The sequence below is a fragment of the Paenibacillus sp. HWE-109 genome (assembly GCF_022163125.1).
GTDB lineage: Bacteria > Bacillota > Bacilli > Paenibacillales > NBRC-103111 > Paenibacillus_E.
Genome location: NZ_CP091881.1, coordinates 4,899,268 through 5,014,610, shown reverse-complemented (window position 1 = coordinate 5,014,610; position 115,343 = coordinate 4,899,268). Strand labels below are relative to the sequence as shown.

At 45.2% G+C, this 115,343-nt stretch carries 77 protein-coding genes, 1 pseudogene and 2 riboswitches (2 of these 80 only partly in view); of the genes and pseudogenes, 63 read left to right on the top strand and 15 right to left on the bottom strand.

Annotated features, from left to right (window positions below; translation table 11 throughout):
* From LOZ80_RS21335 to LOZ80_RS21320, 4 genes are all read left to right on the top strand, one after another.
* Positions 1-1,295, top strand: partial view of a winged helix-turn-helix domain-containing protein gene (locus tag LOZ80_RS21335; protein ID WP_238173067.1) — the 3' portion only. It extends 1,339 nt beyond the left edge of the window; only the last 1,295 of its 2,634 coding nucleotides appear in the window; its start codon lies beyond the left edge, outside the window; the stop codon is at positions 1,293-1,295.
* 88 nt (positions 1,296-1,383) lie between these two features.
* Positions 1,384-2,307, top strand: a complete 924-nt coding sequence (locus LOZ80_RS21330) for an NAD(P)-dependent alcohol dehydrogenase (protein ID WP_238166597.1) — start codon at positions 1,384-1,386, stop codon at positions 2,305-2,307.
* A 60-nt stretch (positions 2,308-2,367) separates the two neighbouring features.
* Entirely contained in the window at positions 2,368-4,407 is a 2,040-nt protein-coding gene (locus tag LOZ80_RS21325) for an S-layer homology domain-containing protein (RefSeq protein WP_238166596.1), read from the top strand.
* A gap of 213 nt (positions 4,408-4,620) precedes the next feature.
* On the top strand, positions 4,621-5,286 hold the full coding sequence (locus tag LOZ80_RS21320; RefSeq protein WP_238166595.1) for a tetratricopeptide repeat protein: 666 nt from the start codon (positions 4,621-4,623) through the stop codon (positions 5,284-5,286).
* Positions 5,287-5,308: 22 nt separating this feature from the next.
* Here the strand turns inward: LOZ80_RS21320 and LOZ80_RS21315 are convergent, their stop codons facing one another.
* Positions 5,309-6,358: an acyltransferase gene (locus tag LOZ80_RS21315; protein WP_238166594.1), complete on the bottom strand. Its 1,050-nt coding sequence runs from the start codon at positions 6,356-6,358 to the stop codon at positions 5,309-5,311.
* Between the two features lie 274 nt (positions 6,359-6,632).
* Here LOZ80_RS21315 and LOZ80_RS21310 point away from each other — a divergent pair, with 274 nt between their 5' ends.
* The 5 genes from LOZ80_RS21310 to LOZ80_RS21290 all read left to right on the top strand — a co-directional run bounded on the left by LOZ80_RS21310 (position 6,633) and on the right by LOZ80_RS21290 (position 11,434).
* Positions 6,633-7,064, top strand: a complete 432-nt coding sequence (locus LOZ80_RS21310; protein ID WP_238166593.1) for a DUF86 domain-containing protein — start codon at positions 6,633-6,635, stop codon at positions 7,062-7,064.
* Positions 7,065-7,146: 82 nt separating this feature from the next.
* Entirely contained in the window at positions 7,147-7,779 is a 633-nt protein-coding gene (locus LOZ80_RS21305; RefSeq protein WP_189009505.1) for a helix-turn-helix transcriptional regulator, read from the top strand.
* Between the two features lie 194 nt (positions 7,780-7,973).
* Positions 7,974-10,076 (top strand): methyl-accepting chemotaxis protein, encoded by a 2,103-nt coding sequence (locus LOZ80_RS21300; protein WP_238166592.1) that lies wholly within the window; start codon positions 7,974-7,976, stop codon positions 10,074-10,076.
* Positions 10,077-10,607: 531 nt separating this feature from the next.
* Positions 10,608-11,054 carry a DUF948 domain-containing protein gene (locus LOZ80_RS21295; protein WP_238166591.1) on the top strand — a complete coding sequence of 149 codons (447 nt, stop codon included), beginning with the start codon at positions 10,608-10,610 and terminating at the stop codon, positions 11,052-11,054.
* 14 nt (positions 11,055-11,068) lie between these two features.
* Positions 11,069-11,434, top strand: coding sequence for a YtxH domain-containing protein (locus LOZ80_RS21290; RefSeq protein ID WP_238166590.1), 366 nt, complete (start codon positions 11,069-11,071; stop codon positions 11,432-11,434).
* Between the two features lie 56 nt (positions 11,435-11,490).
* On the opposite strand, the gene LOZ80_RS21285 is transcribed toward LOZ80_RS21290, so the two are convergent.
* Both LOZ80_RS21285 and LOZ80_RS21280 read right to left on the bottom strand, forming a co-directional pair.
* Entirely contained in the window at positions 11,491-12,606 is a 1,116-nt protein-coding gene (locus LOZ80_RS21285) for a phosphodiester glycosidase family protein (protein WP_238166589.1), read from the bottom strand.
* Positions 12,607-12,727: 121 nt separating this feature from the next.
* A complete protein-coding gene (locus LOZ80_RS21280; RefSeq protein ID WP_238166588.1) occupies positions 12,728-13,396 on the bottom strand; it encodes a helix-turn-helix domain-containing protein in 669 nt (222 codons plus the stop codon).
* Positions 13,397-13,566: 170 nt separating this feature from the next.
* On the opposite strand from LOZ80_RS21280, the gene LOZ80_RS21275 reads away from it, so the two are divergent.
* From LOZ80_RS21275 to LOZ80_RS21245, 7 genes are all read left to right on the top strand, one after another.
* On the top strand, positions 13,567-15,603 hold the full coding sequence (locus LOZ80_RS21275) for a glycoside hydrolase family 15 protein (RefSeq protein ID WP_238166587.1): 2,037 nt from the start codon (positions 13,567-13,569) through the stop codon (positions 15,601-15,603).
* A gap of 16 nt (positions 15,604-15,619) precedes the next feature.
* A complete protein-coding gene (locus LOZ80_RS21270) occupies positions 15,620-16,780 on the top strand; it encodes a glucose 1-dehydrogenase (RefSeq protein WP_238166586.1) in 1,161 nt (386 codons plus the stop codon).
* A 208-nt stretch (positions 16,781-16,988) separates the two neighbouring features.
* Positions 16,989-17,408, top strand: coding sequence for a disulfide oxidoreductase (locus LOZ80_RS21265; protein WP_238166585.1), 420 nt, complete (start codon positions 16,989-16,991; stop codon positions 17,406-17,408).
* A gap of 86 nt (positions 17,409-17,494) precedes the next feature.
* A complete protein-coding gene (locus tag LOZ80_RS21260; protein ID WP_238166584.1) occupies positions 17,495-18,487 on the top strand; it encodes a polysaccharide deacetylase family protein in 993 nt (330 codons plus the stop codon).
* 110 nt (positions 18,488-18,597) lie between these two features.
* Positions 18,598-19,407 (top strand): glutamate racemase, encoded by an 810-nt coding sequence (gene racE, locus LOZ80_RS21255; protein WP_238166583.1) that lies wholly within the window; start codon positions 18,598-18,600, stop codon positions 19,405-19,407.
* A 121-nt stretch (positions 19,408-19,528) separates the two neighbouring features.
* On the top strand, positions 19,529-20,419 hold the full coding sequence (locus LOZ80_RS21250; RefSeq protein ID WP_238166582.1) for a M14 family metallopeptidase: 891 nt from the start codon (positions 19,529-19,531) through the stop codon (positions 20,417-20,419).
* Positions 20,420-20,509: 90 nt separating this feature from the next.
* Positions 20,510-20,719 (top strand): hypothetical protein, encoded by a 210-nt coding sequence (locus tag LOZ80_RS21245; RefSeq protein ID WP_238166581.1) that lies wholly within the window; start codon positions 20,510-20,512, stop codon positions 20,717-20,719.
* A 43-nt stretch (positions 20,720-20,762) separates the two neighbouring features.
* Here LOZ80_RS21245 and LOZ80_RS21240 read toward each other — a convergent pair whose 3' ends face one another.
* The 4 genes from LOZ80_RS21240 to LOZ80_RS21225 form a co-directional block, all read right to left on the bottom strand.
* Entirely contained in the window at positions 20,763-20,963 is a 201-nt protein-coding gene (locus LOZ80_RS21240; protein WP_238166580.1) for a DUF2524 domain-containing protein, read from the bottom strand.
* A gap of 255 nt (positions 20,964-21,218) precedes the next feature.
* A complete protein-coding gene (locus LOZ80_RS21235; RefSeq protein ID WP_189009465.1) occupies positions 21,219-21,398 on the bottom strand; it encodes a hypothetical protein in 180 nt (59 codons plus the stop codon).
* A gap of 131 nt (positions 21,399-21,529) precedes the next feature.
* Positions 21,530-22,375, bottom strand: coding sequence for a bifunctional 5,10-methylenetetrahydrofolate dehydrogenase/5,10-methenyltetrahydrofolate cyclohydrolase (locus LOZ80_RS21230; protein ID WP_238166579.1), 846 nt, complete (start codon positions 22,373-22,375; stop codon positions 21,530-21,532).
* Positions 22,376-22,435: 60 nt separating this feature from the next.
* A riboswitch (ZMP/ZTP riboswitch) is annotated at positions 22,436-22,515 on the bottom strand.
* Between the two features lie 64 nt (positions 22,516-22,579).
* Positions 22,580-24,826 (bottom strand): FAD-dependent oxidoreductase, encoded by a 2,247-nt coding sequence (locus LOZ80_RS21225; protein ID WP_238166578.1) that lies wholly within the window; start codon positions 24,824-24,826, stop codon positions 22,580-22,582.
* A 123-nt stretch (positions 24,827-24,949) separates the two neighbouring features.
* Between LOZ80_RS21225 and LOZ80_RS21220 the strand changes: the two genes are divergently transcribed.
* Positions 24,950-25,732, top strand: coding sequence for an AraC family transcriptional regulator (locus tag LOZ80_RS21220; protein WP_238166577.1), 783 nt, complete (start codon positions 24,950-24,952; stop codon positions 25,730-25,732).
* A gap of 53 nt (positions 25,733-25,785) precedes the next feature.
* On the opposite strand, the gene ytvI is transcribed toward LOZ80_RS21220, so the two are convergent.
* The 3 genes from ytvI to LOZ80_RS21205 are packed head-to-tail and all read right to left on the bottom strand — an operon-like array spanning position 25,786 to position 28,055.
* On the bottom strand, positions 25,786-26,898 hold the full coding sequence (gene ytvI / locus LOZ80_RS21215; protein WP_238166576.1) for a sporulation integral membrane protein YtvI: 1,113 nt from the start codon (positions 26,896-26,898) through the stop codon (positions 25,786-25,788).
* Between the two features lie 16 nt (positions 26,899-26,914).
* The gene (gene map / locus LOZ80_RS21210; protein WP_238166575.1) at positions 26,915-27,664 is read right to left on the bottom strand and encodes a type I methionyl aminopeptidase; all 750 of its coding nucleotides are present in this window, start codon (positions 27,662-27,664) and stop codon (positions 26,915-26,917) included.
* A gap of 31 nt (positions 27,665-27,695) precedes the next feature.
* Positions 27,696-28,055, bottom strand: coding sequence for a winged helix-turn-helix transcriptional regulator (locus LOZ80_RS21205; RefSeq protein WP_238166574.1), 360 nt, complete (start codon positions 28,053-28,055; stop codon positions 27,696-27,698).
* Between the two features lie 246 nt (positions 28,056-28,301).
* Between LOZ80_RS21205 and LOZ80_RS21200 the strand changes: the two genes are divergently transcribed.
* A complete protein-coding gene (locus LOZ80_RS21200) occupies positions 28,302-28,604 on the top strand; it encodes an iron-sulfur cluster assembly accessory protein (RefSeq protein WP_189009445.1) in 303 nt (100 codons plus the stop codon).
* Positions 28,604-28,825: a YuzB family protein gene (locus LOZ80_RS21195; RefSeq protein WP_238166573.1), complete on the top strand. Its 222-nt coding sequence runs from the start codon at positions 28,604-28,606 to the stop codon at positions 28,823-28,825. The genes LOZ80_RS21200 and LOZ80_RS21195 overlap by 1 nt, the downstream gene beginning before the upstream one ends.
* 389 nt (positions 28,826-29,214) lie before the next feature.
* Here the strand turns inward: LOZ80_RS21195 and LOZ80_RS21190 are convergent, their stop codons facing one another.
* A complete protein-coding gene (locus tag LOZ80_RS21190) occupies positions 29,215-29,709 on the bottom strand; it encodes a glutathione peroxidase (RefSeq protein WP_238166572.1) in 495 nt (164 codons plus the stop codon).
* Between the two features lie 168 nt (positions 29,710-29,877).
* On the opposite strand from LOZ80_RS21190, the gene LOZ80_RS21185 reads away from it, so the two are divergent.
* A complete protein-coding gene (locus LOZ80_RS21185; RefSeq protein ID WP_238166571.1) occupies positions 29,878-31,368 on the top strand; it encodes an esterase-like activity of phytase family protein in 1,491 nt (496 codons plus the stop codon).
* Positions 31,369-31,423: 55 nt separating this feature from the next.
* Here the strand turns inward: LOZ80_RS21185 and LOZ80_RS21180 are convergent, their stop codons facing one another.
* Positions 31,424-32,308 (bottom strand): TIGR01777 family oxidoreductase, encoded by an 885-nt coding sequence (locus LOZ80_RS21180; RefSeq protein ID WP_238166570.1) that lies wholly within the window; start codon positions 32,306-32,308, stop codon positions 31,424-31,426.
* A gap of 110 nt (positions 32,309-32,418) precedes the next feature.
* Here LOZ80_RS21180 and LOZ80_RS21175 point away from each other — a divergent pair, with 110 nt between their 5' ends.
* The 8 genes and pseudogenes from LOZ80_RS21175 to LOZ80_RS21140 all read left to right on the top strand — a co-directional run bounded on the left by LOZ80_RS21175 (position 32,419) and on the right by LOZ80_RS21140 (position 39,663).
* Entirely contained in the window at positions 32,419-33,423 is a 1,005-nt protein-coding gene (locus tag LOZ80_RS21175) for a glycine-rich domain-containing protein (RefSeq protein WP_238166569.1), read from the top strand.
* A gap of 194 nt (positions 33,424-33,617) precedes the next feature.
* Positions 33,618-34,841, top strand: a complete 1,224-nt coding sequence (locus LOZ80_RS21170) for an MDR family MFS transporter (RefSeq protein ID WP_238166568.1) — start codon at positions 33,618-33,620, stop codon at positions 34,839-34,841.
* 112 nt (positions 34,842-34,953) lie between these two features.
* Positions 34,954-35,046, top strand: a riboswitch (cyclic di-GMP riboswitch).
* 101 nt (positions 35,047-35,147) lie between these two features.
* The gene (locus tag LOZ80_RS21165; RefSeq protein ID WP_238166567.1) at positions 35,148-35,447 is read left to right on the top strand and encodes a hypothetical protein; all 300 of its coding nucleotides are present in this window, start codon (positions 35,148-35,150) and stop codon (positions 35,445-35,447) included.
* Positions 35,448-35,589: 142 nt separating this feature from the next.
* Positions 35,590-36,504: an exopolyphosphatase gene (locus LOZ80_RS21160; protein WP_238166566.1), complete on the top strand. Its 915-nt coding sequence runs from the start codon at positions 35,590-35,592 to the stop codon at positions 36,502-36,504.
* Positions 36,505-36,596: 92 nt separating this feature from the next.
* Positions 36,597-36,719, top strand: a pseudogene (locus LOZ80_RS21155) (VOC family protein); the annotation flags it as partial.
* 251 nt (positions 36,720-36,970) lie between these two features.
* Positions 36,971-37,666 (top strand): response regulator transcription factor, encoded by a 696-nt coding sequence (locus tag LOZ80_RS21150; protein ID WP_238166565.1) that lies wholly within the window; start codon positions 36,971-36,973, stop codon positions 37,664-37,666.
* Positions 37,663-38,736 carry a sensor histidine kinase gene (locus tag LOZ80_RS21145; protein WP_238166564.1) on the top strand — a complete coding sequence of 358 codons (1,074 nt, stop codon included), beginning with the start codon at positions 37,663-37,665 and terminating at the stop codon, positions 38,734-38,736. The genes LOZ80_RS21150 and LOZ80_RS21145 overlap by 4 nt, the downstream gene beginning before the upstream one ends.
* Positions 38,737-38,856: 120 nt before the next feature.
* The gene (locus tag LOZ80_RS21140) at positions 38,857-39,663 is read left to right on the top strand and encodes a DUF8832 domain-containing protein (RefSeq protein ID WP_238166563.1); all 807 of its coding nucleotides are present in this window, start codon (positions 38,857-38,859) and stop codon (positions 39,661-39,663) included.
* A gap of 331 nt (positions 39,664-39,994) precedes the next feature.
* Here LOZ80_RS21140 and LOZ80_RS21135 read toward each other — a convergent pair whose 3' ends face one another.
* Positions 39,995-41,104 (bottom strand): serine hydrolase, encoded by a 1,110-nt coding sequence (locus LOZ80_RS21135; RefSeq protein WP_238173066.1) that lies wholly within the window; start codon positions 41,102-41,104, stop codon positions 39,995-39,997.
* Positions 41,105-41,515: 411 nt separating this feature from the next.
* On the opposite strand from LOZ80_RS21135, the gene LOZ80_RS21130 reads away from it, so the two are divergent.
* The 9 genes from LOZ80_RS21130 to LOZ80_RS21090 all read left to right on the top strand — a co-directional run bounded on the left by LOZ80_RS21130 (position 41,516) and on the right by LOZ80_RS21090 (position 61,463).
* Entirely contained in the window at positions 41,516-44,275 is a 2,760-nt protein-coding gene (locus tag LOZ80_RS21130) for a golvesin C-terminal-like domain-containing protein (protein ID WP_238166562.1), read from the top strand.
* Positions 44,276-44,486: 211 nt separating this feature from the next.
* Complete coding sequence (locus LOZ80_RS21125) at positions 44,487-51,317, top strand: golvesin C-terminal-like domain-containing protein (protein ID WP_238166561.1); 6,831 nt, start codon at positions 44,487-44,489, stop codon at positions 51,315-51,317.
* Positions 51,318-51,391: 74 nt separating this feature from the next.
* Positions 51,392-51,835: an Ig-like domain-containing domain gene (locus LOZ80_RS21120; protein WP_238166560.1), complete on the top strand. Its 444-nt coding sequence runs from the start codon at positions 51,392-51,394 to the stop codon at positions 51,833-51,835.
* A gap of 280 nt (positions 51,836-52,115) precedes the next feature.
* Complete coding sequence (locus LOZ80_RS21115; RefSeq protein WP_238166559.1) at positions 52,116-54,401, top strand: glycoside hydrolase family 95 protein; 2,286 nt, start codon at positions 52,116-52,118, stop codon at positions 54,399-54,401.
* Between the two features lie 217 nt (positions 54,402-54,618).
* Complete coding sequence (locus tag LOZ80_RS21110; RefSeq protein ID WP_238173065.1) at positions 54,619-55,479, top strand: ABC transporter permease; 861 nt, start codon at positions 54,619-54,621, stop codon at positions 55,477-55,479.
* Entirely contained in the window at positions 55,473-56,333 is an 861-nt protein-coding gene (locus tag LOZ80_RS21105; RefSeq protein WP_238166558.1) for a carbohydrate ABC transporter permease, read from the top strand. Before LOZ80_RS21110 ends, LOZ80_RS21105 begins: the two co-directional genes overlap by 7 nt.
* A gap of 86 nt (positions 56,334-56,419) precedes the next feature.
* On the top strand, positions 56,420-57,958 hold the full coding sequence (locus tag LOZ80_RS21100; protein ID WP_238166557.1) for an extracellular solute-binding protein: 1,539 nt from the start codon (positions 56,420-56,422) through the stop codon (positions 57,956-57,958).
* 233 nt (positions 57,959-58,191) lie between these two features.
* Positions 58,192-59,976, top strand: a complete 1,785-nt coding sequence (locus tag LOZ80_RS21095; protein WP_238166556.1) for a sensor histidine kinase — start codon at positions 58,192-58,194, stop codon at positions 59,974-59,976.
* A gap of 20 nt (positions 59,977-59,996) precedes the next feature.
* Positions 59,997-61,463 carry a response regulator transcription factor gene (locus LOZ80_RS21090; RefSeq protein ID WP_238166555.1) on the top strand — a complete coding sequence of 489 codons (1,467 nt, stop codon included), beginning with the start codon at positions 59,997-59,999 and terminating at the stop codon, positions 61,461-61,463.
* A gap of 180 nt (positions 61,464-61,643) precedes the next feature.
* Here the strand turns inward: LOZ80_RS21090 and LOZ80_RS21085 are convergent, their stop codons facing one another.
* Positions 61,644-61,946, bottom strand: a complete 303-nt coding sequence (locus tag LOZ80_RS21085; RefSeq protein WP_238166554.1) for a hypothetical protein — start codon at positions 61,944-61,946, stop codon at positions 61,644-61,646.
* 635 nt (positions 61,947-62,581) lie between these two features.
* Between LOZ80_RS21085 and LOZ80_RS21080 the strand changes: the two genes are divergently transcribed.
* From LOZ80_RS21080 to LOZ80_RS21040, 9 genes are all read left to right on the top strand, one after another.
* Positions 62,582-63,373 carry a helix-turn-helix domain-containing protein gene (locus tag LOZ80_RS21080; protein ID WP_238166553.1) on the top strand — a complete coding sequence of 264 codons (792 nt, stop codon included), beginning with the start codon at positions 62,582-62,584 and terminating at the stop codon, positions 63,371-63,373.
* Between the two features lie 318 nt (positions 63,374-63,691).
* Complete coding sequence (locus LOZ80_RS21075; RefSeq protein WP_238166552.1) at positions 63,692-66,262, top strand: golvesin C-terminal-like domain-containing protein; 2,571 nt, start codon at positions 63,692-63,694, stop codon at positions 66,260-66,262.
* Positions 66,263-66,369: 107 nt separating this feature from the next.
* Positions 66,370-71,115: a golvesin C-terminal-like domain-containing protein gene (locus LOZ80_RS21070; RefSeq protein ID WP_238166551.1), complete on the top strand. Its 4,746-nt coding sequence runs from the start codon at positions 66,370-66,372 to the stop codon at positions 71,113-71,115.
* Positions 71,116-71,189: 74 nt separating this feature from the next.
* Complete coding sequence (locus LOZ80_RS21065) at positions 71,190-72,983, top strand: S-layer homology domain-containing protein (RefSeq protein WP_238166550.1); 1,794 nt, start codon at positions 71,190-71,192, stop codon at positions 72,981-72,983.
* Positions 72,984-73,152: 169 nt separating this feature from the next.
* Positions 73,153-73,422 carry a hypothetical protein gene (locus tag LOZ80_RS21060; RefSeq protein ID WP_238166549.1) on the top strand — a complete coding sequence of 90 codons (270 nt, stop codon included), beginning with the start codon at positions 73,153-73,155 and terminating at the stop codon, positions 73,420-73,422.
* Positions 73,423-73,495: 73 nt separating this feature from the next.
* Positions 73,496-74,527, top strand: a complete 1,032-nt coding sequence (locus LOZ80_RS21055; RefSeq protein WP_238166548.1) for a peptidylprolyl isomerase — start codon at positions 73,496-73,498, stop codon at positions 74,525-74,527.
* Positions 74,528-74,661: 134 nt separating this feature from the next.
* Positions 74,662-75,558 (top strand): phytanoyl-CoA dioxygenase family protein, encoded by an 897-nt coding sequence (locus LOZ80_RS21050; RefSeq protein ID WP_238166547.1) that lies wholly within the window; start codon positions 74,662-74,664, stop codon positions 75,556-75,558.
* A gap of 20 nt (positions 75,559-75,578) precedes the next feature.
* Positions 75,579-76,388 (top strand): sugar phosphate isomerase/epimerase family protein, encoded by an 810-nt coding sequence (locus tag LOZ80_RS21045; protein WP_238166546.1) that lies wholly within the window; start codon positions 75,579-75,581, stop codon positions 76,386-76,388.
* A gap of 254 nt (positions 76,389-76,642) precedes the next feature.
* Positions 76,643-76,864 (top strand): DUF3955 domain-containing protein, encoded by a 222-nt coding sequence (locus LOZ80_RS21040; protein WP_238166545.1) that lies wholly within the window; start codon positions 76,643-76,645, stop codon positions 76,862-76,864.
* A 169-nt stretch (positions 76,865-77,033) separates the two neighbouring features.
* On the opposite strand, the gene LOZ80_RS21035 is transcribed toward LOZ80_RS21040, so the two are convergent.
* Entirely contained in the window at positions 77,034-77,576 is a 543-nt protein-coding gene (locus tag LOZ80_RS21035) for an RICIN domain-containing protein (RefSeq protein WP_079409984.1), read from the bottom strand.
* Positions 77,577-78,039: 463 nt separating this feature from the next.
* Here LOZ80_RS21035 and LOZ80_RS21030 point away from each other — a divergent pair, with 463 nt between their 5' ends.
* The 17 genes from LOZ80_RS21030 to LOZ80_RS20950 all read left to right on the top strand — a co-directional run.
* Positions 78,040-79,194 carry a glycosyltransferase family 2 protein gene (locus LOZ80_RS21030; protein ID WP_238166544.1) on the top strand — a complete coding sequence of 385 codons (1,155 nt, stop codon included), beginning with the start codon at positions 78,040-78,042 and terminating at the stop codon, positions 79,192-79,194.
* A 15-nt stretch (positions 79,195-79,209) separates the two neighbouring features.
* Positions 79,210-80,484: an aminotransferase class III-fold pyridoxal phosphate-dependent enzyme gene (locus LOZ80_RS21025; protein WP_238166543.1), complete on the top strand. Its 1,275-nt coding sequence runs from the start codon at positions 79,210-79,212 to the stop codon at positions 80,482-80,484.
* Positions 80,484-81,515, top strand: coding sequence for a zinc-dependent alcohol dehydrogenase (locus LOZ80_RS21020; protein WP_238173064.1), 1,032 nt, complete (start codon positions 80,484-80,486; stop codon positions 81,513-81,515). Before LOZ80_RS21025 ends, LOZ80_RS21020 begins: the two co-directional genes overlap by 1 nt.
* A 9-nt stretch (positions 81,516-81,524) precedes the next feature.
* Positions 81,525-82,781 (top strand): MFS transporter, encoded by a 1,257-nt coding sequence (locus tag LOZ80_RS21015; protein WP_238166542.1) that lies wholly within the window; start codon positions 81,525-81,527, stop codon positions 82,779-82,781.
* Complete coding sequence (locus LOZ80_RS21010) at positions 82,778-83,374, top strand: DUF1349 domain-containing protein (protein WP_238166541.1); 597 nt, start codon at positions 82,778-82,780, stop codon at positions 83,372-83,374. Before LOZ80_RS21015 ends, LOZ80_RS21010 begins: the two co-directional genes overlap by 4 nt.
* A 24-nt stretch (positions 83,375-83,398) precedes the next feature.
* Positions 83,399-84,070, top strand: a complete 672-nt coding sequence (locus LOZ80_RS21005; protein WP_238166540.1) for an HAD family hydrolase — start codon at positions 83,399-83,401, stop codon at positions 84,068-84,070.
* Positions 84,071-84,288: 218 nt separating this feature from the next.
* A complete protein-coding gene (locus LOZ80_RS21000) occupies positions 84,289-85,164 on the top strand; it encodes a carbohydrate ABC transporter permease (protein WP_238173063.1) in 876 nt (291 codons plus the stop codon).
* Entirely contained in the window at positions 85,161-86,042 is an 882-nt protein-coding gene (locus LOZ80_RS20995) for a carbohydrate ABC transporter permease (RefSeq protein ID WP_238166539.1), read from the top strand. The genes LOZ80_RS21000 and LOZ80_RS20995 overlap by 4 nt, the downstream gene beginning before the upstream one ends.
* Before the next feature lie 34 nt (positions 86,043-86,076).
* Positions 86,077-88,098 (top strand): beta-galactosidase, encoded by a 2,022-nt coding sequence (locus LOZ80_RS20990; RefSeq protein ID WP_238166538.1) that lies wholly within the window; start codon positions 86,077-86,079, stop codon positions 88,096-88,098.
* A gap of 268 nt (positions 88,099-88,366) precedes the next feature.
* Positions 88,367-90,181 (top strand): sensor histidine kinase, encoded by a 1,815-nt coding sequence (locus tag LOZ80_RS20985; protein ID WP_238173062.1) that lies wholly within the window; start codon positions 88,367-88,369, stop codon positions 90,179-90,181.
* A 79-nt stretch (positions 90,182-90,260) separates the two neighbouring features.
* The gene (locus LOZ80_RS20980) at positions 90,261-90,512 is read left to right on the top strand and encodes a hypothetical protein (protein WP_238166537.1); all 252 of its coding nucleotides are present in this window, start codon (positions 90,261-90,263) and stop codon (positions 90,510-90,512) included.
* 41 nt (positions 90,513-90,553) lie between these two features.
* Positions 90,554-92,194 carry a response regulator transcription factor gene (locus LOZ80_RS20975; RefSeq protein WP_238166536.1) on the top strand — a complete coding sequence of 547 codons (1,641 nt, stop codon included), beginning with the start codon at positions 90,554-90,556 and terminating at the stop codon, positions 92,192-92,194.
* A 115-nt stretch (positions 92,195-92,309) separates the two neighbouring features.
* Positions 92,310-93,620 carry an ABC transporter substrate-binding protein gene (locus tag LOZ80_RS20970; protein ID WP_238166535.1) on the top strand — a complete coding sequence of 437 codons (1,311 nt, stop codon included), beginning with the start codon at positions 92,310-92,312 and terminating at the stop codon, positions 93,618-93,620.
* Positions 93,621-93,776: 156 nt separating this feature from the next.
* Complete coding sequence (locus LOZ80_RS20965) at positions 93,777-100,736, top strand: discoidin domain-containing protein (RefSeq protein ID WP_238166534.1); 6,960 nt, start codon at positions 93,777-93,779, stop codon at positions 100,734-100,736.
* 159 nt (positions 100,737-100,895) lie between these two features.
* Positions 100,896-106,064 carry an NPCBM/NEW2 domain-containing protein gene (locus LOZ80_RS20960; protein WP_238166533.1) on the top strand — a complete coding sequence of 1,723 codons (5,169 nt, stop codon included), beginning with the start codon at positions 100,896-100,898 and terminating at the stop codon, positions 106,062-106,064.
* A gap of 167 nt (positions 106,065-106,231) precedes the next feature.
* A complete protein-coding gene (locus LOZ80_RS20955; RefSeq protein ID WP_238166532.1) occupies positions 106,232-114,316 on the top strand; it encodes a glycosyl hydrolase family 95 catalytic domain-containing protein in 8,085 nt (2,694 codons plus the stop codon).
* Positions 114,317-114,405: 89 nt separating this feature from the next.
* Positions 114,406-115,343 carry the 5' portion of an alpha-L-fucosidase gene (locus tag LOZ80_RS20950; protein ID WP_238166531.1) on the top strand. 3,619 nt of this gene lie beyond the right edge of the window, so 938 of the gene's 4,557 nt are visible here — the first part of the coding sequence; the start codon lies at positions 114,406-114,408; its stop codon lies beyond the right edge, outside the window.

Here is a 115,343-nt window from a genome sequence, read left to right as displayed (position 1 = left end):
CTGAAAGAGCTCTGCAAGGAGCAGAACAAGGAACCGAACAAGACGCTAAAAATCTGGATACGATCGGACATATTGCGGCTATACGGGCTACGCTGGCTGTCAGCAAGCACGAGGCAGCAACGATCATTGCCGAGTCGAATCGAGCGCTTGCTTACCTGCACCCCGACAACTTGCCTGTCCGCACAGCCACAATCTGGTCGCTTGGCTATGCTTACCATCTTCAGGGCGACCGCGCTGCGGCCAGTAAGGCTTATACGGAAGCACTGTCCAACAGTCAATTGATCGGACACGTCATAATCACCATCTTGGCTTCTCTCGGCTTAGGGAACATACAAGTTCAAGAAAACCAGCTAGCTTTGGCAGCAGAGACATTTCTGCAGGTATTGCAATTGGCTGGCGATCCTCCTATGGCAATTGCCTGTGAAGCGCATCTGGGCTTAGCCCGCATTTTCTATGAATGGGACGATCTGGAGGCAGCTGAGCGGCACGGACAACAGAACGTTCTTTTGGCGCGGCAGTTTGCGGATACAGATAGAGTAATTGCAGGTGAAGTGTTTCTTGCAAGGCTCATGCTTGCACAGGGAAAGGTGAGTGGAGCCGCTGCTCTATTAACAAAAGCTGACCATCTTGCTCGTCAACACAATTATGGGAATCAGATACCGAATATCGCTGACGTACAAGTGCTTGTGCAACTTCAACAAGGCCATCTGGAGGCAGCAGCGCATTTGGCAGAGAAGAACGGACTGATTATCAGCCAGGCAAGGGTCCATTTAGCTAAAGGGAACACGATCCTGGCATTAAGGCTGCTCGAGTCCAAACGATCGGAGCTGAAAGATGAACAGCTCAAGAGCACTGTTCTAATGGCGGTTGCGCTGCATTGGCTAGGCGATAAAGCGAAAGCTTCGCAAATTCTTCTAGGCGCGTTGACAATGGCAGAGCCTGGCGGCTTCATCCGCACCTTTGTCGACGAAGGTACCCCGGTGAACAGGCTGCTGTGCGAAGTAGCGGCTCAAGGTATCAGGTCGGATTATATAGACAAGCTGCTGGCTGTATTCGAAGCAGAAGTTGTAGGAAGAGTGGTTCCCTCTGAGAATACGCTTATTGAGCCGCTGAGCGGGCGTGAGCTGGAAGTTCTGAAGCTAATTGCCCAAGGACTTTCAAATCGCCAAATTAGCGAGCGACTGTTTCTTTCACTCAGTACGGTCAAAGGGCATAACCAACATATTTTTGACAAACTGCAAGTCAAACGGCGTACCGAAGCTGTCGCACAGGCTCGCAAGTTAGGTTTGCTGTAGACTTCATTTGCAAACAGTACTTTAGTATCTGTATGGCGTACCGTTTTGCCGCTACACTCCTTGTAAATGGACGTTGAGGGGGAAGCGCATGAGAGCGATTGTCTGCACAAAATATGGATCACCGGATGTCTTGAAACTCCAAGAGGTAGATAAGCCTACGCCTAAGGACAATGAAGTGTTGATTAAAGTCTATGCAACGACAGTTACATCAGGGGATTGCAGAATCCGCAGTTTTAGAAGCCCATTCTTGTTCTGGATTCCAATGAGGATCATGATAGGTTTGAGAAAACCGAGAAAACCGATTCTGGGTTTGGAATTAGCGGGCGAGATTGAAGCAATAGGCAAAGATGTGACACAATTCCAAAAAGGTGACCATGTTTATGCCTTAAATGGGATGCGTTTTGGTGCTCATGCTGAGTACGCCTGTCTGCCTGCAAACGGGGAAGTGGCGCTCAAACCAACGAATATGACGTTTGAGGAAGCGGCTGCTATTCCTTTTGGCGGAACTTCAGCCTTGCATTTTCTTCGAAAAGCAGGTATTCAGAGCTGTAAGAAAGTTCTTATCTATGGGGCCTCCGGAGCAGTAGGAACAGCCGCTGTTCAGCTTGCCAAGCATTATGGTGCAGAAGTTACCGGAGTATGCAGCACGGCTAATGTCGCATTGGTGAGGTCTCTGGGAGCAGATCAAGTAGTGGATTACACGCAGGAAGATTTTGCACAAAGTGGGGTGCATTACGATATCATCTTTGATGCTGTTGGGAAAATCTCCAAAGCGAATTGCAAGACCGCGTTGACGCCGAATGGGGTCTACGTGTCTGTTGAGGGATCTGGGGTAGCCAAGGTAAGCAAAGCAGATTTGATATTCCTCAAAGAGCTCGCAGAGACAGGGAAGTTACGACCCATCATCGACCGCCGCTATCCGCTAGAACAGATGGCAGAGGCTCATCGATATGTCGAAAAAGGACATAAAAAAGGCAATGTTGTCATCACATTAAGTGCAAAGACATATTGAAGATAAGTAGGAGGCATGAAATAATGGATGTAATTAATTGGTAACCAAAGGGGGCTTTCTATGTGGATTCAACATCGCTTGATAGGCAGCTTAATCGTACTAGCGCTTAGTGCAGGAACTGTTGCCTTGCCTGCTTCTGCGGAAATAAAAGTAGATCCGGTGCTGCAGACAAATGTAGTGCCAATTATCGATATCAACCCGAATCTCAAAGATTTGACTATTTTCAAAAACTCAAGCTTTGTGCAGTTAAAATGGAAGGCCCCAACTATCGCTATTTCTTATGTGGGAGCTCCGGTTGTTTCATCGGATAATACGATCTATTTGGGCGCCAAAGTCTATTTGGCCAGCGGTGTCGCGGCTTATCAATCTGATGGTACAAGAAAATGGATGCTGGGGCTTGATGAGGAAATCTTAACCCCTCCAACAGTCGGACCGGATGGTACCATCTATACAAGTAAAGGCAGAGAGGGCAGCCAAGGAGAGGTCGTTGCTATTCGTCCTGACGGCTCAATTAAATGGCGTTTCCCAGCAGGAGACCATGTCAAATCCGTGCCTGTTTTTGGACCGGATGGTACCCTGTACGCGGCCTCCAAGAACGGGATCCTTCATGCGTTGAATCCGCAAGATGGTTCAGAGATGTGGTGGTATGATTTGGAAATTAAATCGCAGGCCAACCTCGCTGCAGGATCCGATGGCACTATTTATGCAGCCATGGGGACGAATTCACTCTACGCCATCAAACCCAATGGTACGAAGAAATGGACTTTTGCAGCAGGAGGAGCCTTGACATCAGCTCCCGCAATTGGTCCGGAAGACACGATTTATGCTGGATCGGAAGATCATAAGCTATATGCTATTTCACCTAATGGAGTGAAAAAATGGGAATACGATCAGGGCAGTCGTGTGTTTGCACCATCGATTGGCCCGGACGGCAGCGTTTATTTTGGCTCAGAGGATACGAAGTTGAATGCCGTACTGCCGAACGGTACGTTGAAGTGGCAGTTTGCCGCTGGAGGCACAGTGACCCCACCTGTGATTGGACCCAATGGGCTGATCTATACCCACTCCTCTAGCAACCAAGCCATGTATGCGCTAAGTTCAGCGGGCAGTATCCAATGGCAATATAAAATTGAAACAAACGAAGCTTTTCCGCTTGCCGTTGGTGAAGATGGGACTGTATATGACGTATCGACGAAATTTAATGAAGCCGAAGGCAAGAAAGCCCAAGGCTTGGGCAGCGTATTTGTACTAGACATGTATGCGCTCAAAGTACCTGTAACTGCCTTGGCGATAGACCAACACGCACTAACTCTGCAAGAAGGGCAGAACGGAACGCTTAAAGCCTCCGTCACGCCAAGCTATGCCTCTAATTTGAAAGTAGGTTGGAAAAGCAGCAATCCCAACATCGCTTCTGTAGACGCCAAAGGGAATATCAAGGCGCTTATTCCCGGTTCAGTAACCATCACCGCAAGCAGTGATGGCGGGATTACGGATCAGAGCAAAATAACTGTCACGGAAGGAACTGCGGTGAAGCCTGATCCCACTAATACGGGTGTCGCAGCAAGCCCTTTTACCGATACCAAGGGACACTGGGCAAGCGCTGAGATTGCCAGTGCCTATGAGCTTAAAGTGGCTAGCGGCTATCCTGACTTTACATTCAAACCGGATGCAAGCATCACGCGATCCGAATTTACCGTTATGCTTATGAACGGCTTGAAACCTGCTCTAGAGGGTGACCCGCTTACGTTCGGTGATTCGAACACTATTGAGGACTGGGCGGCAAAGGCAGTGAAACAAGCTGTCAAACTAGGAATCATCAGCGGCTATCCAGATGGGACCTTTCATCCGACTTCTAACATTACCCATGCGGAAATGATCTCCATGGTCGTGAAGGCACTGGGTACTGCGCTTACCCCGGGGGTTTCCACGACTTATGCGGACGATGCCGATATTCCGGAGTGGGCCAAACCGGCGGCCGTCATCTCGGGCAAAAATAAGCTGCTTGGCGGCACGCAAGGCAATCAGTTTGCCCCAGCTGCCTTAACGACCCGGGCGGAAGCTGTGACAGCCATTGTGCGAATGCTTGCTTTGAAACCATAGGAAAGTACAGTTAGCTAGTCTATTCCTCCCCAGCTATCATAGTTAGGGAAGAACCAGATTTTCAGAATGAGCGATTTTGATCGACTTAATAACCTAGCCGCAGGCTGGGTTATTTTATATGCTTTTAAAGAAAAGAGGAGGCTTAGCAAAGGGAATGGATGACTGATATCGTCATAATATGGTAGTATTAGGAAATTGAAAGGAGAGTTTGCTGTGTTACTTAAATTTTTGGCTTTTGGTTTGTTATGGCGTCTTGTAGGCAATCCGTTTATTGCCCTTCTAATCTTATTAATCATTCTCTATGTGTTAGATAGAAGATTTGTCGGATTAACGCCAAATATTTTTAAGCCGTTTCAGTTGAATCGCCGGGCAGCTCGGCTGCGCAGCGATTTGCATGCAAACAAGCATAATACCTCAGCGAAGCTGGAGTTGGCACGCATCTTACTTGAACGCAAAAAGTATCGTGAGGCACTTCCCTACTTGGAACAAACCTTAGAGATCATGGAAGATTCGGCAGATGTCCACTATGAAGTAGGTCTATGTTATTTAAAACTAGGGGATCTGACCAAAGGCGAGAGCTTTATGCTCAAAGCAATTGAATTGAATCCGCGCGTCAAATTCGGCGAAGCCTACCTACGATTAGGCGAGGCATTGGCTCCTGCGGACCCGGGCCGCGCGGCTGCCTTCATCGAGCAGTTCCGTGATTTGCATTCCTCCTCGGTGGAAGCTTATTACCGGCTCGGTCAGCTGTATATGCAGCTCGGTCGTACAGAGGACGCCAAGCGCGCGTATCGCGAGGCGCTCGATATTTACCGCGGCTTGCCGCGTTACAGCCGTAGACAGCAGCGGCGTTGGGCGCTATTAGCGCGGTTTAAATAAGAAGAACCTGAGGTTCAGCGCCTCAGGTTCTTCTATTAACTATGCGCGTATAAAGCAGCACGAACAGCCAGGAGCCGATAAGCCCTATGAGTATGGAACCGATTGTGTGCCAATCATACAACCCAATTGACGATTCCTGCTCGGGCCTGGCTAGATCCCAGAGTGTCAGCAAGGCTGGATGCAGGAGGTAGATTCCGAAAGAAGCCGTGCCGATGGAGGTGGCGAAACGACTTAGGCTGGTTTCTTTCACGAGCAATTGGCGCGCCCCCAGATCAACGCATAGCGGAACAGCCAAACAATAGGCAAGCAGCGCCAATTCAAACCAGGTATTTTCAAGAGAAATAAGGCTATATTGATGAAGAAGCAGCAGTAGGGTATAAGTGGTCCCAGTCAGCACGGTAAAGCCATAGATCCATCTGCGGTTATGATTGGCCCAGTTGATGATGGCTGAATAATGAATCCCCATGAAAGCTCCGAACGCGAATAATGCCGTATAACTGATAAACAAAGAGGCATATTCAGGGATTGGTGTAATCCAATGGTGAAAGCTATAGCCTGCCGCTTGCAGGCCAATTCCTATAGGAATTAACAGTTGACGAATGCGAGGTGAGCGTTTTACGAGCGTCATCATCCATGGAAACAGTAAATAGAACTGAACAATGATGATCATATAATAGAGATGATAGCTGGCATTTCCAGATAGCAATAGTTTTAAGAGATAAATCACATTGAAGTGAATCGTTCCGTGAAACATAAACTGGTTATACAAATAGTAGAAAATAGACCAAAGCACGTAGGGAATCAGAATCTTACGCAGTCGTTTCGTCCAGAAAGTACGAGACATGCCCGGCTCCCATCGGTCGTAGTAGGTGTAGAAAAGGACAACACCGCTGATCCAGATGAACAAAGGGACCGTGAATAAACTGGCCTGGTTGAGTGTGAAGAAGACAGCTTGAGAAACGGTACCCAGAGGCAGTAAAGTCGCCCCGGAGGTTCCGTGTATGAGCAGAACAGCTAGGATTGCAATTGCGCGCACGATGTCGATTTCTGGAAGTTTGGGTCTAGATAACATAAGGGAAGTCTCCTTTTTTCACTTTTTTCACTGTATCATGAAAGAATTAACAGGACAACAACATCCTTAGCAGGTGAGTCAGGCTGCTTGCTTGACGCTTCCTAGCTGCCCGCGATACACTGAGAGAAGATTGAAACAAGTGAAGTCAAGAGGGTGAAGAACATGAGCTATGAATATGTCATGCAGGCGATATTGTTAGTGTTTTTGGTAATTATCACTTTTTTTGCAATGGTAATTTGGACGAAATGGCGTAAAAGAGGACGGAGATAGCCGTATGTACTTTATTAATCATGAACAAATTGATCAAAGAATTCAGTTTCTGTCTTCTTTAGCAGAAGCTAGCAATCAGTTGAAACAGCAGTGGGAGCGCGGCACGAATGATCTTGTTTGGCAGCTTGCCCAAGAGCGGGTGCTTCATTTGGCTATCGAAACGGTGACGGATATTGGAAGTTTACTAATTGACGCTTTTATATTGCGAGATGCGAGCAGTTATGAAGATATTCTCGAAATTGTCCATGGTGAAGGGGCTTACTCGGAACCATTGAAAGCAACGCTGCTGCAGCTTGTGAAGCTGAGGAAGCCGCTCGTTCAAGATTATGCAGAATGGAATCGTCAGGATTTAAATCCGCTAATCCCTCTATTGCCAGCGGTTTTTGAGGAATTTGCTTCGAGTGTTAGCGCGTTTATCAAGCACGAACTGGAATAACATACATAGTTGTTTCTTAATTTACTTATTGTTTATGTTGCTGTAAAATGAGACTAACGATAGTCTGAGGGTAGGTGAGCCAATGAATCAAGCACTTGAAACATCCACACGCAAAGTGATTCTTTCTATGCTCAAGACTCAAGGGCCTCTAAGTGTTCATGACATGTCCAAACAGCTGGGGATAACAGAAATGGCCGTCAGACGTCATATTCATTCCTTGGAGAAAGACGATTTGCTCGAAACAAAGCTTGTCCGGCAGGCGATGGGCAGACCGACGAATGTTTACACATTAGCCCCGCTAGCTGACGAATTATTTCCCAAGAAATATATGCAGCTAACGATAGATTTACTGGATGAATTGCTCGAAGGCGAAGGTCATGAGAAAATAGATCGGCTTTTTGAAGGCAGACAAGAGAAGCTTCAATCTCGCTATGAGGCGCGAATGCAGGAGAAGAGCTTGGAACAACGGGTAGCTGAGCTTGCACTCATACAGAATGAGAATGGTTATATGGTGGATTGGTCACAGGTAGACGAAGGCGAGTTTGTGTTCAGCGAGCATAACTGTCCGATTACGCAAGTGGCGAATGTTTTTCAACAAGCTTGTCGATGCGAGCTAGCGCTTTTTCAGCATTTGCTTGACGCCAATGTGGAACGAACGGAATGCTTGGCCAAGGGCGGCAATAAATGTTTATATATCATAACGCAAAATAAATAGTCATCCATTGAGTGCAATGCTCAAGTGGATGATTTTTTTTATTGGCGGACACCAATAGCGCATCTGCGATTAGCCGAAGTTGCTTATTTGAGGTCGTGTTTTTAACCAATTATTTTGTGCAAGACTATTCAAAAATTTTGTCGAATTGTCGATAAATATTTAAATAGAGCAGATAGAGAGAGGGGAGATTAATTATGATGTGGTTGCGTAACCGGAAATTGTCTTTTAAATTAGGCGTCGCGATTGGTTTGGTGCTTCTCTTAGCTTTTGGAAGCTTGATTGGCGTGAATCTCAAACAAATCTACAGCAGCAGCTTGAGTCAGGGAGAATCGCAGGCGAAAGAGGCTTCGTCAGCCGTATCCAATGACTTTCAGAAACAGGTGGATGAGACCGTTGCGTCCTTATCGACGCTTCGCAGTGTAGTTCTAGAAGCAAGTACTTCCAAGTCATTGACACGCGAGGAAGTAGTCCGAATTTTAAATGCCGAATTGGTTGAGCATAAAAAGATGTTAGCCTTTTATACACTCTGGGAACCTAACGCATTCGATAAGAAAGATGCAGCAAACATCAAAAAACTGCCATATGACGACAGCACGGGCCGCTTCATTCCCTATGTGGTAAGAGTTGATGACAAAATTGATGTCCAGCCTTTATTGGATTATGAGAAAGAAGGCGCAGGAGATTATTATCTGATCGCCAAGAAGACGAAAAAAAATACGTGGATCGAGCCATATCTATATCCCATCAGTGGGAAAGATGTCTTAATCACTTCGTTGATTTTGCCGATTTTGGACAAGCAGGGCAATTTCCTTGGTATCGTAGGAGCAGATATGGCGCTTAGCGATATGCAAAAGCAAATTGAACAACTAAAACCGCTCGGCGGCTACGCGTCGATGGTCTCGGCAGCTGGAAGCTATGTTGCGAATGGAACTTCACCAGAGAAAGTAAGCAAACCTTATAGCGAGAATCCGGAAACAGCAGCCATTTGGGAAGGTGTTCAAAAAGGGGAACGATCGGCTTACATGAAGGGAAGCAACGGAGAGGATCTTCACTTATTTACGCCTATACAACTTGACGGCTCAGATCACGCTTGGTATATGGAATCCGTTATTTCCAAGCAAACGATTTTGCAAGCTTTTAACGAAGGACTGACCCTTTCTCTGATCATTGCGATTTCGGCTTTAATTATTCTGGCTGTCATTATGTTCCTTATTGTTCGGATGTTTGTTCTAAGTCCTATACAAGCAGTAAGCCGACTTTCCGTGAAGCTAGCGGAAGGCGAATTTACCGAGAAGCTGACGGTCAAAGGCAGAGATGAGTTCGGACTGATGTCGGAACAGTTTAATACAATGGTAGACAAGCTGCGTATGATGATTCACACCGTTACTGAGCATGCCATGTCGGTTGGTGCGACGTCTGAACAACTGAATGCCAGTGCAGAACAAACAAGTAGGGCCGCCGAAACGATCGCGATTTCTATTCAGGAGATGGCTAGCGGCTCCGAGACGCAACTAATCGATGCGCAGGAAACGGCACGAGCAATGACGGAAATGGCAATCGGTGTACAGAAAATTGCTGAATCTACCGCGATCGTGACGGACTCCACAGAGGATGTAAGAGTCAAAACAACGGCAGGGAATGACAACATCCAAATGGCGGTTCGCCAAATGGGCTTTTTGAAAGAGAAAGTCGAAGAAACTTCTATCGTAGTTCGCCGCCTAGGTGAGCGTTCGGAAGCGATCGGGAGTATCATTGGTGTTATTTCTGGGATCAGCAAGCAAACGAACTTATTAGCGCTTAATGCAGCTATTGAAGCATCAAGAGCAGGCGAGCATGGCAGAGGCTTCGCCGTCGTAGCCGCGGAAGTTCGCAAACTTGCCGAGCAGTCTAACGCAGCTTCTCATCAAATCGCAGAACTAATCAGTGAAATCAGTGAAGATACGAAGTTAGCCGTGAAAAGCATGGATCAAGGGACAACGGAAGTCACCAAGGGTGTTCAAGTCGTAACCGAAAGCGGCGAGATTTTCGCGTCCATTACAGTGGACATGACACAGGTTCATCAACAAATTCAAGAAGTTTCAGCGGCGTCAGAGCAAATGTCAGCAAGCACAGAGCAGGTCTTGGCAACAGTGGAACAACTGGCAAGCATTGCAAGAAGTTCCACGCACAATGCGCAAAATGTAGCTGCAGCTTCCGAAGAACAATTAGCCACAATGGAAGAAATCAGTGCTTCATCAGAGGCCCTGGGCCATCTTGTACAGGAACTGGTGGATTTACTTGCCCGATTTAAAGTGTAATGATTGAAGGCTGTCTCACAAGGTTATCTTGTGAGCGGCCTTTTTTGCTATGACGCTTTCCGTTTTCGGTCTCATAGGGCATCTAATGAACTGTATGATTCTTATAGACGAGAAAAAGGCTGCTTTGAGGATTTAATGAACTGGATTGGTGCTATCGAGCAAATTTGGGGTGTAAAAGTGATGGTTTGCTTGATATAGCGGTTCTGGCATTCATTAGATTTTCAGAATGAGCGATTTTGGCCGTATAACGGTTATTGAGTTCGTAAGGGGGCTGTGGTTTGTCTCGAGGTACATTGACTTGGCGACCTTGCCGCGCAAGCTGGGGGGCACTATCACAGCCCAAGCCTAATTCCCGGCCTCGACCTCCATAAGGTTGCAGGTCATTTATCCACGCTGTCTGCTCCTGAAATTTTTTTGATTTTTTTTGTGTCAAAACAAGCAGCAGCTACTTATACTGTACTAATTCATAGGCATTCGTCTAGAAGCCAAGATGCAGCACACATGTTTTACAGCTCTCAGGAGGTGCCCCCTATGACATGGATCGAAATCAGTATTGTGGGTTCAGCAGTTGCTTTTGTTCTGTTTATTGCCTTTGCCGTACGTTTGTTGATAGCTGCAACACAAGCGATTCGTCAAGTGCATGATGCTATTATTCAAATAAAACAGCAGGCAGCAGCAACAGCTGAGCAAGCCGAGCAACTTTTTAAACAAACAGGGCAACTTACTGAAGAGGTGCACATGCAGGTGCTGGCACTAGAGCCAACAATCCAATCCATCGGGAAGGCAGGAGCCTCTATAGGGGATGTCGCTTCTGTCCTTCGCAAAGCTTCACAAGTGATGAATGAATCGATTCATGGTGCGGAAAGGGTCGTACATACCCACCACAAACGTATTCAAGATGCCATGGAGTGGGCAACGACGGGTTTCGAGCTGTGGCAAAGATGGCAGGCGCATCGGAATGCCAAATCAGACCATTAAGGAGTGGATGTCACATGTCCAATGAAAAAAAAGGAAAAGATCTCCTCATCGGAGCCGTAGTCGGCGGCTTGCTAGGAGCAGCAACAGCGCTGTTATTTGCACCGAAATCCGGTCGTGAACTTCGAAGCGACATTGCGGGGCAAGCACAAGTCGTGAGCGATAAGACTGTGCATATCGCCAGCACAGTAAGCCAAAAAACGCAAGACGTTGCCAGGAGCGTTAGCTCTACAACAACAGAACTAGTAGGCAAAGCCAAAGACGCAGCTTCCAGTGTCGTAGGAACGGTTCGTTCCTGGAAAGAAACGAAGCATACGGATTTCGTCGATGATATCGAAGCTTCCGAAGCCGCAGAAGATTTGGTTATCGTAGGAAATCGTTAAGCAAAAGCCTCCAGATCCGTTATCACACGGGTTGGAGGCTTTTTGCTTGTGCCTATTTACCATTTCGAAGGGTCGATTTTGCTGATATCCAAACCTTCCCAAACGTTTTTGATAGGAGCTGATTCCGGATGGTCATAAAGCAGCCACGCAGTCGGGAGGTAACGTTCTCCATATTCGCTGGAAGGTTTATTAATAATGGCATTGTTATGCACGAGAACGGTAGATGCGCCACCATCCAAATTAGCCGCAGTGACGGCGCCGTGGGCCAGGAAAATTTGCTGCACATCATACAAGGTTGCCCCGATGCTATGTTTCTGCCTGCCATCAATGATGGCGAATAGAATTGAGCCGTCTTTGGTTTGCGCCATGCTCGTTCGCGGCGCGATGCCCCATCCATCGGCTTGACTTTTGATTTGTCCAACCCCGTTGACGATAAACCGCGGACTGAAGGAAACAGCTTCCTTGACGCCCATCTCAACAAGTTCGGACACTTTATATTTGCCTGCAATCATGCGGCCTTCTTTATCAATGCCGACGACCTGCACCGTTCCGTTCATACCTTTGTCATTGTAAAAGATTTTGCCGCCGGACATGACGATTCCTTCGGGCTGAAACCCATTGCCTTCCCAATTGGGATCGATGAATCCACCGCCATTGACGCCGAGAATTGCGCCGGTTCGTTTGACCATGGAAGATACTTTCTCACCTTTACCGACTTTCTCAGGAACGGCAATCCGCAGTTTTTTGGGATCCGAAATGGTTACAAGCTGGCCTTTGAAATTGGTGCCTGAGATCGGTTCAATCTTGACCAATTCTTTCTTCTCAATAACTGGCGTTTTGACATTGGGACTGGGCTGGATTTGAACAATTCCCTTATCCTTTTCATTGCCCATTTCATCAAATTGTTTCCAGTAGGCTTCCACACGTTTCTGCAATTCCGTGGAGCCAATTAAATATTTGGCCCAATCCCTGTGCTGGGTTGTGATTAACGTGTCCGCCATCATTAATCGGACATTGGAGCCGGAGGAAGTCAGGAAGAACCAACATAAGCCGATGACCGACAAGCTGGTTAATGTTAAAAATGTATATAAGATAAAGCTTGCTCCTGCAGATCTTTTTCTTCGCTTACTCGTTAAGCGTGACTGCACGGAGGCGGTTTGTTGGACAGCCATGTCTAATTTACCAACCCTCTCTACCACAGAAATCAAATGTTAGTTCCCTTGAATAGACGAAAAGAAAGGAGAAAAAGTTCCACTATTGCTTGAACTTATCTCCTATCTTTGCGAATTTTCTTTAGCTGGGAAATTTTAAAGAAGAGAAGCGTGATTCCGTTGCACCGGCATTTCGGTCATATTGATATTCCAAACCTTTGCCCGTATTGCGGGCGACGCTGCGAATGAGCAGATCGTGATATTTCTTCTGGCGAATCGCCGCGATGACGACATATTTGCCTACGCCCAGTGGATCGAAGTATAGCTTGCCTTCACGCTCCACATATTTCTGCACATGATTCAAATTAACGAACAGGTCCGTATCCATTTTCTTGAATCCTTGCTCCTCCAATTGATCGAGGAAATGACTGAAATCGAGTAAGGAATTCACGCTTCGGCTTAATTGACCAAGGCGTGTATGGTAGATCATTTCTTTGATGCTTACTTCGATAAATAAAGTATCCGCCATCTCAACCTGATCTTGTTCGCCAGATTCAGCCTTAAATTCTTGTTCATTTTCAAGATATCCGGCTTTCGACATAAGGTCTGTGTAGGAAATGTTGTAGGCATCCGACAGCTTCTTCAACGTGACCGGTGATGGATTGATTTTCTCATTCGTCGAACGGTTGCGCTCTAATTCAAGGTCTCTGATATAGGCATGCGAAAGCCCGCTTTTGTGGGCTGCTTCTCGCAAGGACATTTTACCGCGCAAACTTTCCAAAAACTTTCCGAATCCTTCTAATTGTTTCATAATGAATCCCTCCATATGTATCATATTGTAATTGAGTTTGCGTGAAATGAAAATGATTAAGGCTCGAAATGGTGCTATTTTCCTCAAATTCCTACTCCGAGGGGCAGCGTGCATATTTAGACGCATCAATTGGTAAATTAGAAGCAACATCTTGGAAAGAGGCTGATGGCATGGCAAGAGATTTACCTATCGGAAATGGCAATGTGCTCATAAATTATGATGCTGCTTATAATATTCGTGACATGTATTACCCTTTAGTAGGTCAAGAGAATCAATCTAGTGATCATCTTTCACATTTTGGCATATGGAGTCCTGAAGGATTCTTCTGGATCGATCAACCTGAGGTGTCCAAAAAGCTGATGTACCTGGAAGATTCATTAGTTACCAACGTGGAATGCGTGCACGAAAGATTAGGTCTAAGTTTCAATATACGAGATGGTGTAGACGTACAGCAAAATATTTTTTTGCGAAAAATGAAAATCGAAAACCGCTTTGACACAGAAAGAGAGATTAAGCTCTACTTCCATCTGGATTTGCAAATCTATGGAAATGGTGTCGGGGATACGATTTATTATGATCCAGAACTGCAATCGCTGCTCTTTTATAAAGGCCACCGCTATTTGTCGCTATCCTGCTATTCACCCGATCAAGAGAAATCAGCGCCAAGCGGTTACGCTACCGGGCAAAAAGGGATTCATGGGTTGCAAGGCACTTGGCGTGATGCGGAAGATGGCCACCTGGGTGGCAATCCAATCGCGCAAGGCTCTGTGGATGGCATTATCGAAATGACGCTGAAAATCCCTGCTAAAAGTACGAAAGAGGCCTGGTTCTGGATCTGTTTTGGCAAAACGAAGCAAGAGGTCGAACGCTTGGAGCGACTGCTTCGGGCGGCGAAGCCCCAAACTTTATTGCAGCGTACACACGATCATTGGGTCAAATGGGTCAATCAAGACCCGCATCAGCTGTCGCTGCTCAAGCCGGATTTGGCCTCCTTTTATAAGCGGTGTTTGTTGATTACAAGAACGAATATCGACAATCGGGGGGCTATCATTGCCGCGAACGATTCTGATATTTTGAAATTTGCCAAAGATACGTATTCGTATATGTGGCCCCGCGATGGCGCTTTGGTGTCGCATGCGCTTGACCGGGCAGGCTATCATGATTTAGCCAGAAAGTTTTTTGACTTCTGCATTAAAGTACTTACACCAGAAGGCTATTTGATGCATAAATACAACCCGGACAGTTCGGTTGGTTCCAGCTGGCATCCATGGGTAGACGGGCAAGGCAAGAAACAGCTGGCGATTCAAGAAGATGAGACGGCACTGGTTCTATATACGCTGTGGCATCATCATAAGCTGGCCGGGACGTTGGAGCAATCCCGCGAGGATTATGAGAAATTCGTGAAGCCGACGGCAGACTTTCTCGTTCATTACCGGGATGCCTCAGGGCTCCCATTGCCTTCCTATGACCTGTGGGAAGAGCGTTATGGGGTTCTGGCATTCACGGTCTCTTCCGTTTATGCAGGGCTGGTTGCAGCAGCGCGCTTCGCCGAGTTTCACCAAGATAAAGCTCGTGCTGTTTATTATGCAGACATCGCTGAATTAGTGAAGAAAGCAGCTGAGCAGCAACTTTTTGCACCCGAACAGAATCGATTCCTAAGAGCCTTATACTGGAGCTATGAGGAAAATAAGTATATACCGGACTATACGATGGATATGAGCATGTATGCCTTATTTGATTTTGGGTTATTTGAATTGGGTGACCCGCGGCTCATAGCTACGATGCGGTTGTTGAAAGAAAAGCTATGGGTACATACCGAGATAGGGGGTATCGCCCGTTATGAGAACGACTATTATCATCAGGTTACGAATGATATTTCGCAAGTTCCCGGAAATCCATGGTTCATCTGTACGCTTTGGTACGCAGAGTGGCTTGTGGCGTCAGCGCAAACGGTTCAAGACCTGGTAGAAGCCGAAGATTTAATGCGCTGGGCAATCAAGCATGCTTTGCCATCTGGCGCTATGGCTGAACAAGTACAACCATACACCGGAGAGCCAATGTCCGTATCGCCGCTGACTTGGTCGCATGCTTCTTATATCAAAGTTGCACAAGAATATTTGTCCAAGCTCAAGCAGTTGACCTCCAATAGCCCTAAGTCAAGCATTGACGCAAGTGAGGATAAAGTGCTGGAACCCGTTATTCACTAGCTGGGAGGAATCAAGGATGAGAGCAATACGAGTCAAAAATCTGCGGCAAGGTAAAGCTTCGATTGACATTGAAACAATGCCGGACCCCGCGTTAGCCCATCCGCAGGAAGTACTTGTCAAGGTGCTGGCCGTAGGGCTGGATGGGACGGATAAAGAAATAATAAAAGAGAATTATGGCGTACCGCCTGAAGGCGAGGATGACTTAACGACTGGACACGAATCGCTTGGCGTTGTGACGGAGGCAGGGGCAGACAGCGGCTTCCGCAAAGGGGATCTGGTGACCGCGATTGTAAGGCGGCCCTGCCGCAACCAGCGCTGTGTGAATTGCCGCAACGGTCACTCGGACTTCTGTCAGACGGGCGAGTATGTGGAACGCGGGATCAAGGGAGCCAACGGCTTCCTCTCCGAGTTCTATAAGGAGGAAGGCCGGTACTTGGTGCAGGTCCCCGTGGACCTGCTGCAGCACGGGATGCTCGTCGAGCCGCAAAGCATCGTCGAGAAAGTATGGGATCAGGTGCTGCGCGTTCAGCAGCGCCTGATCTGGGAGCCGCAGAGAGCACTGGTTCTCGGCTCAGGACCCTTGGGCCTGCTCGCCGCAATCACCTGCCGGCTGCTGGGGCTTGAGGTGTTGGTGTGGTCGATGTCGCCACAGGACAGTCTGCAAGCGCAGCTTGTGAAGGACATCGGCGGCTCGTACCAGCAGGCCGGCGAAGCAGGTAGCGCCGCGACTTTGACGGCTTATGCCGAGAGCATCGGCAAGCCGCTGGATTTCATTCTCGAATGTACGGGCTACAGCCCGCTTGCCTTCGAGGCTATGTCTATCCTGGCGCCCAACGGTGTGTTGGCGCTGCTGGGGGTTACGCCAGCTGATCGGAAGCTGGAGATTTCATCCGACATGCTCAATCAGAGCATGGTGCTGGAGAACAAATGCGTGCTGGGTTCAGTGAACGCGGCGCGCAAAGATTTTGAAACCGCCATCTACCGCTTGCAGCAGATGGAGAAGCAGCACCCCGGCTGGCTGAATCGGTTGGTCACCAACCGCATAAGTCTGGAAGCCGTGCCGCAGCTTGATTTTGCCACCATTGAGATTAAGGCGGTGGTTGATCTGGTTCCTGTGGAACAATGGCGTGGCCTTGTGGAACAAACGAATGAGGTAGCCTATAGTTTCTCGGTATAAGCGAGTGGTTGTACGTGCGGCTAGTGGGCAGAGGAATGCCCGCGGGCCGCTTTTTTTGCGTGATTGCGGAAGAGTTACTGCAGCTGCTTCACGATCCCTCCAAATCGAAAGCGTCATTCGCTGCTAAGCCATTTTGACAGTAACATGTTATGTTAGACTTCTTTTCTATAATTTTCTATAATAAGGGGGAAGGGGAGGACGAATATTGATGTTGAATAAATGGTTAAGAGATAATGGGATGCACATATCGTGGCTCATTGCTTTAATTGCTACTTTGGGAAGTCTGTATTTTTCTGAGATTATGCATTTTTTACCTTGTAAATTATGCTGGTATCAACGCATTCTTATGTATCCTCTTGCGATTATTTTGGGGATTGCTGCAGTGCGCAGAGACTATAAACTAACGATTTATGTTCTGCCTTTGACGATTTGGGGAGCTTGTATCTCCATTTATCACGTCTTGCTGCAATCAGGTGTTTTTCATGAATCAGCTACGGGCTGCGGCCCTGTTCCTTGTGATGTGGATTACTTGAATTGGCTTGGATTTATTACAATTCCGATGCTTGCTGGAACAGCCTTTATCCTGATCAGCATCCTCCAATATTTGACGTATCGCGCCACGAAATAAGACGTATTTTTTCTGAATAGGCAGGTAATTTGTCTGGTGCTGTCGAAATGAGAATGAGCAATTTCATTCCATAACGAGGTGCTCTCATGAAGCCAATTACTAAAAGCGCTGCACTGCTGATCCTTTTTAGTGCCACATTGATCGGCTGTGCAGACAAAAGCCTGCTCCCCACAGCTTCAAGTCCAATTCCAACGGCAACGCCGCAAGCAACGGCAGCAGCAACACCAACACCAACACCAACACCTACAAGTAAACCAACGGCAACACCTGTGCCGACACCTAAAGCTACAATTGCCCCAACGCCAACGCCCGTGTCAACGGCAACACCTGTGCCAACAGCTACTCCAAAATCATCTGTCGTAGGTACGAATCCCAAACCATCTGCAGCCGAGAAGGTTCCTTATTCTTGGTACTACATGAAAAAGAAAACAGGGCAAGTGCCCGATTTTCCGAAAGAAACGAAATCATTTACCGCAGATCAGAAAGCCGTATGGGTGGGCACCGGTAAAAAAGTCTACTTAACGATCGATGCGGGTGGTCCTTTGATCGAGGTTGATCTCATGCTGAAATCACTCAAAGAAAATGGTGTGAAAGCCAACTTCTTTATTTCAGGAAACAATATTAAGAAAAATCCGGATTATTTGAAAAAGATTGTTGCTGATGGTCATTTTGTTGCCAACCATACGATGTCGCACAAAGATTTCAATGAGCTGAGCGATGATCAGATTCGTAAGGAAATTACGGATTTTGAAGCTTTATACAAACAATTGACGGGGAAAGAAGTCGAGAAATATTTCCGCTTCCCTTTTGGAAGTTACAATATGCACAACCTTAGCTTAGTATCCAGTATGGGCTATACGTCTGTCTTCTGGTCTACAGCCATGCGGGATTGGGAACCAAGAGCGAACGGAGCTGAGGATCCCTACAATGACATTATGAACAATTTGCATGACGGCAATGTGATTTTGATGCATCAGGGCTCAGAGGAAAATATGCAGGCGCTGGCTCGCATTTGCAAAGAGATTAAGAAAAAAGGTTACGAATTCGGCCTTGTGAATGAGCTCGAGTCCAAAAAATAGGTGACAGACCAGAAAACCGAGTGCTTCACCTAGGTACCTTTCAGCTTGTACGTTCATATTCTATCCATGTGGTTCCGTAATTCATTAAGCGGCAAAGGAAGCGGATAGGTGTGCAGCAAGCGATAGCCGTACTGGACTCCGGAGTCGGAGGATTAACTGTTGTAAAAGAAGTCATGAGACAGCTGCCGCAAGAAAAAGTCATTTATTTCGGAGATACAGCACGAAGTCCTTATGGTCCTCGCTCTGCCGGAGAAGTGCGCAAATTCACACGACAAATCGTTGACTATTTAGTACAATTTAATCCTAAAATGATTGTTATCGCTTGCAATACGGCGACTGCAGTTGCCATAGACGATATCCGTGAGCGCGTATTAATTCCTGTGCTTGGTGTCATTTCGCCAGGCGCCAGAGCGGCCATCAAGCATACTAAAAGCGGAATTATCGGGGTTATTGGTACGGATGGAACGATTCGAAGCAAAGCCTATGAACAGGCGTTAAGACTTATTTCTCCGCAAATTCAGGTCTATAGCCAGCCGTGCCCGTTATTAGCGCCTTTCGTTGAGCAAGGAATGTTCGATCCTACACGCTCGCTAGAGGTGGTTGAACAATCACTTAGACCGTTGGCAGGAAAGCCTATGGATTGTTTAATTCTTGGCTGTACGCATTATCCATTTCTGACGGAAGCGATCTCAAGTGTCATGGGGCCGGACGTCACGTTGATTTCTTCCGCAGACGAGACTGCAAGAGAAATCAGTACAATCCTTTACCATCAGAACTTGCTGGCTTCGTCTGGATTCCTCCCGATTCATCAATTTTTCTGCAGCGGCGAGCCTGAACGTTTCAAGAAAATTGCCGAAGGCTGGCTCAAAGAGCAGATCTCCATAACGCCAGTCGTATGGCAGGTGCCGACGATTATTTAATTGAACGAGCGAAATAGACCCGATTGGGTCTATTTTGCTTTGTTGGTGATGCCTCATGATTCTAAGGTTGACGGCATATTCATATCCTACGAAGTAGATAACTGAGCTGTGAGGTGGTCGTGTGTTAGGATACGGATATGCAACACTTTGGGAGGAATTGAATCGACTTGGCAAGATATATCCTTTTCTGCATTTTGAAATGATCGGTCAAAGTGTCATGGGGAAACCTATACCTGCCCTGCGAATCGGTGAGGGTGCGAGAGAACTGCATATGAATGCAGCGTTTCATGCAAATGAGTGGATTACGACACCGCTGCTGATGCAGTTTGTGGAGGATCTGGCTTGCGCTTATGCCAGAGGTACGGCATGGCAGGGCAGCAATATTAGACGGCTTCTTGCCGAGTATTCCTTATGGATAGTCCCGATGGTGAACCCCGATGGCGTGGATCTCGTTCTGCAAGGTGTAGCGGAAGAACATCCGTACCGTGAGATATTGCTGGAGTGGAACGGCGGATGCATGGATTTCAGCAATTGGAAAGCGAATATCCGCGGGGTAGATTTGAATGACCAGTTCCCGGCACATTGGGAAGAGGAGGCTGCCCGCAGAGGTGAATTGGGACCGGGGGAGCGGGATTACGGCGGGGAAGCCCCACTGACTGAGCCGGAGGCTGCGGCGATGGCCCAATTTACGGAGAATCACGCTTTCGAACTCGTCTTGGCCTTACATACGCAAGGTAGAGAAATATATTGGAATTATCGCGGCTATGAACCCCCAGAGTCTGAATCTTATGCGGAGCGATTGTCGCTCGCAAGCAACTATAAAGCTGTTAAGCTGTCAGAAAGTGACGCAGGCTACAAGGACTGGTATATCCAACAGTTTCGCAAGCCCGGTTTCACGATTGAAGTCGGCTATGGGGAGAATCCCCTGCCAATAGAAACATTTTCTTCCCTCTATTTTGAAATAGTGCCGATTCTATTAACTGCTTTGGATTTGCAAGCTGTCAGTCGTTAGACAAGTAGCTTGAACTTGACCTTGCCCCCCAAGAACCGTTCCGACCAAGCTTCATATACTGAAGGGAGGAAATTGTTGGGAGGCGTGAATATGGCACCACCTAAAGGGAAGGGCAAGGTATCCAAGAAGAAGGAACTGTCATCCAGAGTGCAGTACACGATGAGAATGGTAGAATCGTCCACTTGCGCCGTTTGCAAGACACCTTGCACAAGGGGACTTCGTTATTTATCTTTAATGTCTCAGCCGGGGGCTATGGGTAAAGGGGTTCCGTGTATTTTGACAAGACGCAAATTAAACTAATGAAAAAGTCCATGCTTCCCAAAAGGAGCCATGGACTTTTCGCTTATTGCGGGTTATGTTCGCGCGTGATGGAGCACTTATTTTCAATAAAGCGGATTTGATTTTCCAGTCGGTTGCGATGCTCATCACGCTCGTTGCCAGAACCGGCAGATTGACTCTGGAATTGTTCAAGTTCTTGTTTGAGCTGATGCAGGTCAGAACCAGCATTGGCGCAATCGTAATTACTTTCTAGCTGATCTAGCATGGGTTGACCTCCTCATTGTGTGCTTATTTATGACCTTTTCCGCTTTTCTGATCCTGTGTGCGTGTTGTAGTGTTTTTGCTGCCTTGTCCTTGCTGTTTATGACCTTCAGACATTGTATTTCACCTCTTGATGTACGTTTTGGGAGTGCGAGATTATTATGAGCATTCGAAGGAATTTGATACGATAAAAAAATAAAAGCCCTGCCAGACGATAGACATCGTCAGTCAGGGCGATAAGCCGAATAGATCTATACAATTAATGGTTGGGAGTGAGCAGCTTGTCTTCCAATGTTTGTTTTAGCTTCTTGATGGCATCTGTTTCTAGCTTGTGGTTCTGACTAAATTTGGCTCCAGTTAAAGCAAGCGCTTCCTTAACAGTCATCTCTACGCGAATAACTTCTTCACCTTGCGAGATTTGAATGGATTTTTGGCCCATTTTCATCACTCCTATGTCAACTTTTTGAAGTGAAAACCTTGATTTGTCGCACTTTTAATATAACACACCATGTTAGGTTAAACAAGGGTTATTAAGACCTATTTTAAAAAGAAAATAATGTCGCACGATGGTTACTGGCCTACCTTTTCGGCCGCATCCACGGTGTGCTTGAGCAGCATGGCTATGGTTACCGGACCTACGCCGCCTGGAACAGGTGTAATCGCACTCGACTTCGTGAGACAAGCCTCATAATCGACATCGCCGATATTCCCTGCATTGTATCCGGCATCAATCACAATGGCGCCTTCTTTGATCCAAGATCCTTGAACAAAGGCTGGTTTGCCTACTGCAGCAACGAGAATATCTGCTAATCCAACGATATGATCGAGACCGACTGTCCTGGAATGACAGATGGTGACCGTTGCGTTTCGGTTCAAAAGCATTAGGGAAACAGGCTTGCCAAGAATTGGGCTGCGGCCAATAACGACGGCATGCTTGCCTTCGATAGGGATTTGATAATCTTCCAATATGGCTAGGATCGCCGCAGGGGTACAGGAAGGAAAGCTGGCTTCGCCAAAAGCATTTTGCGCAAAGCCCAGCATCGTAACGCCATCCACATCTTTATGAATACTAATGGCTTCAAAGGCGGCTCTTTCGTCAATTTGAGGCGGAACCGGATGCTGCAAGAGAATGCCATGAACGTAGGAATCTTGGTTCATTTCATGGATGACAGCAATAAGTTCTTCCGTTGTCGTCGTTTGCGCGAGATGAATGCGTCTGGATTGAATCCCCAAACGACGGCAGGCATTGCCTTTCATGCGCACATAGGTTTCCGAAGACGGATCATCACCAACCAGGATGGTAACCAGACAGGGCTGGATGCCTTTTGCCGCTAATTGGCTGACTCTAATGGCTAAATCTTGTTGGATCTGACGGGCAACGCGGGTACCGTCCAATAACAATTTGTCAGAATTCATCTTGCCACAACCCTTCGAATGGATGATAAAAACACAAAGAGGCAAGGGGATAACTCCCCTTACCTCTGCCCAGGCGTACGGCATATGCATCAATGTGCTTCCCCATGGATATCCATGTTCCGCCAGTTACACATTAACTTTCAATTATATTTATCATAATCGTCTGCCCTGTAAAACGCAAGCTTAGCATCTAGAGCATCCAGATTAACTGTAGCAGCGAATTTCCACGATCTCAGCTCGCTCAGAGCCATTCGTAGCCTCAATAAGAACACGGATTCGATCCGTTGTCACAGGGGCTGTCAGCGCATGAACATGATGCCGAGTGTGATTGTTAGTTCCTTCTGCTACGGTCGTCCACTCGCCACTCTTGAAGGCTTGCAATTTATAAGATTTGACCAGTTCCGGAATGATTTCAAATTCTGTTCGATGATGATGCAAGTTAATTAAATCCTCATTGACATCATCATTGAATGTGAGATGCACGCTCTGGATATGGACAGCCTCTGTCCAACTCACTTCAAGCCATTCGGGCTTGGAGACTTGTAAGGAAGTTGATGACCAAGCATGAGGTCCGCCATAAGGACGCTTATAGCCATCAGAAGCTTTATCTGGTGCAAATGCCTCCGTAGGCGAGAGCAAGCGGAAGCAGATCGGGCTTCGAACGAATTGGTACTGACGCCAGTCTACCACGGGCTGGTGATGATGCATATCGCCGAAATCAGCCGACTTCTCGCTGCCGTAGGCGAATGAATGGACCCCAGTTTGCGGTTGGGCGGATTGATGAACAGAAACAGCGGGATTGCTTTTCAGAATAATAAAAGCATTCTGTGCCGTTTCCGGGTGCCACGCAAGCGGAGCCGTCACCCATTGCTGTGATCCTTGCGGGACAGCAACTTGGATGGAACTCACCAGACTAGCAGGAACGTAGTTCTGCGGCTTTCCTGTGCTCCAAAGCTCAACAGTCAGCTCAGTAGCTTCCGAAGCGTCTAAGAGCAGTTCTACGCCTTCTATGAATGGATCTACCGGCAAGAGTAAAGCGATGTGCGTATCCAATGCCAGGCTAGACGCAGATTGCTCCAGCGCAAGCTGGGTCAGCGTGCTGGATGCGCTCACGGCGGCCGCGCTGCGCACGAGATCGGCTGCATCCGCGTTCTTCAGGCCGAGCACAGCAGCGTCCTGGCGCAGCAGCGTTTGCTGCAGCTCGCCCAGGTGGCCGTCGTGCAGCTCGCGAGGCGAGATGCCCTTCGCCGCGCAAAGAGCGGCTCCCGTGCCGGCGGCTTCGCCGATGACAGCGCAGGTTGCCATGACGCGCGTAGTGCCGAAGGCCACGTGGGACGCGCTGATATTGCGTCCTGCCATCAACATATTCGTCACGTTGACGGAGTAGAGCGAGCGGAAAGGAATATGGTAGCTGCCATCCATATGCATATGTTTCGAGCCGCTCACAGTGGCATACATGCCTTGCGGCGGATGCAGGTCAATGGACCAACCGCCGAAAGCAACGCGGTCAGCGAACAGTTCCTGGGCGATAACATCGTTCTGATTCAGCACGTAGTCCCCAACGAAACGACGATATTCCCGCTTGCCTGGCAAGGAACCGATCCATTCGAGCGTGAGATTGTCGCTGTCGAATTGACCGGAATTTTTGATGTAATTCCATATCCCGTAAATAACGGAGGACAATTCGTCGCGAATGCGTTCATTATCATGAACAGTATCCAGTTCACCGCCCCATTCAATCCACCAATACGAACAGCCATTATCCCCGCTGCGAATGACACGTTTCATGGGGATTGAAGTCTGTGTGATATCTTTGGCGAAGCTAGGTGCGATATATTTAACCGGACGGCCAGCATCCTTGGTGTAGAACAACAGCGTACTTCCGAGCGTGATATCATCTTCGACAAGCGGAGCCCATTCTTCGTTGAATTCCTCTTGGGCTTCGCGGCCAATACGAAACTTGGCGCCTGCCAAGAAGCCTACAAGGCCATCCCCCGTGCAGTCTAGGTAAACGCGGCTGTCAAAGTGAATCCGACGTTCAGACCCCATCATCCAGCCTGTGACGGATCGAATCGTGCGGCTGTGTTCATCCCCATCTGCATCAACTTCATGAACATCTGTGTTTAAGAAAAGCGTAATATTCTTTTCTGCTTTCACTTTTTCAAGCACAATCAGATCCCAGATATAAGGGTTTCCATCGATATTGCGGTACTGATTTTCGACGAACATCTCACCCATAATGCCAGTTTCACGCGCATTGCGGTGTACACCATGGGAAGTGGCGCCGCACACCCACACGCGAACTTCACTGCTGGCGTTTCCGCCAAGTACCGGACGATTTTGAACAAGAGAGACAGTTTGACCTAATCGGGCTGCTGCAACAGCCGCGCAAACGCCTGCTAGACCGCCGCCAACTACGGTAATATCGGATGATACGATTTCATGTTTCATAACTAAGCACCTCGCTGTTGAATGGAATGTATTTGATTTCATCATAAAATAAATGATTCCCAATGAACATGCAGAGAGTTACAATAAGCATATACTTTATTTCATTATGGGGGAGGCGGTTGGATGCGCTCTCACGATCTGTCATTGAAGCTTCTTGGGCATGTATACTGGCATAAGAAGACGGAGTTCATGTTGGAGGTAGATGATTACCCGCTTTGGACGCTATTTGCGGTAGAAGAAGGTCGGTTTGCTTATCGAATAGGTGAGCATCAAGGTGAAGCCAGTTTCGGAGATTTGGTGCTATGTCCACCTCAAACAGCTTTCCATCGCCAAACATTGGAGCCCCTTTCCTTTCATTTCTTGCAGTTTATGTGGCTGTCAGAACGAAGCGCAGAGGAAGAAGGCGATTGGGCTGGCAAGCTGTCGATTCAAGATAAAGATCGATTACTCTCCAATTATCGCTATCTAAGACAACTGCAGGGTTGGGACGAAGAGAGCACGATGCATAGACAGCATATGGTGAATGATCTGATTCGTATCGTTGCCATGGAGCGGGCGCTAAGCGATGACAAGATTTCTGAATCGGATGAGCTCATGGAGGATGCGCGGAGGTTTCTACTGGAGCATGCCTACGAACGCTTATCCATGTTGGATGTGGCTGTAAGCCTTGGTCTGACCGCTGTTCAATTTACCCGCAAATTCCGCCGGGCCTTTGCTCAGACACCGTCCGAATTTCTGAATGAAATTCGCCTTACGCGAGCGCGGCATCTCCTCGAGGGATCGGCCTTAACCTTGGAAGCCATAGCCGCGAAGTGCGGGTATGAGAATGGTTTTTATTTGAGCCGCGTCTTCACGCAGAAGATCGGCATGGCGCCATCGGTCTACCGCAGCAGACACCGTGTATAGAATAAGAGCCTTGATCTCCGGTTATGGAACCGAATCTCAAGGCTCTTGTTCATTTAAGGTCCGTCGTAGGGAAGTCGGCCTTCGACGTATTCATCTTCAGGCTTGCGAATCCAGCGCTGTAAATATCCTTGCGTATGTAAGGCTTTAATCAAGATGATCAGGACAGGGGAGAGAATCACGCCTGCAATTCCAAACAGAGAAAGCGAGAGAATCATAAAGGCTAAAGTTGTAAAAGCCGATACCCCCAAGGATTCCCCGGTAATCTTAGGCTCCATGATTTGTCTGACAAGAATCACGACAAGCAAGATGGCGCTGAGCCAGATTGCCAATGTCGTTTGACCAACAATGAAGAGATAGATGATCCATGGGATGAACAAGGTCGACACGCCCAGTAACGGCAGCACATCAAAGATGGCTGACAAGAGCGAGATGGAGAAGGCGTTGTTGACGCCCAGAGAGAGTAAAGCAATGAAGACAACGACGAACGTCAACGTAATCAGTTTGGATTGTGCTTTTATGTAAGATACAATGCCTTTCACCACGTTCTCCTTGAGGAAAAAGAAGACGGATTTGAAGGTTTTGGGCGTCTTTTCACCGGCAATGCGTTTCCAAGAATCAATTTCGATACTGAGGAAGTACGCCAAGATGATGCCGACGATAAAATTAAACATAAAGGTCGAGAATGAGGTAAGTTTCGTCACCAGGCCAGAAAGAACGGCAATGATGAATTTGGAGGCGTTGCCAGCGAATTGTCCGGCATAGTCTTTGGCTTTGGTGATGACATCGGGCGGCAGTGTTTGGAAGCGATCATTCAATTCACTGATTTTATGTACAATTTGATCATTGAAAATAGCCTGATAATCATCAACTTTATCAACAAGACTCATGATTTGACTGGTAAAAATAACGACGGCACCTGCCAATGCACCCAAAATGATCAAGACAAACAGCAGCGTGGAAATGGCGGATGCTATTGACTTGCGCATTCCTTTGCGATGCAAAAACCTAGCGAAAGGCTCGATCATCATAAAAATGATCAGAGCCAGAAAGATAGGCGTTGCGATGCGGTATAAGTAGCTGAATAGCAGCATGAATAGATATACAGTTAGAACAATGAGAGCAATGTCAAAGGCTGTCCTCCAATATTTCCTGTAAAAAGAAAGCATGCATGTTCCTCCGGCATCATGATTGTTCGGTTAAAATAATCGGGCCTTCACTTGTAATGGCAATCGTATGCTCATATTGGGCAGATAGGCTGCCGTCATAAGTTCTGGCTGTCCACCCATCGGCATCGACCTTGGAATGGTATTTCCCGACATTCAACATTGGCTCAATCGTAAATACCATCCCTTCCTTAATGCGCGGGCCTTTGCCGGCAGGTCCATAGTGAGGGACTTGCGGTTCTTCATGCATTTCGGAGCCGATGCCGTGTCCGATAAAATCTCTGACAACGGAGAAGCCTTGTGCTTCGGCGTACGCTTGAATGGCATGGGACACATCGCCGATGCGATTTCCGGGGATGGCTTTCTCAATCCCTTTGTAGAGTGATTCCTTCGTGACGTTCAATAATTTCTCAGCGATCGGCGAGATGGTTCCGACTGCATAGGACCAAGCAGAATCAGCCAACCAGCCGTCTATACGAACAACCATATCAATAGTGACAATATCGCCGTCTTGAAGCGGTTCTTTTTTCGGAAAACCATGGCAAATCACGTCGTTGACGGAAGCGCATGTCGCATATTGATAACCATGATAGCCCTTTTGCTCTGGTGTAGCACCGTTGTTGGCTAGAAAGCTCTCGACGAACTGATCAATTTCCCAGGTGGTGATGCCTGGGCGAATCATTTTAGCGATTTCTTTGTGGCAATCAGCCAGAATACGGCCGGCTCTGCCCATTTTTTCAATTTGTTCTTTGGTCTTGATGGTAATCATGACGTTCCACTCCTCTGACGGTATTCTTACATTATGTCCATTTTGCTGACCATAGCTTCATTTCTTTTAATATTTGATGCAAATCCTCGCCTTTTGGTGTCAGCGTATACTCGACCGTAACAGGCACAGTAGGGTAAGCCATTCTTTCCAAGACCCCATGCTCTTCCAGGTGCCTGAGAATATCTGTCAATGACTTGGGACTAATGCCAGTGACTTGGCGCTGCAGTTCACCGAATCGCTTCGTTCCGCAAAACAATTCTCGCAGCACGAGAAATGCCCATTTGCCGCCAATTACTTCAAGTGTGCGTTCAATGGAGCATTCAATTTCTTTGGGTACTTTCGGAATATAGTTGCTGAGTGGAGCGACTTTTTCATTCTCTAGGGTTGACATAAGTTCGCTTCCTTTCAATGTATAATACCCGACACTAACGTAGAGGTAAGTAAGTAACCAGCCTGTATTTAGTGTCAATTGTTTTCACTACTATGTATTTTAAAGTTCAGGCCATGAATTAGCAAGACTTACGTACTTTGTTTGCGTCAAGATATGTTTACGAAGGTTCCATGGACAAAGGTTGATTTCGTGCCTTAGATTCTTTACAATAAGAAATAAAATTATAGTTTCAGGAGATGTGTACATATGAACGTCAAAATTTCTCGTAACGCAGCAAAAGTACTTCAATTGGAGCTTGATAAAGAAGAAAACAAAGGTTTGTTAGTTCGTGTACAAGTGACTCATTCCCATGGTGACCACGCTCACTACGGTTTAGGTCTTGACGATAAATCAGAAAATGACGTCCTTGTCAGCACGGATAAAGGGATTGATGTAATTCTGGATAAAACTGAGCCTTTGCTTGATGGCATCCGCATTGATTACTTCTACACACCGGAAGAAGGCTTCATGATTACAAACCCAAGCAAGGGGAATCACGGAGATCACTAATGCGCAATGATATTCGCATTTGTGATAAATGCAAACATATGAAAGTGAAGACCGCCCTTTCAAAAATAAGCGTCATTGCTCCAGAAACTGAGGTCAAAGTAGCTTGTAAATCGTATTGCGGCCCTTGTTCTCGCTTTGCTTTTATTTTCATTAATGGCCGCTATGTAACAGCCCCAACGGAAGATGAAGCCATTGAAAAGGCAAAAAAATATGTGAAATAACGAAAAAGCATCCGCTCATTCTGTGAGCAGGATGCTTTTTTGATTAGATAAGGCTGAATCCATGCGGATAAGTGTCGATAAGCAAATAAGCCATCGGATCTTGTTTGGTGTAAACGCGGAGTTACTCCAGCTGCCTCACAGAGGAAAGGGAACTACAGTGCGCTAATCTAGCAAAAAGTGGTATTATCGCGAGCGAGAGGGAACTGCAGTGCGCTATATTTGTTATTTGAAGGGAAACTCAGCGCTTTGCGTGGAAATAAGACACTGTAGTTCCGCTATGACTCTAGAATCCCTGCTATTTGCCTAAATAGCGTACTGTAGTTCCCATTAACAGGATTTGTCCGCTTTGAAGAGGCTGATTTCTCAGGGCGGCGAAGCCGTTTTTTTAATTAAGCTTGGACAGCGGATTTCTCAAGCAGTTTACGAATTTGCTCATCGATTTTACTTGGCTTTGTAGTAGGGGAGAAACGTTTGAGGACGCGGCCATCTTGATCAACGAGAAACTTCGTGAAGTTCCATTTAATGCCTGAGCCAAATATACCGGAAGTCTGTTGCTTCAGGTGGCGGTACAAAGGATGCGCGTCGGATCCGTTCACATTTATTTTGGAAAACAGGGGGAAGTTGACGCCGAAATTTAATTGGCAAGCCTGTTGAACCTGTGCATCGTCACCGGGTTCCTGATCCATGAATTGATTGCAAGGAAAACCCAGCACGCTGAAACCTTGATCTTTGTAGGTGTCGTGGAGCTCTTGAAGTCCTGTAAATTGGGGAGCCAATCCACAATTCGTTGCCGTATTGACGATAAGTAGTACTTGACCCTTGTAGTCAGCAAGGGATTTCTCTTCACCGCGGATCGTTCGAACCGTAAATTGATGAACGTTCAAAAGGATCACCTTCTTCTATATATTTTGTACAAATTAATTGTACACAACTTTTAGTCGTAATGCAAAGATTAATTTATTTACAAAACATTCATATCTCTCTAACACTGTGCGAATAGACAAGCCGTAAGCTAATCTCAAAGGAAGATATCAGATCATTGGAGGGTTAAAATGAAAAGATTTTTCAGAAGAAAACGTTTGCTCCTATTGTTTGCCGCTATGGGTACCTTAACCAGTGCAACTGTCGTTGCAGCAGGTCCGGCAGCGCTGGAAGCTATTGCGGTAAAGTTTCCAATAACATCCGGTGGCAAAACGCTAACCCTGGACAAGGATCCCGTTGTCATTGACGGCAGTACCTATGTACCCCTTCGCACGATTGGTGAAGCACTGGGGAAGCAAGTGGAATGGAATGAATGGAACCAGTCCATTTCCCTCAAAGATATTCCGAAAGTGACAGGGAAATTTGAGTGGAAAAATGCGCCTGTTCTGGACAAAGGGATTCAAGAAGGCGGCTTCTCCGGTTTAGTGCATCTGCCCAAAGATGCTCCTAATACGTTCTATTCGCTTGCGGATCGCGGACCTAATGGTGAAGTAGGCAAAGATAAACTACGTACATTTCCTATTGATAGTTATATTCCTCGTTTGTACAAATTCAAAATTACAAATGGTACGATTGAAATTCTGGAAACGATTAAACTCTCCTTGCCGGACGGCAAAATCGATAAAGTAAGCAAGACCAAATACATAACAGGTTTACCGAATCTAGACGGAACAGATGAAGTGCCTTACGATGAGAAAGGGGCAACGAAACTTTCCTATGATCCGGACGGATTGGACTTGGAAGGTATCGCCTACAGCCCATCTGATGATACGTTTTGGATTTCGGATGAATATCGGCCATCCATTCTTCAAGTTAAACGCGATGGAACGATTCTAGGCCGCTATGTGCCAAAAGGTTCCAAAGAGAAATTAGTACAGGCCGGCGCACAGATCCCTATTTTCGATACGCTGCCTGAGGTTTACAACAAACGTATTGCCAACCGTGGTTTCGAAGGTGTGACGATTTCACCAGACGGTAAATTCCTATACACATCCATTCAAAGCCCAATGGCAAATCCGGATAAAAAAACAGGGGAAGCCTCCAGAAATCTTCGTATTCTTAAGATGGATTTGGCGACGAAACAAATCGTTGGTGAGTATGTGTATGTGGCTGAACAAGCGGGAATGTTTGCGAAAGTGAATCAAAAAGATATCGTTATCAGCGATATGTCGGCTCTTTCTGGTGATGTGCTTTTGGTGGATGAGCGTGATAAAAACGCGGGCGCGGATGCTCAGTTGAAGAGGATCTACAAGTCCGATTTCTCCAAAGCAACGAATATTTTGGGGAAAGCGGCCAGCAATAACTTGGAAGGGCTATCCATTCAACAGTTGAAGGATCAAGGGATTCAGCCTGTAAGTAAAGAATTGATCGTTGATATTGCCAAACTTGGCTATCCCTATGAGAAAATCGAAGGACTAGCGGTCGTTGACAAAAATACGATTGCCATTGTTAACGATAACGATTTCGGTATCAGCTATGATGAAAAAGGCGTATTGACGTTAACGGGAGCTCCTACACAATTGCAACTTATTCAAGTAACAGATGACTTATCGACTAAATAGTTGGACAAACAAAACCCAGGTCAACGAGCGGTGCTCGCGGATCTGGGTTTTCTATTCAAACGATATCGGCAAGCGCTTTTTCTACGTGTATGTACTTGAATGTAAATCCATTCGCAAGAAGAACGTGCGGGAGCACCTTCTGGCCGTCTAAGAGAAGGGTGGACAATTCGCCGAAAATCAGCTTCAGCACGAAAGCGGGGAGCGGGAATAAGTTAGGCCTGTGCATCGCTTTCCCTAATGCCCGTCCGAATACTAGATTGGTCACCGGATTCGGCGCTGTGGCATTGACCGGTCCAACGATGGCATCGTTCACGATGCAGAAATCGATCAATCGCACCATATCTTCAATATGGATCCATGAGAGCCACTGCTTGCCGCTGCCTATTCGGCCGCCAACGCCAAGCTTGTAAGGCAGAGCCATTTTGGGAAAAGCGCCTTCTTGGCCATCGAGCACAAGTCCTACGCGCACTTTGACGATTCTGGGTCCTTTGATTTGATCTGCCGTGTGTTCCCACTGCTCGACGACGCCTGATAAAAAATCGACTTGACGATGAGGACTTCGCTCATCAAATGTCTCTGTCTCTGAAGTACCGTAGACGGACATACCGGAAGCATTGACAATCACTTTGGGTTTGGTGGTCATCCTTTCAACCAGCTGTGCAACCTGTTCAGCGGCCTTAATGCGTGATTGGACAATTCGCTCTTTGGCTTTCGAGGTCCACCGTTGATTAATGGATTCTCCAGCAAGATTGACGATCGCATCCAAACCTTCGAGGTCTTGTGAAGAGGTTCGCAGTTGCTCCCATGTTACAGTACGCGCATGCGGGCTCACAGTTTGGGCTGAACGGGAAATATTGATTAATTCATGGCCTTGCTGCTGCAAATGTGAGATCAATCGCTTGCCTATAAAGCCGCTGCCGCCGGTAACTGCAATTTTCATTGATCAGCACCTCCTTACGAGTATTATAGGTGTTGTAACCTCTATTTTCCAACGATTGTTATTCTTCGATTTACATAGATGTGTTATATTGGAAATAAGGAGGGATGCTCATGTTTCGCTTTTTATTCGGAAAATCATCCAAACCGCCCAAGCGCAATCGTCCTGGAAAATCCAAACCGAGTTATCGCGCAGCAGATTTACCTCAAGGGCTTGGTTTACAAGCTGGCATTCCATTAGATCGTCTAGTCGCTAAATTGGACAGCGCACTTCCGCCTGATTATGTAGAAAGACTCCAATATCGTGTCAAAATCGAACACCCGCTTATGAGTGATGATGAGTTTTCTTGTAAATGGTTTGAATTAAAGCGATTTTTCCTCATGAATCTGATCTTAAAGCGAACCCCGATGTTCAGCCACGAAATCGACGATATTTGGCATGAGATGTTGATGTTCACACGGGAATATCAACGGTTCGGAGAGCAATTCGCAGGTGGCGTTATTCACCATGCGCCTGAGCGCGAACCTAAGGAAATGCCGGGAGAGCGCGCATGGTTTGACTGGGTATATGCGCATTTATTTGAATTTGCGCCAACCAGCGCCCGCTGTTGGAATGGCTTCTTCCGTAATCCGTTGGATAAGGAACGAACAGACTTGCTTCGCGGCGGGAACGAAGAGGAGATCGCCGCGCTGTGGTTTGATATGGAGCAAGCGAAGCGATATCCCGAAGTGGCTGAAACGATCCGCTTGCTCGTAGCGCAAGCGATTTCGGAAGCCGAGAAGGCCGCGAACAGCCGCAGGTTTGAGGATACAGGCTGGCAGAACTCCTTATCCGGGCCTAACAGTATGGTCTACTTAGCAGGCGCGATGATGTTCTTCTCCATCAGCGAAGCCCACGATTACACGAGCGGTATGGACTCGTATATGCCTGAGAATCAAGAAGATATAGAGAAAGACAGAACCTCCAACTGCTCGGCGTCAGGCTGCGGTGGCTACAGCAGCGGTGACAATAGCGGCGACAACAGCTCCGACGGTGATTCTGGCAGCGGCAACAATTGCAGTTCCGGATCGGGTTCCTCCTGCTCATCTTCCAGCTGCGGTTCCAGCTGCAGCAGCTAGCCATTAAACCCAAATCAATCAAAGACTGTTCTCAAGGTGTCCAACACTTGAAGACGGTTTTTTTGTTGTGCGCTCTAAATCCAACAAAAACCAACAAATCGAAGACACCAATCGCTAATTTTCGTGTATAATTGGAATTCGATGTTCATTTGATTGACCGTCGGTAAATAAAGTGGTGATAGGAGTCTCTTTACATGAATCGGTTGCGTGGTTTTCTTGGTTCATATCATCCCATTGTGCATACGCTGCTGTTGGGAACGGTGATGGCTAGGGCAGCGTCATCGATGAGCTTGCCGTTTCTTGCCATCTATTTGGCAAGACATTCGTCCATGAGTCCCGTCATGATCGGGGTCGTTATCGGGATGGGCTCTCTGGCAGGAACGGTCGGCGGTTTTATTGGCGGGACATTATCTGACCGATTTGGCCGAAGAATTATTATGTTAGCCGCACTATTTGGCTGGGCATTCGTATTTCTGGGCTTCAGTGTCGTTAAATTACCGCTCCTGTTCATGCTGCTCAATATGCTGAACGGGCTCTGCCGGTCCTTCTATGAACCGGTATCGCAGGCCTTGATGGCAGATCTGACAGAACCTGCGAAGCGGCTTAGCGTATTCTCATTACGCTACATGGCCATTAACGTCGGGGTTGCTGTTGGTCCATTGTTAGGTGCTTTTTTTGCCACCTGGAGTGGAGCGCTTCCTTTTATGATCACGGGTCTCATTTATTTTATTTATGCCGTTACCCTGTATGTCCTGTTAAGCAAGTTTGGCATTAAAAAAATCGAAGGTGAGAAGAAATCACCTGTTACTTTTGGTTCTGCATGGCGTGTCATTCGCAGTGATATGACTTTTCGCTACTATATTTTAGGCGGTATCATTGGCGCAATCGGCTACTCGCAGGTCATGGTGACACTTTCGCAATATTTGGAGAAAAGCTTTGTGGATGGCGTCAAAATGTTTGCCATTCTGATGAGCGTTAATGCAATTGTGGTGATTGCCATGCAAATTCCGCTTACGCGCTGGTCCGAGAAGTATACACCGCTTGCAGCTATCGTTTTTGGCAATTTAATGTTTGCATTAGGCGATATTGGATTTGCGTTGTCGCATTCGCTTATTTGGCTTATTGTGTCTATGAGTATTTTTACATTGGGTGAGATCTTGAATTACCCGGCAGCGAATATGTTGATTGACAAATTAGCGCCTGAGCATATGCGAGGAACGTATTTTGGTGCCCAAACTTTAACGAACGTCGGTCACTTTATGGGCCCATGGATTGGTGGATTTTTGCTTGTTTCCTATGGGGGCAGCACGTTGTTCAACAGTATGGCGGTAATTACATTGGCGGGTTCCATTTTCTACTGGAAAGGCACGATTCGTCAAAGGTTGCTGAAAAATACGTCGAAAAAAGAAAATTTATGAAAATAATTGAAAAATTAGTTCTTGAGAACTATTCGAATTCAAAACAACTTCCCTTATTCTTGAGAGTGTAGATCAGTTAAACCAAGTTCATACCGTTACAACATGTTACACATCTCGACAAAGGCAAAGCTGACGAAAGTCAGCGACGCAAAGCTAAAGGGGCTTACTTGTCCTGAAACGGACAAATTGCCAGCCAGCTGCCGAACGATTGGGTATTCAACATAGAACCCCTCCGATCGGAATAATCGCGGGGTTTTTCTCTGTCATAACCAAATGAATTGTACGAATAAAGGAGGACCAAGCAGCATGCAGTCTGAACTACATGAAGAGCAAAAAGTAACTTCGCTATGTGGTAATCATGTTGCCCGTTTGGTTCCGTCTTCAGACGGACCAAAGCTGATGATTAATCGAGAAGAATATGCCTTGAATGAAAATTGCTGGGATGTTGAAATGTTTCATGGGAGAAGCAACAGCATCTTGATTTTCTACTGGAAAGGCGAAGTTAAGCTATCCGTAAAGATACCGCCTATTGCTCAAATCGAAGCATTTTTGAATAGGCTTTATCAATGTTTGTCTTCCAAGTTAAGAACGGTGCAGCCGATTTAGGCGTACCGTTCTTTTTTTCATGCTTGATGCGGAAGCGCTCATCGCAAGACAAAAGCATTGTCACGAAACGACAGAAGCTGATATAATAATTAACAATAAGGTATGTAGTGCAAAAGGACTACGATTAGGGGGCTACACGAGCATGAGATTAATTACACGTTCGGATTTTGATGGTCTGGTATGTGCGATGCTTTTCAAAAAAATGAACATGGTGGATGAAATGAAATTCGTCCATCCCAAAGATATGCAGGACGGCTTGATTGAAGTTACGGAGAACGATATCTTGGCCAATGTCCCTTATGTGCCTGGTTGCGGTTTATGGTTTGATCACCACTCCAGCGAGCTTGAGCGTATGGGCGAGAAGGTAGCGTACAAAGGTGAAACGCGGATTGCCCCAAGCGCGGCACGTGTCGTCTATGATTATTACGGCGGCCAAGAAACCTTTGGCGATATCGATGATATTATGCAAGGCGTAGACAAAGCGGATTCGGCACAATTCAGCAAAGAGGATATTTTGAATCCAAGCGGCTGGGACCTGTTGTCCTTTATTATGGATGCCCGCACAGGCCTGGGTCGCTATCGCGATTATGCAATCAGCAATTATCAACTCATGGAAGAACTGGTCGAGCACTGTGCGACGAAATCTGTTCATGAAATTATGGAACTGCCTGATGTGAAGGAGCGTGTGGCACGTTACCTGGAATTGGACGTTCTCTATCGAGACATGCTGCAAACCTATACACGTACCGAAGGCAATGTCATTATTACGGATCTGCGTAATGTAGAGACCATTTATCCAGGCAATCGTTTCATGGTATACGCCCTTTATCCGGAGCAAAACGTATCGATTTGGATTGTCGACGGCCGCAATAAACAAAACTGTGTATTCGCGTGCGGTCATAGCATTGTCAATCGCTCCTCCAAGACGAATATCGGAAATTTGATGCTCCAAAATGGGGGTGGAGGTCACCAGGCTGCAGGGACTTGTCAGGTGGATTATGACCAAGCTGAGGATGTATTGAAGCAAATTATTGCAACGATGAGAGCAGACGGTTAATTCTTACAACCAGCCGCAGGACAGGAACCTCCCTGATTGCGGTTTTTTGACTAGAAATCGGCATAGGAGGCATCTCTATGAGATTGGAAAAGAAGAAATTGCAGGCTAAGGGAATTAAGGTGGAGCCGGTGCGGATTGATCCGATTACAGGAGATAAATATACATTTTTTGCAGATCCGGACGGGCTGCCTTTGGAGTTGGTGGAACATGTCTAGTGAAAATAGGAGAACGACGGAGCAGGAGCCCAAATTGAGCTTTGCCAAAGGGTGTCTGTGGAGTCTTGTTGTGATGATCCCTGTTTGGGCTATTTTTATTTGGTTCTTTTTCTTTAAATAAAAGCCTTTGTTAGCTTGATTGGATGAGAACTGCTGTTGGCAGGCTGATCGAATGAGCGACAAAGGTTTTTTTTAGTATTTTGTATAGGGTATGGGGGTATGGTATATTCTAAAGGGGGTGAATTAATTCTATGAAGACAATTTTAATTGTTGATGATGAAGAAAAAATTCGTGAAGTTGTTGCGTCCTATTTGCAAAATGAGGGCTATCGGGCTATTCAGTCCGAAACAGGGAACAAAGCACTTGAACTCGTTCGAGGTGGCAATGTGGATCTGCTTATTCTGGATCTGATGCTGCCGGACATGCCCGGTGAAGATGTATGCAGGGCGATACGGCAGTTTTCTCCTGTTCCTGTCATCATGCTAACAGCGAAAGTTTCGGAGGATGACCGCGTCCAAGGATTAACACTCGGTGCCGATGATTATGTCTTGAAGCCGTTTAGCCCACGTGAACTAACAGCAAGAGTTAAAGCTATACTTCGTCGCACGCAGGAGGATTCGCTTCTTGCAGAAATTATTTCGTTTCATCATGAGGATCTTGTCATTCGGCCAATGAAACATGAAGTTTATAAAATCGGCAAACGGCTAACTCTAACTCCGAATGAATATAAATTGCTGCTGATTCTGGCGCATCATCCTAACCGAACGTTTACACGGGAGGAACTCGTTGAAAAAGTGCTCGGTTTTGATTATGAAGGCGATCATCGTTCCATCGATCAACATGTCAAAAACCTCCGTCAAAAAATAGAAACGGATCCCAAAAAGCCTCAATACATCGTCACCGTTTACTCCATTGGTTATCGGTTTACGGGAGGGGAATCATCGTGAGAGGGTTATACGCACGAATTGTCATCGCATTTATTAGCATAGCTTCCGGTGTTTTGCTCATCTCAACCATAGCGTTTATCGTAACGACACATTACCACTTCTCCTTATATCAATCTCAAACGATGGAGATGAACTCACCGACATTTGATGCCCATTTTGAGCAGGCAGTAGTACAGTCTGTTCTTTGGTCTGCCATTCTGTGCATATTGCTCTCCGTTCTGATAAGTCTTTTGGTCGCCAAGAGAATCACAGCTCCGCTGATACAAATGAAAAAGGTCGCAGAGCGAATGGCGCAAGGAGAACTTAGAGCAAGAACAACAGTCAAAGGAAATGACGAGATCGCCGATCTGGGGGGCTCCCTTAATCATCTTGCTGAACAACTGATGCATCAAGAGCAGTTGCGTAAAACGATGACGGCTGATGTGGCGCATGAATTAAGAACGCCGCTTGCAACACTCAAAAGCCATATGGAAGCGATGATAGATGGCGTTTGGACGCCAAGTCCCGAGCGACTGGAGTCTTGTTATGAGGAGATTGAACGTTTGCGATTCCTGGTAGGCGATTTAGAGCAATTAACGGAAATGGAGTCCCCCCATTTCAGGCTGAAGCTGCATCAAGAAAATGTAGCAGTCATTGTTCATCGCAATATCGAAGCGATTCGGGCTTCTTTTGACCAAAAGGGAGTTCATCTTGTATTTGAAAGTTTAACTAACGTTGAAACTGTACTGGATAGGCAGCGATTAGGTCAAATTGTGGTGAACCTTTTAACGAATGCGCTAAAGTTTACGCCCCAAGGGGGGAAGGTCTCTGTTGAAGTGAAGGAAGAACAACACTCCGTGATCATTCTTGTATCGGATACTGGAATTGGAATTAAGGAAGAGGATCTAAGTTTTGTATTTGAACGTTTCTACCGCGCAGAGAAGTCCCGGGATCGTAAATCAGGCGGAAGTGGGATTGGATTAACGATTGTAAACAAATTGGTGCAAGCGCATGGAGGAACTATTCGAATGGAAAGCCGTGTTGGTGAAGGAACAATCGTAGAGATACATATTCCCAAGATTTTAGTGTAGATGTAATTAAGATCTTAAGTCTACATAAGATCTACATAAGCATCTTTTATAATAAAGGTTATCAAGAGGAGTGACTTAGATCACAGATCAAAGATCTCATAAGAATTTGAGGAGGAAATTATGAAAAAAATAGCCATTTCAATTCTGCTTACGGCTGCTCTCTTAACGGCATGCGGTAAATCAGGGGGTTCGATGGACCATAGCGGCATGACGAAAGAAGCAGGTTCCACGCAAGCAGACAATGTCCAAGCACAGTTTAAGCTTTCTAGTGATAAGACAATGCCGAACCAAGATACTATGATTACGATAAAAGTTCAGGATAAAGACGGCAAATCAATTGAAAAATTTGATACCGTGCATGAGAAACAGATGCACTTTATTATTGTCAGCAAAGATTTATCTTTCTTTAATCACATTCACCCGGATTATAAAGGAAAAGGTGAATTTACCGTTACCACACAATTTCCGACTGCAGGCGAGTTCAAGGTGATTGCGGATATTACGCCAACGGGTATGGGAGCAATGAGCAAGAGCCAATGGGTGACAGTTCAAGGTAACCTTCCTGCTCAAAAAGCAATTGAACCTGATGCTTCATTAACTAAAGTGGTGGACGGCAAGGAAGTAACGCTTTCCATTGATCACCTTATGGCGGGCATGGAGCTCGACTTGAACTTCAATATCAAAGACGCTCAGACGAAGAAACCTGTAACAGATCTGCAGCCTTACTTAGGGGCAGTTGGGCACGTGGTGATCTTAACGCAAGATGCCGGAAATTACCTGCACGTGCATCCGACAGATGAGAAAGCGTCGGGACCTGATGCCAAATTTATGACGACATTCCCGCACAGCGGTGTATATAAGATTTGGGGACAATTCCAGCAAAATGGTAAAGTATTTACGGTACCTTATGTTGTGAAAGTACCGTAATGATTGGAAAAGGAGCTAAGCGGCTTGATATGCTTAGCTCCTTTTTATCTAATGAACCGGATGATGCTTATATACCGAAAAATAGCTGCTTTGGCGATTTAATGAACTGAGTTGGCGCTATCGAGCATTTTATAGGCGGAATGGTGATCATTTGCTTAAAATAACGCATCTGGAAATCGTTAGATTTTCAGAATGAGCGATTTTGATCGAATAAGGGTTATTGAGTTCGTAAAGGGGCAAGGCTTTGACTAGTGAGGAAAGAGCAGTTAACATTTTGCGGAATGGACTGTGAATGTCTCTGCTTTTTCCGCATAACCAAAAGATCACTATGTTAGTTTGCAATTGAAGCAAGCTTCTCGATAACCTTATTTCTAAACTCGTCATCCCGCATCATCGTCGCCAGAAAGTCATCGAACTTGTTTCTCAACCATAAGTTCTCTGTTCCCGTTGAATTGTTAACGAAGGCTGCAATTTCTATCGTTTCACCGTTCTTCTTGCATCCATACATGGCCGAAGTAACAACAAATAGTGTAGTCCCACCTTTGAACCCGATTCTAGTATATTGGGATTTTGCGGAGGGTTGTCTTCCTACCAAACGATCCAAAATTTTTTGAACGTCGGGGGAAAAATAGGTGGCGCTATTGATTTTATTCATTAAAGAAGCATATTCTTTTGTTGTTCCGCTGGGCAATCGCTCGGACTCCAGCTTTTGAATGCTTCTTTTGAAGCTCTCTTTTCTGTTCAATGTTTTGATCGTCGCTGAATCAGACTCATTTTTTAGAATGTTATGCAGTATACAAGCATAGGACATATATTCCTCTTGACTCATTTCACGCATACGCTTGATTAAACGTTTACCCTCCAACCCTTCTTTATCATGTACATACATCGAAGCTAGCATGGCCGAAGAAATCGGGAATATGGAGGTATGGTTCAACATCCCCAGTTCTGCCAAGCTTGCATTAATTCTGTCTCCTCCAAGCAGCTCAAATATATATTCGGTACAAGCATTCGAACTGAACTGAATCATTCCTCTTGCGATTTCGTCCAGTGTCACTTCATTGCTGTTCTCAAGATAATCCTTCAAATCATATTTCCAGCTTGAATGAGCTCCTCCATCCGTGCCAGGAATATAGTATCTCTCCACATCATTGAGGCTGACTAGCGTTTCAGGATTAATGAGCCCATGAGCTGCTTGCTTGGCATATTCCACTGCAAGAATTAATTTAACAGTACTGGCTAGTGGCATGACTTTGTTTGAATTATATTCAAGAACAGGTTGGTCGTTATGCAAAATGTATAATGAGCTATAGACTCTATTTTTCGCAAAATAGGTCAGTACATGCTGTGCGGTTTTTTTATTATCCGCATATTGCAGAATAGCTGCTAATGCAAAAAAGGCGATGATAAGTAGACACACGACCAGAGCTGTCCAAATCACAACAGACAATATTGATCCCTCCAGTAACAACAAATTTTATTTATTAACCTTGAATAATCGAATCAATCCCATCTACAACGACAGAACTTTTATTGAACCAGATTAAACATATCCAACTTCTCGCAATTCACTTTCGGTTCATTCTATGAGAAATATTAATTTGAGTCAATAAATTTTTCCATTATTAGATGTAGATCCCATATTTGATTGGGTAGTATGACCTATTATGCCATATGACTTCCATGTTAAGGATTTTCGCGCGTATTGTTTCAAGCTGTTAAGCAAGAACCAAAGCTCTATTTCTACAAGAAAGAGTAAATTTGTTACTGATGATGAATAAATCTATTCCTTACTTTATAGGGTCTTCGTAAGTAATAATGAATTAACAAGCAAGTAGGAGGTATATGAACGTTGGGTTCTACAATCATAATAGATTGCTGGGATAAAGCATGTTTCATACAGGGAGAATGGTTTCTGTCCAAACTCAGAGGAAACAGGGAACAAGATACAATTTACTCAAATACGGCTGGAAACTCACTGTTTTTCGTGCCAGCATTTGAGAAAGCGGGTCTTTATAAGGTATCTGTATATACAATTAAGGCAGGCGGAGAACAGCATTATGAAATCCGTCATAACGGCGCCTGCGACTGGGCAGCATCTTCTCCATCTGCTGGTGAATCAGGCTGGGTAGAATTAGGCACATACTGGTTTAGAGCTGACGGAAGCGAGTATGTCAAATTGATCTCACAGGACGGATGCACTCGGGGAACGTCGATCATGTTGGAGTTTACCGAGGGAACGAAAGCATTGGCGAATAGCAGATCGTTTATAACTAAGCGTTCTGCAATTGAAGGAGTTTCGTCACCGGCATATTTCGAAATAAAAGGTGAGATTCTAGATTGCACCGACGCCGCGTATACCGAATTGGGAGACTGGAAGGATGCCCGTCTAGAAAATTATTTAGAGAAAAGCATCACCAGAGTGTCATCGACGCTGGGAGATTCCGTGAAGTGGTACGTAACGACACCCAATCTATCCGCACAAGAAGAGGGGGATTTTGCGGTGTATGTTTGGATGCCTTATGGGAATAACAGCGGGGCAAGTGTAAAATATACGGTCCAAACATTGCATGGTAGTTGGATCAAAGAAATCGATCAAGAAAAGCGGTACAGAGGAGGCTGGACGAAACTTCTGACGGTTCGCGCTGCGGGGGATACCGGTTTAGGGGTAACTTTGGAGGTAATGTCAGAGAGGGATACCTATGCCTCGGCAGTTAAACTGGTCCGAACGGATGCAGCGGAGGACGCCCCTGCGAATATGATGGGTGAAGCGGATACGGAAACGGTTGCTATACTAGTCAATCAATCCGGATATGACATAGGGAGAGCCAAGAGAGCGACAGTTGTCAATACACCTGATGAAACCCCCTTCTTTATCAAGGATGCTCAGACAAATGAAACGGTTTATTCGGGAGAGGTTGTCAACTATATAGCCGATTTCTCTAAGCTGAACCCTGATAAGAAAAGCGTATACTATGTCGAGTCAAATGGTGCCGTTTCTTATACGTTTACTGTGGCAAATCATTGGATTCAGCGTGTTTCCGTTCCTCCGGCAGTCGCCTTCATGAATCATGCCAGAAACGATGCCTGGCTTCCTGGACTTACCAGTATCGCCTGGCGCGACAGCCATCAGTTTTCATTTGAGTTAGGCTCGTTGGCGTTGATGTATATGTCGAATCCGTCCTTGTACGAAAACATGCCGCGAAACATTTTTCAGCTTGACCAAACGATGTTTAATAAGTTGAAAACGCAGAATGAGCCAGACCTGATTTGGCTGATGAAGTTTGCAGTAGAACGGTACTATGACCTGAAGGTGAATCAAGCTCATAGTTTGCATCCTCTCATTAAGGAACAGTTATCGTATTTCATCTATCTTTGTCCTTCTATCAAGGCGTATGTGTCAGAGGAGGATTACATAAGAATCAGAGATTTTACAATCGAGGAGTGGACTTCGTCCGATCAGACAAATACACAGAAATGGTACGATATTGAGGGCGAAAAGTATAACCTCCTTGAGGTTCAAACCGTATTTGGAGGAATTAAAGGCTCTTTTCCGCCGGCGCATGCGATCGTTCCGAATCTGTTGATGTACGAGGTAGTCAAACGGGATCGGCTTGGCGGAGAGGAACGGTATTTGGATACAGCTTACAGAAATTGTGAATATATCCTTGACCATATTGATATAGCAAGCCCTTATTATTCCAAAGGTCAGCGAATGAGTGAGTACATCGTTATGCAAAATCTTGCTTATTTTCAGGAGATGTACCCTCAACAAGCACCGGCAAGATTAATCACTGAAATCAATCGTTGGGCGAAAAAAATGATCGCACGCTCCGCCAATATGTGGGATATGAGGATGGCATCTTCTGTCTCTGCTGGCGATGAACAAGACTACTGGACTGGAGCGGCTTATGCCAAGGCCAATGACCCCCGAATTACGGCGATAATGAATGAGCCAGGGAGTGAGGCGGGTATTCAGGCAGCGATGTTTGCTGCTGCGAGAGTCATCGATAACCCACAAGTGGCCGGGCGGCTGAAGGAAATCGGCATCGCAGGAATCGATCATATGTTTGGTCGCAATCCCTATGGCCGAATGTTCTTTTTTGATGCTGTCAGGGATATCGAAGGGGCGCATTCGGGCTGGTTCTCTAAGCATGAAGTCGCTGGAAATGGTCGACTTGGTGACGTCCCGGGACGAATTGATGCTTCGCCGAAAGAAATGGCGTACCCCTTTAATCCAAAAGCAGATCCCGGATATGTTGAAGGCTGGGTGGCTTTCAATTCAGCATGGAACTGTTCAATTGCTTATAGCGCTGGGGATGAAATTGAACTTATGATTGATAGGGATCAAGCACAAATTGGAGAGGGCGTTCAAATTCGATTAAAAGCGCCAATTCATATGGACAGTGAAAAGGTAGAGACAGCGAGGGTCCAAGTAACCGATACGATTTCAGGCAAAATGGAGTGTCTATGTGTGACTAAAGAAGACCAAGACAGCATGTATTTCATAGGCGTTTACCTTGTGCCGGAAGGTGCCGGAAGACTGGAATTCTCGTATGGATACGGATTGTTTAAGAAATTGGCAAAAGTAACGATAGTATCGGAGCTATAGAAGGCTCCTTCTTTCTAATTAATGCCAAACAGGGGAGGTGAATGAGAGGCGGACAACTACATGGGACAAATCCGTTACACGTAAACAATATTGAGGATCTCACGGGAAAATATGTAAACGCTTCCTTGGAGGTGGGGGATCGTATCAAGCTAGGGATTTCGGAGAATGAAGGTACTGCAAACAAGTAAAATTGTAATTTTGGAGGGATTGAATGATGAAAGCAACAACACGGAAAAAGCTTAAAGATTTACTAATCACAGTACTTGTATTTTCATGGATCTTCATGAGCATAGGTCCAGGTGTTGGGCATGCAGCGGATCCAGCAGACGAGATCATAATTGATTATGGTATGTCTGGTTATACAGAAACAGGTACATGGAGCAGTACTACCACATATAAAGGATATGATAATTCATCGACCAGATCAGCTGCTTATTCGTCAAGTCCAACTGCTAAATGGACACCGACAATTATTAATGAGGGTAATTATGATATTTATATGTATAAGGTTGTTTCATCCAATGGAGATCCGAATGCCAAAATAGACATTGTCACAAGCTCTGGAACGATTACGAAAACCGTGGATTATACGGCAGGCAGTTCGGAATGGGTAAACTTGGGAAATTATCCCTTGGCTGCAGGATCCACTGGATCAATTAAGCTAAACGGAAATACGGCTGGCAGGTACTCAAGAGCTGATGCCGTTAAATTTGTAAAAAATGATACAGTAATCACGAATCCAGACCCGACGCCGACACCGACGCCGACGCCGACGCCGACACCAACACCAACACCAACACCAACACCAACACCTTCTCCAGTCGATGACATTATTATTGACTTCGGAATGCCAGGCTACAGCGAATATGCAGCTTCAGGAAATTGGTCGTCTGCGAGTGCCTCGCTTTATGCGGGTTATAATAATACGACAACTAGATCTGCAGGGGCTACTAGTAGACCCTACGCGGAGTGGAGACCGACGATCACAAATCCGGGTAATTACGATGTGTATATTTATAAAGTTGTGTCCTCGAGCGGCGACTACGATGGCAGAATAGACATTACGTATAATGGGGGAAAAGAATATCAATACTTGAACTTCACCACAGGGAGTTCAGGGTGGGTGCTTTTAGGGAATTATCCCTTAGCTTCAGGAACTAATGGATTTGTTAGATTGAAAGCAGATACCGTAGGCACATATATCAGGGCGGATGCCATGAAATTTGTAAAAAATGAAAGCGTAGACAAGGCCGTTGATTCCGTGAATACGATAGTTATTGACGAAGGAATGGGCGGTTATACGGAAACAGGTACCTGGATGAACGCAACAGATCCTAAAGGGTATAATAATTCATCCACTAAGTATGCTGATAGCACTTTACATCCAAGTGCTCAATGGACTCCTACGATCATAAACTCAGGTAATTACGATGTGTATATGTATAAAGTCGTTTCAGCCGACGGCGACTCCAATGCCAAAGCAGATATTACCGGTAGCGCTGGGACAGTAACTTACACTATGAATGAAACGGAAGGCAATTCAGGTTGGGTCCTTCTAGGCAACTTTCCCTTTGACTCAGGAAACACCGGGTTTGTGAAGCTAACAGGGAATTCGCCTGGAACGTATGTAAGGTCAGATGCCGTAAAGTTCGTAAGAAATGAAGCCAGAAAGTTGTTTCCAGAGCTGGAAACTCTGATCGGATCCGCGTCCGCTCTGTTGCCAGATACAATTGAAGGTGCATTAGCAGGCCAATATGCACCTGGTGCAAAAATAAGGCTTCAAGGGTTAATAGATAGTGCCGTATCTGTCATGCAACGAAAGGAGACCATTACGTCTAGCGACATCGTCTATTCAGAAATTGCTGATTTGAATATGGGAATTTCTCTCTTCAAAGCTGCTAAGAATGCTGCAATATCCGAATCATTGTATATGATTCCAAATCCTATGATTAATAAGCTTAAGGCAAGCGAATTAAGACAACAGCCCGATTTAATTCATACACTTTCCAGATTCGATTTTAGCGTTGCGGATTATGTGTATAACACTTCTGTCACGACGCCACTTGGGACTGTTAATTTTAATATTGATTCAAATTGGTCAGACTTTATGTTTCCGAATCATATCATGGGGAACAAGAAATCCGCCATTCAAGGTGAGTATTATCAGTATAATTCGGGCACGCCAAAAGGCATGACGAAATTAAAGGTCTACAAGAACGCCGGGGTTTCTGTAGACGACCATGCTGTCGTTTCCATTCATCATAATGGTAAAACAGATACACGGACTCTGGATATGAATACAGAAAAAGACGGTTGGTACGAACTAGGCGATTATTTCTTTGGCGGGACCAAAGATGAGTATGTTCGATTTACCAGAGGATCGCTTGACTCGACCAAACCTACTGTTACATTGCCGATTTCATACGAGGTTATGAGGGAGCAAATGCACAGAAATCAGAGCGAGGCTGAACAAGCAACCCAATTCCCGGTTGGCTACAGAGAAATGGGAAGTTGGCAGAATTCCTCTTTGGTGTCTGACAATACCTACTCCGTACCTCGAATATCTACAGAAAAAGATGCTTCTGCGGTTTACAACCCCGGCAAAATGACTGCTGGGAAATATGAGGTGTTTGCTTACATTCCAACTCGAACACAGACAGGGGATAACAGCTTTCAAGTAGAAGTTTACCATGACGGCAAGGTTGAAACGATGGCATTTAATCAAACGAAGATGGAAAGCGGATGGCTACCATTAGGCGAGTACGCCTTTTCGGGAATTGGCAACGAACTTGTCAAAGTGACAAAACTATCTACTGGTGCTGAGACGATTGCTTCAAGCGTGAAATTTACAACTCTTCAATTAGATGGAGTAACGATGAACAGCACGATTGTCACAACCAATTCTAATGCAACATCAGTTGATTCTAGCAATATTTCTATGACAGAAAAAGTAAGAACTGCTCAGGTAACACCAGGGTTATCACCAAATGATCACAAAATTTTGACGGATGCTTACCGCAAGGTTCCTTTTGCGAAGTATTATCGCCACTATAATGAAAATTATACGGGTGTTTTCAAATGGAATCCAATGATAACTGAACCCGGAGACTACAAGGTTTCCTATTTAGTTGCTAGTTACCAGACAGAGCTCACCAAAGATTTCCCCACAGATTTCTCCTTTGATATTTATCACAACGGTACAATGGATACGGTTGTCGTACCTAACAATAATCTTGTTGGTGAAAGTTGGTATAATCTAGGAAACTTCCATTTCGCAGCAGGTTCGCAAGACGAGTATTTTGTTATGAAAGATTTAAAGTTTTTCAGCGCGATCAAATTTGAGAAGCAATCCCCTGATCATTCAATCATTAAGGAGACTATTGCAACCACTTACAAATTCTATAACGAGCAGCAAGTGGATGACGTCAGTGATGAGAAAATAAAGCAAATCGTGAACGCGATGGCGGACCAAGACTATTTAAGCGGAATGATATCCGATTACAAGTTCTTGCCTGACCAACAGGTAACACGTTCCGAATTCATTGCTGTATTGACCCGATTGTTAAAATTTCCAGAAAATCCGTTAGCAGCGACGTACTCTGACACGATAGGAGCCGATGTAAACTATAAGGGCCACATTGGGGCGGCTAAAGAAGCTGGACTTCTATACGGTATCGATACGACAAATGGGGCTTTAGGTGTGAATGTCCCAGTAGACCGTACTTTTGCAGCTGTTCTTTTATCAAATGCAATCGACTATACGGGTAGATTCTTAAACGTCGATAATTTCTTTGCGCAGAGTCCATCCTCCTATTTGGAACAGAACATTAGCGATGCTGCTCAGGTGAAAACGTATGCCTTACAGGAAGCTTTTTCCCGGCTTTTAAAACTGGGAGTTATGCCTAAAGATACTGACAATGCTATACAGCCAGACAGGCAGCTCACAAGAACCGATGCCATAGTTATGCTGAACGAATTTGATGGGCAGTTATTATCGGCAGGGCCCGACCTAAGATTTGACTGGCATACGACGTTTTCTGACGACTTCAACGGTCCTAATTTTGATTGGAGCAAGTGGAGTTCCGATAATGTGAACTTGTTTGCAGGCATAGTAGGCAGATGGCCTGACAGCATCGAACAAACAGATGGTGTGGTGAAACTTAAAAATGAAGTGACGAATCGGGCAGGAGCTCCCTATTCAGGGGCATCTATTACGTCCAACTATATGCAGAAATACGGTTATTTTGAAGCTCGTTACAAGTATCCGGATACTTACGGACATCACACTTCCTATTGGGCGAAAAACGGCCCAGGTACGGATTTCAACTGGAACGAAGGGACAGGACAGGACGAAGTTTCAAACAACGTATGGTTCTTGCAAGAAAAACCGGCGCCAGAGATTGGATTAAGATGGCTTAGAGATGCTAAATGGTCAACCCATGATAATAATTTCAAAGAGTTGCACAATTTTGGCGGATACATCGAACCCCCCGGTTTTTATATGTCCTATGATAATCAGATCACTTATCGTGTGGATGATATCACAGATTATCTATCTGCAGTAGGAAGAATTGATGTGCCTTATCCAAACATATTAAGCACAACTTTGACTCGGTTTGATGGCATGCTGGATATTAATAAGGTTGTCGGGACAGCTGCAGAATTTGATTGGGTGCGAAATTATTCCAAAACAGCCAGCAGTGATCCATTATCTCTCTATCCCGTTTATCGTCCTGTGCTCATTCCTCAGGATAGTCTAACGATGGACGATCCCGATCAACCGAATAAGAAGGAATTTGTGTTGAAATTTAACAAACAGATGAAGGCCTCATCTTTTACAACAGATCAGGTCATGGTATCCAAGGTAGGCGGAGGCCATGTTCCAAGTTACACGATTTCACAGATTACTCCTCTTAGGTTCAAAATATCTTTCAACGAAATGCTTGAAGATAATTCGGATTATGAGGTTATTGTGACAACCGGCATTAAGGATAGCTTGGACAATAGCTTGTCAGAAAATCAACAGGTTACCTTCCATGTGGATCTTGCCGATAGTTCTTCCGCTGCTTTAACAGATTTACGCGTCAACGGTATAACTTTGAGCGGGTTCGAATGGAATAAGCGGAATTATACGTTGTCGGTACCTTATGCTACGACGGTTTCTGCCATTACCTATACGGCAGCGAGTCCTGCGGCTTCGGTCGTCGTGAATGGCGGCACGAATTTGATTGTCGGCGACAATCCGGTAACCGTTACGGTGACGGCGCAAGACGGTGTTACTAGCGTTTATAGCATTGTGATAACTAGAAACAGTGAGGAGTTGACTTTTAAACCAATTGCAAGGCTTTCGGGGATATCTCAGATTGTATCAGGACAAAGTTTCAGCATGAATTATGGATTGAGCAATGTATCGAACAGTGTATACGCTGCTGTATACACCCAAGAACTGACGTTCCAGTTTAATCCGAGTTTCCTGGAATTTGTTTCTGCATCATCCTTGAGTGCTGACCTGACAGTGGATTCAGTTAAAACGGATATACCGGGGGAAGTCCGAATTTTACTTAAAAGTCAGGGTGCTGGCATTTCTTCAGAAGAAGATTTGTTGAAATTAAATTGGAAGGCTAAGGCGATTAGCCAGACAACCAATGCAGATATTTCGCTGACCCGAGGGCAGCTTGCCCATACATCGGGGTTGTTAACTTCCTTGGCTGGATTGACAAAAAACATTCAAATTATTTATCAAACAACAAATGAAAATACGCAATCAACACAAATAGCGCAAACCATACAAACCACGCAAAGCGCTAATGGAATTAAAATAACTAATTTGTCTCCGAAAGTAGTGAAAAAAGCAGACGGGCATACGACTTCCGTATGGGATGTGGATGCAGCAACTATGACCGAAGCCATTAAAGCGCTTGTCTCCTCCGGAAATCAAAATCAAATTTTGCTGGAAGTAAAAGGGGCTACGGATGCAGCGCAAGTACAACTTCCCGGTGCGGTGATTATGGATGCCCAGTCGAAGGTTTCTACGGCTGTCATCACCGTAAAATTTGATGCCATGACCTACGATTTGCCTGTTAAATCTATAGACCTACAGAGCTTGGCTGATGCGCTTGGCACTGATGTTGGGAATGTAAGAATCAATGTCAACATCGAGAAATTAAACGGAACAGTCGCAAACCAGTTGGATGCCAAAATTAAACAATTAGGATATCAGTCTTTGGCCCAAGCAGTTGAGTTTAATGTGACGGCGGAATCCAACGGCAAGATTATCTCCGTAAATGATTTTGGCAAAACGTATGTATCCAGAACGATGGAACTTACGCAGATGATCGATCCGGCAAAAGCAACAGCCGTTATGTACAATCCCAAAACGGGTGAAATAAGTTTTGTACCCGCAGTCTTTACGTTATCGAACGGCATGGTGCAAGCGACGATCAAACGTCCGGGCAACAGTATTTATACCGTAATAAAATCGTCAAAGTCGTTTGATGATATGAAAAGACATTGGGCAAAAGAGGATGTTGAGCTTCTTGCCTCCAATCTAGTAATCAAGGGAATGACGGAATTGGACTTTGTTCCCGAAAATCAAATTACTCGTGCGGAATTTGCAGCGCTTCTAGTACGAGGACTTGGATTGACAGAATCGAGCACTGTGAAATTTACTGACGTTGTGGAAACCAACTGGTACTACGGAGCGGTAGGAGCAGCCGTTAATTTGGGTCTGGTAGAAGGCTTTGAAGATGGAACGTTCCGCCCAAATTCCAATATTACGCGAGAAGAAATGGCGGTAATGATTTCGCGCGCAATGTACTTGGCAGGCAGCAAATCTGAAACAAGTGCAAAAGGATTTGCGGTGTATGAGGATGCGAAAGCGATTAGTGGATGGGCGAAAGATGCGGTTGCCCAAGCAATTAATTATGGCATCATGAACGGGATAACTCCAAGCCGTTTCATGCCGGGCGAAAGAGCAACGCGCGCGCAAGCAGCCGTTATCTTAAAGCGACTGCTGCAGTTTGCAAAATTGATGAATGAATAGAATTGATGAGTGGAACCCGCGTTAACGGCGGGTTCCCATATTAAAATGAATGTCTTATATATGAAAGGGGGGGAATGGCACAAAATATCAGCGATGCTGCGCTGCTGAATACGTATGCCTTGCAGAATGCGTTTTCCAGACTGTTGAAATTAGGTGTCATGCCGAAAAATACGGACAATTCCGTACAACCAAATACGCAGCTCACAAGGGCCAAGGCTATTATGATGCTGAATGAGTTTGACGGACAGCTCTTATCGGCAGGACCTGATCTGAGATTTGACTGGCAGATGGAAGCATCAACCTTCACTGCAAGTAATATTTTGGTGACTAAGGTAGGCGGGGGGACTGTTCCGAGCTACACGATCACCCCAATCACCCCGTTAAAATTTAAGATTTCTTTCAATGGAACACTTGTCAGTAATTCTAATTATGTGGTAAATGTAACAACTGGTGTCAAGGATAGCTTAGATAATAGTTTGGCAACTTCCCACCAGGTAACTTTCAACACTGATAATTAGTCTTGTGTGAGCAGGGGCCCGCGATTTGCGGGTTCCTTTTTATAGCTCACTTGCACAGCTAGAAAGAAGTAAATTTGTTACTGAAGATGAATAAATTTGTTCCTTATTCAATGAAGACTTTCAAGTAATAATGAAGATACAGCCAAAATGCTGCGGCATGATACGCCCAAGGATGATGTTCAAAGTACCAGGTAGTGTCAATCCTCATATAGATCTGCATCGAAAATTGGTTGGAGGTCAAGAGACATAGTAAGACATCAGCTTAGGGGGAATAAAATAAATGAGTAACTCAAAGGCACACTGGCGCCTCTGGTATGATCGTCCGGCTGAGCAATGGACCGAAGCGCTTCCGGTAGGAAACGGCAAAATCGGCGGCATGATTTACGGAGGTATTCACGAGGAACGAATTGGTTTGAACGAAGAAACGGTGTGGTCGGGAAAGCCGCATTACGACGCGAGTCCCGGCGTTCAACAAACGATCAACCAAGTTAGAAACTTGCTGTTCGAAGGAGACTACCGCACGGCTCACGAGATTGCGGAACAATCCATGAAAACACCGCTTAACCCGCACTACGGCAATTATCAGCCGTTGGGGGATCTATATATCAAATTTGACTTGCCGCCTGGGGATATAACGAACTATCACAGAGAATTGGATATCGAACAAGCCGTTTGTAAAACGAGCTTTTATGTTGGGGAAACTTGCTATACGCGGGAAGTTATTTGCAGCAACCCTGATCTGGTTATGGTGATTCGCTTGGAAGCCAGCGATACGCCGACTCTGAGCGGCTGTATCCGAATGGCGCGTGAATCCGGCGCAAGCGTATATCAGAACGGCGCAAGCGGTCTTGCTCTCCGTGGCCAGTGTGAGTACGAAGGTGTAAAGTTTGATGCAAGTATTGAAGTGTATGCCGATGGGGGGAAATGCTTCTCAACAAGTGAGTCCGTCATATTCAGTGCATGCAAGGCAATTACAGTTTATGTAACTGCAAATACAAACTATCGTCATAAGGATCCGCAAGGTGCGAACCAATCGCTGCTTCACATGGCAGGTATGAAATCGTGGGAACAATTGAGAGCGGATCACATTAACGACTACCAAATCTTGTTTCAACGCATGGATATCGATTTGGGCGAGGATAGGTATCAAGAGCTTCCTACGGATGAACGCCTTTTACAAGTGAAATCCGGTCAAGAAGATTCCTATCTAACGGCATTATATGTTCAGTATGGCCGTTATTTGTTAATCTCCAGTTCACGGCAAAGGACGATGCCGGCTAATTTGCAAGGCATTTGGAATGACAGTTTTACGCCTCCCTGGTTCTCGGATTATACGATTAACATTAACACGCAAATGAATTATTGGCATGCCGAAACATGCAACTTATCCGAGCTGCACGAACCTTTATTTGATCTATTGGATTCACTCATCGAGCCGGGACGCAAAGCAGCCCAAGAGCGCTATGGCTGCAATGGAATGGTGCTTAGCACACGGACAAACCCTTGGCTTAATACGTCGCTACGGGCAACTTCCTCACTGCTCTGGCAGGAAGGTGCGGCATGGCTTAGCCGACATTATTGGGATCATTATTTGTTTACAGGGGATAAGGAGTTGTTGAAGCAAAGGGCTTATCCGTTCATGAAGGAAGCTGCCATGTTCTATCTTGATTTCATGATCGAGCATCCGCATTACGGTTGGCTTGTCACCGGTCCGGCCACATCGCCTGAGAATAGGTTCTTAGCGGCGGATGGTACGCAAACTGCAATCGATATGAGTCCAACAATGGCCGTTCAAATCATTGACGATCTGTTCGAAAACTGCATCCGGGCATGCGAGGAGCTTGGAGTTGACGATGCTTTCAGGGAGCTGCTTATTCGGAAACGTTCACAATTGCCTCCGATGCAAGTCGGAAAATATGGACAACTTCAAGAATGGCTTGAGGATCATGAGGAGACGGAACTGGGGCACCGTCATATCTCGCACTTGTTTGGTCTGTTTCCAGGGCACAGTATAAGCCGTAAGACACCGGATCTGTTAGCAGCTGCCAGAACAACACTGGACAGAAGACTTCAGAATGGAGGTGGACATACAGGTTGGAGCTGCGCCTGGATCATTAACTTATGGGCGCATTTGGGAGAAGGCGAACTGGCCAATCAGTATATCAAGACGCTATTTACTTACTCTACGCATAAAAATCTTTTTGACAATCATCCTCCCTTTCAAATCGACGGGAATTTCGGGGCGGCAGCAGGCATTGTAGAAATGATTATGCAAAGTGATGAAGATGAAATCCGGCTGCTGCCGGCGCTTCCTGCTCAGTGGGCGAACGGAAGCATTAGCGGCATTTGCGCAAGGAATGGATTTGAGCTGGAACTCCATTGGAGTGACAGTGCTTTAGTTAAAGCGATCATCCATTCCAAACTGGGCCGGCGATGCCGGGTAAGATATAATTTTGAAGTGGGAATTGAAGTTCATAGCCTGAAAAAGTCAATTCCAACGAGTATTGACAATGACACTTTGGAATTTGACACACAACCTGGAGAACAGTATCACCTTATGTTTTAATATGGAGAACCTCTGCCTTGAGGAAGGCGGAGGTTCTTTTCATATCTAATAGTTCTATCACTCTTGTACAGCAAGAAATAAGTAAATTTGTTACTGCCGATGAGTAAATCTATTCCTTATTTATAGGAGCCTTTTAGGAGATAATTATGTTACAGCCAAGAAATAAAGGAGGTCCTGCAAATTGGCAGCATTATGGAAGAATAGAGTGCTTTACATCATGCTTTTGCCACTGGTGGCATGGTATATCGTTTTCAAGTATGTTCCTATGTATGGCGTTATCATCTCATTTAAGGATTACAGTATTATGTCAGGGATTGCCGGATCCGATTGGGCTAATCCGTGGTACAAGCATTTTAAGATGTTTTTTGACTCGCCTTATTTCACGCAATTGATCTCTAATACGTTATTGATAAGTTGTTATAAGCTAGTCTTCACCATGGCGCCGTCCATCATACTAGCAATCCTGCTGAACGAGTGTCGGAGCATGTTCTTGAAAAGATGGGTACAAACCCTAAGCTACATGCCTCATTTTTTATCGTGGGTCATCGTTTATGGAATTGCATTGGCGTTTTTTTCTGAGACCAATGGTCTGGTTAACCGCTGGATCGAAGAAATTGGTCTAAGCACAATCTCTTTTCTTGGTTCGCCGGAATGGTTTCGCTCCGTACTGGTTGGAACGGATGTTTGGAAGGATCTTGGTTGGGGAGCCATTATTTATATAGCCGCTATAGCGGGAATTGACCCTTCGCTTTATGAAGCGGCTATGATGGATGGAGCGGGGCGTCTTAGAAGAATCTGGAACATTACACTTCCCGGAATTGCTAACGTTATTGTGCTGCTCTTGATCTTAAGACTGGGACATATTTTGGACGCAGGGTTTGAACAAATATATATTTTCTATAATGTTCGGGTTTATTCTGTTGGAGATATCATTGATACGTGGGTCTATCGAACAGGGCTAGAGCAGTTAAACTTCAGTTTGGCTTCAGCAGTAGGTTTGTTCAAATCAGTCATTGGCATGGTGCTTGTACTTGGTACCAATAAGATTGCAAAGAGATGGGGAGGCGGCATATGGTAATCGGTCGCGGAGAACGCGTAACAGGTGCAGCTATTAACTTGATTCTTTGTTTCGTAGGTATTATAAGTCTCTTTCCGCTGCTATTCGTAGTGTCTATGTCACTGACACCTTACGGTGAAGTCATTAAAAACGGGGGATTCCTGGTCATCCCTAAATCAATTACCTTTGAAGCCTATAAATATCTCTTTCAAACCAAAGAGTTGCCGCAAGCGATGATGGTATCTGTCTTTACTGCGACGGTAGGGACAGCGATCAACTTGCTGCTTACGATGCTTGGCGCATACCCGCTTAGCAGGAAAACGCTTCCTGGCCGCACAACGATACTGTTTTTGATTGTATTTACGATGCTGTTCAGCGGTGGCTTAGTGCCGACATATTTGCTGGTCAAATCCTTAGGGATGTTAAATACCCTATGGGCGTTGATCATTCCGAGCGCTGTCGCAACCTACAACCTTTTGATTATGAAAACATTTTTTGAAGGACTTCCTGAGGAATTGTTCGAGTCCGCACGAATTGATGGCGCAAGCGATTTAACGATTTTGTTCCGGATCGTCGTTCCGTTGTCGGTACCTTCGTTGTTGACCATTGGCTTGTTCTATGCCGTATCCAATTGGAACAGTTTTTTCACGGCCGTTCTCTATATTACAGACGCAAATTTAAATCCGCTGCAAATTGTTGTACGCAAGCTTCTGCTTTTGAGCAATTCCGTTGAAAACAACACGGATATCGTCGTGCCGACACCGACTTTGCAAATGGCGGCTGTCATCATCGCAAGTTTGCCCGTTTTAATAGTATACCCGTTTATACAGAAACATTTTACAAAAGGTGTATTAATAGGGGCTGTAAAGGGATGATACGTTGTGTACCGCACTAATTTCGTGCCATGAGAGGACGAACTGTTGCGTTCACATATATAATGATCATGAAAGAAGGGGTAAAAATGAGAAAAAGTATGAGAAAAAATGCAACATTAGCCATCATCCTATCGACTAGTTTGCTAGCGGCATGTTCGAACAACAGTTCTTCGCCAGAAACAACACCGACTGGAGGAGCTTCGAGCAAACCGGCAGCAGCTCCGATCAAGATTGAAATCATGCAAGATGAGACGGTCAGCTCAGCAGATGGTCCTGGTTTCCCCAAGGACGATTTCATCAAGAATGAATTGAATAAGAAATTGAATATCGATTTGACGATGACATTGGATACGAGTGATTATTTGGCCAAACTGAACACGCGAATGGCGGGTGGAAATTTCCCAGATGTCATGCTGCTTATGAAGGAACAGGTTCAGCAATACGCCCAAAACGGCGTGCTGCTTGATATGGGGCCTTATCTCGATAAGTTGACCGATTATAAGAAATTCGTAGGTGCAGATGATGTGAAGAAGGGGGTTGTTAGCGGCAAGCAATATGCTTTGCCTAAGGCACCTGGATTCGCAACCAATACGTATTGGATTCGCAAGGACTGGCTAGATAAATTAAACTTGGCTGTGCCGACTACGGTCGATGAATTGTTTAATGTGGCGAAGGCGTTTACTGAGAATGATCCTGACGGAAACGGCAAGAAGGATACGCTCGGAATTACGGGGGTTGGCATCGATACATTTGCTCCAGTTTTTGGAGCGTATGGCGTTACTCCAAGTGCTGCAACGCTAACAGTTTTGAATAAAGATAAAATTGTCAATTCACTTTATGATCCAGCTATGAAAGATGCTTTAACGACCGTCAAAAAATTTATTGACGCCGGCGTCGTCGATCCTGAATTTATGAGCAACAAACCTAATACTTCGAAGGATAAGGCATTCCAAGGGAAGATAGGCATTATTTTCGATGGCTGGAGCGGGATTATTAAAGATACGACGGTTAAGATCTGGAAGCAAGCAAATCCGAATGCAGATTGGATCCAGCTCACTGCTCCAAAGGGACCAAACGGCTTGCAGTATGCCAGCAAAGTCGATATAGCGTCTACAGGCAAGATGCTTGCATTTCCCAAAGCACTAGAGAAACAACCGGAAAAGATCAATAAAATTATTGAGCTGCTTAATTACGTTTCGACAACAGAAGGCAACCGCTTGGTAGATTACGGACTCAAAGATGTTCACTACAAGGTAGATGGCGATAAGATTACCATTACGGAACAAGGCCAGAAAGAAAGCGGATATTCGTTTGTATATCAATTCACAGGCAGACCGGAGCTTGCTTACCTGCAAACCAAATTCCCGGCGCAAGCGAAGTATATCGAGTTTGAAAAGAGCTTGCCGCGGTTGCAAGTAATTGATAAATTTGTCGATATGCCGAATGGTTATAACAAAGCCGACGCGGAGCGGTTCATTCAAGAGAAATTAACGGAATTCATTTACGGCAAAACGCCAATCGCGGATTACGATAAATTCCTTACGACATTAGAAGGTTCATTCAACTATAAGGTTTATACCGACGCTGTGACCAAGCAAGCGAAGGATCTCGGACTCACGAAGTAAAATATAAGTCCCCCATTGTGTAAGTTGCGATGGGGGACTTTTACTCTGAAGGAGAAAGAAAATAAATTTGTTACTGACGATGAATAAATCTATTCCTTACTTTTCAGGCGCCTCATAGGTGATAATGAAAGTATTTCACTCGAACAATGAAAGCTTCACGGCAACAGGAGAACATGCTAAGATAACCCCAATGGCTCACTTCGAATGGGGCGTTGGCCGAGAGGGGGAACCACATGTTTCAACGAATTCGCAGACTATGGCCAGCCAAATTGCAAAATCGCATTTTCCTAAGCTTCCTATTAGTCATCTTCTTCCCTTTCTCGATTTTGCAAATTCACAATTACAATCAAATTGAAACGATTATTGGGGCCAAAATCAGCGAACAGAACATCACTCAGCTAAGCCAAATGAAATTCCAACTGGAAGAGATACGCCGAACCGCTCTGAATTCGGTCTTACAGATGGAGCGGGACACCAGCATTCGGGAGTTGATGGGACAAGCTCATCATTCACAGGGAGCAGAATCAACCCATATGGTGGAGGAAAAACTGGATGCAATGAAAAGCACATTTTTACCAAACAGCGTATTTATTCAATATACGTTACTCCAAAGGGACAGTGAGGTTTTTACATCTCTACCGCATGCTGAGAACAATGAAGGCCCGCTGCATGCTCAGTTGGCTGGCGAGTTAACGGCTAAACTTCCGAATGGAAGTCAGCTGTTAAAGTGGGAGTACGAACAAGCACATAATGGACTGCAACAGGAGCCTGAGAGTAAGAATGTTCTCTCCTTGTATTCGCTTTCGCAGTCTGCTGGCGGAGAATGGCTGCGTACACGAGCGAGCATCGATATTGATGGGTGGTTGCGAAATTCAGCAAACAGCATACAGATCAAGCAGAATTATTATGTATTAGATCAGCAGGGGGCCATCATTTCTCAATCGAACCCCGGGTACGTTATGAATCCACTTATTAAATCAAAAATTCTCAATCAGGCGAAAGTGTCGCCTAATGCTTATATCATAGATGAGTTTGGCACATTTGTTTACAATGCCATCTATATTCCTTCCACTTCAAGTTATTTGGTCAGTCAGTTCCCACTCGATTTTTTCTTTGGAGATATTAAAGCACTCAAAGAGCGCGTGTTTAGTACTTACTTGTTGTTCATTGCCTTCTTCATAGGCATATCCTTCTTGACGCTATCGACTTTAACCCGTCCACTTCGGCTTCTGGAGGCTAAGATGAAGGAAGCAGCAAAGAAAAGAATGAATATCAAATTGTCCGAGGAACCGCATAGGGGAGAAATCTTGTCTTTCGTTCGCGCATTTAATGGCATGGTCGACGATGTCACAGGCTTGATTGGTCAGCTTAAATTAGAAGAGAGGCAGAAAGAATCGATTCGGTTTCAGATGCTTTTGAATCAGATGAACCCGCATTTCTTGCTCAATACGATCAATACAATTAAATGGAATGCTAGTAATTCCGGCGATGACACGACTGCGGAAATGTGCAAGTCGCTTGCCAAACTGCTGGAAAGCAGCCTGAACACAGATAAGGATCTGGTTTTTCTGCACGAAGAATTGAAATTGTTGCATTCCTACGTCTATATTCAATCGTTTCGGTACGACCACCGTTTTGAGGTGCAATATGAAGTTCAGACTGGTCTCGACTTTGCGTTAGTGCCCAAGCTAAGCCTGCAGCCGCTTGTTGAGAATGCCATCCAGCATGGGCTTGTATTCCGTAAGCAGGGGGGCATTATAAAGGTTAAGGTGGCTTGCGAGGATCGCTTTCTCATGCTTGATGTTCAAGACAATGGTGTAGGTATGCAGAATCAGCAACCTGATGTGCACCGGGTACGTAAAGGGATTGGTTTAAGCAATCTGCGCGAACGCTTATCGCTCCTCTACAAACAGGATGGCAAGCTCGAGTTGATGCCACAAGAGGAAGGGATGCATGTTCGAATCACAATACCTTTATTGTTGTCGAATCCCTATCAGCTTGAACAGAATGATGATTGATAAAAAAAGGAGTGCATACTATGTGGAATCTGCTGCTTCTTGAAGATGAACCTTTTGTGCGCCGGTCTATTCGCCAAGCCATCGATTGGGAGGAATTGGGTTTCAGGGTCGTAGCAGAAGCAGAGGATGGACGCGAGGCTTGGGAATTCATGCAAACTCATCAGGTGGATGTGGTGTTATCTGACATCATGATGCCTATCATGAATGGCATCGAGTTGATTCGATTGGCCAAACAAAACGGTCATGAGGCGGATTTCGTCATGCTTACTTGTGTGAATGAATTTGAATACGCGAGACTGGCACTCCAGTATGGAGCTGTAGGATATCTTCTCAAAGCCTCTATGGATATGGAAGAGCTGAAAGCGATCCTGTTACAAATAAAGCAAAGTTTAATCAAGAAGCGCGATCAACGAACGAGAGCGCCTATGTTTAACTTATATCAACAAATTTGGAGATCCATACATGGCATAGAGGAGATGGAGCAAAGGGAAGATGAAGAAGGATTACCTTCACTTCCCGCCAACGTGCGGCTATTTGTGGGTTCAGCAAATAATGTCTCATTAGAGAATGATCAGATTATCGACCTATTCGATACGAACTGCCAAGACAAATTACTCGTACATCGATTTGTCAATTGGGGAATTGCGACCGTTTTTGTTTGGTCGGATGAAAGGTGCATGCCTATAACTCGGGTTCCCGCGGAATTAAGTTCTACATCCTGGCAGACATCCGATGCGCTAAAAGAGGGATGGGTGTCGTTGCTGCAAGGGGTTGGACGAGCCTGGTACGAACTGGATCCCGCAATTTGGGCGAAGGGTGGAATGCAAATTGAGAACATAACGTGGAAAAAAGAGTCTTTCATTCTTACGCAATTCGAAGCAGCACAGTGGGCGGAATGCGAGAAATCGCTAATATCACTATGGGATTACTTCAAAGAACAACAACTGGCTGTGGTAATGGTAAAGGAAGCGGCTGATCGGCTGGACAAGTCGTTCGCCAGGTTATCCAATCAAGCTCCTGCCGGAAAGGCGGTCTGGGCAGCAGTCGAAAGTCATAGGCAAGTGTTGGAACAACTCATAGATCGAGTTCACTGTTATTCAAAGCATAAGTTGAAGGAGACTATTACGGATCATCCTGAGATCAATAAAATCATTGAATATGTGAACAGATATTATGATAAAGAACTGACGCTCAAGGGGATGGCCAAATACGTAAACATGGGCGAACAGTATTTGAGCGGTTTGTTTAAGAAGAAGACCGGCGAGCAATTCATCCAATATGTGCAGCGTATTCGAATCGAGCGGGCTTGCTATTGCTTGGCGGAGACTGAACTGCGTGTTGCGGAAATATGCGAGCAAGTAGGTTTTGTTCATCTGAATTATTTCTTGAAACAGTTCAAGAAGTGGACAGGAGTAACGCCATCCGAATTCCGCGAAAGCAAAAAGGCAGAACGGAAGAAACCAATAGACGATACTTGGAACGAATGATGATCTCATTGACAGTTAGCATACAGTATCTCTTATTAAGGGGGTGCCCCATAAGCTCATGGGACACCCTCCTCAAGTCAATGAATCTTAGGGACAAGCCCAAGACCCCTTACGAACTCAATACCCTCTATTCGCTCAAAATCACTCCTTCTGAAAATCTAATGAATCCCAGAAGCTCTATTACAAGTAAACGACCATAATTCCTCCTAAAATCTGCTCGATAACGTTAATCCAGTTCATTAATTCGCCAAAGTAGCCATTTTCACGTCGATAAGCATCGGACAATTCGTTCGATGCCTTTGGGGACCGGAAACCAGCTTGACGACGCCATTTTTGACGCGGGTTACCCTGGAGGCGGACCAAAATCGAAGCCAATGCGAAATTGTATACGTTTGTTTGGGGCAAAGCTGTCGTAAAGCACAAACCAAGCTTCAAGAAAAAGTTCAGATGTTGTTTGCCACCATCGAAGAAACGGAGAAACAAGAAGAACGAGCACATTGAGGCGGGGCTGCAAGAAAAACCAAAGGACAAGCCACTGAAGTATGCGGTGCGTGCGCTCCGTAAAGATTTGCTCCCTCGCCTTCATGCAAATAAAGGAAGATCACAAGCGTAATGGTCAGCTCAAGCCGGGCTACAATGTGCAGATTGGCACAGAAAATCAATTCATTCTCGGATACAGTATACACCAGTGGCCTACAGATACGCGCTATCTCATCCCTCAGAGCGAAATGAAACCGAAGCTATTGTCAAATACAGCACGTAACACCATGAAAAAAGCAAGGCATGGCAAAAAGATATGAGCAAAATCCACAACTGGACCTATGACGCCGAGCAAGATACATGGACATGCGCTGCTGGACAAACCCTCGTATTTCGCTGGCTTTCGCTTGCCCATAATTTTGTTGAAGAAAGCGGCCGTAGAGTGGCAGCCATGTCCTAAAAGTCATTAGTTCTTACTTTTGGGACGGCCTCTTAGAAGTATCCAAATATATGCTCCCTTGGACTTGACATTAATTGCATCTAAATTCATTCTATAGTCAACAGTAAATGTATAACATTCATATTTATTCAATTAAGCTTATATGTTACTTGAATTGCTAACTTAAGGGGAGTTGCCCATGCATCAACCGCTGCAAATCAGGAGCTTTATCGGGACACATGACAAGGATTGGGAAGATCCGTCCTTCTTTCGTCACGATAGCTTGGAAATTACCGTTATTTTGGAAGGACGCGGAATGTTCCGATATCAGGACTGCCAGTTTGACGTTGACACCGGACAAGTGGTGCTGATTCCCTCCGACTTCCCTCATTCCTTCCATGCGGTAACAGCTATTCGTTTCGGTGTTTTACTGATGGATGGGCTGCCCACGGGAACGAGGACTTGGTTTGATAAGCTGATTACGGGCAATGTCCCGAGAATCATTTCATTATCACGATTGGACGGGGAACAGTACGAGATGCTCTTTCGTCAGTGGCTGCGGATTTATTCCGCCCCTTTGAAAGAACGGGAAGAGAATTATTTGACGTGGATTCAAGTGTTGTCGCTATTTATTTATGAGCATTCGCAGCAGGAACAGCAAGCTCTTTCCATCACGCATGCAGCCGATTACATCCGGCAAAACTTGCAAAGAGGCATACAGATTTCCGACTTGGCACGAATAGCGGGCCTTTCGGAAGAAGGATTTCGCAAACAATTCTACAAGGTGTATGGAATGACGCCCAAACGGTATCAACAGATGTCTAAGCTGACCGAAGCCAAATGGCTGCTAAGCTCGTCAGACAAAGACATGCAGTCCATTTCAGAACTTATTGGTTTCTCAGGGCTGCATGCTTTTTCAGGTTGGTTTAAAAAACTCGAGGGACAATCCCCGACGGAGTGGAAAAAATTACAGCGGATGTATCATCACTAATTCGTCTTAAAATGGCCGCGAGCTGTCGGCCATGGTGGAAATACAGGAGCAAACAATAGATTCTCCAATCAAGGCTGTCTTAAGACCCAACTTCGGGTAACTTGAGCAGCCTTTTTGCTTCCTCAATCTGCTTCTACACAGATTAGCTTAATAGTTGAGTAATTATGTTACTGTAAATGCTTAAATTTATTACTCAATTTGAAAGCGGTTTCTTGGTATGATCAATACGCTGGAAGCGGTTACGAATAAGCGGAGGTGAAAATGAGGTTATCCAGATGTGAAAAATATGACTTATATTTTGAAGGGAGCAGATTTCATATGATTAGAAAAATAGTACTCCAATGCATGATGTGGTTAATTTTATCTATTATATTTGCAGCGGTTAGTTATGCTAAAGAAATTGTTATCGATAATGGGGATGCGGGTTATTCGGAAACTGGGACATGGAGCAGTAGCAGCGTAAAAGGATATAACGGTACCAATACAAGATATTCCAATGTCGGTGTTAGAACGGCCCAATGGACACCAAATATCGTAGAAGCCGGAGAGTATGAGGTATTTATATTTAAGATTATGAATAGCACAGCCGGGGATAAAGATGTTGATATTGACGTAGTCTACGATGGAGGTACAATTTCTACGGAACAAGATTGGACTACAGGTACGTCGGGTTGGGTTAGTTTAGGCAAGTACCCATTTGCAGCTGGGACAACGGGGTATGTCATCATGAATGGTGAACTAAGTGGATCGACGACTTATTCCCGTGCTGATGCAGTTAAATTCGTTAATAATACTCTTCCGCCTGCACCGCCCGTGCATAACGCGCCTGTAGGCACGTATTATGTTGATTCCATCAATGGAAATGATGCAAATAATGGAACGAGTGAAGGTTCAGCTTGGAAAACGCTTGATAAAGTTAACTTTTACACCTATCAACCAGGTACAACGATCCTGCTTAGATCAGGAAGCTACTGGGTAGGTCAGCTTAAGCCACTGGGATCAGGCAGCGCCGGAAGTCCGATTATTATTAATAAATATGGAACTGGCAATAAACCGATTATCGATGGGAATGGAATCACGAATGCAGGCGTGGTACATCTTTATAATCAACAGTATTGGGAAATTAACAATTTGGAAGTTATGAATGACGCCTCCACGGCTGATACGAGATTCGGGATCTATATACAGCTTGATAATTATGGAACCGCTAATCATATTTATGTGAAAGACTGTTATGTTCATAATGTGAAAGGTGACAATTCTAATCCACATAAAGGGGTAGGTATCTTTTACTTTGTTACTAGTGCTGACACTTCCATATTTAACGACATTCTGATTGAAAATAATACCGTCAAGTCCGTAGACAGATCCGGAATTATTCTTAGAAACCCAAATGGCACCTATAGTACAGGTTTAGTAATTAGGAATAATTTTGTCGAAGATATCGGTGGAGACGGAATTGTAGCCAAAACGAGCAAGGCGCCATTGGTCGAATACAATATCGCTAAAGACACGTCCGCAAGGGCTAATAATGCAAACGCTGCCATATGGACCTGGTATACGGATGATTCCATTGTTCAATACAATGAATCCTATAACACAGTGCGTCTTCCGAATAACTTGGATGCAAATGGTTTTGACAGCGATTTCAATAACAACCGGAGTATCTTCCAGTACAATTATAGTCATGACAACGGGGGAGGATTCATCCTAGTTATTAATCCAACTGGTTCTTATAACAACTCTACGATTGTCAGATACAATATCAGTCAAAATGATGAAGAAAAAGTCATTAATTTATTGGGAGACATTACGAATACGCAATTTTATAATAATACCTTTTATTTGGACAGTTCCTCGACTGCCAAGATGATTGAAGTCAGAAACTATTTTGGCGTTCCTAAGAATACAAATTTCTCCAACAATATTTTTTATAATTCAGGAAGCGGAGTATTTGATCTTCGAAAAGTAGATAACTTCTCATTTGACTCCAATATTTTCTATGGCATGGCTCCGCCTGTCCCAACCGCGGAGACAGAAATTACGGTTGTAAACGCGATTACATCAGACCCCAAGCTGGTCAATCCGGGTACCGGCGGTTCGAATATTAACTTTAACGATCCTAACAGACTTAGCGGTTATAAGTTGCAAGCGGATTCACCGGCTATTAACGCTGGTGTGGTTATCGCGAACAATGGAGGCAAAGATTTCTGGGGTAGTCCATTATACAACGGGCAACCTGATATTGGCGCATCTGAACAGGAACAGACATCGCTGCCGCCAAATGTTCCGCATGCAGTGCTAACGGGGCCGTCAACTGTTCAAAAAGGAACTTCATTCACGACTAATATCGGATTAAACAACGTGACTAACAGCGTATATTCTGCGGTATACGCTGCTGATATCATCGTCAAAATTGATGTCAATGCGATTGAGTTTGCATCTGTAGAATCGTTAAAGCCAGGATTCACAGTGCTTCAGACTCAGACCAACATACCAGGCCAAATTCGAATTATTGCTGTGAGCGAAGGAGCGGAAGGGGCTTTAACAACAAGTGGGGATGTATTTAAAATTAATTGGAAAGCGAAATCGCTTGATCAGCCATTGACAACCAACTTAGCACTGTCGAAGGTAATTGTTGCGAATGCACTTGGTCAAAAAACGGAGTCCATACCTGCCAATTTAACAATATCAATTACTACCTCTAGGCCAGGAGATGCCAATGGAGATGGTGTCATAGATATTGGAGACTTGGGTAAGGTAGCAGCAAATTACGGAATGACCTCAGCGAACGCGAATTGGAATCAAGTTAGAGATGGAGATGTCAATCTGGACGGTAAGATCGACGTTATCGACTTAGTAGGTATCGCTCGCTTGATTCTAGAGTAGCAACCTGTCGATGCGGAAGGAGAAAGTTAATTCTTTCTCTTTCCAACTTTATATGCTCTTTAAAAGAGTAATATCTTTGTAGCCGCAACTAACTTGGGGGGATTTTGATGAAAGCAGCACAGAAACTGTTTAAAGCGCTACTGATAACAGCACTTGTATTTTCATGGATATCGAGCAACATACCTACGAGGGCTGTGTACGCAGCATCATCCACTGGGGAAATCATTATTGACAACGGAATGCCTGGTTACACGGAATCAGGTGAATGGGTTTCAAGCACTTTGTCAGGGTATAACAAAACATCGACAAGATATGCCGCCAGTGCCTCAAATCCTTTTGCACAGTGGACACCGGATATCGCGTTTCCAGGCAATTACGATGTATATATTTATAAAGTTGTCAACTCTACCAGTGATCCCAACACCAGAATAGACATTGCCTATAGCGGTGGGACGGATACGCAATATATGAATAATACGGTCGGTAGTTCCGGATGGGTCTATCTGGGCAAGTTTCCCTTTGTATCGGGTCTAAACGGATCGGTTAAGATTTCGTCGACCACGACAGGAAAATACTTGAGAGCAGATGCTGTGAAATTCGTACCGGATTTGCAAATTGCCTTGTTGCAATTGCAGACGCTGGTCTCAGATGCATCTGCATTGTTGCTGGGTGCTGTGGAAGGATATTCCATCGGACAATACGCGCCTGGTTCAAAGTCAAAGCTTCAAGAGAAAGTAGATAACGCTAGTTCGGTATTGAACAGTACGAATACATCAGAAGGTACTGTATATTCAGCAATTGCCGATTTGAACGCGGGCGTCGAGCTTTTTAAATCTGCTATGAACGTGAAAGACATGCCGAATTCGCAGACCCTCAAGGGCGAGTTGCAAACCCTTGTCACAGAAGCATCCGCCTTGTTACCGGGGGCTATAGAAGGAGCTTCCGCCGGACAATATGCGCCTGGTTCAAAGTTAAGGCTTCAAGAGAATATTGATAGCGCTATTTCGGTATGGAACAGCACAAACGCGACAATGGATATCATTTATTCAGCAATTGCCGATCTCAATGCGAGCATGGCCTTTTTTCAATCCGCGATGAACGCGCAAATTTCAGGCTCTCTCTATACAGCACCGAACCCTAATGTCAATTTAGTTTCTCCAGCTTCTATCTTGGACAGACAGCAGGATTTAAAAAATACGCTCACCAGATATGTATATAGTGTAGCCGACTATGTATATGGCAGCGTTTTCGGTGCTGTTTATGGTCCACCACAAGGCGAGATTAGTTTCAAAACGGATGCGAACTGGACAGATTATACGTTTCCCAACCAAATATTTGGAAATAAGAAGACAACTGTACAGGGAGAATACTATCAGTACAATTCTGAAACGCCAAAAGGGATGACGAAATTGAGAGTCTACAGGAATGCAGGAGTTTCTGTGGATAATCAAGCTGTGGTTTCGATTCATCATAATGGCAAAACCGATACACTTGCACTGGATATGAATACAGAGAAAGATGGATGGTATGAACTTGGCGATTATTTCTTCAATGGAACAAGCGATGAATATGTCCGCTTTACCAGGGGGGGAACAGATCCGACTAAACCTACCGTGACATTAGCCGTTTCTTATGAGGTCATGCGGGATAAAACATACAGAGATTTGAACGCAGCGGAAAGGGCAACCGTCTACCCGGTAGGTTACAGAGAAACGGGAACTTGGCAGAACTCCATTTTAAAATCGGATAATACCTACTCTGTACCTAGAATAACTTCTGAAAAAAATGCTGTTGCAGTGTATAATCCCGGGAAACTGACGGCTGGAAAATATGAGATATTTGCCTATATTCCAACCCGAGCACAAACGGGAGACAACAGCATGAAAATGGAAGTTTTGCATGACGGTAAGATTGAGACGATGGTGTTTAATCAAACGGAGATAGATAGCGGATGGTTCCGCTTAGGAGAGTTTACATTCTCAGGCGTAGGCAACGAACTTGTCAGAATGACCAAATTGTCATCGGGCGGTGAAACGATTGCTTCCAGTGTGAAGTTTACGACTCTCCAGTTAGATGGCGTAGCGATTAGAAATACAATTGTCACAACCAACGCCAATGAGACATCCGTAGTTTCTGATAATATTACCATCAAAGATAAAGTAAGAGCTGCTCAAGTAACACCAGGATTAACACCGAATGACAATCGTAATATGATTGATAATTATAAAGATGCTCCATATGGAAAGTATTATGCCAAAAGGGATGCGTTTACCGGCGAATTAAAATGGAATCCAGTGATTTTGGAACCAGGAGACTATAAGGTCACCTATTATATTCCTCCAACAGCACCCGCTATGCCCAAAAATTTCAATTTAGATATTTACCACAACGGTGTAAAGGACACTGTGCTTGTACCTAAGGCGAATCTGATCTCGAATAGTTGGTATAACGTGGGGACTTTCTATTTTGCGGCAGGTGCAATTGACGAGTATATTGCATTTAAAGATATGAAGTATCTGTCTGCTTTCAAATTTGAAAAAGTATCTCCCGGCAACGCAATCATTAAGGAGGTTGTCGCTACCACTGCCAAATTTTTCGATGATCAGCAAGTTGACGATGTGAATAATGAAAAAACGGCGCAAATCGTCAATGCCATGGGGGCTCAAGGTTACTTAAGCGGAATCATATCCGCCTACAAGTTCTTTCCAGACCAACTGATTACCCGCTCCGAGTTTATTGCTTTATTGACCCGATTGTTACAACTTCCCGAAGAACCGGCAGCAGCGACGTATTCAGATATTACAGGCACAGTGCCTTATATGGGCAATATCGGGGCAGCCAAGAGAGCCGGTCTCCTGTATGGTGTAGATACAACGAGCGGAGCTTTGGGCATAAACTTGCCTGTGGACCGCACTTTTGCAGCTGTAACGCTATCCAATGCCATCGACTATACAGGTAGATATTTGAACGTAGATAATTTCTTTGGGGATAGTCCGTCTGCTTATTTGGCGCAAAACGTCAGCGATGAAGCCCTGCTTCCTACGTATGCCTTGCAAGACGCATTTTACCGACTCTTGAAACTAGGGGTTATGCCGAAAAACACGGATACTTCCGTGCAACCAGGCAAGCAACTGACAAGAACCGATGCTATTGTTATGCTGAATGAATTTGACGGACAACTCTTATCCGCAGGACCTGATTTAAGATTTGACTGGCATATGATGTTTTCTGATGAATTCAACGATTCTAACTTCAATTGGAGCAAATGGTATTCCGACAATGCGAATAGATTTGCTGGCGTATCGGGCAGATGGCCTGAAAATATCGAACAAAAAGACGGGGTAGTGAAACTTAAAAATGAAGTTAACAATCGGGTAGGTGCTCCTTATTCATCAGCATCTATAACTTCTTTCTATCAACAAAAGTTTGGCTACTATGAGTCTCGTTACAAGTACCCGGATACTTATGGCCATCACACCTCCTATTGGACTAAAAACGGGCCTTCCTCCGATTATAACTGGAATGAAGGGACTGGGCAGGATCAAGTTTCAAACAACGTCTGGTTTTTACCGGAAAAAGCGGCGCCGGAGTATGGTCTGCTTAAAGTTAGAGAATCGCTATGGTCAACGAATGATAACAATTTTAAAGAGTTGCATAATTTTGCTGGTTATATGGAGCCGCCCGGGTTTTATATGGCTTATGACAATAAGATCACTTATGATGTACCTGACTTTACTTCTTATCTCACTCCAAGTTCGAAATATGATGTTCCTTATCCGAATATTTTAAGCACAGCCGTAACCTCTTTTGATGGGAGACTAGACCTTAACAAAGTTGACGGAACGGCTGCAGAATTCGACTGGGTTCGGAATTATTTGAAGACGGCCAGCAGCGATCCCGTATCTCCTTATCCCGTGTATCGTCCGGTTGTTATCCCTCAGGACAGTGTAATGGTTAATAATCCGGATCAACCAAATAAGAAGGACTTTGTTTTGAGATTCAATAAGCAGATGAATGCATCGACCTTAACGACAGATAATCTCATTGTGTCCAAGGCAGGCGGGGGAGTTGTTCCAAGCTACACAATTTCTCAGATCAGTCCGCTTAGATTCAAAATAACCTTCAATGGAATGCTTGGAAATAATTCGGAATATGTGGTTCATGTAACAACCGGCGTTAAAGACAGCTTGGGCAACAGTTTGGCAGTTGACCAGCAGGTTACACTTGTGAATTCAAGCACAGCGGATATAATTCCGCAAGCTGTACTAACGGGGCCGACAGCAGTTCTACCAGGAGCTTCGTTCATGACCAATCTTGGCTTAAACAACCTGACTGACGACGTATTTTCTGCGGTATATGCAGCGGATATCACAGTAAAATTTGATGCCAATGCCCTTGATTTTGTATCCGTGGAACCTTTAAAGTCCGGGTTTACAGCGCTTCAAACGAAAACCGACGTGCCAGGCCAAATTCGAATTATTGCAGTGAGCCAAGGAGCAACGGGGGCATTAACAACAAGCGGAGATGTGTTTAAGTTCAATTGGATAGCGAAACCGCTCAAGCAATCATTAACAACCAACTTGGAACTAGCCAAGGTAACCGTTGCCAATGCTCTTGGTCAAAAAAAGGAGTCTCTGTTAACGAATTTAATGGTTTCTGTTACTGTTTCTATGCCAGGAGATGTGAATGGGGATAATGTCATAGATGTCGGGGATTTGGGTAAAATCGCAGCCAATTACGGCAAGACTTTGGCGAATGCAGATTGGAATCAGGTTAGTGGCTGTGACTTCAACCATGACGGCAAGATCAACATTGTCGATTTAGTAGGAATCGCTCGATTGATTCTACAATAATGTTTAGAAGAAGCCGGAGAGGAAGTTGAACCCTTTCTCTTCCAACTTTCTATACTTTTAAAAGGAGTGTACGCATGATGCGAAAATCAGGGTTATTCTTCATTCTATGTATGCTCTTACTAACTAGTTTTCCAATAGGGACTGCATTAGGGGCTGTAACAACTTCATTTACACCTGTAATCAATGCTTCTCAAGTGGCTATCGGTGACAAAGTGTTCATTACAATTAAGGGTCAACAGGTAACCGATTTGTATGGTTACGAAGTTACTTTAACGTATGATGCAGATCGGCTGGAATTCAATCAAGGTCAATCCAATGGCGCATTTGCCGGCTATAAAATCATTAAAAATGCTGGTAATCAAATCATATTTGCTTACACGAAAGTCGGAAATATGGTGGGGGAAAATGGAGATCTAAGTATCTGTACCTTTGCGTTCAAGGCTAAGCAGAGCGGACAAGCTAACGTAACTTTACAACAAGTGACGACAGTTACTTCACAATCTCAACCTATGGTTTGGCAAGTAAACGAGCAAGTCTCTGTTAAGATTGGCTCAGATGGAAGTCCTGGACCTGCAACGAATCCAGGAGGCGGAATAGGAGTCCCTACAACACCACCGGCGCAAGAAGATTCTAATCATTATGTGCCAAAAGAGGTTGAGCTTCGAATTGAGACTGCACAGGATGGTCGTTCCTCTGTGACTGCTGTTATTGAAAGTAAACAACTAACTCAAAAATTATTACATCTCCAAACAACTATTGAGGGTCATGTTCTTTATATTGAAATTCCTGGGGAATACGCTTGGAATGCCGTACAATTGCCACTTCATATCCTGTACGACAGTATGAAAGCAAATAAGGGGATCGTTTTGAAAATTCGAAGCCATTTAGGCTCTTATGACCTCCCACTCTCCATTCTGGACCGTGAGGATGTCGCAAGTGCATTGAATGACGAAGGTGCAACGCTGATTGTTCGTATAGATAAGGCAGGAATTCAGGATGAAGAGCGTTTAAGGCAATCCGTAGTGGAAAAAGGTCTCCAGCTAGTCAGTAATGTTATCAATTATGAAGTGATTCTAAAGTCCAAAGACAAAGAAGAAGAAATTCATAACTTTGGCAACCGTTTTGTTACACGTGTGTTAACCGTAAATGATGTCATTCAAAATCCAACTGCTGCTACTGCGGTTGTGTATGATCCGATTACTGGAGAAATGAGATCTGTACCATCTGTATTCAATGTGAAGAACGGCAAAACCGAGGTTAATGTCATCCGAAACACGAACAGCATGTATGCCATTGTTCAAAACAAGAAGACCTTTGAGGATATGAGCGGGCACTGGGCGAAAGAAGATTTAGAAAGTCTAGCTGCCAAAATGATTATCAACGGAATAACAGACCGAACATACTTACCGGACCTACAAGTCACAAGGGCACAGTTCGCAGCAATGCTTGTAAGAGCTCTTGGGCTTGAGGTGGCTACTGCATCTCAACTATTTACGGATGTGGCTGCCACGGAGTGGTATGCGCCGGAAGTGGCCACAGCTGCCAAATATGGCTTAGTTCAAGGAGTTGGCGAAAACAAATTCAACCCTGATCGCCCCATTACCAGAGAACAAATGGTCGTTATGATAATGAATGCGGTAAAACTGGTTAAGGGTACTACGTCAACAGAAGTATCCAATTATATGATGCCATTCTCAGACCAAAATCAGTTCTCCGACTATGCCCGCAGTGCAGTGGCGGAAGCCGCTAAAGATGGGTGGGTTCATGGAAAGACGGAAACAACATTTGCTCCTCAAGAAGCAGCGACTCGCGCTGAAGCAGCGGTTCTGATTAAACAAGCCATGCAACATATGAAGTTGTTGAATTAGTAGAGTTTGTTAGACAGACCCCGATGTTACTCGGCATCGGGGATTTTTATTTCATAAGACAGTAACTTTGTTACTGCTAGTAGTTAAATTTGTTCCTTATACTGAATGCGACTTCCAACTATGATTGGTGTGTACGAGCCATTCTTCATTTCCTTTGACATGCATAATCATGAAAGCGATTACAAATTTTGGAAATAAAGTTTATTGGAGAATTAAGAAAGGAGTTGAGGATAAGAGTTTCGTTGTTCCGCAAAAAACAGTAGAGGAGTCGATATTTAATATGGGTATGATTAAAAAGCTAGTATTCCAATGTTTGTTGTTTACTTGCGTATATTTTTCTTTTGCAGCGGTTAGTTTTGCAGCCGACGTGCCTGTGGGTACTTACTATGTTGATTCAACGAATGGAAATGATGCCATTAAATTTGTAAGGCAATACTAAACATTAATAAGAGGCTGTCTCGAAAGTCGCAAGTCCTAGAGGCAGCCCCTTTAAATTCTGCGGGGTGTTAACTTTGAAAAAGAAAATAATTGCCCTAGGTTTAATTGTTATCGTCGTAATGTCGCTATATTTCGCTGCAATTGTATTCAGCAATCAGGTTGAGGACGATCAAACCGTGGCGACCGTAAACGGAGAGCCCATTCAAATCCCCGAATTTATGCTCATTCTGAACAATAACTATGTGGCAAAGACCTATAACTATTTTGTAAATAAGTATGATGTGAAAGATTTTAAAGATTTCTGGTCAACGGCTTATGGCAATGAAAAACCAATCGACTATGCGCGGCAGTTGGCATTGAAGGAATGGATAAGAATAAAATCAGAACAAATTTTGATGAAACAATATGGCGTGATCAGCGATATAACTTATGACACTTTTTTGAACGAGCTGGGAAAAGAAAATAATAGGAGAAAGACCGCTGTCGAGAATAAACAGGTCATATACGGTCCAGTCGAATACAGCGATTATCAATACTTTTCTCATGAATTTACTAATGATGTGATCGAACTCAAAAAAATTCTTGCGAAGGAAACGTTTAATTTAACTGAAAACGAGTTAAAAGCTGCCTATGAGCATTCAAAAGAAGAGTATTATAGAGATGCTTATGCTATTCAAGTAGAAAAAATAAGTGTGAAGAAGAGTGAACATGCCGAACAATTGATGAAAGATTTGCAAAGCCGTTTATCTCATGAAGATAGCTTTGAAAAATTAAAACTGACCAATCCAGACATTCAGATTGAAACGCAAAACTTTAATGAGACAACAGCCAAAACGGACTATGATCTCAATCCGCAATTGCTGACGGAAGCTAAAAAATTAACTGTAGGTGAGATAAGTACTATCATAGATGAAAATAATACGTTGACGATAATCAAATGTATAGAAAATAAAGAAAGAGGTTTTCAAACGTATGACAAAGTGAAGGAGCAAGTTAAGAGTCGAATCATAGATGAGAAATATGAAGTTCTGGTTCAACAAACAATCAAGGAGGCGAAAGTGAAAGTTGTTGATAAAGTTTATAATCAATTGAGCATAAAGCAGTGAGGTGTTATTAAATCTTTTGAAGTCGATACCGTTTTTGAGTAAATTCTGTTTGTTTTTGGCTAACGACTTTCAGGTTCTCTTCCATTATGCTTTAAGTATGCACCAACTACTGATAACGGAAGGGGACATGAAACATGAATGTGCAAATTGGACAACGATCTTTGGAAATGGGAGGGCCTTACCTGACTGAACTAAGGAGCTCCAACGATATTATGAAGGATACGGAAGCGTTAAGGGAACGGCTTGCGGAAGACGGCTATTTACTAATCCGCGGTTTACACGATAGAAATCAAGTGCTTTCCGCGAGAACGGAATTTCTGCAAAGCATGCAGGAGATGGGACGGCTTGACCCTGCTGCCCCGCTGGAGGAAGGTATAATCGGCGGAGAAAATAAGGGCGCCATGTGGGGGAAGAGCGCTGACGAACTGAAGGATTCGTTTCCACAGTTTCTTAACGTAGTAAACAGCTCCTCCGTCATGGATTTCTTCGAGCGTTTGTTAGGGGGGCCTGCCCTGACCTATGATTATAAATGGCCACGGGCTGTCGGCCATGGTGGAAATACAGGAGCACATTATGATATCGTTTACATGGGGAGGGGGACCAAAAACGTATATACGATGTGGACGCCATTTGGGGACACTTCGCTTGAATTGGGAACGCTAGCTTTATGTCTCGGTTCGCAGCATTTTGACAAAATTAAGCAAACCTATGGAGAGATGGACGTAGACCGTGATAACGTGGCAACCGGCTGGTTTTCCGAAGATCCGGTCGAAATCGCCGATACATTCGGCGGCCAATGGGCGACTACAACCTTCGAGGCCGGAGATGCGATTATATTCGGCATGTATATGATGCACGCTTCATTAAACAATACGACTAATCGTTACCGACTTAGTGCGGATACGCGTTATCAGCTTGCGGCGGAGCCCACGGACGAAAGATGGATGGGCAGCAAGCCAAAGGGGCATTACGCCTGGGGCAAGACACCGCCCAAAACAGTTGATCAAGCACGTAAAGAATGGGGCGTCTAACAAATCGGAGGAATGCGAACATGCAAATGAAAATGATTAAAGCTTTATGGGGAATGGATGGATCTTTGGAGGAACAGTTCGAGCGGATACACAAAGCCGGTTATAAAGGCATAGAGTCTCCATTGCCGGCGCCAGAATATGCCAATAGATTTAGGGAATTGCTGATCGAGTATCAATTGGATTACATTGCGATGGTATTCACAAATGCAGATAACCATGCGGGTTCTTTTGAGCAAAGTGTAGAGCAAGCGGCCCTGTTCAATCCGATCCTGATCAACTCGCACAGTGCGAAGGACTCGATGCCTTGGAGCGAGCAAATCGATTTCTTTACAAAAGCATTAGCCATTGAACAGCGGATCGGCCTTCCGATTGGACACGAGACTCACCGGGGACGCGCCATGTTTACCCCTTGGGGGACGGCTGAGCTGTTGAAGGAACTGCCCGATCTGCGCTTGACGGCTGATTTCAGTCATTGGTGCTGCGTGTGCGAATCACTCCTTGAGGATCAAGCTGCGAATCTTGCCGTTGTCATGGAACGGGTCATTCATATCCATGGCCGCATCGGTTATGCGCAAGGGCCTCAGGTGCCAGACCCCGCCGCTCCGGAATACGCTCAAGAGCTTCAAACCCATGAGGGCTGGTGGCGGCAAATCGCCGAGCAGCATAGGGCTAAAGGCCGGGCCGAAATCACCTTTACACCGGAATTCGGCCCGCCGGGCTATATGCATACGCTGCCGTTTACAAACCAGCCTGTCGCTGATCTGTGGGATGTTTGTCTGTGGATGGCAACACATATGAGCAAGAGGCAAGAAGAATGGTTTTCAAATTGATGGTTTAGCAATGAATTGAAGTGGGTTAAAAGCGCTCCGTATCGGGCTGTTGCTCGTATGGAGCGCTTTTGGTTCAATAAGTTATGCTTATATTCAATATATATTTATTGTTTTGCAATAAATATATATTGACTTGTAATGTTCCTGGAATTATTATAAAACTACGATGCAAGATTTATTTGCGGATATTTATTTATCAAAGATCGAAGGTGTCTTGTACGTAGACGCACTTCAGAACAAAGGAGAGCATAACGATGAAAAAGAAATATCTATTAGCGTCTTCACCCATATTAATAGGGGTCATTTGTATGATTAGTTACTTCATGATCGGTTCAGAGGTAAACCCGGATGGTATCTTGATCGAACCTTTCTTCTTAATTCCATTAAGATATCTTTTTGTTACTGGTGGTATTGTCGCATTATTGTTTGTGGCTATCAGTTCGGTGTTCCAAAGAAAAGCAAACCTAATTAAATAACAACTATGATAAGGAACATACGCTCAGAGGGAGGGCTAAGTACGTTAATAAGTGCGAGTAGTTCTTCCAGATACGCAAAAAAGACGGTTTTTTTGTACTTTAGCATTCAACAAAAACGGGGCGTCCAGCAGTCAGTTTCACTGACTTTCTGGACAGCCCCGTTGCGTTATTAATGAGCAATAATCCAGCGCTGATTGGCGTCGCCAGTATAATCCCACTGGATAGCCTGCCCGCCGTCGGATGTCGACCATCCCGACATATCCAAGTACTTGCCGCTGCCTCGGTTAATAATGTACGACGAATGACCTCTATCGACACCGGTTGGGACAATTTTCCACTCTTGGTTCAGCCCGCCATTATCCGGCCATTGAATCACATTGGCTCCATTTGATGTAGACGCTCCGCTGACATCCAATAAGTCTGCGCTATTCGCGTTTCTGATGTGATAGTATCCATTTCCTAAACTTTCCAAATACCACAATTGATCATTGGCCTCGGAACCCCAGGTAAAGGACCATTGTATAATATTCGCACCGTCCGCTTGTTTATCCCATCCACTGACTCCTAATATTTTACCGCTATTTATATTTGAAATGTGCTGAGGTAACGGATTAGCATGCGTCGTCTGAGTAAATGCAGCAGGCGCTGCGGATCCAATAAATACAAGTGCAAGAATCGCTATCAACCATTTCTTCATGAGTAACCGTTTCATAAGATAAGTTCACTCCAGTCATTTTATTTTACTAAATTGCCGACCTAACTTGTTCAAAAAATAGATTTAATGTGCCAGAAAACAGTTCATGGTACTATCGCGCTTTTTGCCTATTTCGGGTTATCGATGGTGATGTCACCTCCTATGGTGTAAAAGTTAGTAATTTTTGGAAATGCATTTACATGTTAAGTTTACTTACCTCCTTCCCCCAAAGCCATGAACATTTTTGTCATTCAGCTAAGGAATACCCCAAAAATATCAATGAAAAGAGTAATCTTTCTAGTGTAAGATGAAATTGAAATTAATTCCAAATAAAGAATTTTCAAGATGATTACATGGTTCCTGCACCAAAAAGCCTCACGATTTGTTGCCAGTCTGTTTCTAGTCGCCTGTTTATTTTCTTGCGGTCAATTTTCAAACTTAGGATTGAAATTATGTATCAAGAATTTGGAGGAAGATGATTATGAAGCATTCCATTGTTGTTCCAGTCAATCAGGATTTTAACATTCTAACTTTATTTACGGAATCCCTTGTGAAGAGCATTGCTCCTTCGTCCCAAGTCATATTTATCAACGATGGTTCCGGGCAAAAGGTTCAAGAGCTGCTGGAGCGGCTTCAGCGGGAAGCGCCTGCTGGGGTGAAGATCGAAATTATTCGCCATGAATATCCAAGAGGTTGTGCGGTTTCGATTAACGAAGCTTTGTCCATGGTCGAAGGTGACTATATTCATTTGCTTGATTCCGATATTATTCTTAATCCGAATTGGCAGGAGAAGATGGAGGCAACACTGAACAGCAGCCCGACGATTGGGATGGCCGGTGGTGTGCTGCTGTACCCGCAGACGGGAGGCATTCAGCACTGTGGCATTACGTTTGCAGATACGATTGGACGGCATTTGTTTCTGAATGCGACGCTGGAAGACATTCCGCAGGAGATATTTAATGTGCAAATGGTTATATTTGCGATGTTCGCGATGAAGCGGGAAGTATTCGAGAAAGTCGGTTATCTGGACGAGAAGTTTTTCAACGGTTATGAGGACTTTGACTATCAGATGAGGGCGAAGGTCGCCGGTTATTCAACCGTTATTAATCCGGAGATTCGTGCTTATCATTGGGAAAGAAGCAGCGGTATTCATCGAAGCTTCAATCGTAAAAACAACTTGGCGAGGTTTTGGAAAAAGTGGGGAAATGATATATATAGCGATATTTGGGATTTTACACTTTCAAATTTGAAAAGTCGGCTATCTACCAACAATTTAAAACACGGATTGGCCTTCACTGGAATTGACTTGGCTGAGGTGCGCGGCGATGCAGAGACATTCTGGGATCAACTGCGGAAGTCAGGGTTGGTGTCATTAACGGATGTGCACGATTACTCGAGCCGCTTTCAGTCCAATGGATCGATCTGGCTCCCGCAAGTGCTGGGCAAAGAGCTAATTCATTCTTCATCAAGATTGCTGTTTCTGGTTGACAATTTCACTCGGTTACTCGACAACCGATATTGGATTGAGATACGGCGCAATGCCTCATCTGAGGATTTGATCATTGATCTATATGGAAATGTCGTTATGATCAACCAAATTTACGAGAGCTGCTGGCCAGGGACGAAGGTTCGATAGTCAGGGGGTGTAAGGATGAGAGAAACCATAGAGCAAATAAATTTTACTAGGAGCTTGGAATGGCTAGAGCAAGCTGGTGCTATTATTCCCGGCGGCTGCAGCACGCTTGCCAAAAGTCCTGATCGGTTGTTTCCAGGTTATACGGCACTATGTTGTGCGGAAGCAAAGGGTTCGAGATTTACGGATTTGGATGGTCATGTTTGGTTAGATTGCGAGATGGCCATGGGGACGGTGTCCTGGGGGCATGCCCGAGATGAAGTGAATGAGGCCATTATCAGGCAGTTGGCCAAAGGAACGAGTTTCTCGACAGCGTCAGACTTGGAGCTGGAAGCGGCTAAGCTGATATTGAAGCGATTTGGCGGGCGTTACAAGTCATTGAAGTTTGCCAAGGGTGGAGCAGACGTCGTTAGTGCAGCAGTCCGTGCGGCTAGAGCCTATAGCGGCAAGTCGAAGGTTATTGCAACGGCCTATCATGGTTGGCACGATTGGTCTTCTTTCGGATATTACGGGCAAGAGGCCGCAGCGCTGGGCATACCATCTTCTATCGGTGAAACGACAAACTGGGTGAATGGCGGTTCCGAAGCCATCATGGATTTGTTGGCTTCGGAAGCTGACAATGTGGCTTGTATTGTACTGTGTCCGAATGAGTGGGAGAAGGAAGAACTGAGAATGGTTGTAGCTGATTGCAATCAGCGGAAGGTAACCGTCATTTTTGATGAAGTTACGTCGGGCATAAGAATGGGCAAGCAGGCAACGGCAGGTGAGTTCGATGTTTGGCCTGACATTCTCTGTCTGTCCAAAGGAATGGCGAATGGACTGCCACTAGCTGTCATTATGGGCGGTGATCCTTGGATAACCTTGCTGGCAGACATCAAGTTCAGCTCTGCCCATGCCAGTGAAGCGATTGCTTTCGCAGCGCTTATCGCTTGCGAGGGGTTGATGGAACAGGCGCCAGTCTGGCCGAGCTGGCGAGATAACACAGCTTCCATGATGAAGCAGTTGAAAGAACTCATGGTGTCGCTCGAATTGCATGATCTCGAGCTGCAAGGAACTTACGCAAGTTTTTGTATACGTCAGCCAAGCAAGCCTCATTTCTATCAAGATCCGTTTCGTGAGTTTTTAGTTAAACATCTGGCGGCAGATGGGATTTTCAGCAAAGGTTATTTCGTATTCTCTGATTCTCATACCAAGGATGATCTCGATTGTGTCCAGATATCGATTGAGTCTGCCTTGCGATTATGGCGCGAAGCCAATGAAGCTTTTGCGAATGATAAAAGGAGGAATGAATGATGAAGGCACTGGTATATACAGCTCCCAAAACTGTAGAACTGATGGAGATGGATCAGCCCGTAATTCAATCAGCGACACAGGTGAAAGTGAAGATTTATGGATCAGGTATTTGTGGTACGGACTTAAACGTCATCAAAGGAAAAATATTTGCGAATGCGGGAACGGTTATCGGGCATGAAGGGGTAGGCACGGTGGTTGAGGTAGGCGAGCGGGTCAGGAGCGTTAGCGTAGGCGACCGCGTTATTATTGATCCGACACAAGCATGCGGTGTCTGCCACTTTTGCCGCATGAGCCAATTTTGCTACTGTGAAAATTTTGAAGAGCATCAAGTAGGGATGACGATTCACGGCACTTTCGCGGAATATTATGTCGGAGAAGAGAAATACATGTACAAGATACCGGATACGATGAGTTGGGAAACGGCTATGCTGATTGAACCGCTCGGTTGTGTGCTCAATACGTTCCTCAAAGCAAATATTAAGCCCAGTGATTCGGTGCTTGTTCTGGGCTCTGGAGCGATTGGGTCCTTGTGCCAATTGGTCAGTAAGCGTCTAGGTCGTCTGACGGTTGGGACAGAGCCAGACGATTACCGCCGCAGTTTTGCAAGCGAGATTGCCGATCATGTGTTCCATCCTGCGGAGATGACCACCCAATCGGTCTTGGCTGTGAACCATGGTCGCAAGTTTGATATCGTCGTTGATGCAGTAGGCAATCAGTTGCATATGGCGCTTGATTACATTGGTAAAGGCGGACGGATCATCCCGATGGGCTATAACGAGCAGTATGAGGTCACCATTCGTCCTACGGACTTCATCAATAACGGTGTGAACATCATCGGGCAGGTGGCCGTTCATCAAATCGTTGGCATGGCACTTCAGTTCGCCCAAAGCATGCCTGAACTGGAACGGATGATCACGTCAAGGGTGGCGTTGGAGCAATATGAACAGGCATTCAACGAAACGATGGGCTACCATATGCGTACAGGCGAACAGCGTCCGATGAGCTCAGTGAAAACTATCTTAGTATGTTAGGGTGAACGTATGAACTTTGCAAAGTTTCGCCAGCTCCCCGACAATCCCCGGTATTCCATCTGGCTGGAGCCGTTGTGGGCGATTCCTGGCACGATTGTTTTGTTTTATGCCCCCTTATATATGAAGGGGGCAGGCTTAAGCGACATTCAAATCGGTATTCTGAACTCAGTAAATTTGTACTTCTCCTTCATGTTTCAGATGTTTGCGGGAGCTGTGACGAATAAATGGGGCAGGAAACGGACGACCCTTCTGTTCGACCTCATATCTTGGAGTATCCCGATGTTTATTTGGGCATTTTCAAACAATTTCTGGCTGTTTCTCATTGCCTATTTACTGAATGCGAGTTCCAAATTCGTCACCGTCGCGTTCAATCTATTGATTATAGAGGATGTGGATGAGAAGCAGCGTTCTCTTGTCTTTGCCATTATGAATATGATTATTATTTCGGCAGGCGTGTTGGCCCCTCTCGCAGGAGGGGTTATTCACAAATATGGCATTATGCCGACGATAAGTGTCGTTTATTTCATTGGTGGTATCAGTATGACTGTGCTGTTCGTGGTACGGAATTACTTGACCAAAGAGACTGAGGCAGGAGAAGTGATGATTCAGGCGCATAGCGATACCCATATTATCCGTGGGGTTATGCAAAGTTTTCGTTTATTCGGTCAATCGCTGCGCAATCGCCAGATGCTGCCGATTATTTTAATCACGATTATTTCAAATATCATCTTGCAGTTGAACTTTTTTCAGGTTATTTATTTGAAAGAGCAGCTTGGCTTTGGTGACAGGATGATCTCGTGGATTCCTTTCATTACAGCTGTAACGACGATACTTGTCTACAGTACAGCCATGCCTCGAGTGAAAGAACGAAATGAAGCCTCGTATGTGAAGCTGTCGTTAGCTTTTTGTGCATCAGGATCGTTGCTGTTTTTATTTATTCCTGCAGGCAGCGTGCTCATGCTCATTATTGTGACAACCGTTCTCGCGGCAGGCACTTTTTTGCTCTTAACTTTCAGGGATTCCCTTCTGATGAACAAGCTTGGGCAGTATGACAAAGCGGATTTGTATTCATCTATCCAAGTCGTCATGTCGATTGCAGCGATTCCATGGGGGTATATTTCCGGGCTCGTTTATAACTTCAAGCCTTCCTTGCTGTTTATTATTATTTTTATCGGCTATGCTAGTTTATTCGCCTTGGCTTACCCTATAGGTAAAGGAACAGGCAAGCGGGCCCAACAATCACTAACGATGGGAGAAGAGCAATGATTTCAAATTTATTTGCAGAAGAAACAAGAAAGCAACTTGAATGGTTTAATCTTCCAGAGCGTTATATGTATACCGAAGATGGCGGACTTGCGATTGAAGCGCCGCCTAAATCAGATTTTTTTCAAGATCCGGCGGGCAGGCACTTTGCCGACTCAGCACCGTTCTTGTACTGGCCAGCTGGAGATTCTTTTGAATTGACAACAAGGCTTCGTGTCGATATGCGGCATATCTATGATTCCGGTTGTTTAATGGTCATGGTGGACGAACGAAACTGGGCCAAATTGTGCTTTGAGTTCAATGGACAACATGCGATTATCGTGTCTGTCGTTACGAGGGATGGCGTATCCGATGATTGCAATTCGGAGCGTGTAGCTGTGGAGAATCCTTTCCTGCGCATTATCAAACAAAACGAATGCGTAACTTTTTCGTATTCACACGATGGCGTCAATTGGACGCTCATTCGATACTTTGGCATGCAGAACTCCAAGGCATGCCTGGCGGGAGTTGTGGCGCAGTCGCCGCAAGGGGCAGGCTGCTTGGTGGAATTCGACTATTTGGCGTTCCAAGAAGCGCATAACGAAAGCCGATTTTAAGTGAAGTCTGAACGGGGGGATGAAATGTTGAAAGCCGCTATATTTGATTTTGATGGCTTGCTGCTAGATACAGAAACGCCGTGGTATCAGGTCTTCAAAGAGGTGTACGCCCTGTATGGCTTGGAGTTGCCGATGGAGCTATGGGCGCGCCATGTCGGTTCTTCTTTAGAAGCCTTTAATCCCTACGCCTATTTGAAAGAGCATGCAAATGAGCCGATTGATCTTGTACAGATACAGTCACATTTGGAAATGAGATATGAGCAGCGAATGGAGAATGCCCAGCTGCGACCAGGAGTTTTGAAGATATTGCATAAAGCGAATGAGCGCGGTATCAAACTTGCCGTTGCTTCGAGCTCGGCACACGATTGGGTGGGCCGTTATTTGAAAGCGTTTGGGCTGATGTCGCTCTTCGATGAGGTGGTTACATCAGACGATGTGCAGAGAGTGAAGCCGGATCCTGAGTTGTATAGACTGGCGATGCGCAAATTAGGCGTAAGCGCATTTGAAACGATTGCTTTCGAAGATTCACCCAATGGCTTGAAGGCTGCCAATGCGGCAGGCATCCGGTGCATCATTGTACCCAATGAGGTCACCAAAGAACTGGAATTCCCGCAGTATGAGAGAAGACTGAATTCCCTGTTGGAATTCGATCTCGATCAGTTCATGTTCCAAAGCGGGCTGTCCGATCCGGCGTAAAAGAGGATGAAATCTCCCTACCTTGACGAATCCATATAAAGATTCGTCCGGGTTTCTTTTATTTTGCCAACAAAATTTATCAATTGAAAGCACAAAAATTATCATGTGAAAGCGTGTCCAATCTCTCTAGAATTAGGCTTACAAAGGATGATCTAAGGGAAAAACTTAGTCATTACATCATCATAGGATCAAGGAATGAGGGGTAGCACGTGAGTAACATGATGCAAAAGAGAGTGCTTGTAATTTCTTTTCTGGCGTTGCCGGTTGGATTATTGCTGTTATTTCTGATTTACCCAACAGTGAAGCTGTTTGAATACAGTATGACTGACTGGAATGGGATCAGCAGGGGATTTCATTTTGTAGGATTTGAAAATTATTTGAAAGCGCTCAAAATGTCGCAGGTTTGGCAATCGCTTTCGAACAACTGGCTTTATTTTATCATCCATGCGCTGTTGATTCCGTTTGAGATTTTATTAGCGGTTATGCTAAATGCCAAAATGAGAGCCAGTGAATTTTTTCGCTCTATCATTTTATTGCCCTACATTATTAATGGCGTCGCTGTCGCTTACATTTTCAGCTATTTGTACAACCCGGTGAATGGTCCGATCAACGAGCTGTTAACAGCTGTCGGTCTCGAAGGATGGATTCATAACTGGTTGAGTGATGTGAAAATTGTCAACTATTCACTTGTTGCTATCTCGCTATGGCGGTTTGCTGGTTTTCATATCATCTTATTTCTCGCGGGTGTCCAATCTATTCCGAACGATCTGTATGAAGCCGCTACCATTGATGGAGCAAATAAAATACAGCAGATTCGTTTTATTGTTTTGCCTGGTATTCGACGTGTCATTGAAATTATTTTGTTCCTGAATATTCGGGGAGCACTTCAAGTATTCGATATTCCTTTCCTGGTTACACAAGGCGGTCCGGGAACTTCCAGCAGTACGTTCACCATTTTTACCATCAATACAGCATTTAAGTTCAATAGTTATGGGTTAGCGTCGGCAATGGCGATTATTTTGATGGTTATGATCATTGTATTCAGTTTCATTCAAAACTTATTGATCCGTGAGAAGGGAGAAAAATCATCATGAGCATGTCCCAAACAGAGATTGCCATCAAGCCAAACAAATTGGAAAAGGCTAAAATGTTTTCCCTCCTCGGTAAAACGCTTTATTATGTCGTTCTTGCCCTCATTACATTAATTATTTTCGTGCCGCTGCTTGTCGTTGTTTTCGCTGCTTTCAAAACATCGCCGGAGCTCGCTGCAACATCGCCGTTTTCGTTTCCGAAGAGCTGGTCGTTTCACAATTTCGCTGTTGCATTCGAGAAAGCGAACATGCTGGTCGGATTGATTAACTCCCTTAGCGTTACGGTATCAAGTGTGGTCATTAATGCCATCCTCGGAGCAATGACGGCATTCGTGTTGAATCGATTTAATTTCCGCTTCAAGAAAACGATCTTTCTGTTATTTATTGTTGCATCTATCGTACCTGCCTATACAACAGAAGTAGCCCGTTTTCAGACTATTAAGTCACTAGGATTATATAACACGATTTTTGCTCCGCTTATTATTTACGCGGGTACGGATTTGATGCAAATTTTCATTTACTTGCAATTCATTGAGAAAATATCCAAGCAATTGGATGAAAGCGCACTTCTGGATGGCGCCTCCTATTTCCGGATTTTCCGCTCCATTCTTTTCCCGCTCTTGCTTCCGGCAACAGCAACGCTGGCGATTATTAAAGCCGTTGATATTATGAATGACATGTACATTCCCTATCTGTATATGCCATCTAAGAAGCTAAGCACGTTATCAACCGCATTAATGACGTTTGTAGGCGAACGGGGAACCTACTGGAATGAGCTGTCAGCCGCAATTATTTTGGTCATGATTCCAACCCTTGTGATTTACTTGGTTTTGCGTAAGTTTATTTTTGCCGGACTTATGGATGGCGCGATGAAAGAGTAGATCTGTTCGATTATACAAATTGGGGGTATATGCAATGATTAATGACAAACTGCCATACATTTATTATGGCGGCGATTATAATCCTGACCAATGGCCAGAAGAAGTGTGGCAGGAAGATATGAGATTGTTTAAGCTGGCGGGCATTAATATCGTGACGCTGCCTGTGTTCAGTTGGGCGAAGCTGCAGCCTTCGGAGGATGTTTACGATTTCGAGTGGCTGGATAAAATCATAGACACCGTTTCCAAGGAAGGCATATTTCTGTGCCTAGCTACGTCAACTGCAGCACAGCCTGCCTGGATGTCGCGGCTGTACCCTGAAGTGCTTCCCGTCGATATTGACGGGAGAAAGCGAACGCATGGTTCTCGCGTTAATTTCTGCCCAAACAGCAGCGTTTACCGGAAGTTCTCTCAGCGCTTGGCGAGCAAATTGGCAGAACGGTACGGGAATCACCCTTCTTTGCTTGTTTGGCACATCGGCAACGAATATGGTCCGCATTGCTATTGCGACACTTGCGCCTCAGCTTTCCGGACTTGGCTGCAAAATAAATACGGTTCCTTAGAAGTCGTAAATCGTGTGTGGAATATGAGTTTCTGGTCTCATACGGTCTATGAATGGGATGAAATCGTCCTGCCTACGAATCTGAACGGCAATAATAAATGCTTCCAAGGTATCGCACTGGATTATAAGAGATTTATGTCCGATGCGATCTTAGCATGCTATCAAGGCGAATATGACACGATTAAAGCGATCACGCCGGATATCAAGATTACATCGAATATATGGGGACTCTTTAACGGTCTGGATTTAAAGAAATGGGCAGATCGTATGGATGTTGTCTCCTGGGACAGTTATCCTCAAATGAATGAGCCGATGAGCAACGTAGCGATGAGACATGATTACATGAGAGGGCTGAAGGATGGACAGCCTTTCATGCTGATGGAGCAGACGCCAAGCCAGCAAAACTGGCAGCCCTACAATAGTCTCAAAAGGCCTGGGGTTATGCGCCTTTGGAGTTATCAGGCGATAGCGCGTGGAGCGGATACGGTGATGTTTTTCCAATTGCGCCGTTCTGTCGGCGCATGCGAAAAGTATCACGGCGCTTTGATTGCTCATGCGGGTCATGAGCATACAAGGGTATTTAAAGAGTGTACACAATTGGGACAAGAGCTGCTCGCATTGGGAGATACGCTGCTGGATTCTGTAACAGAGTCCAAAGTAGCGCTGCTGTTTGATATTGATACATGGAATGCGGTAGAAATGACCAGCGGTCCGAACGTTGATCTTGATTATCTCAAGCAAGCGCAGAAATACTACAAGGCATTCTATGATTTAAACGTCAGTATAGATGTCATTAGTCCGCTTAGTGACTTTTCCAAGTATGAGTTAGTGATTGCCCCAGTCATGTATATGATGAAACCTGGCGTGAGCGAACGACTGAGGTCATTTGTGATCATGGGAGGAACGTTCGTCACATCATTCTTCAGTGGGATTGTGAATGAGAACGATCTTGTCACACTCGGCGGATATCCGGGTGAATTGCGTGATCTGCTGGGGATTTGGGTGGAGGAGATCGATGCGCTTCAGCCAGAAATGACCAATACCATTCTCATGTCGTCATCGTTCGGAAAGCTTCGAGGAGAATACGAATGCGGACTCTTATGTGACTTGCTTCACCTTGAAGGAGCAGAGGCTCTTGCCTATTATGGACTTGATTTCTACGCAGGCATGCCGGCAGTCACTCTCAATAAATTCGGGCTGGGAGAAGCCTTTTATGTAGCAACAGACCCGGATCCTAAGTTTTTGGCGGAGTTCAGCCAAACGCTGTGCGAGCGGTTGAATTTGCAGCCGGCTCATCAAGCACCTTATGGAGTTGAGATGAAGAGCAGACAGAAAGAAGGCCGAACGTATACGTTTGTCTTGAATCACAATGCTTACGAATCGGTGATTCTATTAAATGAAGGAAATTATAAGGACTTATTATCTCACCGAGTCTACGAGCGTGCGCTGGTGTTAGAGCCGCACGGGGTAGCTATTTTGGAAGAAGTGATCATTTGATTTCCTAAGGGAAGGCAGTCTTGTCTTCCCTTGATTTTCCTTCCTATATTTAGGAGGTAATTGGAAGTATTAGGGTGTTGACGCAGTAAGTATTTAAACTTATGATGACGGTAGTTAATGTCGTATCCTGCTGAAATTAGGGGCAGATTGTTCATGAAAGCGTAACAACTTTGACACACTGGGTGTCCCAGTTATCCCGTCAGATGTGGGAATATGTAATAACATGCCTAGTTGTTACTTGATAACCGGGGGGGACCCAGCAGTGAATATGTTTAAAAAGAGATGGCCAATCACATCGATCCTTTACGTGATGTTCTTTTTCGTTATTGTGATGCCTATTGTGTTGGTTGCGTTATTGTCATTACGAAAGTATACCGATATTTTGCTAACGAATATTACCTCGCGTACGATGCAGACATTAGAACAAGTATCGTATACCATTGATCAGGAAAAAAGTAGATATATCAGGACGGTTGCCGCAATTGCCTCGGATAATAATGTTATTTCCCTTGCCACTTCCTTTCATCGCAGCACAGAAACCAAAGATCAATTCAACTATTCCTTCCAATTAGAAAACCAATTGAAAAGTTACTTGCACGATATGCCAGATGTTGTTTCGGCGATGTTCGTCTATCGCGACGGGGGCGCCTACTTTTTTGAGGGTACGCATTTTCATAACATCGATACGCGGATCAACGAAAATTATTTGAAGGCGACGATGCTTTATCACAAAACGCTGCAAAACCAAGGGCGAGTACAGTTATTCGGTTCCGAAGAGAATGTATTAATTGAGTCGAATGATAAATATATTTTATCGGCAGCCATCGCTCCTACGTTTGAAAGGTCATTTAGCGATGTTGAAATGATCTATTTTGTGATACAAGCCAAGGTGTTCGAGAACCTGGCTGAATCCACGTCCAACCAAAACGGCAGCTTTATTATCCTTGATGGGAACGGAAATATCATGTTGGATACGAGCAAAGATAAAAATCAAAACATCGAAAAGCAAGCGATCGAACAAGCCCAAGATAAGAAAAGCGGTTACTTCAAAACAATGGCTGATGAAGAGCAAATGTTTGTTACCTTTCTGACTATGGAGCGAACGGAATGGAAAATTATTTATATTACTCCATATGATCAGATGACTTCCGAAGTCAAACAAATTTATAAATTTATCATGAATGTATCTGCGGCTGGCTTGGTCATCTTCTTGATTGTATCCTTTTTTCTAGTCCGTAGTATCGTAGGCCCAATCAAATCATTAATCTATCAAATGAATAGAATGAAAAGCGGTTCTTTTCAAGTTAATTTGGACCTCTCAGGGCCATTGGAAATATATTCGTTAGGAAAAACATTTCAAAATATGACAGTGCGCATCCAGGAGCTCATCGTTGAAAGGCAAGAACAGGAAAAGCTCAAAAACCGCGCAGAGATAGATGCGCTTCAATCGCAAATTAATCCGCACTTTTTGGTGAATACCCTCAATGCCATCAAAATAATGGCGATGCTGTCCAAAGCCACGAATCTGGTTGAAATGACGGATTCACTGATTAAATTATTATCTTCTACCTTCCATCGCGGCGGCTCTTACATTCAATTGTTTGATGAGATGCAGAGCCTGGAGAAATATATTCACATTATGAAAGTTCGTTATGGCGACCGCTTTAAGGTTGAGTACGACTTAGATGAAAGTGTGACGGATACTTACATTCTCAAGCTGCTTCTGCAGCCTATTTTGGAAAATGCGATCATTCACGGATTTTATGGCAAAGAAGCGATGGGGATCGTCAAAATTACAGGCAGAAAACATAGCGGTCAACTCGTAATTACAATCACTGACAATGGCAAGGGGATGGAGCAGAAAACGATGGAAGCTTTGCTGCAAGAGAAAAAAGTGGAATCGCTATGCGGTATTGGTATTGCCAATGTCAATGATCGGATCCGCTTAAATTACGGAGAACCCTATGGGCTCGAGATTAACAGTAAACTGGGTGTTGGAACAGAGGTCATTGTCGTATTGCCGCTCTTGCCCAATAATCCGGATCAATCTTCGATTAGCTTGACTGACGGAAAATCTGCTTAGCCCGCTGATTACCGGCAGTGATAACGTTAATTTATCCAGAAGAGTAGAGAAATGGATAAAGGGGGGCGTGTCATATCCTATGAAGTTTTGCTTATACGATACCAAATATGATCGGATTATTCTCGTCGAAAAAAGCTTTCTTACCGCTTTGGAGTTGAAGGATAGATTTGGGATGGCTGTCGATATTGCCATTCTGCCAATCCTCTCAAAGAAGGAATACATGTCTTTTCCCAGTTCGTTTCGCGGAGAAGTTAGCGGTCGTTCTTACTTGCTATACGAAGTGCCAGGTGTCATCGAGCAAAGGTATGATCAGGTTATTGTTCAGGAGTAAAACGGTCATATCGGCTTTTATTCAGATTGGGGATGAAAAAAATGTTTAGAGTAATGATCGTCGATGACGAGCCGCTGGTGAGACTAGCCATGAGTGCGATTATTCCGTGGAGTGATCTGGACTGCGAGGTGGTAGCTGAGGCTGCAGATGGTCATGAAGCATGGGAACGAATTTCGGTGCAGCAGGACGTTGATTTAATGATTGTCGATATGAGCATGCCGATTATGGATGCCCTTACGCTCCTGTCTAAGATGCAGGAAGCCAATTTAGCTAACTCGCCAGTGAGTATTGTGTTGAGCGCCTATTCAGACTTTGATTTCGTGCGGAAAGCGTTTCTGCTAGGGGCTGTGGATTATATTATGAAAGCTGATCTTGATCCGGAACATATCGTTCCGGTCATTGAGAAAGCGCTTATTCAGTTAAAAGAAAAAACGATTTCTTCCGCAAGAATGAGTAAAACCAATAGAGACGCCGATCTCAAGCAGCGAGAAACATGGCTCCGCGGATTGTTATGCGATAAAGATTATCTCTATAGTCCCAATTTGGCGCAGGACGACTCTTTTTCCAAATGGATACTCCAATTTGCGAACTTTCAGCATGTTCTTGTATCCGTGATGCCGGATAAACAAAATCTGATAACGGATATACCGCTGCAAGGCGGTTCGGACAATGATGAGCATGTAGGCAGGATTATTAAACAAGGGATGGAGATCGTCAAGCACCCCTATGAATTACTGCAAATCAATGAGGATGAATATGCCATTCTGCTATGTTATGAGTCATCGACAAGCTTCTTGAATTTGCGGGGGCGCGTGATTGAACTCCTCGATTCTTTGCGCAATACGGTCAAAAACTTTATTAATGTTTCGCTGTCAATCGGAGTAGCAGAGTCATGCACAGATTGGAAAAGCTGGCATCTTAGATATAATCAGGCGAGCAGCCTGGCCAATCTGCGATTCTCGGAAGGGCCCGGGCGCGTGTATTATTCTGAAACGGTAAGCGTGAACGATAGACAGCTGCCTACGCCATATGATTACTCGGTGATGATGTTTCTCATGGAGAAAGGAGACCGTAAGTGGCAGCAGCAATTGTACACGGGGTTAAGTCAATTGAGCGATATGCCCCATGTAACGTTGGAAAGCACGCTTCCTATTTATGAAGAATTGATATGGAATATAGGCGCATTACTGCATGCAAAAGGGATGAATTGGACGCATGTGATAGAAACGCGGCGAAGACCTTATGAGATTGTTGAACAATTCACTTTCCGTGAAGATTTACATGAGTGGATTGAGAAGCTTGTATTTCGCCTAGCAGATTTGCTGCATCCTGACAAAATACGTGAAGAAAATCCGCAGCGGTTGGTGGAGAGAGTCAAACGTTACGTAGAGAAAAATTATTGCAATTCAATTACGCTTGGTCAAGTTAGCGAGTGGGCACAAGTGACAGAGAGCCATCTCAGTAAACAGTTCGTCAAAGAAACGGGCGAGCATTTTATTGAATATGTGACAAAACTGCGGATCAATGAGGCAACCAGACTGATCGAAACGGACATGAAAATGTATGAGATTGCTGTGAAAGTGGGGTATGAGAATCCAGAACATTTCAGCCGTGTGTTTAAAAAATATCGGGGAATGAGCCCACAGAAATACCGGGACAACTATGCAAGGAAAAAAGAGTGAGCACAAAATTTATCAAACTAATCACTAAATATATCAATGAAAGCGTATTCCGAATTTATGTAAGATAAGGTTGTAAATAAGAACTTACGTAATCTTGAGGGGGTTAAGAAAGACTATGAAAAAAAGACTAGTAACATCTGTACTTTCAATTGCCTTGACGTTTGGATTAGCAGGGTGCAGCACCAATACGGCTACCACTGGGGATAGCAGCGCTTCACCTGCTTCCACGGCAGCAAACAACACGAAAGAGAATGCGATTACATTAAAACTTGCGATGTGGGATAGCGATAGCGAATTCCTGGATAGCTGGACTAAAAAGGTCAAAGAGTTTTCAACCGTTATGCCGAACGTGAAAATGGAAGTCGAAACGTTCAAGAGCGATGGCGACTATTTGCAAGCGATGAAAGTTAGATTAGCTGCTAACGAGCTGCCGGATATTATCGAATTGAAGCCGAATTTCATCAGTGATTTCAAAGCGGAACTTCTTCCACTTAATGACCTGAGCGTTACAGCCAAAAATACGAAAGCCAAGCAATATGCGGTAGATGGTAAAATTCTTGCCTTGCCTGTTATCTCGTTCCCTGAACTTGTTTACTATCATCCGAGCGTATTTAAAGAGCTGGGCTTAAGCGTTCCAACAACGTGGGAGCAGTTTGTAAGCGTATTAACGGAAATTAAAAAGAGCGGTAAATATCAGCCTTATGCCATGGGCGGCAAGGATTCCTGGCCGAACTATCCGTTTAACGAATTCATGCCGATATTGGCATCCGGTGACGCCAACTACTACGACAAAATTGCCGGAATGGACAAACCTTTTGATAAAGGCACACCATTCTACAAAGCTTACACGGATATTCAAACCCTATATGATGCCAAAGTCATGGGCGCTGATCCGCTAGGTTTGAGCAATGACCAAGCAACAGGATTGTTTGAAGCGAAAAAGGCAGCAGTCATTGCTGCAGGACTTTGGTACTTGCCGCAATACAAATCCAAAGTTGGCAACACGGATGACTTAGCAGCATTTGCACTGCCAACTCGTCATTCGGAGTCGGAGCCGCTGAAAGTGATGACTTTCACGGATAACTTCTTCGGTATTTACAACAAATCCAAAAACGCAGAAGCAGCTAAGAAATTCCAAGAGTGGATGTTCTCCTCGGATGCTTACTCCTTCTATGTGAACAAGAAGCAAGCGAACTCTGTTATGGAGGGTGTTAAAGCCGATGTTCCTTTCTTGACTGATTTCTACAAAGCAAACAAAGTGGAAGAGTTCAGTTTTCTTCCAGGCGGAGAGAACTTCAATAAATATGTAAACTCGATCCAATTGGATTGGAAGAAGCTTGGTCAAGAAATGATGGGCGGAACGCCGCTTGATAAGATTGCTAACGATCTGAATGATAAATGGACGAAAGCAAGAGCAAGCAAGTAAGGCTTACGCTTGAGAATGGGAGAGGGGTGCAGGGCATCTCCTCCCCTTATTATGGGGAATTGATGTAAATCAGATCCCGTTTTTTTTGAAAATCCCGGTAAGCGTTTCCAAATTATGGTTCCGATGGTTATGCCATCTAAGAAGGAGGTTATCTGAATGACTACAAAAGTTGGAAGAAAGTTATTTGCATCATGCCTTGCTTTGTCTTTAGTATCACCGGCATTTTATGGGTTAACGGCGCAAGAGGCGAGTGCAGCAACGACTACGATTGATTTAGATCCAAGCAACATGCAGCAATCATGGGACGGATGGGGAACATCGCTTGCCTGGTTTGCCAATATAACCGGGGGCTGGGAAGAATCAACCAAAAATGCGTTGGCCGATGCGCTTTACTCTCCAGCAGGATTGAATTTAAATATTGCCAGATATAATATTGGCGGCGGTGAAAATCCTGCTTACGAGACGATGCGCCAAGGCGGCGAAGTTCCGGGGTTCTCACCATCCCCAGGTGTATGGGATTGGTCGCAAGATGCCAATCAGCGTTGGTGGCTTCAAGCCGCGAAGGCAAGAGGCGCTAATCAATTGGAGGCGTTCTCCAATTCGGCTCCCTACTATATGACGGTCAGCGGAAGCACAACGGGAAATAGGGATTCTGGGAAAGACAACTTGAAACCAGAGGAATATGATAATTTTGCTGCCTATATGGCGGGCGTTGTAAAGCATTTCAAAGAGAATTGGAATATTGATTTCAATTACCTGTCCCCGATGAACGAACCGAACACAAAGTACTGGGGATTTGGCGGGGGCCAAGAAGGTTCGCATTATGACGTTGCTTCGCAAATGAAGCTCATTAATACAACGCGTGCGAAACTGGACGCTGAGGGTCTGCAGTCCGTTAAAATTGCGGCGATGGATGAATCTATTCTAGATACCTTCGTATCCAATTGGAATTCGTATGATGAAACTACAAAAGAGAATGTCGGGAAAATGAACACCCACTCCTACGGCGGTTCGGATCGATACGGAATCAGAAATCAAGCCAAAGCGGCGGGCAAGCCGTTATGGATGTCTGAAGTGGATCTTGGTCCTTCAGGAGTTGCTCATAATCACGACGATTTTGAACCGGCATTGGCTTTATCAGAAAGAATTATGACGGACATCACATGGCTTGAGCCTAAGGGGTGGGTCCTCTGGCAAGCGATTGAGAGTGAGAAAAACATGCAGAAGGACAAGGAGAATATGAATTGGGGTCTCCTTCATGCTGATTTCGACACGCAACAGTGGTGGTACACGAAGAAGTATTATGCTATGCAGCAATTCAGCAAGTTTATCCCACAGGGATCCAGATTCATCGCAGATAACAATGACAACACGTTAGCCGCTTATGATCCTGCCAAGAATAAAATCTATGTTGTATACAGAAATGCAAGTGCGACTAATGAAGATATTTCATTGAACATGTCTCAGTTTAATACGGCCACCGGGACTGCAACACCATATGTATCTTCTGCTACGGAGAATGTAGCCCAGAAGGCAAATGTACCTGTCTTGGATAAAACTCTCCATACAACTGTTGGAGCAAAATCGATTACAACCTTCGTCATTGACGGAGCATCCTATACAAGCAGCACGGTTATTCCTCAGAGCGAAATGAGCGCAACGGCAAGCAGTGCTCAATCCGGGGAAGGAGCTGAGAAAACACTGGATGGGAATGCTTCAAGCAAATGGCATTCAGCTTGGGATCCTTACGATGGAGGTCCGCACACGATAACTTACGATCTTGGAGCATCCTATGATGATGTCTACCAGTTGCGCTACTTACCAAGGCAAGATGCCGATTGGAATGGTGTTATTACCAAGTATACAGTTGAAGTGAGTACTGATGGTACCGTTTTCAATCCTGTTGCGCAAGGCACATGGAAGAATGATAAGTCGGAGAAAACCGCAACCTTCTCGTCGGCATCTGCAAGATATGTAAGGTTAAAGGCGGATGAAACGAACGGATCGGGTGCCCAGTATGCATCGGCTGCTGAGATCAACATCATGAGAAAGTCCAATTTCACAGCAGATACGCAAGCACTAGCGAATGCGATTGATAGAGCTGAAGACTTTATCACATCAAATGCAGCAAGTGTAGACACAACGAAATTGCAGTCGTTAGTTGACGAAGCCAATGCGGTTAAATCCAACACGTTGGCGAGCCAGGAAGACATTACCCAGATACTAAATAAACTAAACGCTGAGTATAGCTTGGTGTTCAAGTCCGTTGAGACTGGGATCATTCCGCAAAGCCAGATGACGGCAACGTCTGACAGTTCGGCATCAGGTGAAGGACCGGGGCGGACGCTGGATGGGGATTCCGGAACGAACTGGCATACGGCATGGGACGGCTCTTATTCGGCATTGCCGCACTCCATTACTTATAACCTAGGCAAAGCGTATGAAGGTGTTAATAAGCTGAAATACTTGCCGCGGCAAGATGCTGATTGGAATGGTGTTGTTACTAAGTTTGAAGTATCCGTGAGCACTGACGGTATCGCTTTCACCAAAGTGGCGGCAGGAACCTGGGACGCAGACAAAACCGAGAAAACAGCAACTTTTGACGCAAAAGGCGCATCTTATGTGAAGTTCACTGCGCTTGAGTCAAGAAGCGATGCGGGCAAGCAGTATGCATCGGCTGCTGAGGTCAACATCTTCAACAAGACTGGATTTAGAATCGACAAGACCAGCCTTACAGGAGCGATTAGCGATGCTGATGCGTTCATTCGCGACTTCCATGAAGATCATTCCTACCTGATTGATGTGCAAAAGCTGCTTGATCAAGCCCCAGCGCTGCTGAGTAGTCCAACAGCGACGCAGGAAGAACTCGATAAGCTAGCGGCCCAAATTAGAGCCGAAATGGCAAAAATTAATGTCGGTGAGAAGATGATTAACGGAATTCGACTCTTCTATGCACCGGAAGCTTATCAAGGGAATCCTTCCAGTCTCATGCTGGATAACAACAATTCATCATTTTACGAATCAAACTGGGATGGAAATGGAAGAAAATACAAATCAGGCGATTATATCGTGATAGATTTGGGCCAGAGCATTGCAGATGTTGGCAAGATTTTGGTTACACCAAGGCAAGATAAAGCGAACGGCAGAATTAAACAGTTTAAAATTTATTTGAGCGATAGCGATTTATCGGGAAAAGCGTCAAATGGCACGCAAAAGTATCTGGATGACAATTTCCAATTTACAGCAAACGGCACTTTTGACGCAACCAGTTCAAGTGCTCAAACGGCTACATTCAAATCCGGCAAAGCGAGATATGTTGCCATTCAGGCCATAACCACGGGCGGTGACGGCAATACGCTCAGTACAGCAGAAATCGCTGTTAGTCAGAAGCGAGGAACTGCTTTCAACACAAGCAGTTTGCAAACAGCTATTAACCGCTTGCGGACGGTTTCGGGGATAAGTCCTAAAGTGGAAGCTACGATTGAAAATCAAGTTGCAGAGATAGGTGCTCTTAGCGACTTAACGGAGGAAAGTATTGCCTACTACACTGGAGTTCTACAGGATTTATACAATTTATATCTGAGCTTGGGCAAAGTCGATTCCATTGAAAGCGGTAAATTATGGCTGGATACAGAAGGCGTGCCGATTCAGGCTCATGGCGGAGGAATTCTGTACAACGAGAAGAACAAATTGTACTACTGGTACGGCGAAGACAAATCGGCAGATAATGTGGGCTCGGGTTATGTACCAGTAACAGGCGTTCACGCCTACTCTTCTAAAGATTTGTACAACTGGAAAAATGAAGGGATTGTATTGCCGGTATTCAACAACCCGCAGCTTGGCGAAGACGTACTGCCTGCCGGAGATTTGCCATTGTACTTGAGCGAAAATTCGGACACGTATAAGACTAGCGGGAAGCCATTCGACCCTAATCGTGTTGTTACGATTACAAACAGAGATGGCGACTATACTGGATCAATGAAATCGCCGATCAATTCGTTGAGCAAATATAATTCAACTGGACGCATAGCTGAGTTAAATGCCTTGTATGCGGACAAAACGAATGCCGAGAAGCAAGTGATGTATAAAGATTTCAACTGGGATAAAGTTGTCGAACGTCCAAAGGTTATCTACAACAAGAAAACGGACAAATATGTGATGTGGTGGCATCAAGACGGACCGATCGCCGGTGAATATTGGGCGGCGGAAGGCGGCGTTGCGATCAGCGATTCGCCAACAGGTCCATTTAAATTTCTGGGTACATCCAGATTGCCGAATAATGGATGGGGTGGCGGCGAAGGCGAAGGTATGCTGCGCGATATGACGTTGTTCGTCGACGATGACGACAAAGGATACCTCATCTACGCATCCGAAGGTAACGGAACGGAGATTGTTATGCAGTTGAATGATGACTATACCGGACCTGCGAAGAACGAGAGAAACCAGTCGCTGGAAGGCGTTCACTGGGCTAAAGCTATCTGGAATCATCGAGAGGCTCCGGCGATCTTCAAGCAAGACGGCGTGTATTACATGATTACGTCAGGAACTGACGGCTGGAAACCAGTCGCAGCCCAATATCATACAGCGACCAATATTTTAGGTCCGTGGGAAGATAAAGACAACCCGGCCAGGGGCTGGAATAACAATAAGACATTCTTCAGTCAAAGTACTTTTGTGCTTCCGTATAGGGATGCAAACGGAGATATCGTTTCGAATAAGTTCATCTTTATGGGGGATCGGTGGGATGCTTCGAATCTAAAAGATTCGAGATATGTATGGCTGCCGATCGATGTGAACACGCAAGACAAAACAATTGGATTCTGGTGGCACGATGAGTGGGATTTCTCTTACTTCCAGCCAGGCAAGAAAGTGACTTTCAACAGTAATGGCGGCGACGCGGTTCGAACTGTTTTCGGAGTGTCGGAAGGTTCGAAAATAACGAAGCCAGCGAATCCGGCAAGAACCGGATATATGTTTGTAGGCTGGTATCAAGATGAAGCCTTGACTATTCCATGGGATTTCGCAGTGAATACGGTTCAAGCGACAGATATTACGCTTTTTGCGAAATGGGAGCAAACCGCAATCACAACTGTGTTGCCGGTAAGCGTGGTTACAGTAACTTATGTTGCACCTGTTCTGCCTACGGAGGTAACGGTCGTTTATAACGATAACGCAACGGCCAATAAATCGGTTCAATGGAACGCGATCGATCGTTCTCAGTATGCGGCAGTTGGCAACTTTACCGTGAACGGAGCAGTTGATGGCACATCCATACTTGCTGTTGCTAACGTGACGGTAACAGAAGGAGTCTACTACGAGAAAGAAGTGCTTAAAGCGCTTATCGCGAACGTTAAAGGCAAGCTGAATATCGCCGTAGAAGGACCGGAAGTCGGCAAGTATCCGGCTGGTTCGAAACAAACATTGCAAACGGCCATCGATCAAGCACAGCAGGTTGTAGATAATGATTCTGCGACTAAGCCGCAATTTGAACAAGCGACGGCATCTTTGAACGCTGCACTGCAAACTTTTGAAGCTTCGGTGATCAAAGAGGTGCTCGTACAAAGCATCAAAATTGATAGCGCATCAGATGTCATTAACTTAAATGGTGGAAGTCTTCAATTATATGCTTCGGTGTCACCGACAACTGCAACGAATGCAACAGTGACATGGGCTGTATACGAGAGAGACGGTACGGCAACGGATAAAGCGTCCATCAATCAATCCGGCGTATTGACTGTTTCGAAAGTCGGCGTAGTGAAAGTGGTGGCAACAGCGAATGACCGTTCAGGAGTCGTGAGTGAGAAATTAATTTCAATCACTAGCGACCAATATCGTGGCGGTGGAGGTGGAGGCCCTACTCAACCAACCGAAAAAGAAGATCCAACGCAATATGTGCTGAAAGATTCGGAACTTCGGATTGACCCTGCACAAGACGGGCAAACAGCTGTAACGGCGATCATCGATCGTGAACGACTAGCTCAGAAATTGGCAGATCTCTACAAAACAGCGAATAGTTCTGTTCTCAATTTTGAAATTCCTGGAGAGCATGCATCGAACGCTATTCAACTGCCGCTTCAGGTCTTGTATAACGGGTACAAAGAAAATCCGGGAACTATTTTGACGGTACACAGTCATTTAGGCACCTATGATTTGCCGCTTTCACTCCTCAAACGTGAGGATGTTGCGAAGCTTGCTAATGCAGAAGACGCAAGTCTGATCGTTCGCATGGATAAAGTGAAGGCGCAGCATAAAGAGCAATTCGAACAATCGCTCACAGATAAAGGTCTGGAACGCGTAAGCGATATTATCGATTACAAAGTGATTCTGAAAGCCAAGGACAAAGAAGTAGAAATTACGAACTTTGGCAACAGCTTTATCACACGTGTAATGAACGTAAATGGTGTCATTCAAGACCCTTCCGCTGCTACAGCGGTTGCGTTTGATCCCGTTACTGGCAAACTGCGGTTTGTACCGTCTGTGTTCGCTGTGAAAGACGGGAAGACAGAAGTAACAGTTATCCGTAATACGAACAGTATGTACACGATCGTTGAAAACAAGAAAACATTTGACGATATGAACGGACACTGGGCGCAAAAGGATGTTGAGAACCTAGCTTCCAAAATGGTGATCGACGGAACAACGGATCGCACGTATACGCCGGAAATGCAAGTCACTCGGGCTCAGTTCGCAGCACTTCTCGTAAGAGGACTGGGGTTACCGACGGAAACAACGCCATCTGTATTTACAGATGTTGCTGCCACCAAGTGGTATGCATCAGAAGTAGGTACAGCCGCGAAGTACGGCTTGGTTCAAGGTGTAGGTGAAGGCAGATTCAACCCGGATCAACTGATTACGAGAGAGCAAATGGTCGTCATGATGATGAAAGCTGTTGCGCTCGTTCAGGGAGAAGCGAAATCGGAAGCTGCGACGAATACCTCATTTGCCGATCAAGACCAGTTGTCGGACTATGCCCGCAGCGCGGTAGCAGATGCCGCTGACAAAGGATTGGTACATGGGAAAACAGCAACAAGCTTTGCTCCGCAAGATGTAGCGACTCGCGCAGAGGCTGCGGTCATTATTAAACAAGCGATGCAATATTTGAATTTAATTAATTAATACCAAATAGCTCGATAAACTGATCTCGGTTCAATCGAAAATTGAGCCGAGATCAGGTTTTATTATTGTCGATGAAAAATCTTTTGTGAAGCACATGAATGTAAGCGCTTTATCATTATATTTATGAAACAAACTACAAGAGTATAGGAGGGGAATCAATTGTGTAAAAAGATTTCAACATGTGTAGGACTTATATTTATGCTTCTTTTTGTCACGGTGGCTCCCGTTTTTGCGAGTACAAATATTCAAAGCACAGCAAGCCCCGTTGTGAATGATAGTTACACGAATCAGAAAAACTATGTGGATCTCAGGTTTGGTATGTTTATCCACTATAACATGGGAACCTATCACGATCAGGAATGGGTGACGCCAGGACAAGATCCACTATCTTTTAATCCTGAGCATGTGAATACAGACCAATGGGCGCAAGCCGCCGAATCCGCAGGTATCAAATATACCGTTCTAACGACCAAGCATCATGACGGATTTGCCCTGTGGCCAACCAAATACGGCAATTATAACGTGATGAACAGCTCCTACAAGAAAGATATCGTAAGGCAATATGTAGATTCCATGCGCGCCAAAGGAATTTTGCCGGGGCTATACTTCTCCATTTGGGATCGTCAGCAAGGTATTCAAAAGGGTTCCGTCAGCAGAGCGGATATCGAATTTATTAAAGGGCAACTAACAGAGTTGCTGACGAATTACGGTGAAATACCGGTTCTAATTATCGACGGCTGGGCCTGGGAGATGGGTCATAATGAAGTTCCATATCAAGAAATCCGCGAATTGATAAAGCGACTACAGCCTAATATTCTTATTGTGGATCACAATGGACAAACGCAGCCATGGGATGAGGACATTATTTATTTTGAAGAACCTAAGGGCGTTTGGGCGCCTTCCAACAATGCGTATGCCGCTAACCAGGGCATGCCGCTCGTGTCCAGTCAATGGTTCTGGCACAATTGGATGACGAATACAGAGCCGGCAAGCGTGCAGAATATTGTGCAGGATCATCTCGGTTTTTTGGAACCGCGTTATACAAACTTTTTGCTCAACGTTTCACCGAATCCGGATGGGGAACTGGATAACAACGTAGTCAATCGATTGGGGGAGATTGGACAAGCATGGTCGCCGAATGCATCTCGTCCTCCACTGCCTGGGCAGCCAATCGTGATGGAGCATCCGATTACAGCTAATTCGGCAACGGCTACTAGCGGGAATGCAAGCAATGCGATTGATGGCCTTATGGATTATGTAAACGACACTTACTCTGAGACTGTTTGGCAAACGAACACATCTCTGCCTCAATCCATTACATTCGATTTGGGCTACACGTACAACAACATTAATATGTTGAATTACTTGCCTTCGCAAAATTTATCAGAAGGTATGATTACTTCCTATACGTTATATGTGAGCGAAGATGGTACGAACTTCACTTCGGTTACTAGCGGAACATGGGATGGGGACAAGACCATGAAACGTGTGACTTTCCCATCGCAAACAGCACGCTATGTCAAAATGGAAGTGAATTCGGCCGTAGGCGGCTTCGCTGCTGCAGGCGAGCTGGCAGTCGGCTCATACACCAATGAAGTTCCAACTCGGACGGGGATTGACTCCTTTGATGTCAACACGTTGTATCGCATCGTCAATAAAGCGACCGGCAAAGTATTGGGCGTTGGGAATTCGCCCGCTAATGGAGCGGCTGTTGCCGAGCGAACCCAATCGGGTGCGCTGGATCAGCAATGGGTTATCGATGATGTAGGTCTGGGCAAATATAAGATTGCCAATAAGCAAAGCGGACAAGTGATGGATGTTCCAGGTGCCAGTAAAACGCCTGAAGTACCAGTCATTCAATGGACAGATTCTGAAACTGCTGCAGATCCTACAGCCATAAACCAGCAGTGGACCATCTCCAATGTTGGCAATGGTTACTTCAAAATTACCAACGTAAACAGCCGATTGGCCTTGGAAATCAGCAACGGTTCTGCTGCTGACGGAAATCCGGTTGTTCAAAACACGTATACAGGAAGCGATAGTCAATTATGGAAAGTGGAAAAACTGCCTTCTCTGATTAAAAATGTGAAAGTGAACGGAGTGTCTGTCAAAGGTCTTAATTCTGAGAATCGTACGGCGACGCTGACTGTTCTGAGAGAAAAAAACCTGGAAGTACCAACAGTGACAGCGGACAAAGCATCTGAAGACGTGCAGTTGGTCATCCACCCAGCCGACAGTTTGCCAGGCGCGACGACCATCACAGCTACAGCTGACGGCGGAGCGACACAGGAAGTCTACACGCTGAACTTTGAACTAGTGGATCGTTATGCGAGCGACCTGGAATGGTTAAGTGCATCTTCAGGCTGGTTAACCGTTAAGAAGGACAAAAGCCTGGACGGAAATACAATAAGGCTAATGGGCAATAGCGGCGCTGCAACGTACGAGAAGGGCTTTGGCGTACATGCCGAGTCGAGAATTATTTTTGACATTTCCGATAAAAATTATGAGTCCTTCACGGCTCTTGCCGGAGTCGACCAAGAAATGGCCAAATCGCCGTCTTATGCCGACGTGGAATTCAAGGTACTTGTAGACGGCGTAGAGAAATTTGCGAGCGGTGTGATGAAGGTTACTGATTTGGCCAAAGCGGTTGATGTCAATGTAGTTGGCGCAAGCGTTGTGGAACTTGTTGTGACGAAGAGCGATAACGATAATAGCGAGGATCATGCAAGCTGGGCCAATGCAACGTTTAGAATTGCGGAAGGCAAATCCGAACAGAAGGAAGAATTGCCTGAAGTTGACTATTTGAGCGATTTGAATTGGATTAGCGCATCCTCAGGTTGGTTGGATGTGAAGAAAGACAAGAGCATCGCTGGCAATGCGATCGTATTGAAGAATGGGGCCGAGGATCTCTCCTTTGCCAAAGGCCTTGGGACTCATGCCAATTCAACGATCAAGTATGATCTTACTGGAGCTAATTATGAAACCTTCTCCGCCTTTATCGGTGTAGATAAGGAAGTGAACGGCGGAAGTTACAAAGGCAACGGCTCGATACAGTTTAAAGTGTCAGGAGTGAAGAACGATGACACGATCGAATCGCTTTACTCCGGAAGTTTGTTGAGAGTGTCGGATGATGCCAAATTTGTGAAGGTAAATGTTAAAGGTTATAAAGAGCTAATATTGGAAGTTACGGATTCCGGCAATGGAAACAGCGAAGATCACGGCGATTGGGCGAATGCGAAGCTGACTAAGCTGAATGTTGAAGCGACACCCGTGATTTCGGGCGTTATGCCAGTAAACGTAGTTACGGCTACGTATGTTCCGCCGGTTCTGCCTGCGAGTGTCACAGTTGTGTATAACAATGCGACAACTGCCGATAAGTCGGTTCAGTGGGATCTGGTAGATTCGTCTAAGTATAAATCAGCTGGCAGTTTCATCGTGAATGGTGCTGTTGATGGCACAGTCATACCTGCTGTAGCAAACGTTACGGTTACAGAAAACACGTATAGAGCTGATCTAGTGGCGCTTATCGCGAATGCCCAAGTTCAATATGATTTTGCTGTAGTAGGAACAGCAGTCGGCAATTACCCGGCAAGCTCGAAATCAACCCTGCAAGCAGCAATCGCGCATGCGCAGCAACTTGTAGACCTGAATGCTGCTACTAAACAGGAATTCGAAGCTGAAACGGCAGCGTTGAACACCGCACTGCAAACGTTTGTGTTAACAAAGATTGGGCAGGTGAATGTACAATCGATCACTGTCACAAATTCGACGACGACGATTTCTGTGAAGGGCGGAAGCCTTCAATTGCAAGCGGCGGTGCTGCCTGCCAATGCTGTCAATAAGTCAGTGACATGGGCGGTATACGAAGCGGACGGCAGAACACCTACGGATAAAGCCATAATTGACGTAAATGGTTTATTGGTAGCTGCGAAGGATGGAATCGTAAAAGTGGTTGCCACAGCTAACGATGGTTCGCAGATTTTTGGGAACAAAATCATTACGATATCCGGGCAAAATGACAATCCTGGTGTTAACCCTGGTTCGGGTAGTTCCAGTGGTTCTGGCAATCCAACCACATCGCCAGTGAAAGAAGATCCAACTAAGTACGTACCCAAGGATACGGAACTTAGGGTCGAGCCTGTACAAGAAAATCAAACAGGTGTAACGGCAACCATCGATCGTGATCGTCTGGTTCAGAAATTAGCAGATCTTAAAGCTGCAAGCAGCTCAAACCTCAATTTCGAGCTGCCAGGCGTGTATGAAAGAAATGCCGTACAGCTGCCGCTTGATATTTTGTATAACAGTCTTAAAGAAAGTAAAGGAACGGTCCTGACCCTAAGAAATCATTTGGGATCATATAACCTGCCGCTGTCCATCCTGAACCGTGAAGATGTTGCGAGCGCGGTTGATACAGAAGGCGCAGTGCTGATCATTCGCATGGATAAAGCTAAAAGCCAGCACGAACTGCAATTTGATCAATCCATCACAGAGAATGGTATGAAACGCGTAAGCGATATGATCGATTACAAAGTGATTCTGAAATCTAAGGACAAAGAAGTAGAAATTACGAACTTTGGCAACAGCTTTATCACACGCATGATGAATGTAGATGGTGTCATTCAGGATTCATCGATTGCCACTGCGGTCGTTTACGATCAGGCTACAGGAGAAATGAAATTCGTGCCTTCCGTGTTTACTGTGAAAGATGGCAAGACAGAAGCAACCATAACCCGAAATACGAACAGTCTGTATGCGATCGTTCAACACAAGAAAACGTTTGACGATATGAATGGACACTGGGCACAGAAAGATGTTGAGAGCCTAGCTTCCAAAATGGTGATCGACGGGACAACGGATCACACGTATACACCGGAGATGCAAGTCACTCGGACTCAGTTTGCAGCACTTCTCGTAAGGGGACTGGGCTTACGGGCAGAGACCACGCCATCCGTATTTACAGATGTTTCTGACAACCAGTGGTATGCCTCAGAAGTAGGTACAGCTGCGAAGTACGGCTTGGTTCAAGGTGTTGGCGAGGGCAGATTCAACCCGGATCAACTGATTACGAGAGAGCAGATGGTCGTCATGATGATGAAAGCTGCCCATCTCGTTCAGGGAGAATTGAAACCGGAAGCTGGTACGAATATTCAATTCTCCGATCAAGACCAGTTATCTGATTACGCCCGCAGCGCGGTAGCGGAAGCCGCCAGCAAAGGTCTGGTTCATGGGAAAACAGAAACAACCTTCGCACCGCAAGAGGCAGCCACTCGCGCAGAGGCTGCGGTGCTTATCAAACAAGCGATGCAATATTTGAAGTTGATTAATTAATGCGAAACATTTTACACAAATGCTGAATTGCACTAGGGAGGAGACTGTTAAGCAAGTCTCCTTTCTTTTATCTAAGAATTTAAGGGGGCATTCCCAGTTCGCATATAAGTCAGTGTTTGGTGAAATGAGCCGAAATCGCATTGAAGATTGATGAAGGAGTGAACTTGATGATCATTCGAAAATTAAGAAAAATGACAGCGATTACAACTTCGTTATCGCTGTTGGTCACGTTGTTGTTGGCATCGGGAGTTCCATCCATCTCGCAGGCATCTGCTGCTGAGACAGGGAACTCAGAAATGCCAGTTCTGAAAACGGGCAATTGGGACGATTTGAAAATAAATTGGACAACGCCGGCCAGTGGGACAGATTTTAACGGGGCACCTGTTGGAAATGGTTACTTCGGCGCTAAAGTTTCAGGGGGCGTAGCGACCGAAATTCTTCAACTTAATGACAAAACGTTTAATTCCGGCGAACCGTTCAATCGTTCTGATCCGAATCGTATAACTGCACTGGATGCGACGAGAAGTTTACTTGCTGGGGCGGATACAGCAACGACAGTAACGGACCGCGAGAATAAATTGAAGTCAGCTGAGACAGCAGCAATGGGGATGTGGGGATCAGAGAAATTGGCGGAATTTCTGCCGATTGGCAATATCGTTCTGGATGTCCCGAATACGACAGGATATACGAACTATGATCGAGAGCTTCATTTGGATAAGTCGATAGTGACAACCAAATATAAAGTGGGAAACACGACGTATACGCGTGAAGTATTTGCCAGTAACCCCGATCGCGTTATGGTCGTACGCATGACCAATGACAGCGGGCAGCCGATGAGCATGACAGCAAAGATGGAGCTCCCGGCAGAAATGAACACACATGGAACGGTATCTTCATCCGGGAGCGAGATCCAGATGACAGGAACGGCTCCATATGATGACTACGCAAGTCAGTGGGAAAACGGGAGAGGCATGACATTTGATGCTCGTCTTCGAGCCAGAACGACGGGAGGGACCATAACAGCCGTTGATGGTAATTTGAACATTTCTAACGCTGCGGTTATCGAATTGCTCTATGCGGACGCGACAAGTTACAAAGATCCGTTTACCAATCCGAATCCGAGCCAAGGCGGCAATAATCCTACTCCGATTGTAACGGGCCTGATGGACGCTGCATTTGCCAAAACTTATACTCAGCTCTTGGATGTACACCAAGCTGATCATCGGAGTTTGTTTCGTAGGTTATGGACGGAAGCTAACGGTAATTCCAAACCGTTCACACTTACCTACCAGTACGCCCGTTACGTTTCCATTGCTGGTTCTAGGGCCAATACATTCGACCGTCCTCTGAACCAGAATGGCATGTGGATGAACAAGTGGTACACGAACTCATATGGGGCACATTGGTTTAATGAAAACGTAGAAAAAACGTATACGTTAATTGAGGCGGGGAATCTGAGAGAGAATGGCGATCCACTCTGGAAGTATCTCAAAAATTTATCTATCAACGGGGCGAAAACGGCGCAATCCGATTTCGGCTTTGACGGGTGGATGGTGCCCCAAGCATCTGATTTGTGGGCGAAAACGGAACTTAGTGCAGGTGACAATGAATGGGCAATCTGGCTTACGGGCGGCATGTGGCTCATGTTTAATATGTATGATCATTATCGGTTCACACAGGACAAATCGTATCTTCAGGGCACAGCATTCCCGCTCATGAAGGGTTCTGCAGAGTTTGCCTTGGATTTACTTGTTACAAACAAGGATGGCTATCTGGTTGCATCGCCTTCTAGCTCTCCCGAGACGAAGTATGTCTTGTCAGATGGAACACCCATTGCAGTCAGTCAAGGTTCAACCATCGATATGACTGTCATTCGAGAGTTGTTTGAGAATGTGCTAGAAGCAGGGAATATACTGGAAGCAAACTCTCCTGCGGAGGTTGATTTGCTGAATCGTATCCGAACTGCCTTGCCGAAGTTGCTTCCTTATCAAATCGGAAGCAGCGGAGAAATAAAGGAATGGAATAATGACTACTCGATCGTAGATCCAAGCCACCGCCATGCCTCCCATTTAATTGGTGTTGGATTTCTCGACCAGATCACGAAAAAGTACACGCCTGAATTATTTAATGCCGTTAAGGTTTCGCTGAACATGCGAGGATCGGGTGGATACCATCCAGATAGTGCGTTCATGTGGGCTCGTCTATATGATGGGGATCGAGCTATTTCCCTTGCAGACATTTACCCGACAAGTGAATTTGTGAACGAATGGCAAGTAAGAGGCGGGTATTATCCGGAATTGTTCGTGCAAAGTCACGTGGACAACATCATCGATCTTTTACCGGCTTTGCCTTCAACGTGGACAACTGGAAATTTCTCAGGAATCATGGCGCGAGGCGGATTTGAAGTTGGCGTATCCTGGACGCAATCCCGGGCTACGAGTATCCAGGTCAAATCGCTTGCCGGAACAAGAGCCAAGCTTTCATACCCAAACATTGCTGGGGCAATCGTTACCAATCAAGATGGTCAGAACGTTGCTTATACGACGGATAGCAGCAATCAGATCTCTTTTGACACGCAAGTGGGGGATGTGTACACCATAAGCTCGATTCCTTCGAAAGATGGGCAACTGTACACTCTAAAAATGAAAATCAGCGGCCAAATGCTGGAAATCGCAGGCGCATCGTCGGATGAACAAGCTTCCCTTATTCAGATGCCATCATCTGGGGCAACGAACCAACAATGGCAGGTAGTGAGCCTCGGGAATGGCTACAACAAAATCGTCAACAGCAAGAGCAATAAAGCAATCGCTGTTCTCGGTGCTTCTGCATCCGATGGCGCACAACTTGTGCAGCAAACGTACACCGCAGACGCAGATTTAACTGATGAATGGCAGCTAGTTGATCAAGCAAACGGTTACTACAAGCTGGTCAATCGCGGCAGCGGAAAAGCATTGACTGTTCCAAGCGCCAGTAGTGTTTCAGGTACACAATTGGTCCAATCGTCATTGACGAATGCAGATAATCAATTGGTGAAAGTCAATCCCGTGAGCGATCCATTCGATCAAAAAACGTTCAACCTCACCGTTCAGAACAGCCAGCTTCGCATGGATGTAGACGGCGGTTCCAACGCAGACGGGACCAAGATCATTCAATGGTCAGCAGGCACAGCGCTGAATCAACAATGGAAGTTTATAAAGACAGACCCAGGCTATTACAAAATCATTTCCCAAAAAAGCTCGAAAGTACTTGTCGTAGAGAATGCATCTACCGTGGATGGTGCTGGGATTGTTCAAAATGGATACACCCAAGATGCCAACTACAATGATGAATGGTCCGTTGTGGATGTGGGGGATGGCTTCTTTCAACTCCAAAATCGGGGCAGCGGTAAAGTAATTGAAATCCCCGGAAGCAGTCAGGCGGGCGGTGTGCAATTCGTACAGCGCACAGCAGGCACGGGAAGCAACCAGAAATTCCTATTGTCGTTCGACAGAACAACGAATGATAATGCAACTGGACTTGGTAATGACCAATTTATGTATGGCCAGGACTGGGGCTACACCGCATCCGAATCTGGTGCATACAGCGGAGACAACCACTATTCGAACGTGGCGGACGCCTACGTGTTATTGCGGTTTACCGGTTCCAAAGTGAAGTTATACGGTGCCAAAAACAATAATCAGGGCATTGCCGCTATCTCGATCGACGATGGTCCTGAATCGCTAGTCGACACGTATGCCCCATCAAGATCCGATCAGCATCTGCTCTTTGAAAGCAAAGACTTGGCTAATCAGGAGCATGTCCTGCGAATCCGGGTGACAGGACAAAAGAGTGCCAGTGCGAACAATACCTTTGTATCGATAGACCGGGCGGACATCCAGTCGAGGATAGAGAAAAGTGCTGTTGGAAATTATTTTAGCCAAAGTACAGAAAAGATCAATGGAGTAGATCATACCGTCATCACCCTTAATTACACAGGCGATGACGCCGGGGACGCGGTAAGAGCGGCTATCGAGGCTGCCAAGGTGGCGCCTAAGCCAGTCATTCTGGATTTTCCGGCAGGCATCTACCCCTTCAAAGCTTCGACAGCAAACAATGCGCAGTACTATATTTCAAATGCGTCCTCGTCCGGGCAAACACCTGGCGGTTGGAGAAAAGTAGGTCTCCTGTTTAAGGACATCAGCGATCTTACGATCCGCGGCAATGGCTCGACTTTGCTGTTCCATGGCGTGATGACGCCAATCGTGTTCGACCATGCGACAAATGTCAAGGTGAACGGAATCAACATTGATTTTAACCGACCTGTTGTATCGGAAATGACCGTTACCGAGGTTGGAACCAATTATATGAAAGCCAGTATTCATCCGGACTCTTGGTATACGATCCCAAATAACCAGTTGTCCTGGATAGGCGAAGAGAACTGGACGCAGAATGGCACTCAAAACGTAGGCGCTGTGCAAGAATACGATCCCCTTACCAAGAAGACGTGGAGGGTTGGAAATCCGCTAAACAGCGTAACAAATGCACAAGATCTGGGCAATCGTGTGGTGCAATTCAACTACGCGAGCAGCCCGAATGTTACGGTAGGTCACACGTTCCAGCTTCGGGACACGACTCGTAGAGAACAAGGCACGCTAATCTATCGAAGCAAGGATATCACTTGGACTGATGTCAATTTCTATGCGGCGCCAGGACTCGGCATTATCAGCCAATACAGCGAAAATCTGACGCTTGACCGCTTGAACTTTGCGCCAAAGGCAGGAAGCGGGCGGACGAACGCTTCGATGGCAGACTTCCTGCAAGTTTCGGGAAGCAAGGGCGATATTCGGGTGATGAATTCCCATTTTGCCGGGGCGCACGATGATGGTATTAATGTTCACGGCACCCATTTGCAAATCGTACAGATTCCAGCATCTAATCAGGTGAAAGTGCAATTTATGCATCCTGAGAGCTGGGGATTCGATGCATTTGCCGTTGGGGATACGATCGAATATATAAACAAGTCGACATTGCTTTCAAAAGAAAGCGCGGTAGTCACCGGCGTAACGCGTGTGGATGACACGCAGATTATCCTTACGCTCGATAAAACGGTGCCTGCTTCGGTAACCGCCAATGAGTATGTGGTGGAAAATACGACATGGACGCCGAATGTCACGATTACGAATTCGACGTTTGAAACGATTCCGACTAGAGGCATTCTGATGACGACGAGCGGCGCTGTACGTATTGAGGACAACACGTTTAACGGCATGCCGATGAGCGCGATTTTGATTGCCGACGATGCGAATAGCTGGTATGAATCCGGCATGGTGAAAGACGTAGTTATCCGCAACAATACGTTTAATAACAACGGGAACGCGGTGATTAGCGTTGAGCCGAGCACGTCCCTGGCGAATCCGAATAAGACCGTGCACAGCCATATTGTGGTTGACGGCAACCAGTTTAACCAATCAAGCGGCAACAGCGCGATCTATGCCAAGAGTGTAGACGGGTTCACGTTTACGAACAATACCGCGAATCAAGGCGGTTTGGATCTTGCATTTGATGCATCCAAAGCCATCACCGTTACGGGGAACAGCTTCGCTCAAAGCGATGTTGATAAAAAAATCAGCTTCAATCAAATGATCGCGGGCACGGACTCTGTTGAGGCCAGTCAAGGGTTTGTCGTCACGCGTACGAATGATTACACACCGATTGTTACAGATCCGAATGATATTCCGCAAAGTGAAATGACAGCGACAACAACGAGCAATCGCAGCGGAAACGAAGCGAGCAATGCCATTGACGGAGACCCTTCAACGATCTGGCATACGGAATGGGATCCGAAGGCGAATTTACCGCAGTCGATCACGCTGGATCTTGGAAAATCGACGGTTATTTCGAAATTACGATATTTACCTCGGCAAAACGGCGAATCTAATGGCAACATTACGTCTTACGAACTGTCGGCAAGCGTAGACGGAACCTCGTTCACGCCGTTTGCAAGCGGAACGTGGAGCGATGACAGCTCGGAGAAAAGCGCTGTATTTGCGCCGGTGTTAAGCAGATACCTGAAACTTAGCGCTACAGCAGGTCATGGCGGATTCGCTTCTGCGGCGGAGCTCCATGTTGGCAAAGAAGCAAGCAACATCCATTATCAAGAGCTGGTTGATCTAATTGCGAATGTGCAAAGCAAGCATGATAGCGCGGTTGAAGGCAACGGCAACGGGCAATACCCGGTCGGCTCGAGACAAACGCTGCAAGCAGCCATTGATGCAGCAAACCTAGCACTCGGAGCGCTTACACAACAGGAAATTGACCAAGCCAAGGATGATTTGAACCAAGCGCTTCGAGCGTTTGAAGCATCCGTTATTGGTCAAGTCCAAGTTGCATCCCTTAACATTACAAGCGTTGGCAATGTGTCGACGATCACGACGAAGGGAGGAAGCCTGCCGCTCGGAGTAATGGTGCTTCCGACGAATGCGACGAATCAAACGGTGACATGGGCTGTCTATGAAGCGGATGGCGCAGTTACGGATAAAGCGATCATCAATCTAACAGGCTTGCTGACGGCCGTAAAGAATGGAACGGTGAAAGTTGTTGCCACAGCAAACGACGGTTCAGCCGTCATTGGAGTAAAGGCTATTTCAATAAGCGGGCAAAATGACAATTCCGGTACTAGTCCTGTTAATGTGACGTCTATCGCAGTCACAAGCGCATCGACAAGTATTAATGTGAAGGGAGGAAGTCTGCCGCTCGGAGTAATGGTGCTTCCGACGAATGCGACGAATCAAACGGTGACATGGGCTGTCTATGAAGTGGATGGCGCAGTTACGGATAAAGCGCTCATTAATCTAACAGGCTTACTGACAGCCGTGAAGAATGGAACGGTGAAGGTAGTTGCCACAGCAACGGATGGTTCAGCCGTCATTGGCGTAAAGTCGATTTCAATAAGCGGTCAAAATGACAATCCAGGCACTAACCCTGGATCTGGTGGTTTCATCGGTTCTGGCAATCCAACCCTACCGCCAGTGAAAGAAGATCCAACTAAGTACGTACCCAAGGATACGGAACTTAGGATCGAGCCTGTACAAGAAAATCAAACAGGTGTAACGGCAATCATCAATCGTGAACGACTGGCGCAGAAATTAGCAGATCTTAAAGCTGCGGGCAGCTCTATCCTCAATTTCGAGATGTCAGGCGAGTACGAAAAGAATGCCGTACAACTGCCGCTGGATATTTTGTACAACAGTATGAAAGAAAATAAAGGAACGCTCCTGACCCTAAGAAGCCATTTGGGATCATATAACCTGCCACTGTCCATCCTGAACCGTGAAGATGTTGCGAGCGCGGTTGATACAGAAGGCGCAGTGCTGATCATTAGCATGGATAAAGCGAAAAGCCAGCACGAACAGCAATTTGATCAATCCATCTCAGAAAATGGTATGAAACGCGTAAGCGATATGATCGATTACAAAGTGATACTGAAAGCCAAAGATAAAGAAGTTGAAATTGCCAACTTTGGCAACCGTTTTATCACACGCGTGATGAATGTAGACGGCGCCATTCAAGATGCTTCGATTGCGACTGCGGTCGTTTACGATCCGGTTACAGGAGAGCTGAAGTTTGTTCCATCGGTGTTCAGTGTGAAGAACGGCAAGACAGAAGCCACCATAACCCGAAATACAAACAGTCTGTATGCGATCGTGCAAAACAAGAAAACATTTGACGATATGTACGGACACTGGGCACAGAAAGATGTTGAGAACTTGGCTTCCAAAATGGTGATCGACGGAACAACGGATCGTACGTATACGCCGGAAATGCAAGTCACTCGGGCTCAGTTTGCAGCCCTTCTCGTAAGAGGACTTGGGTTACGGGCAGAGGTGACGCCATCCGTATTTACAGATGTTGCTGCCACCCAGTGGTATGCCTCAGAAGTAGGTACAGCCGCGAAGTACGGCTTGGTTCAAGGTGTAGGCGAAGGAAGATTCAATCCGGATCAACTGATTACGAGAGAGCAAATGGTCGTCATGATGATGAAAGCTGTCCATCTCGTTCAGGGAGAATCGATACCGGAAGCAGTGGTGAATAACCAATTCTCCGATCAAGACCAGTTATCGGACTATGCCCGCAGAGCGGTAGCGGAAGCCGTGAGCAAAGATTTGGTTCATGGGAAAACAGAAACAACCTTCGCACCTCAAGATGCAGCCACTCGTGCAGAGGCAGCGGTGCTCATCAAACAAGCAATGCAATATTTGAAATTGATTAATTAATACCAAATAGCTCAATATCCTGATCTTGGTTCAATCATATATTGAGCCGAGATCAGGACATTATTATAGTGAAAGGAATGGATATAGTTATGAAACAAGTAAAAGGCTATACAAAAAGAATATTGACGGTTTTTATTATGATTGCAATGATACTTACATGTACAGTACCTATTACGGCAAGTGCGGCCACGGCCACTACGTATCAGCCTACATGGGCTTCAGTCGATACACATACTGCATCCCCAGAGTGGTTTCAAGATGCTAAATTTGGCATATATTTTCACTGGGGAGCCTTTAGTGTACCCGCATTTGACAATGAATGGTACGGTAGAAATATGTATATTCCTAATTACTACGTTAATAGCTACCATAACAATACGTTTGGTACAACGACTGAATTTCCATATGATAAATTTATTACTGGCGGATACGATAAATCAGGTGTATTCCGACAATTTGCACCTAAATTGAAATCTGCAGGCGGTAATTTTGATCCCAATGAATGGGCCCAACTTTTTGCGGATGCGGGTGCGAAATTTGCTGGTCCAGTTGCGGAGCATCATGACGGTTATTCGATGTGGAACAGTACAGTGAATGAATGGAATTCAGTACAAACTGGACCAAAGCTTGATCTGTTAGGTCTATTTGCAACAGCCATTCGTGCAAAAGACATGAAACTATTAGCAGCCATGCATCATGCATATAATTTTAATGGATTTTATGAGTATGCCCCAACTCCGAGCACGACTTCGCTACAAAAGCTTTATGGTAAATTGCCGAAAGAGCAAGAAGACCAACTCTGGTATGATAAATTAAAAGAAGTTATCGATGGTTATCAACCGGATATTTTATGGCAAGATTTTGATGTGAATAAAGTGGCTGAAACACAGCGTTTAAATTTTTTATCCTACTATTACAATAAAGCAATTGATTGGAACAAAGAAGTGGTGGCCACATATAAAATACATGATCCTGCTTTTAACACAAATGGTGAAGTGGTTGATTATGAAAGAGGTGGACCTGCAGA

Coding starts and splice junctions, on each gene's coding strand:
- LOZ80_RS21310 (WP_238166593.1), top strand. CDS start 6,633: ATGTACTTTATTAATCATGAACAAATTGATCAAAGAATTCAGTTTCTG.
- LOZ80_RS20980 (WP_238166537.1), top strand. CDS start 90,261: ATGAAGTTTTGCTTATACGATACCAAATATGATCGGATTATTCTCGTC.
- LOZ80_RS21290 (WP_238166590.1), top strand. CDS start 11,069: ATGTCCAATGAAAAAAAAGGAAAAGATCTCCTCATCGGAGCCGTAGTC.
- LOZ80_RS21225 (WP_238166578.1), bottom strand. CDS start 24,826: ATGAAACATGAAATCGTATCATCCGATATTACCGTAGTTGGCGGCGGT.
- LOZ80_RS21330 (WP_238166597.1), top strand. CDS start 1,384: ATGAGAGCGATTGTCTGCACAAAATATGGATCACCGGATGTCTTGAAA.
- map (WP_238166575.1), bottom strand. CDS start 27,664: ATGATTACCATCAAGACCAAAGAACAAATTGAAAAAATGGGCAGAGCC.
- LOZ80_RS21175 (WP_238166569.1), top strand. CDS start 32,419: ATGTTTCGCTTTTTATTCGGAAAATCATCCAAACCGCCCAAGCGCAAT.
- LOZ80_RS21325 (WP_238166596.1), top strand. CDS start 2,368: ATGTGGATTCAACATCGCTTGATAGGCAGCTTAATCGTACTAGCGCTT.
- LOZ80_RS21040 (WP_238166545.1), top strand. CDS start 76,643: ATGAAAAAGAAATATCTATTAGCGTCTTCACCCATATTAATAGGGGTC.
- LOZ80_RS21100 (WP_238166557.1), top strand. CDS start 56,420: ATGAGAAAAAGTATGAGAAAAAATGCAACATTAGCCATCATCCTATCG.
- LOZ80_RS21185 (WP_238166571.1), top strand. CDS start 29,878: ATGAAAAGATTTTTCAGAAGAAAACGTTTGCTCCTATTGTTTGCCGCT.
- LOZ80_RS21315 (WP_238166594.1), bottom strand. CDS start 6,358: ATGTTATCTAGACCCAAACTTCCAGAAATCGACATCGTGCGCGCAATT.
- LOZ80_RS21110 (WP_238173065.1), top strand. CDS start 54,619: ATGCTTTTGCCACTGGTGGCATGGTATATCGTTTTCAAGTATGTTCCT.
- LOZ80_RS21235 (WP_189009465.1), bottom strand. CDS start 21,398: ATGGGCCAAAAATCCATTCAAATCTCGCAAGGTGAAGAAGTTATTCGC.
- LOZ80_RS21080 (WP_238166553.1), top strand. CDS start 62,582: ATGCATCAACCGCTGCAAATCAGGAGCTTTATCGGGACACATGACAAG.
- LOZ80_RS21265 (WP_238166585.1), top strand. CDS start 16,989: ATGTTGAATAAATGGTTAAGAGATAATGGGATGCACATATCGTGGCTC.
- LOZ80_RS21015 (WP_238166542.1), top strand. CDS start 81,525: ATGAACTTTGCAAAGTTTCGCCAGCTCCCCGACAATCCCCGGTATTCC.
- LOZ80_RS21295 (WP_238166591.1), top strand. CDS start 10,608: ATGACATGGATCGAAATCAGTATTGTGGGTTCAGCAGTTGCTTTTGTT.
- LOZ80_RS20955 (WP_238166532.1), top strand. CDS start 106,232: ATGATCATTCGAAAATTAAGAAAAATGACAGCGATTACAACTTCGTTA.
- LOZ80_RS21160 (WP_238166566.1), top strand. CDS start 35,590: ATGAGATTAATTACACGTTCGGATTTTGATGGTCTGGTATGTGCGATG.
- LOZ80_RS20985 (WP_238173062.1), top strand. CDS start 88,367: ATGTTTAAAAAGAGATGGCCAATCACATCGATCCTTTACGTGATGTTC.
- LOZ80_RS20990 (WP_238166538.1), top strand. CDS start 86,077: ATGATTAATGACAAACTGCCATACATTTATTATGGCGGCGATTATAAT.
- LOZ80_RS21165 (WP_238166567.1), top strand. CDS start 35,148: ATGCAGTCTGAACTACATGAAGAGCAAAAAGTAACTTCGCTATGTGGT.
- LOZ80_RS21300 (WP_238166592.1), top strand. CDS start 7,974: ATGATGTGGTTGCGTAACCGGAAATTGTCTTTTAAATTAGGCGTCGCG.
- LOZ80_RS20975 (WP_238166536.1), top strand. CDS start 90,554: ATGTTTAGAGTAATGATCGTCGATGACGAGCCGCTGGTGAGACTAGCC.
- LOZ80_RS20970 (WP_238166535.1), top strand. CDS start 92,310: ATGAAAAAAAGACTAGTAACATCTGTACTTTCAATTGCCTTGACGTTT.
- LOZ80_RS21200 (WP_189009445.1), top strand. CDS start 28,302: ATGAACGTCAAAATTTCTCGTAACGCAGCAAAAGTACTTCAATTGGAG.
- LOZ80_RS21275 (WP_238166587.1), top strand. CDS start 13,567: ATGGCAAGAGATTTACCTATCGGAAATGGCAATGTGCTCATAAATTAT.
- LOZ80_RS21115 (WP_238166559.1), top strand. CDS start 52,116: ATGAGTAACTCAAAGGCACACTGGCGCCTCTGGTATGATCGTCCGGCT.
- LOZ80_RS21070 (WP_238166551.1), top strand. CDS start 66,370: ATGAAAGCAGCACAGAAACTGTTTAAAGCGCTACTGATAACAGCACTT.
- LOZ80_RS21025 (WP_238166543.1), top strand. CDS start 79,210: ATGAGAGAAACCATAGAGCAAATAAATTTTACTAGGAGCTTGGAATGG.
- LOZ80_RS20965 (WP_238166534.1), top strand. CDS start 93,777: ATGACTACAAAAGTTGGAAGAAAGTTATTTGCATCATGCCTTGCTTTG.
- LOZ80_RS21050 (WP_238166547.1), top strand. CDS start 74,662: ATGAATGTGCAAATTGGACAACGATCTTTGGAAATGGGAGGGCCTTAC.
- LOZ80_RS21005 (WP_238166540.1), top strand. CDS start 83,399: ATGTTGAAAGCCGCTATATTTGATTTTGATGGCTTGCTGCTAGATACA.
- LOZ80_RS21140 (WP_238166563.1), top strand. CDS start 38,857: ATGAAAAAAATAGCCATTTCAATTCTGCTTACGGCTGCTCTCTTAACG.
- LOZ80_RS21060 (WP_238166549.1), top strand. CDS start 73,153: ATGAAAGCGATTACAAATTTTGGAAATAAAGTTTATTGGAGAATTAAG.
- LOZ80_RS21035 (WP_079409984.1), bottom strand. CDS start 77,576: ATGAAACGGTTACTCATGAAGAAATGGTTGATAGCGATTCTTGCACTT.
- LOZ80_RS21090 (WP_238166555.1), top strand. CDS start 59,997: ATGTGGAATCTGCTGCTTCTTGAAGATGAACCTTTTGTGCGCCGGTCT.
- LOZ80_RS21285 (WP_238166589.1), bottom strand. CDS start 12,606: ATGGCTGTCCAACAAACCGCCTCCGTGCAGTCACGCTTAACGAGTAAG.
- ytvI (WP_238166576.1), bottom strand. CDS start 26,898: ATGCTTTCTTTTTACAGGAAATATTGGAGGACAGCCTTTGACATTGCT.
- LOZ80_RS21095 (WP_238166556.1), top strand. CDS start 58,192: ATGTTTCAACGAATTCGCAGACTATGGCCAGCCAAATTGCAAAATCGC.
- LOZ80_RS21170 (WP_238166568.1), top strand. CDS start 33,618: ATGAATCGGTTGCGTGGTTTTCTTGGTTCATATCATCCCATTGTGCAT.
- LOZ80_RS21075 (WP_238166552.1), top strand. CDS start 63,692: ATGATTAGAAAAATAGTACTCCAATGCATGATGTGGTTAATTTTATCT.
- LOZ80_RS21000 (WP_238173063.1), top strand. CDS start 84,289: ATGATGCAAAAGAGAGTGCTTGTAATTTCTTTTCTGGCGTTGCCGGTT.
- LOZ80_RS21270 (WP_238166586.1), top strand. CDS start 15,620: ATGAGAGCAATACGAGTCAAAAATCTGCGGCAAGGTAAAGCTTCGATT.
- LOZ80_RS21180 (WP_238166570.1), bottom strand. CDS start 32,308: ATGAAAATTGCAGTTACCGGCGGCAGCGGCTTTATAGGCAAGCGATTG.
- LOZ80_RS21045 (WP_238166546.1), top strand. CDS start 75,579: ATGCAAATGAAAATGATTAAAGCTTTATGGGGAATGGATGGATCTTTG.
- LOZ80_RS21305 (WP_189009505.1), top strand. CDS start 7,147: ATGAATCAAGCACTTGAAACATCCACACGCAAAGTGATTCTTTCTATG.
- LOZ80_RS21195 (WP_238166573.1), top strand. CDS start 28,604: ATGCGCAATGATATTCGCATTTGTGATAAATGCAAACATATGAAAGTG.
- LOZ80_RS21230 (WP_238166579.1), bottom strand. CDS start 22,375: ATGAATTCTGACAAATTGTTATTGGACGGTACCCGCGTTGCCCGTCAG.
- LOZ80_RS21205 (WP_238166574.1), bottom strand. CDS start 28,055: ATGTCAACCCTAGAGAATGAAAAAGTCGCTCCACTCAGCAACTATATT.
- LOZ80_RS21125 (WP_238166561.1), top strand. CDS start 44,487: ATGATGAAAGCAACAACACGGAAAAAGCTTAAAGATTTACTAATCACA.
- LOZ80_RS21020 (WP_238173064.1), top strand. CDS start 80,484: ATGAAGGCACTGGTATATACAGCTCCCAAAACTGTAGAACTGATGGAG.
- LOZ80_RS21030 (WP_238166544.1), top strand. CDS start 78,040: ATGAAGCATTCCATTGTTGTTCCAGTCAATCAGGATTTTAACATTCTA.
- LOZ80_RS21065 (WP_238166550.1), top strand. CDS start 71,190: ATGATGCGAAAATCAGGGTTATTCTTCATTCTATGTATGCTCTTACTA.
- LOZ80_RS21245 (WP_238166581.1), top strand. CDS start 20,510: ATGGCACCACCTAAAGGGAAGGGCAAGGTATCCAAGAAGAAGGAACTG.
- LOZ80_RS21010 (WP_238166541.1), top strand. CDS start 82,778: ATGATTTCAAATTTATTTGCAGAAGAAACAAGAAAGCAACTTGAATGG.
- LOZ80_RS21220 (WP_238166577.1), top strand. CDS start 24,950: ATGCGCTCTCACGATCTGTCATTGAAGCTTCTTGGGCATGTATACTGG.
- LOZ80_RS21280 (WP_238166588.1), bottom strand. CDS start 13,396: ATGAAACAATTAGAAGGATTCGGAAAGTTTTTGGAAAGTTTGCGCGGT.
- LOZ80_RS21240 (WP_238166580.1), bottom strand. CDS start 20,963: ATGCTAGATCAGCTAGAAAGTAATTACGATTGCGCCAATGCTGGTTCT.
- LOZ80_RS20995 (WP_238166539.1), top strand. CDS start 85,161: ATGAGCATGTCCCAAACAGAGATTGCCATCAAGCCAAACAAATTGGAA.
- LOZ80_RS21120 (WP_238166560.1), top strand. CDS start 51,392: ATGGCACAAAATATCAGCGATGCTGCGCTGCTGAATACGTATGCCTTG.
- LOZ80_RS21150 (WP_238166565.1), top strand. CDS start 36,971: ATGAAGACAATTTTAATTGTTGATGATGAAGAAAAAATTCGTGAAGTT.
- LOZ80_RS21105 (WP_238166558.1), top strand. CDS start 55,473: ATGGTAATCGGTCGCGGAGAACGCGTAACAGGTGCAGCTATTAACTTG.
- LOZ80_RS21260 (WP_238166584.1), top strand. CDS start 17,495: ATGAAGCCAATTACTAAAAGCGCTGCACTGCTGATCCTTTTTAGTGCC.